Origin of the sequence: Bifidobacterium asteroides, from assembly GCF_003202695.1 — a bacterium.
GTDB classification, from domain to species: domain Bacteria; phylum Actinomycetota; class Actinomycetes; order Actinomycetales; family Bifidobacteriaceae; genus Bombiscardovia; species Bombiscardovia asteroides_G.
Window position 1 is genome coordinate 230,685 of the sequence record NZ_QGLL01000006.1, and the last position, 115,343, is coordinate 346,027.

At 58.6% G+C, this 115,343-nt stretch carries 99 protein-coding genes, 4 tRNA genes and 4 pseudogenes (2 of these 107 cut by a window edge); 79 read left to right on the forward strand and 28 right to left on the reverse strand.

Annotated features, from left to right (window positions below; all coding sequences use genetic code 11):
• Positions 1 to 1,505: the 5' portion of an amino acid ABC transporter substrate-binding protein/permease gene (locus DKK75_RS02920; protein ID WP_181414432.1), read on the reverse strand. 10 nt of this gene lie to the left of the window's left edge; only the first 1,505 of its 1,515 coding nucleotides appear in the window; it begins with the start codon at positions 1,503 to 1,505; the stop codon falls past the left edge of the window.
• A gap of 267 nt (positions 1,506 to 1,772) precedes the next feature.
• On the opposite strand from DKK75_RS02920, the gene DKK75_RS02925 reads away from it, so the two are divergent.
• Positions 1,773 to 3,167, forward strand: a complete 1,395-nt coding sequence (locus DKK75_RS02925; RefSeq protein ID WP_110451964.1) for a replication-associated recombination protein A — start codon at positions 1,773 to 1,775, stop codon at positions 3,165 to 3,167.
• A gap of 238 nt (positions 3,168 to 3,405) precedes the next feature.
• A complete protein-coding gene (locus tag DKK75_RS02930; protein WP_181414433.1) occupies positions 3,406 to 4,746 on the forward strand; it encodes an MFS transporter in 1,341 nt (446 codons plus the stop codon).
• Positions 4,747 to 4,853: 107 nt separating this feature from the next.
• Here the strand turns inward: DKK75_RS02930 and DKK75_RS02935 are convergent, their stop codons facing one another.
• A complete protein-coding gene (locus tag DKK75_RS02935; RefSeq protein WP_181414434.1) occupies positions 4,854 to 5,294 on the reverse strand; it encodes a MarR family winged helix-turn-helix transcriptional regulator in 441 nt (146 codons plus the stop codon).
• 403 nt (positions 5,295 to 5,697) lie between these two features.
• Here DKK75_RS02935 and DKK75_RS02940 point away from each other — a divergent pair, with 403 nt between their 5' ends.
• Complete coding sequence (locus tag DKK75_RS02940) at positions 5,698 to 6,276, forward strand: haloacid dehalogenase-like hydrolase (RefSeq protein WP_110451967.1); 579 nt, start codon at positions 5,698 to 5,700, stop codon at positions 6,274 to 6,276.
• Between the two features lie 143 nt (positions 6,277 to 6,419).
• Positions 6,420 to 6,542: a hypothetical protein gene (locus DKK75_RS08255; RefSeq protein WP_258333131.1), complete on the forward strand. Its 123-nt coding sequence runs from the start codon at positions 6,420 to 6,422 to the stop codon at positions 6,540 to 6,542.
• Positions 6,543 to 6,609: 67 nt separating this feature from the next.
• Here the strand turns inward: DKK75_RS08255 and DKK75_RS02945 are convergent, their stop codons facing one another.
• Genes DKK75_RS02945 through DKK75_RS02965 form a run of 5 tightly spaced genes read right to left on the reverse strand, consistent with a single transcriptional unit; the run spans position 6,610 to position 9,748 of the window.
• A complete protein-coding gene (locus DKK75_RS02945; RefSeq protein ID WP_110451968.1) occupies positions 6,610 to 7,656 on the reverse strand; it encodes a Gfo/Idh/MocA family protein in 1,047 nt (348 codons plus the stop codon).
• On the reverse strand, positions 7,622 to 8,113 hold the full coding sequence (locus tag DKK75_RS02950) for a very short patch repair endonuclease (RefSeq protein ID WP_110451969.1): 492 nt from the start codon (positions 8,111 to 8,113) through the stop codon (positions 7,622 to 7,624). Before DKK75_RS02950 ends, DKK75_RS02945 begins: the two co-directional genes overlap by 35 nt.
• A gap of 12 nt (positions 8,114 to 8,125) precedes the next feature.
• Positions 8,126 to 8,665 carry a peptidylprolyl isomerase gene (locus tag DKK75_RS02955; RefSeq protein ID WP_110451970.1) on the reverse strand — a complete coding sequence of 180 codons (540 nt, stop codon included), beginning with the start codon at positions 8,663 to 8,665 and terminating at the stop codon, positions 8,126 to 8,128.
• A gap of 13 nt (positions 8,666 to 8,678) precedes the next feature.
• Complete coding sequence (locus DKK75_RS02960) at positions 8,679 to 9,050, reverse strand: YccF domain-containing protein (protein WP_110451971.1); 372 nt, start codon at positions 9,048 to 9,050, stop codon at positions 8,679 to 8,681.
• Complete coding sequence (locus DKK75_RS02965) at positions 9,041 to 9,748, reverse strand: TetR/AcrR family transcriptional regulator (protein WP_181414435.1); 708 nt, start codon at positions 9,746 to 9,748, stop codon at positions 9,041 to 9,043. Before DKK75_RS02965 ends, DKK75_RS02960 begins: the two co-directional genes overlap by 10 nt.
• 207 nt (positions 9,749 to 9,955) lie before the next feature.
• On the opposite strand from DKK75_RS02965, the gene DKK75_RS02970 reads away from it, so the two are divergent.
• The 15 genes from DKK75_RS02970 to DKK75_RS03040 all read left to right on the forward strand — a co-directional run bounded on the left by DKK75_RS02970 (position 9,956) and on the right by DKK75_RS03040 (position 28,426).
• Positions 9,956 to 11,638, forward strand: coding sequence for an MFS transporter (locus tag DKK75_RS02970; RefSeq protein WP_110451973.1), 1,683 nt, complete (start codon positions 9,956 to 9,958; stop codon positions 11,636 to 11,638).
• 90 nt (positions 11,639 to 11,728) lie between these two features.
• Positions 11,729 to 13,408, forward strand: a complete 1,680-nt coding sequence (locus DKK75_RS02975; RefSeq protein WP_375314990.1) for an NAD+ synthase — start codon at positions 11,729 to 11,731, stop codon at positions 13,406 to 13,408.
• A gap of 5 nt (positions 13,409 to 13,413) precedes the next feature.
• Positions 13,414 to 13,650: a hypothetical protein gene (locus DKK75_RS02980; protein WP_110451975.1), complete on the forward strand. Its 237-nt coding sequence runs from the start codon at positions 13,414 to 13,416 to the stop codon at positions 13,648 to 13,650.
• A 241-nt stretch (positions 13,651 to 13,891) separates the two neighbouring features.
• Positions 13,892 to 16,267, forward strand: a complete 2,376-nt coding sequence (pflB, locus tag DKK75_RS02985) for a formate C-acetyltransferase (RefSeq protein WP_110451976.1) — start codon at positions 13,892 to 13,894, stop codon at positions 16,265 to 16,267.
• A 97-nt stretch (positions 16,268 to 16,364) separates the two neighbouring features.
• Positions 16,365 to 17,246 (forward strand): pyruvate formate-lyase-activating protein, encoded by an 882-nt coding sequence (gene pflA, locus DKK75_RS02990; RefSeq protein WP_110451977.1) that lies wholly within the window; start codon positions 16,365 to 16,367, stop codon positions 17,244 to 17,246.
• Positions 17,247 to 17,501: 255 nt separating this feature from the next.
• Positions 17,502 to 18,788 (forward strand): HRDC domain-containing protein, encoded by a 1,287-nt coding sequence (locus DKK75_RS02995; protein ID WP_110451978.1) that lies wholly within the window; start codon positions 17,502 to 17,504, stop codon positions 18,786 to 18,788.
• 49 nt (positions 18,789 to 18,837) lie between these two features.
• Complete coding sequence (tig, locus tag DKK75_RS03000) at positions 18,838 to 20,214, forward strand: trigger factor (protein WP_110451979.1); 1,377 nt, start codon at positions 18,838 to 18,840, stop codon at positions 20,212 to 20,214.
• A gap of 177 nt (positions 20,215 to 20,391) precedes the next feature.
• A complete protein-coding gene (locus tag DKK75_RS03005; protein ID WP_181414463.1) occupies positions 20,392 to 20,979 on the forward strand; it encodes an ATP-dependent Clp protease proteolytic subunit in 588 nt (195 codons plus the stop codon).
• 9 nt (positions 20,980 to 20,988) lie between these two features.
• Positions 20,989 to 21,657, forward strand: a complete 669-nt coding sequence (locus DKK75_RS03010; RefSeq protein ID WP_110451981.1) for an ATP-dependent Clp protease proteolytic subunit — start codon at positions 20,989 to 20,991, stop codon at positions 21,655 to 21,657.
• A gap of 141 nt (positions 21,658 to 21,798) precedes the next feature.
• A complete protein-coding gene (gene clpX, locus DKK75_RS03015) occupies positions 21,799 to 23,112 on the forward strand; it encodes an ATP-dependent Clp protease ATP-binding subunit ClpX (protein WP_110451982.1) in 1,314 nt (437 codons plus the stop codon).
• A gap of 69 nt (positions 23,113 to 23,181) precedes the next feature.
• On the forward strand, positions 23,182 to 24,120 hold the full coding sequence (locus tag DKK75_RS03020; RefSeq protein WP_110451983.1) for an NAD kinase: 939 nt from the start codon (positions 23,182 to 23,184) through the stop codon (positions 24,118 to 24,120).
• On the forward strand, positions 24,120 to 25,892 hold the full coding sequence (locus DKK75_RS03025; protein WP_110451984.1) for a DNA repair protein RecN: 1,773 nt from the start codon (positions 24,120 to 24,122) through the stop codon (positions 25,890 to 25,892). Before DKK75_RS03020 ends, DKK75_RS03025 begins: the two co-directional genes overlap by 1 nt.
• A 428-nt stretch (positions 25,893 to 26,320) precedes the next feature.
• Positions 26,321 to 26,728, forward strand: a complete 408-nt coding sequence (locus DKK75_RS03030) for a GntR family transcriptional regulator (protein ID WP_110451985.1) — start codon at positions 26,321 to 26,323, stop codon at positions 26,726 to 26,728.
• Between the two features lie 22 nt (positions 26,729 to 26,750).
• Positions 26,751 to 27,707, forward strand: a complete 957-nt coding sequence (locus DKK75_RS03035) for an ABC transporter ATP-binding protein (RefSeq protein ID WP_258333132.1) — start codon at positions 26,751 to 26,753, stop codon at positions 27,705 to 27,707.
• A complete protein-coding gene (locus tag DKK75_RS03040) occupies positions 27,704 to 28,426 on the forward strand; it encodes a hypothetical protein (protein WP_110451987.1) in 723 nt (240 codons plus the stop codon). The genes DKK75_RS03035 and DKK75_RS03040 overlap by 4 nt, the downstream gene beginning before the upstream one ends.
• Positions 28,427 to 28,487: 61 nt before the next feature.
• Here the strand turns inward: DKK75_RS03040 and thrC are convergent, their stop codons facing one another.
• Complete coding sequence (gene thrC, locus DKK75_RS03045; RefSeq protein ID WP_110452288.1) at positions 28,488 to 29,969, reverse strand: threonine synthase; 1,482 nt, start codon at positions 29,967 to 29,969, stop codon at positions 28,488 to 28,490.
• A gap of 203 nt (positions 29,970 to 30,172) precedes the next feature.
• Here thrC and glyA point away from each other — a divergent pair, with 203 nt between their 5' ends.
• From glyA to DKK75_RS03105, 12 genes are all read left to right on the forward strand, one after another.
• Complete coding sequence (gene glyA / locus DKK75_RS03050) at positions 30,173 to 31,480, forward strand: serine hydroxymethyltransferase (protein ID WP_045935291.1); 1,308 nt, start codon at positions 30,173 to 30,175, stop codon at positions 31,478 to 31,480.
• A gap of 127 nt (positions 31,481 to 31,607) precedes the next feature.
• Positions 31,608 to 32,912: a glutamate-5-semialdehyde dehydrogenase gene (locus tag DKK75_RS03055; protein ID WP_110451988.1), complete on the forward strand. Its 1,305-nt coding sequence runs from the start codon at positions 31,608 to 31,610 to the stop codon at positions 32,910 to 32,912.
• Positions 32,909 to 33,466: a phosphoribosylglycinamide synthetase gene (locus DKK75_RS03060; protein ID WP_110452289.1), complete on the forward strand. Its 558-nt coding sequence runs from the start codon at positions 32,909 to 32,911 to the stop codon at positions 33,464 to 33,466. Before DKK75_RS03055 ends, DKK75_RS03060 begins: the two co-directional genes overlap by 4 nt.
• 5 nt (positions 33,467 to 33,471) lie before the next feature.
• Positions 33,472 to 34,152, forward strand: coding sequence for a nicotinate-nucleotide adenylyltransferase (gene nadD / locus DKK75_RS03065; protein ID WP_110451989.1), 681 nt, complete (start codon positions 33,472 to 33,474; stop codon positions 34,150 to 34,152).
• Positions 34,153 to 34,255: 103 nt separating this feature from the next.
• Positions 34,256 to 35,272, forward strand: a complete 1,017-nt coding sequence (locus DKK75_RS03070) for a ribose-phosphate diphosphokinase (RefSeq protein ID WP_110451990.1) — start codon at positions 34,256 to 34,258, stop codon at positions 35,270 to 35,272.
• An 81-nt stretch (positions 35,273 to 35,353) separates the two neighbouring features.
• A tRNA-Gln gene (locus DKK75_RS03075) sits at positions 35,354 to 35,424 on the forward strand.
• A 67-nt stretch (positions 35,425 to 35,491) separates the two neighbouring features.
• Positions 35,492 to 36,289 (forward strand): HAD-IIA family hydrolase, encoded by a 798-nt coding sequence (locus DKK75_RS03080; protein WP_110451991.1) that lies wholly within the window; start codon positions 35,492 to 35,494, stop codon positions 36,287 to 36,289.
• Positions 36,290 to 36,303: 14 nt separating this feature from the next.
• Positions 36,304 to 37,680 carry a bifunctional UDP-N-acetylglucosamine diphosphorylase/glucosamine-1-phosphate N-acetyltransferase GlmU gene (glmU, locus tag DKK75_RS03085; RefSeq protein ID WP_258333157.1) on the forward strand — a complete coding sequence of 459 codons (1,377 nt, stop codon included), beginning with the start codon at positions 36,304 to 36,306 and terminating at the stop codon, positions 37,678 to 37,680.
• Positions 37,681 to 37,721: 41 nt separating this feature from the next.
• Entirely contained in the window at positions 37,722 to 38,201 is a 480-nt protein-coding gene (gene rsfS, locus DKK75_RS03090; protein WP_110451993.1) for a ribosome silencing factor, read from the forward strand.
• Positions 38,194 to 38,934 (forward strand): histidine phosphatase family protein, encoded by a 741-nt coding sequence (locus DKK75_RS03095; protein ID WP_181414436.1) that lies wholly within the window; start codon positions 38,194 to 38,196, stop codon positions 38,932 to 38,934. Before rsfS ends, DKK75_RS03095 begins: the two co-directional genes overlap by 8 nt.
• 95 nt (positions 38,935 to 39,029) lie before the next feature.
• The gene (locus DKK75_RS03100; protein ID WP_110451994.1) at positions 39,030 to 39,983 is read left to right on the forward strand and encodes a hypothetical protein; all 954 of its coding nucleotides are present in this window, start codon (positions 39,030 to 39,032) and stop codon (positions 39,981 to 39,983) included.
• Positions 39,984 to 40,111: 128 nt separating this feature from the next.
• A complete protein-coding gene (locus tag DKK75_RS03105) occupies positions 40,112 to 41,197 on the forward strand; it encodes a glycerol dehydrogenase (protein ID WP_110451995.1) in 1,086 nt (361 codons plus the stop codon).
• Positions 41,198 to 41,283: 86 nt separating this feature from the next.
• Here the strand turns inward: DKK75_RS03105 and DKK75_RS03110 are convergent, their stop codons facing one another.
• The 3 genes from DKK75_RS03110 to DKK75_RS03120 form a co-directional block, all read right to left on the reverse strand.
• Positions 41,284 to 42,273 (reverse strand): PfkB family carbohydrate kinase, encoded by a 990-nt coding sequence (locus DKK75_RS03110; protein WP_110451996.1) that lies wholly within the window; start codon positions 42,271 to 42,273, stop codon positions 41,284 to 41,286.
• A complete protein-coding gene (locus tag DKK75_RS03115; protein WP_110451997.1) occupies positions 42,266 to 43,732 on the reverse strand; it encodes a purine-cytosine permease family protein in 1,467 nt (488 codons plus the stop codon). Before DKK75_RS03115 ends, DKK75_RS03110 begins: the two co-directional genes overlap by 8 nt.
• 132 nt (positions 43,733 to 43,864) lie before the next feature.
• Entirely contained in the window at positions 43,865 to 44,875 is a 1,011-nt protein-coding gene (locus DKK75_RS03120; protein ID WP_110451998.1) for an ADP-ribosylglycohydrolase family protein, read from the reverse strand.
• Positions 44,876 to 45,460: 585 nt separating this feature from the next.
• Between DKK75_RS03120 and DKK75_RS03125 the strand changes: the two genes are divergently transcribed.
• From DKK75_RS03125 to DKK75_RS03135, 3 genes are read left to right on the forward strand one after another with little or no spacing between them, the layout of a single operon-like run.
• Positions 45,461 to 46,882, forward strand: coding sequence for an MFS transporter (locus DKK75_RS03125; RefSeq protein WP_110451999.1), 1,422 nt, complete (start codon positions 45,461 to 45,463; stop codon positions 46,880 to 46,882).
• Between the two features lie 52 nt (positions 46,883 to 46,934).
• A complete protein-coding gene (locus DKK75_RS03130) occupies positions 46,935 to 48,044 on the forward strand; it encodes a LacI family DNA-binding transcriptional regulator (RefSeq protein ID WP_110452000.1) in 1,110 nt (369 codons plus the stop codon).
• Between the two features lie 8 nt (positions 48,045 to 48,052).
• Positions 48,053 to 49,063, forward strand: coding sequence for a nucleoside hydrolase (locus DKK75_RS03135; RefSeq protein ID WP_110452001.1), 1,011 nt, complete (start codon positions 48,053 to 48,055; stop codon positions 49,061 to 49,063).
• A gap of 493 nt (positions 49,064 to 49,556) precedes the next feature.
• On the opposite strand, the gene DKK75_RS03140 is transcribed toward DKK75_RS03135, so the two are convergent.
• Positions 49,557 to 49,629, reverse strand: a tRNA-Ala gene (locus DKK75_RS03140).
• Positions 49,630 to 49,841: 212 nt separating this feature from the next.
• Here DKK75_RS03140 and DKK75_RS03145 point away from each other — a divergent pair.
• The 17 genes and pseudogenes from DKK75_RS03145 (at position 49,842) to DKK75_RS03225 (ending at position 68,343) form a co-directional block, all read left to right on the forward strand.
• Positions 49,842 to 50,867: a D-2-hydroxyacid dehydrogenase gene (locus DKK75_RS03145; protein ID WP_110452002.1), complete on the forward strand. Its 1,026-nt coding sequence runs from the start codon at positions 49,842 to 49,844 to the stop codon at positions 50,865 to 50,867.
• 5 nt (positions 50,868 to 50,872) lie between these two features.
• Positions 50,873 to 51,706, forward strand: a complete 834-nt coding sequence (locus DKK75_RS03150) for a DUF1287 domain-containing protein (protein WP_110452003.1) — start codon at positions 50,873 to 50,875, stop codon at positions 51,704 to 51,706.
• A gap of 106 nt (positions 51,707 to 51,812) precedes the next feature.
• Positions 51,813 to 52,763 (forward strand): magnesium transporter CorA family protein, encoded by a 951-nt coding sequence (locus DKK75_RS03155; RefSeq protein WP_110452004.1) that lies wholly within the window; start codon positions 51,813 to 51,815, stop codon positions 52,761 to 52,763.
• A 9-nt stretch (positions 52,764 to 52,772) separates the two neighbouring features.
• Complete coding sequence (locus DKK75_RS03160) at positions 52,773 to 53,603, forward strand: glutamate ABC transporter substrate-binding protein (protein WP_110452005.1); 831 nt, start codon at positions 52,773 to 52,775, stop codon at positions 53,601 to 53,603.
• A 75-nt stretch (positions 53,604 to 53,678) separates the two neighbouring features.
• The gene (gene leuS, locus DKK75_RS03165) at positions 53,679 to 56,648 is read left to right on the forward strand and encodes a leucine--tRNA ligase (protein ID WP_110452006.1); all 2,970 of its coding nucleotides are present in this window, start codon (positions 53,679 to 53,681) and stop codon (positions 56,646 to 56,648) included.
• A gap of 95 nt (positions 56,649 to 56,743) precedes the next feature.
• Positions 56,744 to 57,412 carry a ComEA family DNA-binding protein gene (locus DKK75_RS03170; protein ID WP_110452007.1) on the forward strand — a complete coding sequence of 223 codons (669 nt, stop codon included), beginning with the start codon at positions 56,744 to 56,746 and terminating at the stop codon, positions 57,410 to 57,412.
• Between the two features lie 1,133 nt (positions 57,413 to 58,545).
• Positions 58,546 to 59,355: pseudogene (locus tag DKK75_RS08365) on the forward strand (ComEC/Rec2 family competence protein); the annotation flags it as partial.
• Positions 59,356 to 59,578: 223 nt separating this feature from the next.
• Positions 59,579 to 60,556, forward strand: coding sequence for a DNA polymerase III subunit delta (gene holA / locus DKK75_RS03180; RefSeq protein ID WP_110452009.1), 978 nt, complete (start codon positions 59,579 to 59,581; stop codon positions 60,554 to 60,556).
• Positions 60,553 to 61,155: a tRNA (adenosine(37)-N6)-threonylcarbamoyltransferase complex ATPase subunit type 1 TsaE gene (tsaE, locus tag DKK75_RS03185; RefSeq protein WP_110452010.1), complete on the forward strand. Its 603-nt coding sequence runs from the start codon at positions 60,553 to 60,555 to the stop codon at positions 61,153 to 61,155. The genes holA and tsaE overlap by 4 nt, the downstream gene beginning before the upstream one ends.
• A complete protein-coding gene (gene tsaB / locus DKK75_RS03190; protein ID WP_110452011.1) occupies positions 61,152 to 61,934 on the forward strand; it encodes a tRNA (adenosine(37)-N6)-threonylcarbamoyltransferase complex dimerization subunit type 1 TsaB in 783 nt (260 codons plus the stop codon). Before tsaE ends, tsaB begins: the two co-directional genes overlap by 4 nt.
• Positions 61,931 to 62,443 carry a ribosomal protein S18-alanine N-acetyltransferase gene (gene rimI / locus DKK75_RS03195; RefSeq protein WP_110452012.1) on the forward strand — a complete coding sequence of 171 codons (513 nt, stop codon included), beginning with the start codon at positions 61,931 to 61,933 and terminating at the stop codon, positions 62,441 to 62,443. Before tsaB ends, rimI begins: the two co-directional genes overlap by 4 nt.
• Positions 62,436 to 63,479: a tRNA (adenosine(37)-N6)-threonylcarbamoyltransferase complex transferase subunit TsaD gene (gene tsaD, locus DKK75_RS03200; protein ID WP_110452013.1), complete on the forward strand. Its 1,044-nt coding sequence runs from the start codon at positions 62,436 to 62,438 to the stop codon at positions 63,477 to 63,479. The genes rimI and tsaD overlap by 8 nt, the downstream gene beginning before the upstream one ends.
• A gap of 78 nt (positions 63,480 to 63,557) precedes the next feature.
• Positions 63,558 to 63,630, forward strand: a tRNA-Asn gene (locus tag DKK75_RS03205).
• 370 nt (positions 63,631 to 64,000) lie between these two features.
• Positions 64,001 to 65,533 carry an arabinosylfuranosidase ArfA gene (gene arfA, locus DKK75_RS03210; protein ID WP_110452014.1) on the forward strand — a complete coding sequence of 511 codons (1,533 nt, stop codon included), beginning with the start codon at positions 64,001 to 64,003 and terminating at the stop codon, positions 65,531 to 65,533.
• Between the two features lie 7 nt (positions 65,534 to 65,540).
• Positions 65,541 to 65,768, forward strand: coding sequence for a hypothetical protein (locus tag DKK75_RS03215; RefSeq protein ID WP_110452015.1), 228 nt, complete (start codon positions 65,541 to 65,543; stop codon positions 65,766 to 65,768).
• A gap of 263 nt (positions 65,769 to 66,031) precedes the next feature.
• Complete coding sequence (locus DKK75_RS08265) at positions 66,032 to 66,397, forward strand: M23 family metallopeptidase (RefSeq protein ID WP_258333133.1); 366 nt, start codon at positions 66,032 to 66,034, stop codon at positions 66,395 to 66,397.
• A 119-nt stretch (positions 66,398 to 66,516) separates the two neighbouring features.
• Complete coding sequence (locus DKK75_RS03225; protein WP_181414465.1) at positions 66,517 to 68,343, forward strand: AMP-dependent synthetase/ligase; 1,827 nt, start codon at positions 66,517 to 66,519, stop codon at positions 68,341 to 68,343.
• Here DKK75_RS03225 and DKK75_RS03230 read toward each other — a convergent pair.
• Both DKK75_RS03230 and DKK75_RS03235 read right to left on the reverse strand, forming a co-directional pair.
• Positions 68,313 to 69,839, reverse strand: a complete 1,527-nt coding sequence (locus tag DKK75_RS03230; RefSeq protein WP_110452291.1) for a hypothetical protein — start codon at positions 69,837 to 69,839, stop codon at positions 68,313 to 68,315. The genes DKK75_RS03225 and DKK75_RS03230 overlap by 31 nt on opposite strands.
• A gap of 232 nt (positions 69,840 to 70,071) precedes the next feature.
• Positions 70,072 to 71,331 carry an NADP-dependent isocitrate dehydrogenase gene (locus tag DKK75_RS03235; RefSeq protein WP_110452018.1) on the reverse strand — a complete coding sequence of 420 codons (1,260 nt, stop codon included), beginning with the start codon at positions 71,329 to 71,331 and terminating at the stop codon, positions 70,072 to 70,074.
• 163 nt (positions 71,332 to 71,494) lie between these two features.
• Between DKK75_RS03235 and DKK75_RS03240 the strand changes: the two genes are divergently transcribed.
• The 24 genes from DKK75_RS03240 to DKK75_RS03355 all read left to right on the forward strand — a co-directional run bounded on the left by DKK75_RS03240 (position 71,495) and on the right by DKK75_RS03355 (position 92,959).
• Positions 71,495 to 72,619 (forward strand): GuaB3 family IMP dehydrogenase-related protein, encoded by a 1,125-nt coding sequence (locus DKK75_RS03240; protein WP_110452019.1) that lies wholly within the window; start codon positions 71,495 to 71,497, stop codon positions 72,617 to 72,619.
• Positions 72,620 to 72,821: 202 nt separating this feature from the next.
• Positions 72,822 to 73,376 carry a hypothetical protein gene (locus tag DKK75_RS03245; RefSeq protein WP_110452020.1) on the forward strand — a complete coding sequence of 185 codons (555 nt, stop codon included), beginning with the start codon at positions 72,822 to 72,824 and terminating at the stop codon, positions 73,374 to 73,376.
• 38 nt (positions 73,377 to 73,414) lie between these two features.
• A complete protein-coding gene (locus DKK75_RS03250) occupies positions 73,415 to 75,394 on the forward strand; it encodes an AMP-dependent synthetase/ligase (RefSeq protein ID WP_110452021.1) in 1,980 nt (659 codons plus the stop codon).
• Between the two features lie 3 nt (positions 75,395 to 75,397).
• Positions 75,398 to 75,880 (forward strand): peptide deformylase, encoded by a 483-nt coding sequence (locus tag DKK75_RS03255; protein ID WP_110452022.1) that lies wholly within the window; start codon positions 75,398 to 75,400, stop codon positions 75,878 to 75,880.
• Between the two features lie 226 nt (positions 75,881 to 76,106).
• Positions 76,107 to 76,949, forward strand: coding sequence for a 30S ribosomal protein S2 (rpsB, locus tag DKK75_RS03260; protein WP_110452023.1), 843 nt, complete (start codon positions 76,107 to 76,109; stop codon positions 76,947 to 76,949).
• A gap of 75 nt (positions 76,950 to 77,024) precedes the next feature.
• Complete coding sequence (tsf, locus tag DKK75_RS03265) at positions 77,025 to 77,876, forward strand: translation elongation factor Ts (RefSeq protein ID WP_110452024.1); 852 nt, start codon at positions 77,025 to 77,027, stop codon at positions 77,874 to 77,876.
• A gap of 205 nt (positions 77,877 to 78,081) precedes the next feature.
• The gene (gene pyrH, locus DKK75_RS03270; protein WP_110452025.1) at positions 78,082 to 78,837 is read left to right on the forward strand and encodes a UMP kinase; all 756 of its coding nucleotides are present in this window, start codon (positions 78,082 to 78,084) and stop codon (positions 78,835 to 78,837) included.
• 112 nt (positions 78,838 to 78,949) lie between these two features.
• A complete protein-coding gene (gene frr / locus DKK75_RS03275; protein ID WP_110452026.1) occupies positions 78,950 to 79,504 on the forward strand; it encodes a ribosome recycling factor in 555 nt (184 codons plus the stop codon).
• A gap of 26 nt (positions 79,505 to 79,530) precedes the next feature.
• Complete coding sequence (locus DKK75_RS03280; protein ID WP_110452027.1) at positions 79,531 to 80,520, forward strand: phosphatidate cytidylyltransferase; 990 nt, start codon at positions 79,531 to 79,533, stop codon at positions 80,518 to 80,520.
• 63 nt (positions 80,521 to 80,583) lie between these two features.
• Positions 80,584 to 81,771, forward strand: a complete 1,188-nt coding sequence (gene rlmN / locus DKK75_RS03285; protein ID WP_110452028.1) for a 23S rRNA (adenine(2503)-C(2))-methyltransferase RlmN — start codon at positions 80,584 to 80,586, stop codon at positions 81,769 to 81,771.
• Between the two features lie 98 nt (positions 81,772 to 81,869).
• Complete coding sequence (gene hisF / locus DKK75_RS03290) at positions 81,870 to 82,646, forward strand: imidazole glycerol phosphate synthase subunit HisF (RefSeq protein WP_110452029.1); 777 nt, start codon at positions 81,870 to 81,872, stop codon at positions 82,644 to 82,646.
• 150 nt (positions 82,647 to 82,796) lie between these two features.
• Positions 82,797 to 83,231, forward strand: coding sequence for a phosphoribosyl-AMP cyclohydrolase (gene hisI, locus DKK75_RS03295; protein WP_110452030.1), 435 nt, complete (start codon positions 82,797 to 82,799; stop codon positions 83,229 to 83,231).
• 49 nt (positions 83,232 to 83,280) lie between these two features.
• Entirely contained in the window at positions 83,281 to 85,380 is a 2,100-nt protein-coding gene (gene trpB, locus DKK75_RS03300; protein ID WP_110452292.1) for a tryptophan synthase subunit beta, read from the forward strand.
• The gene (gene trpA / locus DKK75_RS03305) at positions 85,377 to 86,255 is read left to right on the forward strand and encodes a tryptophan synthase subunit alpha (protein ID WP_375314991.1); all 879 of its coding nucleotides are present in this window, start codon (positions 85,377 to 85,379) and stop codon (positions 86,253 to 86,255) included. Before trpB ends, trpA begins: the two co-directional genes overlap by 4 nt.
• 38 nt (positions 86,256 to 86,293) lie before the next feature.
• On the forward strand, positions 86,294 to 87,205 hold the full coding sequence (gene lgt / locus DKK75_RS03310; protein WP_110452031.1) for a prolipoprotein diacylglyceryl transferase: 912 nt from the start codon (positions 86,294 to 86,296) through the stop codon (positions 87,203 to 87,205).
• A gap of 89 nt (positions 87,206 to 87,294) precedes the next feature.
• A complete protein-coding gene (rpe, locus tag DKK75_RS03315; RefSeq protein ID WP_110452032.1) occupies positions 87,295 to 87,960 on the forward strand; it encodes a ribulose-phosphate 3-epimerase in 666 nt (221 codons plus the stop codon).
• Between the two features lie 31 nt (positions 87,961 to 87,991).
• On the forward strand, positions 87,992 to 88,255 hold the full coding sequence (locus DKK75_RS03320; protein WP_110452033.1) for a phosphoribosyl-ATP diphosphatase: 264 nt from the start codon (positions 87,992 to 87,994) through the stop codon (positions 88,253 to 88,255).
• Positions 88,256 to 88,305: 50 nt separating this feature from the next.
• Positions 88,306 to 89,157 carry an ATP phosphoribosyltransferase gene (hisG, locus tag DKK75_RS03325; RefSeq protein WP_110452034.1) on the forward strand — a complete coding sequence of 284 codons (852 nt, stop codon included), beginning with the start codon at positions 88,306 to 88,308 and terminating at the stop codon, positions 89,155 to 89,157.
• 4 nt (positions 89,158 to 89,161) lie between these two features.
• Positions 89,162 to 89,776: a CDP-alcohol phosphatidyltransferase family protein gene (locus DKK75_RS03330; RefSeq protein WP_110452035.1), complete on the forward strand. Its 615-nt coding sequence runs from the start codon at positions 89,162 to 89,164 to the stop codon at positions 89,774 to 89,776.
• Positions 89,769 to 90,725: a DUF881 domain-containing protein gene (locus tag DKK75_RS03335; RefSeq protein WP_110452036.1), complete on the forward strand. Its 957-nt coding sequence runs from the start codon at positions 89,769 to 89,771 to the stop codon at positions 90,723 to 90,725. Before DKK75_RS03330 ends, DKK75_RS03335 begins: the two co-directional genes overlap by 8 nt.
• A 1-nt stretch (position 90,726) precedes the next feature.
• Complete coding sequence (locus DKK75_RS03340; RefSeq protein WP_110452037.1) at positions 90,727 to 91,059, forward strand: small basic family protein; 333 nt, start codon at positions 90,727 to 90,729, stop codon at positions 91,057 to 91,059.
• Positions 91,060 to 91,099: 40 nt separating this feature from the next.
• Positions 91,100 to 91,897, forward strand: a complete 798-nt coding sequence (locus DKK75_RS03345; RefSeq protein ID WP_258333136.1) for a DUF881 domain-containing protein — start codon at positions 91,100 to 91,102, stop codon at positions 91,895 to 91,897.
• 6 nt (positions 91,898 to 91,903) lie between these two features.
• Positions 91,904 to 92,347, forward strand: a complete 444-nt coding sequence (locus tag DKK75_RS03350) for an FHA domain-containing protein (protein ID WP_110452039.1) — start codon at positions 91,904 to 91,906, stop codon at positions 92,345 to 92,347.
• 15 nt (positions 92,348 to 92,362) lie between these two features.
• Positions 92,363 to 92,959 (forward strand): MerR family transcriptional regulator, encoded by a 597-nt coding sequence (locus DKK75_RS03355; RefSeq protein ID WP_110452040.1) that lies wholly within the window; start codon positions 92,363 to 92,365, stop codon positions 92,957 to 92,959.
• A 492-nt stretch (positions 92,960 to 93,451) separates the two neighbouring features.
• On the opposite strand, the gene DKK75_RS03360 is transcribed toward DKK75_RS03355, so the two are convergent.
• The 8 genes and pseudogenes from DKK75_RS03360 to DKK75_RS03385 all read right to left on the reverse strand — a co-directional run bounded on the left by DKK75_RS03360 (position 93,452) and on the right by DKK75_RS03385 (position 101,085).
• Positions 93,452 to 94,186 carry an HAD hydrolase-like protein gene (locus DKK75_RS03360; protein WP_110452041.1) on the reverse strand — a complete coding sequence of 245 codons (735 nt, stop codon included), beginning with the start codon at positions 94,184 to 94,186 and terminating at the stop codon, positions 93,452 to 93,454.
• Positions 94,179 to 94,526, reverse strand: coding sequence for an RNA polymerase-binding protein RbpA (locus tag DKK75_RS03365; protein WP_110452042.1), 348 nt, complete (start codon positions 94,524 to 94,526; stop codon positions 94,179 to 94,181). Before DKK75_RS03365 ends, DKK75_RS03360 begins: the two co-directional genes overlap by 8 nt.
• 84 nt (positions 94,527 to 94,610) lie before the next feature.
• Complete coding sequence (locus DKK75_RS03370) at positions 94,611 to 97,175, reverse strand: DEAD/DEAH box helicase (protein ID WP_110452043.1); 2,565 nt, start codon at positions 97,173 to 97,175, stop codon at positions 94,611 to 94,613.
• Between the two features lie 13 nt (positions 97,176 to 97,188).
• Positions 97,189 to 97,512, reverse strand: a complete 324-nt coding sequence (locus DKK75_RS03375; RefSeq protein WP_110452044.1) for a hypothetical protein — start codon at positions 97,510 to 97,512, stop codon at positions 97,189 to 97,191.
• 21 nt (positions 97,513 to 97,533) lie between these two features.
• Positions 97,534 to 97,920: pseudogene (locus tag DKK75_RS08415) on the reverse strand (helix-turn-helix transcriptional regulator); the annotation flags it as partial.
• Positions 97,921 to 98,006: 86 nt separating this feature from the next.
• A pseudogene (locus DKK75_RS08420) lies at positions 98,007 to 98,652 on the reverse strand (WYL domain-containing protein); the annotation flags it as partial.
• 74 nt (positions 98,653 to 98,726) lie between these two features.
• Positions 98,727 to 99,510, reverse strand: a pseudogene (locus DKK75_RS08375) (helix-turn-helix transcriptional regulator); the annotation flags it as partial.
• Between the two features lie 144 nt (positions 99,511 to 99,654).
• Positions 99,655 to 101,085, reverse strand: a complete 1,431-nt coding sequence (locus tag DKK75_RS03385; RefSeq protein ID WP_110452046.1) for a UTP--glucose-1-phosphate uridylyltransferase — start codon at positions 101,083 to 101,085, stop codon at positions 99,655 to 99,657.
• Positions 101,086 to 101,264: 179 nt separating this feature from the next.
• On the opposite strand from DKK75_RS03385, the gene DKK75_RS03390 reads away from it, so the two are divergent.
• Positions 101,265 to 101,341 (forward strand) — tRNA-Pro (locus DKK75_RS03390).
• 242 nt (positions 101,342 to 101,583) lie between these two features.
• Here DKK75_RS03390 and DKK75_RS03395 read toward each other — a convergent pair.
• Positions 101,584 to 103,152, reverse strand: coding sequence for an ATP-binding cassette domain-containing protein (locus DKK75_RS03395; RefSeq protein WP_110452047.1), 1,569 nt, complete (start codon positions 103,150 to 103,152; stop codon positions 101,584 to 101,586).
• A gap of 1,161 nt (positions 103,153 to 104,313) precedes the next feature.
• Here DKK75_RS03395 and DKK75_RS08380 point away from each other — a divergent pair.
• The 3 genes from DKK75_RS08380 to DKK75_RS03415 all read left to right on the forward strand — a co-directional run bounded on the left by DKK75_RS08380 (position 104,314) and on the right by DKK75_RS03415 (position 110,673).
• On the forward strand, positions 104,314 to 104,532 hold the full coding sequence (locus tag DKK75_RS08380; RefSeq protein WP_375314998.1) for a hypothetical protein: 219 nt from the start codon (positions 104,314 to 104,316) through the stop codon (positions 104,530 to 104,532).
• 2,800 nt (positions 104,533 to 107,332) lie between these two features.
• Positions 107,333 to 108,226: a dolichyl-phosphate beta-glucosyltransferase gene (locus tag DKK75_RS03410; protein ID WP_375314999.1), complete on the forward strand. Its 894-nt coding sequence runs from the start codon at positions 107,333 to 107,335 to the stop codon at positions 108,224 to 108,226.
• Positions 108,227 to 108,420: 194 nt separating this feature from the next.
• Positions 108,421 to 110,673, forward strand: coding sequence for an ArnT family glycosyltransferase (locus DKK75_RS03415; protein ID WP_258333137.1), 2,253 nt, complete (start codon positions 108,421 to 108,423; stop codon positions 110,671 to 110,673).
• 415 nt (positions 110,674 to 111,088) lie between these two features.
• Here DKK75_RS03415 and DKK75_RS03420 read toward each other — a convergent pair whose 3' ends face one another.
• From DKK75_RS03420 to DKK75_RS03440, 5 genes are all read right to left on the reverse strand, one after another.
• Positions 111,089 to 111,763, reverse strand: a complete 675-nt coding sequence (locus tag DKK75_RS03420; protein WP_110452051.1) for a response regulator transcription factor — start codon at positions 111,761 to 111,763, stop codon at positions 111,089 to 111,091.
• Positions 111,760 to 112,986 (reverse strand): sensor histidine kinase, encoded by a 1,227-nt coding sequence (locus tag DKK75_RS03425; protein ID WP_181414437.1) that lies wholly within the window; start codon positions 112,984 to 112,986, stop codon positions 111,760 to 111,762. Before DKK75_RS03425 ends, DKK75_RS03420 begins: the two co-directional genes overlap by 4 nt.
• Before the next feature lie 162 nt (positions 112,987 to 113,148).
• The gene (locus tag DKK75_RS03430; RefSeq protein ID WP_110452053.1) at positions 113,149 to 113,949 is read right to left on the reverse strand and encodes an ABC transporter permease; all 801 of its coding nucleotides are present in this window, start codon (positions 113,947 to 113,949) and stop codon (positions 113,149 to 113,151) included.
• Positions 113,946 to 114,797 (reverse strand): ABC transporter permease, encoded by an 852-nt coding sequence (locus DKK75_RS03435; protein ID WP_110452054.1) that lies wholly within the window; start codon positions 114,795 to 114,797, stop codon positions 113,946 to 113,948. The genes DKK75_RS03430 and DKK75_RS03435 overlap by 4 nt, the downstream gene beginning before the upstream one ends.
• A protein-coding gene (locus DKK75_RS03440; protein WP_110452055.1) for an ABC transporter ATP-binding protein crosses the window boundary here: on the reverse strand, positions 114,794 to 115,343 show its 3' portion. It continues 440 nt past the right edge of the window; only the last 550 of its 990 coding nucleotides appear in the window; its start codon lies beyond the right edge, outside the window; the stop codon is at positions 114,794 to 114,796. The genes DKK75_RS03435 and DKK75_RS03440 overlap by 4 nt, the downstream gene beginning before the upstream one ends.

Consider the following 115,343-nt stretch of genomic DNA (forward strand, 5'->3'; position numbering starts at 1 on the left):
AGCCTCCTATCGAGCATATTGGCCATCCAAGTCAGGGCGCTGATGGCGACGAAGTAGATGACGCCCACCATGAACAGGGTTTCGGTCACGCGGAAGTTGGCCGCGTAGATCTGCTGGGCCTGATAGAGCAGTTCGCCGAAGCCGATGGCCAGCAGCAGGGAGGAGTCCTTGAGCATGATGACCAGCTGGTTGATGATGGAGGGCGTGGCAATTCTGACGGCCTGGGGCAGGATAACCCGGCGCAGAGCCATGCGACGTGTCAGGCCCAGGCTGCGGGCCCCCTCCATCTGCCCGACGTCCACCGACTCGATGGCTCCGCGCACGATCTCCACCAGGTAGGCTCCGGAGTTCAGAGCTAGTGTCAGCGCGCCGGCCAGCCAGATGCTGATGCGATGGCCGATCAGCTGGGGAACGCCTAGGTAGAAGAAGAAGGCCCAGACCAGGACGGGTGTGCCTCTGAAGACCGCCACGTAGATCCGGGCAATCCAGGACAGGATCCGGTTGGGGCTTATCCGCCACAATCCCAGGATGATACCGATGGCCAAGGCGATGACGAAGGATATGGCCGTGATAGTCAGGGTGTTGCGCAGGCCCAGCATCAGGGAGGGGAAGGCCTGGCGGACCAGATCGAAGAATCCTGGCCGGGAGGCGGAGGCCTTCTTGCCGGAATGACCGCTGCCCACATAGGAATCAACCAGCTTTTTATAGCTGCCGTCGGCCTTCATCTTGGCCAGACCCTCGTTGAAGGCGGCCACAAACTCCTGATTCTCCCCCTTGCGGACGGCCGCTCCATAGGAGGCGCCAGGCTCCTTCTTGGTCACGGTCTTCAGCCCGTTGCCCTGGGCGATGCCGTAGGCTAGGACCGGGTAGTCGTCGATGACCGCTTGCGCGTTACCGGACTTGACCATCTCGTACATGGTGGAGGACTGATCCACCGCCTTGACGCTAAATCGGTACTGGGCCGCACGTTGCTTGGCGAAAGCCTCGCCCTCACTGCCCGTTTTGACGGCCACCACGCTGCCTCGCAGATCCTTGTAGCTGTGGATCTGGTCGTTGTCCTTGGCGATGGCCATCTGTACGCCGGAGTCGAAATATGGGTCTGTGAAATCGTAGACCTGCTTGCGCTGGTCGGTAATGGTCATGCCGGCTATGACCGCATCGGCCTGCTGGGAGTTCAAGGCCTGGAGGGCGGCATTGAAGCCCAGGGACTGGATCTGCACCGAGAAGCCTTCAATATCGGCGATCTTGCGGATCAGATCCATGTCGATGCCAACCAGGTTGCCGGACGAGTCGCGGAACTCGAAGGGGGCGAAGGTGGTGTCGGTGGCGATGCGGAAGGTGCGTCCATGGACAGCCTGCGCGGCAGGGGAGTCCTGAGCCGCCTGCGCCGGCGTCGCCATGGGAGCGACGACCAGGACTGAGAGCTCCAGGATCAGGGCCAGCAGGCCGACGGCCCACCTGCCTGGACCCGATGTCCATCCCTGGCGAACATGCTTGGCGATCACTGGCTATTCTCCTTATTGGTCCGACCTGTGCCGGTCCCGTTTTTCAGGCGGCAGGCCTTGCTGCCGCCCATGGCCTACCTGAAGATATCCAGGCTAACGACCAGTAAACTGTACACATACCGTGCTTCAGGAACCCAACTACGCGCTGGGCGATATGGCGATATGGCTTCCCAGTCTAGCGCGTTCATCTTTCTGATTGCGGCAGATGCAGGCCTATGCTGGTGGGGGCGGGGAGCTATAGGGACCCCGAGGAATGAGGTATTGCAGATGGTTGAAGATCTCTTCCAAGCGGCGGATCCCCCCGAGGAGCATACCCTGCCTCTGGCGGTCAGGATGCGGCCCGGAAGCCTGGACGAGGTGGTCGGTCAGGATAAGGTCACGGCTCCTGGAACCCCTTTGGAGCGGCTGGCCCGGTCAGATCCGAACAACCGACTCACAGCTCCTAGCTCGGTCATTCTTTTTGGTCCCCCTGGGGTGGGCAAGACCACCCTGGCCTACATCGTGGCTCGACAGTCCGGGCGGCATTTCGAGGAGCTTTCGGCCGTCACCTCTGGGGTCAAGGAGGTGCGACAGGTCCTCGCCCAGGCTCGGGAGCGGCTGGTCAGCCAGGGGCAGGAGACGGTTCTCTTCATCGATGAGGTCCACCGCTTTTCCAAGTCCCAGCAGGACGCCCTGCTGCCCAGCGTAGAGAACAGGGATGTGACTTTTATTGCAGCCACCACGGAGAATCCCAGCTTTTCGGTAATTGCGCCCCTGCTTTCGCGTTCCGTGGTGGTCAAGTTGGAGGCCTTGGACGACCAGGACCTGACCACTCTGGTCAGTAGAGCCGTCAAGGACCAGCGCGGGCTCAAGGACCAGGTGCGGCTGGACCCTCAGGCCCTGGACCAAATTGTGCGTTTTTCCGGGGGAGACGCCCGCCGGGCCCTGACCATTCTGGAGGCTGCGGCCGGTGCCGTCACCGAGGACGGACCTCGTGCCAAGGGGGCGCGTCGCCCGCTGATCAATGCCAAGGTGGTCTCCTCGGTCATGGACGTGGCCGCTGTCCGCTATGACAAGAAGGGCGACGATCACTATGATGTGGCTTCAGCCTTCATCAAATCCATGAGGGGTTCCGATGTGGATGCTGCCCTGCACTACCTGGCTCGGATGATCCGGGCGGGAGAGGACCCGCGCTTCATCGCTCGACGAATCATGATCGCCTCCGCCGAGGAGGTGGGCATGGCCGCTCCGCAGGTGCTGCAGATCACGGTCGCAGCTGCTCAGGCCGTAGCGATGGTCGGCATGCCAGAGGCCCGGCTGATCCTGGCCGAGGCAGTCATCGCCGTGGCCACCGCACCCAAGTCCAACGCCTCCTATCTGGCTATCAACCAGGCCCTGGAAGACGTGGATGCCGGGCATATCGGCCAGGTTCCCCTGCACCTGCGCAATGCTCCCACCAAGCTGATGAAGGCCTGGGGCAACCATGAGGGCTATCAGTATGCGCATGATGCGCCGGATGCAGTGGCGCCCCAGCAGTATATGCCCGACGAACTGGTCGGACGGCGTTACTACCACCCCAATGATCGGGGCTATGAGCGTCAATTGGTTCCCCGACTGGAGGCCATCAGAGCCATCTTGGACAGGGCTGTCAAGTCGAAGGGAAACGCCGGGTCTGGGCAATGATCGCCGAGGCTCCTATACTGGACACCCAATAGACGTTGTATAGCCACACAATGACCGAAACGCCGTAGGGTCCAGACTTTCCGCATTGACGGTCGTCACGCTCCCACAAGGAGTCTGTCGCCGTCGGCAGGTCTGACATGGACGCATGGGGTCCGCCTCATGCACGGGCGCGAAGGTGACGATGTCGACAGCGGTCATTGACAATGCAGACATATCCGAACAATCGAAGGGTCTCGGCATGGTCGAGGCCGATCTGGCGGTTCGCGAGATTACCCAGCGAGTAGATAATGCTCATGAATCGGCTACTTTTTACAAGATCGTAGCCCTAGTGGCCGCAGGAATGCTCATGGACAGCATCGATGTCTATGTGGGCAGCGCAGTAGCCAGTTCGGCTTTGAGCACCGGATGGTCCACGGTCGCACAGAATTCCCTCTTCCTGTCGGCTGGTTTTCTGGGGCTGCTGGTGGGCTCGCTGCTGGCCGGGTTCATCGGGGACCTGCGGGGGCGCAAAACCGCCTATCAGATCAACCTGCTGCTCTTTGGCGGTTTTACCCTGCTGGGCGCTCTGGCACCGAACATGGCCGTCCTCTCGGTCTGCCGTCTAGGGGCCGGTCTGGGACTGGGCGCAGAAATTGTCACCGGTTTCTCCATGGTCAACGAATTCGCTCCAATCAAGCACCGCGGCCGCTGGAGCGCCATCGTCTCGCTGGTGGCCAACACTGGAGTGCCCCTAGCCATGCTCCTGTGCGCCTGGATCATTCCGCGCTGGTCATGGAGGCCGCTCTTTGTCGGCATTGGCCTAGCAGCTGCACTGATCTGGTACCTGCGGCGCGACATTCCTGAGTCCCCTCGCTGGCTGGCCCTGCATGGGCGAGTGGACGAGGCCGTCCAGGTGGTCGAGCTTTTGGAGGCCGATAATGGTCAGGGAGGGTCAGACCCTGGCTTTGGCGGCGTCTCCGCACTTGCTGGGAAGCATGAGAACGTCGAAACACCTGCCAAGGCGTCGGGAAGTGTGGTTCGCGGCCTGATCGTGGCCACTGTGGCGGTTTCAGCCACCAATGTCTGCTCCTACGCCTTCACCTCCTGGGTCCCCACCATCCTGCTCAAGCGAGGTATAGATCTGAGTGGATCCTTGTGGATCAGCACCCTGATGATGCTGGGCGCCCCACTGGGCTGCCTTATTGGTTCACTGCTTCTGGACCGGATAGGACGCAAGCGCATCATCGTCACAGCCTTCCTGCTGACAGCGGTCTTCGGTCTGCTCTACGCGGCGCAGACGAGCCAGGTCATGGCCATCATGGTGGGTATCCTGCTGATGGCCAGCCTCTACGTCCTTATGTCTTCGGTAGTGGCCGTCTACGCGCCAGAGCTTTTCCCGACCACAGTCCGCTTCCGTTGTGTGGGCATTGCCAACGCCGTTGCCAAGCTCTGCAATGTGCTCATGCCTATGCTTATCGGTGCCATGCTCAATGCATGGGGGAGTACTTCAATATTCGTCACCATCAGTCTGGTGGCCCTGGCCTCCATGCTGGTTGTCGGATTGATGGGCTGGGAGACTTCAGGCCGTTCGGTGGGCTGACAGGCCAAATAATAAAGAGTCTAAAGGGCAAACGGGCCTGATGCGAACCCAGGGACCGTCCAAGGGGCGGCGAAGGGATCGGTCAGGCCTTTTGCTTGTCAAGTCGATCAGAGCTGATTGGCCAGGAGCCGGTTGTAGACGCAGCGCAGCTCGGCCTGAAAGGTCTCGGGGTTGATGTCAGGATTCTGATTGAACAGTTCCGTCCACCAGTTGTTGATCGATCTGATCCGTCTGCGGGCTATGTCCGCGCCAGGCCTGGTCAGGGCGATGATGTTGACCCGGTGATCGGCGGGGTTCTGTTCACTGCTGACCAGACCCTGGGCTTTCAAGGCTTTCAGATCGCGGGCAAGCAGACTGGGGTCTACGCACAGGTCACGGGCTATCTGGCGCTGACTGAGGCCTGGATGATCATAAAGGTATACGATCAGATCTCCCTGAGTGCCCCGCAAAATGGATTCGCCCGTGTACTGGCTGGCATCGTTGCGTGCATGCCGGTAGATTCCGGCTATACAGGTGCTCAGATTGTGGTAGTGGCTCTTCTTCAACATTGCTGTTCCCCCTAGCTGGTATGAAAGATCAAAGAGTTCGGCGGGCACGATTGACCGCATAACCGCATAGACCCCTTCGGCATCGTTCCCCTTCCGGGCCTATTCCGACATGTCCCTAGCCACGACCCATTACGAACGACGCATTTTTCATCATATCAATACCGTCGACACCATGGGGATAATCCACGATAGGGACATGAGGCAGGCAGGCCATGATTTCCCGGGCCCCTCCTGCTTGGTCCCGGGCACAGACGGCTATGGAAGCCGTCCTGGCATCTTTAGTCTCTTGGGCTATGAGTGATTGCCTCTTCTCTGGATCGGTCAGAGTCGGGGACTATCACCGTCATTGCTCAACGGTATGCTAAGATATTCCTTTTTGCGGCGAGATCTGGAAAGGACTGGCATGCGGGTACTGGACTTCGACGGCACCATCTACGATGGCGAGAGTCTGCTTGACTTCTACCTGTTCACTGCCCGCAAGGATCCGCGGGTGCTGCCTTACCTGCCGGTCGCCCTCTTCTATGCCGTACGCTATCGCCTGGGCAGGGTCACCCTGGAGCAGCTGGATGCGGCCATGCGTCGGGCGGGTTCGCGCTACTTGCGTCGTCTGACCTCGCGTCCCGGCTTTGATATGGACCGGCTGGTCAGCCAGTTCTGGGATGCCAATATGCACAAGATCATGGACTGGTATACCCCTCAGGCCGACGACGTAGTAGTCACCGCCTCTTTCGATCTGGTGGCGGGGGAGGCATGTCGCCGACTGGGAATCGCTCGCTGCATCGGATCCACCTTGGATTTGGAATCCCTGACTGTGGGCTACCTCAATTTCGGACCCGACAAGCCCCTGCATTTTCAGCGGATCCTGGGCCAGGAGACGGCCATTGACGCCTTCTATACCGATTCGGCCTTCGACCTGCCCATGATTGATCTTGCCCGGCGGGCCTACCTAGTCGAACATGGCCAGGTTCGGCGTATCAAATAGATCAAGCCAGTCCATTTTTACCACGATCTGTCGATCTGTCGGCAGGTTCGTTCCAGACCAGCCCTGCTATCGTTCTGCTTAGAAGCAAGCGAGCATAATGGTATGCCAAGAACACCATGGGCGTCGGTTAGGGACTGGACGCCGTGGCAGCAGTCACCATCGTGGTTGGCCTGATGATTCTGGTCTTCGTCATCCTTCAGCGTTTGGTGACCCTCCGTAAGAAAGGAATGAAGCAGAGTTTTCCGGATGATCTGAATGAGGGCTGATGCCGTGATGATTGCGACATCAGCCCCCATTCGCATGCAGGTAGCCGAAAACGCCCCATTTATTAGTTCATGATTCGAAGGGATAGACCAGCCCCCACTGGCGGCGAAGGGAGTCCATGAGCTCCATGATGCGCAGAGTGTCCTTATGGGGCATCTGGTCGCACTCGGTCTTCCCGTCTAGGATGGCCTGTGCGGCGCTGGCTACCTCGTACTCATAACCGGTCAGCTGGTCGGGTACAGGGTAGCGCTTCCTGAGTTTGTGGTCCCCGTCGTACAGGTCGATGGACTCTACGTTGTTGATATTGATGCACTGCAGGTAACCCTGGTCACCCCATATGCTACCGGTCCGGTCGCTTTCCGAGACCATGGAGCTGGTTGCTGCGCCCATGGATCCATCCTGGTAGAAGATAGTCGTGGAATTTTGGCTGTCCACGCCTTTCGGGGTGCGTACCCAATCTGTGCAGACCCGTGTAATGGGCTTGGGCCCCATGACCATGTCGATGAAATTAAGAGGGTAGACGCCCACGTCAAGCAACGCCCCGCCGGCCAGGGCCGGGTCGGTCATTCTGGCCTTGCTGGTGGTCATATAGCCCAAGTTGGCGGTGACTGTTCTGACGGTGCCGATCTCCCCTGAGGAGACGATGTCGTCGATGATGGAGCGCGAGGGCATGTACCTGGTCCAAATGGCTTCCGTGCAGAGCAGGCCGGTACGCTCGGATGTCTCAATAGCCTGCCTGGCCTGTTCGGCGTTGGCTGTGAAGGACTTCTCGACCAGAACGTTCTTTCCGGCCTTCATGCAGGCGATGGCCTGCTCGGCATGGAGGCTGTGAGGCGTGGCGATGTAGACCAGATCCACTTCGGGATCATCCAGAAGTTCCTGGTAGGACCCATAGGAATGCTTGAATCCATATTTTTGGGCGAAAGCGGCTGCTCGATCCTCATCCCTGGAGGCTACGGCGTAGGGAGCGATCAGATGGCTGTACCGATGGTCTTCAGCCATCATAACTACGGTCTTGGCCAGTGCATTGGCTATCCGTCCGGCGCCGAGAATGGCGAAGTTGACCCGCATGCCCTTCCGCTCAGCCTCCTGTCGTTTGCCGTTCAATCTGCTCATCCTTGACTCCTTCGTTAGGAACGCCATCTGCTGTGATGGCCTTATACAATTTCTGCAAGGTACTCTCGGCATGGCCGGCGTCCAGCTGGCACTCCCAGACTGTGAAGACCCTCCAGCCCATGGCTCTCAGTTTTTTACTCTGCTCCTGATCCCGCAGACGGTTCCTTGTCAGCTTTGTGGTCCAATACTCCACATTGGATTTAGGAATGGAGCATTTGGCACATCCCTGATGCATGTGCCAGAAACAGCCGTTGACAAATACTATGGCCTTCCACTTGGGCAGCACCACATCAGGATGGCCCGGATACCTCTTGTCGTTTTTGCGAAACCGCAGACCTCGCGAAAAGAGATAGGACCGGACCTGGCGCTCTATAGATGTCTCAGTGCCCCTGATTCGGGACATGGTGTAGCTGCGTGTGCCGGGCTGGAATCTGCTGGGTCTCTTTTTTGAAACCATCCCCGGCCTGGCTCAGAGGATTTCGACGCTGTTGATGAAGACCGGCTCAAGGGGACGGTCGCCCGAGTCGGTGGCCACAGCGTCCAGCTTGTCGACCACCTTCTGGCAATCCTGATCGACCACTTGGCCGAATATGGTGTGGTGCCCGTTCAGCCAGGGGGTGGGCACGGTGGTGATGAAGAACTGTGATCCGTTGGTGCCGTGGGTCCTTCCCGTGGCGGGGTCTCGGCGTAGTCCTGCATTGGCCATAGCCAGCTTATAGGGTTCATCAAAGGTCAGGGAGGGGTCGATCTCATCATCGAACTCGTAGCCGGGGCCGCCTGTTCCCGTGCCTAACGGGCAGCCGCCCTGGATCATGAAGTCCTTGATGATTCGGTGGAAGGTCAACCCGTCATAGAAGGGATCCTGACGCTTCTGATGCGTCTCGGGATCAGTCCATGCCTTGCGGCCGGCGGCCAGATCCAGGAAGTTGGCTACGGTTTCAGGGGCCTGATCGTCAAAGAGTTCCAGGCGGATATCGCCCTCTGAAGTATGCATGATCACTGTGCTCATGATACTGATCCTCTCATAAGACGGCGACGCCCACCGAGGATCCGAAGGGCATCAGGGCCAGGCGTGCCATCTTGAAGGCTTGTATGCCGAAGGGTATGCCGACCACTGTCAGCATAGTGATCAGTCCGGCCGCCAGATACGCCAGAGCCAGCCACCAGCCGCCCAGGATGATCCAGAGGAGGTTGGCCAGCCAGGATCCCATCCCGCCTCCATAGGTAACCTGTCTGCCAAAGGGGGTCAGGGTCAGTCTGGCCATTTTGAAAGCCTGGACGCCCAGTGGGATGCCCACCACGGTAAGGCAGAGCAGGATGCCCACCAGGATCCAAGCCAGGGCGATGGCCAGTCCGCCCAGCAGCAGCCAGCAGATGTTGCCGATCAGGCGCATGCCGGTCCTTCCGTCAGAGTGGCGGTGACGGCCTTGGCGCAGGCGGTCACCTTCCCGATGATGATGGTCAGTCGGGTCTGTCGTTGCTCAGTCGCAAGTTCCTGCTCCAGGGCATCGATCAGCCGCATTCCTGATTGGACAATGCCTCGCGTCACCTCCACGCCCATGGCTGGATCTGCTGGGCGCAGGGCTGTCCATGCCTGAATCAGCGGCTGGTTGACCTGTCGGTGGAAGTTCAGCAGGGTTTGGATATGCCGGTCTGTGGACTGATCGCTTTGGAGGGCGGGATTATGGGCATTTGATGGGCTGCCGTAGATCAGGGCCTGGCGCAGCTGTTCGTCGTGCTGCTCGGCGTAGAGGTTCATCAGCCAGCCATGTCCATGCATTCCTGCCTGCTCCAGATTGGTACGGGTCCAGACCTCGATCGTCCGGTGCGGGCCGTCCGCCTGGTCCAGGGCCTGCTCCAAGGCATGACCCCAGTCAGGCAGGTGACGCTCCATGACCATATCGCATAGCTGGTCGGCATCCCGGGCGTAGCGGTAGAGGGAGTTCCGGGCCAGATTGGTGCGTCGAGCCACCTCGGCCATGGTCAATCGGCCGCGTCCGCCAGTGCGCAGGATGGTTTCGGCAGCGGCGATGATCTGGTCCAGGGTTTTGGCGCGATGCTCCTGGAGCGTGGATTCGCGGATCCTGGGCATGGTCCTCCTTGGTCCGGCCGACTGGGTGCAGCGATCGTGAATCAGCTTCGGCCGGTCATAGGGCATATGATATGGCCTATTTGCGATCGAGCCAAGCGGTAGAAGCTTGTTCGGCGTGCGGCTTGTCCGCGCTGAGTGAACTTGCCAGAAGGATTTTTGAGACGTATAGTCGCAAAAAATTCGCAGACCGGGGTGAGGGGAGATCTGATGACCGGATCGACAAATACGGACTTGAAAAAGGACAGTCAGGGGTCTCAGGAGGCGGCGCCGCCCTGGCGCGCACTCTGGGTGTTGGCCCTAGGGCTGGCCATGATCGTGCTGGATTCGTCCATCGTCAATGTCTCCATACCTTCCATCATCGCTGCCATCCATATCAACCTGTCTCAAGCCCAATGGGTGACCGCCCTTTACAGCATCGTCCTGGCAGCCCTGCTTCTGCCTTCCGGTCGGCTGGGGGACATGATTGGACGCAAGCGGATCCTGCAGGTGGGTACGGTCATTTTTGTGCTGGGTTCCGTCTTCGCCGCATCGGCCTCCTCTGGCACACTGCTGCTTTTGGCCCGGCTTATTCAGGGAATCGGCGGATCCCTGGTCATGCCTTCCACCCTGTCCACAGTATCTGCCACCTTCCGGGGCCGTCACCGGGCCATTGCATTCGGGATCTGGGGGGCCGTCATGTCCTCCGCGGCGGCGGTCGGTCCATTCCTGGGCGGGGTCTTCACCAGCACTGTCGGATGGCGGTGGATCTTTCTGGTCAATCTGCCACTGGGGCTGATCGTCCTCCTGGCTAGCGCGGTCCTTGTGCCCGAAACCAAGTCATCGCATCGGTCGGCCGGCGGCCGGTGGGGGATGTTCGCCGACTGGAAGGGCATACTCCTTTCGGCTTTGGGATCGGCCCTGGTGGTCTTCGCTCTGATCGAGGGACAGACCTACGGCTGGTGGCATCCACTCGCCGCACTTGAACTGGGCCCTCTGTACTGGTCGGTATCGGCGCCTCTGTCGCCTGTTCCGGTCAGTCTGATCCTCGGATTGGCTCTGCTGGCCGCTTTCGCGCTGACTGAGCTGGTCAGGGCGCGCAAGGGCAAGATGGTCATTCTGGACGTATCCATGTTCACCATTGGCACCTTCGGTTGGGGCAACCTAACGGCCGCCATTGTCAACGCTGGTCAGTTCTCGGTCATGTTCATCCTGCCCCTTTATCTGATTAATGCCAGAGGTCTGAGTCCTTTGGGGGCCGGATCCATTCTGGGCGTCATGGCTCTGGGGTCAGTTGTCTCCGGGGGCCTGGCACGGGTGGTTGCCACCCGTCTGGGAGCCGGCGGCACGGTGCAGATAGGCCTCTTGATGGAGATCGTCGGCGTGGCCCTGTCCATTCTGCTCATGCGCGGGTCTGTGCCGGTCTGGCCCATGACACTGACTTTGATCATCTACGGGGGCGGTCTGGGCTTTGCTTCAGCACAGTTGACCAGCCTGGTGCTTTCGGGCGTCCCGGTGGCCCAGTCCGGCCAGGCTTCGGCGACCCAGTCCAATATTCGTCAGTGGGGGACAGCCCTAGGCGCCGCAGTCTCCGGTTCCGCCCTCTCCCTGGCTTTGAGCCTGGTGCTGCCAAGGCACCTGACGGCGCTCAAGGGGATCTCAGCGCAGATGACTGATGTCCTGGTCAGATCGGTCCAGTCCTCAGCCGGAAACGCCATCGTCGGCCTGCGTGCCCAAGGTACCCGAGGCCGACTGGGAGCTCTGGGTCCTCAGGTGACCAATGCTTTGACCGAGGGATTTACGCAAGGCGCCCAGTGGGCCATGGGCTTCGCGGTCCTGCTGCTCCTCCTGGGGCTGATCGTCTCGGTGCTGGTACGCCGGGCCGCTCGTAGGGCTGGTGCCGATAAGGTCTAAGGTCTGAGGCCTCTGCAAACCTTCCTTCCTCGCATCAGTCCTCGCATGGGACTGTCTGCCCGTCATGCGACCTAGGCACGGTTTAGAATCATGAATATGGGCATACAAGAGGAACAGTCACAGCAGGACGGCGATCTGCTGGTGGCTCTGGCTCAGATCGACACCTGTGTGGGCGATCTTGACGGCAACGCCGACATTATTCTGGACTACTCCCGTAAGGCAGCTGAGCAAGGGGCGACCTTGGTGGTCTTTCCTGAGATGAGCCTGACTGGCTACCCAATCGAGGATCTGGCATTTCGGGCCAGCTTCCGCCGAGCCGCCTGGTCTCGGGCCGACCGTCTGGCCAAGCAGCTGGGCGACCAGGGTCTGGGGCATTTGTATGTGATCGTAGGGACTGTGGGCACCGACACGGATCAGGACCGGCCCCGCAATCGGCTGGTGGTCCTGCATCAGGGTCGGGTCGAGGCCGGCTACGACAAGCATTTCCTGCCCAATTACGGGGTCTTCGACGAGTACAGGATTTTCACTCCTGGGGATAGGACTGTGGTCCTGGAGGTGCGAGGTCACCGGATTGGGCTGGCTATCTGCGAGGACATTTGGCAGGAGGGCGATCCTATCAGCGACTTGGCTGGCAGGAACATCGACCTCTTGGTGACCATCAACGGCTCCCCCTTTGAGGAGGGCAAGGGTCATGTCCGCTATGAGCTGGCGACCCGTCGAGCCAAGCAGGTCGACGCACCCCTGCTCTATCTGAATCAGGTGGGCGGGCAGGATGATCTGGTCTTTGACGGCGGCAGTTTCGTAGTGGACAAGGATGGCACCCTGCTGGAGCGCTCGCCCAGATTTGTTCAGGACCTGTCCACTTGGACCCTGCCTGCACCAGGGAAGCGCCCACTGCCCAGCAAGTCATGCATGGCCGAAGAGATGCCTGGGGACGAGGAGGTCTATCAGGCCTGCGTGCTGGGGCTGAAAGACTATATGGCGAAGAATCGCTTCACAGGCGTTTGCCTGGGGCTGTCAGGCGGGATCGACTCGGCCCTGGTGGCTACCATGGCTGCCGATGCCTGCGGAGGGGAGCATGTGCGCGGCATCTCCATGCCCAGTCGCTACTCCTCGGAAGGCTCCCGGGATGATGCAGCCGACCTGGCTCAGCGTCTGGGGGTACGCTATGCGGTCCAATCCATAGGTCCGGAGTTCGGCGCTTTCCAAGGTCAGTTGCATCTGCAAGGAGTTGCTGAAGAGAATCTGCAGGCCCGGATACGCGGTGTCATCGTCATGGCCTACGCCAATGCTGAAGGGCTTCTGGCGCTGGCCACAGGCAACAAGTCCGAGCTGGCCTGCGGCTACTCAACGATCTATGGTGATGCGGTCGGCGGCTACGCGCCCATCAAGGATCTGCTCAAGACCCGGGTCTGGCAGCTGGCCCGCTGGCGCAACGCCCAAGCCCGGGCACGGGGTGAACGTGAGCCCATACCGGTCAATTCCATCGTCAAACCGCCATCGGCCGAGCTGCGCCAAGGGCAGAAGGACTCTGATTCTCTGCCTGACTACAACCTGCTTGATCGGGTTCTGGAGGCGTACATTGAGCATGCGCACGGTCGCGCCGACCTTCTGGCCGACGGCTTCGATACCGATACAGTTGACACGGTCATGCGGCTGGTGGATCGGGCCGAGTGGAAGCGGCGGCAATACCCGCTGGGACCCAAGGTCACCTCTCTGGCTTTTGGTCGGGACCGTCGACTGCCTGTCACCAACGCCTTTAGGGAATGATCGCCATGAGTTCCGAACGCGAGCGGAAAGTCTGGTACTTCAACACCGTCACCGGCATACCCGAGCAGGGCAAGCTGTCTCCACAGGATAGACGGATGGGCCCCTACAACAGCAGGCAGGATGCTCTTGATGCATGGAAGATCGCCAAGCGGCGGAACAAAGACTGGGATGAGGAGGACCGTCGTTGGCGGCAGGCTTGGGATGGTGATTCGGAGCAAGGACAGTCATCAGCTGACAGATGAAGCTCGCCGTGGGTCGCCCGTCAGCGTTGGCGACCAGTTGGCCGTGCGATCAGAACGGATCGGAGCTCAAGCCGTGTGCTGGGCTATCTCGCAAGACCTAGGAGAGGCGCCCATTGCGTGTCTGCTCGCAGTGTGATATAGCTCACGTTCCTATTCAGTTTCTCGTGGTAGGGCGCACCCTATACTTGAAGTGACAGTGGTGTGAGGAAGCGCCATTGACCATATCAACAAGGAGTTGACTATGACAGCAGTTGAGACCAGCACCGTCTCTCCCGCAGAGCTGCAAGCCAAGGCTTGGAAGGGCTTCAAGGGCGAGGACTGGAAGAAAGATATCGACGTCCGCGACTTCATCCAAAAGAACTACACGCCGTACACCGGTGACGAATCGTTCCTGGCGCCGGCCACAGAGAAGACCAAGTTCCTGTGGAATTACCTGGACGACAATTTCCTTGCCGTGGAGCGCAAGCAGCGCGTCTACGACGTGGATACCCATACCCCGGCGGGCATTGACGCCTTCCCTGCCGGATACATCGACGGCAAGCCAGCTGGCGAGACTCGTGACGACGTGATCGTCGGTATGCAGACCGACGTGCCCTGCAAGCGTGCGATGATGCCTTACGGCGGCTGGCGCATGGTTGAGCAGGCCCTTAAGGAGGCTGGCAAAGAACCCGACCCCGAGGTCAAGAAGATCTTCACCCGGTATCGCAAGACCCACAACGATGGCGTCTTCGACGTCTACACCAAGAGGATCAAGCTGGCCCGCCACAACAAGATTCTGACCGGTCTGCCCGATGCATACGGCCGTGGCCGCATCATTGGCGACTATCGTCGTGTGGCCCTCTACGGCATCGACGAGCTGATTGCCCGCAAGAAGGCCGACAAGGATTCGATTCCCTACCGCAACGACTTCACCGAGGAGGAGATCGAGCATTGGATCCGCTTCCGTGAAGAGCACGCCGAGCAGATCAAGGCTCTGAAGCAGCTGCTGAACCTGGGCAAGGAGTACGGCCTGGATCTGAGCCGTCCTGCCATGAATGCCAAGGAAGCAGTTCAGTGGACCTACATGGCCTACCTGGCCTCGGTCAAGAGCCAGGACGGCGCTGCCATGTCCATCGGCCGCCTGTCCGCTTTCTTCGACGTCTACTTCGAGCGCGATCTGGCCGCCGGCCTGATCGACGAGACCGACGCCCAGGAGATCATCGACAACATCGTGATGAAGCTGCGCATTGTGCGCTTCCTGCGGACCAAGGACTATGACAACATCTTCTCCGGCGACCCCTACTGGGCTACCTGGTCTGATGCCGGCTTCGGCGACGACGGCCGGCCCATGGTCACCAAGACCTCCTTCCGTCTGCTGGCAACCCTGACCTTGGAACACCTTGGACCCGGTCCTGAGCCCAACATCACCATCTTCTGGGATCCGAAGCTGCCTGAGGGCTACAAGCGCTTCTGCGCCCGTATCTCCATCGACACCTCCGCTATTCAGTACGAGTCAGACAAGGACATTCGCGCCCACTGGGGCGATGACGCTGCCATCGCCTGCTGCGTGTCCCCCATGAGGGTCGGCAAGCAGATGCAGTTCTTCGGCGCCCGCGTCAATTCCGCCAAGGCTCTGCTCTATGCTATGAACGGCGGCCGTGACGAGATGACCGGCATGCAGGTCATCGACAAGGACGTAATCAAGCCTGTCACCCCCAAGGAAGACGGTTCACTAGACTTCCAAGAGGTCAAGGACAATTACGAGAAGGCCCTGGAGTGGCTGAGCGAGACCTACGTCGAGGCTCTGAACATCATCCACTACATGCACGATAAGTACGACTACGAGTCCATTGAGATGGCCCTGCACGACAAGGAGGTCTACCGTACCCTAGGTTGCGGCATGTCCGGCCTGTCCATCGCCGCTGACTCGCTGTCGGCCATCAAGTACGCTAAGGTCTACCCGATCTACAACAAGGATGCCAAGGGCACCCCGGAGTATGTCGAGGGTGCTGACGACGACCTGATCGTCAACTACAAGACCGTTGGCGAGTTCCCGGTCTATGGCAACGACGACGATCGCGCCGACGACCTGGCCAAGTGGACCGTGTCCACCGTCATGGGCCAGATCAAGCGCCTGCCTGTCTACCGCGGCGCTGTGCCGACCCAGTCCATCCTGACCATCACCTCCAATGTGGAGTATGGCAAGAACACAGGGTCCTTCCCCTCCGGCCACAAGAAGGGCACTCCGTACGCTCCCGGTGCAAACCCCGAAAACGGTATGGATTCGCACGGCATGCTGCCCTCCATGTTCTCCGTAGGCAAGATCGACTACGACGACGCCCTGGACGGCATTTCGCTGACCAACACGATTACCCCTGACGGCCTGGGACGTGACGAGGATGAGCGCATCAACAACCTGGTAGGCATCCTGGACGCCGGCAACGGTCACGGGCTCTACCACGCTAACATCAACGTCCTGCGCAAGGAGCAGCTGGAGGATGCTGTCGAGCACCCCGAGAAGTACCCCCACCTGACCGTGCGCGTATCGGGCTACGCGGTCAACTTCGTCAAGCTGACCCGCGAGCAGCAGCTTGATGTCATTTCCCGCACCTTCCATCAGGGCGCGGTGACTGACTGATCGCCTTTGCGAGATAGTCAGCTGTTGACGCGACGGTGATCATGGGGCGGGGCGCACCAGGGCCCCGCCCCCTTTTCGTCTTTTTCAGGAGGATCCGATGACGGAGACCACCACCTTCCATACCACACAGCAGCACATGCTGAAGGAATCCAAGGTCTATAAGAGCCAGACTCTGATGGGCGGCCTTTCCGGGTTTGAATCGCCGATTGGACTGGACCGGCACGACCGCATGAATGCTTTGCGCACGGGCGACATTGGATTTGTTCATTCCTGGGACATCAATACCTCGGTGGACGGGCCAGGTACAAGGATGACCGTCTTTATGAGCGGATGCCCCCTGCGATGCCAGTACTGTCAGAACCCGGACACCTGGAAGATGCGCGACGGCCAGCCTGTATATCTGCAGGCCATGATCGACAAGGTGGCCCGCTACCAGGATCTCTTCAAGAGCACGGGAGGGGGAATCACCTTCAGCGGTGGCGAGTCCATGATGCAGGCCGCTTTCGTCTCACGGGTCTTTCGAGCTGCCAAGGAAATGGGCGTTCACACCTGCTTGGACACATCAGGTTTTCTCAATCGTAACTACACCGATGCCATGATTGACGATATCGACCTGTGCCTGCTGGATGTCAAATCCGGTGACGAAACCACCTATAAGAAGGTGACTGGCGGCACGCTGGCCCCCACGATCGAATTCGGCAAGCGTCTGGCTGCCCGAGGCAGCAAGATCTGGGTTCGCTTCGTGCTGGTGCCGGGACTGACCGATTCTGAAGAGAACGTCGAAAATGTTGCGCGGATATGCGAACAGTTCAAGGATGCCATTGAGCACATTGATGTGCTTCCCTTCCATCAGCTTGGACGGCCCAAGTGGCATGAGCTGCGCATTCCCTACCCGCTGGAGGATGCCAAAGGCCCTTCGGCGGCCCTGAAGGATCGGGTAAAGAAGCAGCTGGAAGCCCACGGATTCGTGGTCTACTGAGCCGCAAATAGAAGCAAACAAGGATAAGTTTCTCGTAACTCCCTACGGCGAATGCCGCGGGGAGTTTTCCATGCTCAGTTGAAGATTCGCCTTCTAATTAAACGATGGTCGGCTCAATGAATGACCGACGGGGATTGCTTAGGGAAGGGGCTGCCATCGGGTTGAGACCATGGACTATGCTGTCAGACGTATGTTTCCGGGCCTGGTCGGCCCGGTGGCGTGATGTCCGACAAGAAATAAAGAGGTTAAGCGCAGGTGACCACGGATCCTCAGACGCAGCTGCTTTCAGAGCCCGCCCAGGGTGTGCCGTCGGTCATTGATGACATGGTCGGATATCGCCGGGCCTGTCGGCTGCTTGCTCAGGGAAGCGGTGCACTGGCTGCGGATGCTGAACGTGCATCGGGATTCCGCTATGGCCACGATGATTATCTGGTCCAATTCAAGCGCCGGGGAGCAGGGATATTCCTCCTGGATCCGCCGGCTCTGGCGCAGGCGGGCTGCGACTGGTCGGAATTCAATAGAGCAGTCCAGGACGTTCAATGGATCATTCATGACTCTCCTCAGGATCTGCCAGGTTTTTATGCACTGGGCATGAGGCCCTCATCGCTCTTCGACTCCGAACTGGCGGCCAGGATGCTTAATCTTGGTCATTACGGCTTGTCTGCAGTGACATCACACTATTTAGGGCTGACCCTGGCCAAGGAGCACTCTGCTGCAGACTGGTCCTACCGCCCTCTGCCCCGTGATTGGCGCAATTACGCCGCCTTGGATGTCGAACTGCTGGATCAGGTACGATCACGCGAGCTGGAGGATCTGCGCCGCCATGGCAAGGATGAATGGGCCAGGCAAGAATTCGCCTGGCTGTTGAGACAAGGCAAAATACCCAAGCCGGAGCCTGAGCAGCCCTGGCGGCATATCTCGCACATCAACGCCCTACACAACGACCGTCGAGGCCTTGCAGTGGCCCGTTCGCTGTGGACCACCAGAGACCGGCTGGCCCGACGCTGCGACATAGCTCCGACGCTTCTTCTGCCGGACAAGGCCATTATCGAGGCTGGAAGGCTTAAGCCACATAACAACGCCCAATTCCGAGCCATCCGGTCCTTGAATGAACGTGTCAGGATCCATACCGGCGGTGAGCAGGACCGCATGTTTGAGCGCTATGCGCCCATTCAGCGCCGGGTCAAGCCCTCGGTCTGGAAACAGGCCATTTTTGATGCGCTGCGTCTGCCCATTGAAGAGCTGCCGGTGCCTCCCAAGCCTCGTGTTGAAGAGACCAACGCCCCCAAGTCAATGCAGGTCTGGCGGCATCGCCACCCTGACCGACTGGTCAGGCTGGAGGCGGCGCGCAAGGCAGTGACTGATGTAGGCCGTAGGACCAACACTCCTGATGAGATTCTGATCAAGCCCCGCTACCTGCGCAACCTCTGTTGGACCGACGAACCGGATAAGCGGGACGTGGCCGACTTTCTGCGCGAGGAGGGCGCCCGACCTTGGCAGGTTTCACTTCTGTCAGAGTCCCTGACTCGCGCTATTATGTAACGGTTGCCTTACTGGCAGATCAAACGGTTTGGATGAATTGGAGCGCAGCGTGAAAATCAGCGTCAGAAACCTCGAGCCCACTAAGGTCAGGCTCACCATCACCGTCGATCCCGATGAGCTGAACCCCTACCTGGATCAGGCCCGTAAGGAGATCGGCAAGCAGGTGACCATCCCCGGCTTCCGAAAGGGCCATGTGCCTGGACCCATCATCGATCAGCGCGTGGGCTTTGCCAGCGTGGCGGGCGAGGCCGTCAACGCCGGCGTGCCAGAGCTTTACTCAAAGGCTCTGGAGGAGAAGCAGCTGCACGCCATGGCACAGCCGCAGATCGACGTCAAGGACATACCTTCCTCGGCCAAGGACGATACCAAGCTCAAGTTCACCGCCGAGGTCGAAATTCGTCCCAAGTTCGAGCTGCCCGAGATTGATGGCATGGAGATTGAGGTCCCTAAGCCAGCCGTCACCGATGAGGACGTGGACAAGCGTCTGGACAATCTGCGTCAGCGCTTCGGCACCTTGGTCAGCGTGGATCGTCCCGCTTCCAAGGGCGACTACGCCAACATCGACCTGGATGCCGTTATCGACGGCAAGTCCGTGGACTCCCAGCAGGGAGTCAGCTACGAGCTGGGCTCCAACACCATGCTGGACGGCCTGGATGAGGCCTTGGATGGGCTGTCCGCCGGAGAAGAGACCACCTTCGAGGGCACCTTGGAGGCCGGTGAGCACCAGGGCGAAAAGGCCCAGATCAAGGTCAAGGTGAACTCGGTCAAGGCTGAGGAGCTGCCCGACTTGGACGACGAGTTCGCCAAGGAAGCTTCGGAGTTCGAGACTCTGAAGGAGCTGCGCGAGGATGTGCGCAAGCAGTGCCAGGTGGATGCCGAGGGCCGACAGGCCACCGATGCCCGTGATGCCTTCATCGCTAAGCTTCAGGACGGCTTGGACATTCCGGTGCCCAAGGGCATCAAGCAGTCCATGGTGACCGATCAGCTCAAGAACACTGGCAAGGACCCGGATAAGGCCAGCAAGGACGAGAAGGCCGAGGCCGAGCGGACCGTGGAGAAGGAACTGCGCGACCAGATGACCCTTGACGCCTTGGCGGAGAAGCTTGGCATTACGGTCAGCCAGGCTGACGTAACCAACTTCCTGGCTTCCATTGCTCAGCAGTACGGCATGGACCCCAGCGCCTTCATCAACGGCATCGTCCGTAATGGTCAGTTGGGCTCGGCTGTGCAGGAAGTCGGTCGCTCCAAGGGCATGCTGGCCGGAATGCGTGCCGTCACCTTCAAGGATCCCGACGGTCAGGAGGTCGACCTGAGCCGCTTCTTGGGCGAGGACCAGCCCGAGGCTCAGGAGGAGCAGGATGAGAGCGTTCAGGCTGCCTCGGCTGCAGCTGAAGTAGCTGACCAGCTCTCTCAGGATCAGGAGTAGCTTCCCAGGCAGCGAACAGGCCGCACCCCGTGGCAAACAGCCTGGGTGCGGCCTTGTCGTAGCGGTTGCGCAAAGAGCGGAAAGGCTGGGACCGCGTCGATTGCGAGGGCTAGGCTCAATACAGATACGTTTATCGAAGGAGACAGGGTGAACAACTCATTGGCAACCAGTCCCGTGATGGAAGATGGGGAGGCCCCCACGCCGACCGATCCCATCTTCAACCGACTGCTCAAGGACAGGATCATCTGGCTGGGGGACGAGGTCAAGGACGCCAACGCCAACGTCATCTGCGCACAGATGCTGATGCTGGCGGCCGAGGATCCCAAGAAGGATATCTGGCTCTACATCAATTCGCCAGGCGGCTCAATTACAGCGGGCATGGCCATCTACGACACCATGCAGCTGATCGAGCCCGACGTGGCCACAGTCGCGGTCGGCATGGCGGCTTCCATGGGCCAGTTCCTGCTCTCCAGCGGAGCCAAGGGCAAGCGTTTCGTAACCTCCCATGCACGTGTGCTCATGCATCAGCCCTCGGGTGGTGTCGGAGGCACGGCCACTGATGTCAGGATCAACGCCGAACTGATCATGGACATGAAGCGCACGCTCTCCCAGCTGACGGCCGAGCAGACTGGCCACACCCTGGAGGAGATCTACCGGGATAACGAATACGATCACTGGTTCACGGCCCAGCAGGCCTTGGAGTACGGCTTCGTCGACCGGATCGTGACCACCCACGGCACTATGACCGCAGATCAAGGGAAGTGAGCACTCCACATGGCATCTGAAGAAGCGCAATTCGTTGCACGGGCCCGTCGACTGGCTGGCCCTCGAGGCCTGGGCGCCATGCCCACTGACCGCTATGTGCTGCCGCAGTTCGAGGAGCGAACCCCCTACGGCTACAAGCGCCAGGACCCCTACACTAGGCTCTTCGACGACAGGATCATCTTCATGGGCGTCCAGGTGGACGACACCTCCTCGGACGACATCATGGCCCAGCTCCTGGTTCTGGAAAGCCAGGATCCCAACCGCGACGTGATCATCTACATCAACTCGCCGGGGGGATCCATGACGGCTATGACCGCCATCTATGACACTATGCAGTACATCAAGCCCGATGTACAGACTGTTTGCCTGGGTCAGGCTGCCTCGGCTGCTGCAGTTCTTCTGGCTGCAGGCACCAAGGGCAAGCGCCTGATTCTGCCCAACGCCCGTGTGCTGATTCACCAGCCGGCCATGGAGCAGGACTTCGGCAAGGCCACCGAGATCGAGATCCAGGCCAAGGAGATGCTGCGCATGCGCACCTGGCTGGAGGAGACCCTGGCCAAGCATACCGGCCAGAATGTCGACAAGATTCGTAAGGACATTGAGGTGGACACCATTCTGACCGCCCAACAGGCCAAGGATTACGGGATGGTGGACGAGGTTCTGGAGCACCGCGATTAGTTTCAGTGACTGCGTGCATGATTGTTCGTCCGGATGGCGGCGGGTCCTTGGGTCCACGGCCTCCGGGCGTTTGGCATAATGGACGATGCCAGTCAAATATGAATTTGGCGATCCTTGCGGATTCTCCGGGAAGGGAGAGCCATGGGCCGTGTGGTCAGCTACAATGACGGACTGAATCGCTGCGAGTTCTGCGGCAAGGACGAGCACCAGGTGCGACGCTTGGTCAAGGGGCCTTCCTGCGCCATTTGTGACGAATGCATACGTCTGTGCGCCCAGATCATCCAGGAGGACATGGCTAAGGATGCCGCCGACCAGCGGCTTACTCTGCCGGCGCCCTCAAAGATATTTGCCTACTTGAACCGGTATGTCATCGGCCAGGAGGCCGCCAAGCGCACCCTGTCGGTGGCTGTTTACAATCACTACAAGCGCGTCAATATGGACATTGGCGACCGTGGCCGTGCTGCGGGCACAGCATTGAAACGCAAGGATGCGGCCCCTCGCGTCCAGGTGGACAAGTCCAACATTCTGCTCATGGGTCCTACCGGCGTAGGCAAGACATACTTGGCACGGACCCTGGCTACCATCATGAACGTCCCCTTTGTCATTGTGGATGCCACAAGCCTGACCGAGGCTGGATATGTGGGCGAGGACGTGGAGTCCGTCCTGCAGGGGCTCCTCCAGGCTGCCGATGGCAACATGGACCTTGCTCAGCGCGGGATCATCTACATTGACGAGATCGACAAGATCGCCAGAAAATCGGGGGAGAACACCTCCATCACCAGGGATGTGTCCGGCGAAGGGGTCCAGCAGGCTCTGCTCAAGATCATCGAGGGCACTCAGGCCCGCGTGCCGGTACAAGGTTCCCGGCGGCGCGGAGACGTTCGCACGGTCGTCATGGATACGGCCAACATTCTCTTCATTTGTGGCGGCGCCTTCGTTGGTCTTGAGGATATCGTTCGCCAGCGGCTGGGCCTGCGGGAGAGCGGGTTCTCGGCTACTCAGGGGAGCGAGAGGGTGTCTGGTGGCCGGGTCATGAGCCAGGTCAGGGCCGAGGATTTGGAACAGTTCGGCCTATTGCCCGAGTTTGTGGGACGGCTGCCTGTCATTTCCACTTTGGAGCCTCTGGGCGCCGATGAGTTGCGACGCGTGCTGACCGAACCGGACAATGCCCTGGTTGATCAGTACCGGCGCATGTTCATGGATGATGGGGCTGATCTGGTTTTCACCGACGCTGCCTTGGACCGTGTTGCCGCCATCGCCCTGGAGCGCAAGGTGGGCGCCCGTGGATTGCGAGGGATCATTGAACGCACTCTTGAGGCGACTATGTTTGAGCTGCCTGATAGGCCGGATGTCTCCCGTGTTGTGGTGGATGCCGATGCAGTGGACGGGACAGGCTCCCCCCGGTACGAGACCAGGAAGGGTGTGGCCGCAGCTACAGGTCGTCGTTTGGCCTGATTCAGGCAATAGAGCGCCGCTGTTGGCCGGGCCCGATAGGATGGTCATTGATGCCGGAAGGGAGGCCCCATGGGTGCTCGTAGCGCTGTCGTAGTTACGCACAGTCGGGTCCGGGCAAGCGGTCACCTGGTGGATGAGGTCGAGGAGCAGCTGCGCCGGGACGGATTTAGCGTCTCGATTGTCGACAACATCGCCGCCCCTGAATTCGGCAGCCCTAGCCAGAAGGTGGCCGACGACACCGAGATTGTCATCGTTCTGGGCGGCGATGGGACCATTCTGCGGGCTGCAGAGCTGGTCAAGGGCACTGAGGTGCCCATCCTGGGGGTCAACTTGGGTCATGTGGGATTCCTGGCAGAATTCGAGAGCTTCCAGATAGGGGAAGCCATTCGTAGGGTGGCTGATCATGACTACTCCATCGATGAGCGCATGGTGGCCCATGTGGACCTGTGGATACCCGGAGCCGATCGTCCACTGAGCGATTGGGCCCTTAACGACATGACCCTGGAACGATATGATCGGGGCAAGATGATTGAGGTGTCGGTCCGAGTAGACGATGTGGAGATGAGTTCCTTCGGCTGCGACGGCATGATTGTGGCCACCCCGACCGGTTCAACGGCCTACGCCTTTTCGGTGGGCGGGCCCATTGTCTGGCCGGATGCGCAGTCGCTGCAGATGGTGCCCATAGCTGCTCACGCCCTTTTCGCCCGATCCCTGATCATCGGTCCGAAGTCACAGTTCACTTTAGACATTCTGGGTGATTCCCAGTCGGCTGGCTGGATCTGCAATGATGGGCGCCGTCAGCGGCCAGTGCCCAAGCGCTCCCGCATTGTGGTGCGGCAGTCCCACGACATCCTGCGGCTGGCCAGGCTGTCCGGGGTGCCGTTCACTAGACGGCTGGTCTCCAAGTTCGACCTGCCGGTGGTCGGCTGGAGGGAGCAGCATCGCTCCTCGGCAGCTGCAGACGGACAGGACCAGGGGGAGCCGCCAGAGTCGAATAAGGAGCACTGATGCTGGAAGAGCTGGAAGTACGCGACCTGGGTCCAATCCATCATGCCCTGCTACGGCCCGCTGCTGGCATGACGGCCATCACGGGGGAGACCGGAGCTGGCAAGTCCATGCTCCTCAATGCCATCAGGCTGATCTCCGGATCCACCGCTCGTCCGCAACTGGTAGCACCTGGTGCTCGGGAGTCCTGGGTGCAGGGGATTTTCGATGCTGGAACGACAGGAACCGAGAATTCAGTGACTGCGGTTATAACTGAGGCTGGTCTACCCGTGGAGGAGGAGGGGCAGATCTTCCTTGCACGGACCATGCCCGTCAAGGGGCGTTCCCGTGCCGCGCTAAACGGCAGGACGGCCCCTCGCGGTCTGCTGGAGGAGGTGGCTGGAATGCTGGTCACTGTCCATGGTCAGGCGGATCAGATGCGCATGGCCAGCCCGGCCCGGCAGCGCGAGTTTCTGGATGCCTATGCTGGTGACGGTCCGCAGCTGGAGACCTTTTCCAAGGCCTTCAGGCAGTATCGACAGGCCCAGGAACATCTGGAGGAGCTGCGCAACCAGCAGTCCGGCGCTATGGCCCAGGCTGATTATCTTCGTGAATCCATCGCCCGGATTGATCGGCTCGACCCCCATTCCGGCGAGGATCGTGAACTCAAGGCCCAGCGGGACAGGATCGAGCATGCTGCCCAGATCAGTCAGGGGGTCATGTCAGCGTTGTCCGCCTTGGACTCCAGTCAGATCGACCCTGATGCCGACGCATCATCGGCCACTGCCCTGGTCGAACGAGCCATTGCCGCCCTGGAGGGCATCGGTGTGGAGGGTGTCTTTCAGGAGTCGGTCCAGCGGTTGCGGTCGCTGAACGCCGACCTGTCTGACCTGGTCTTCACCCTGAGCAGTCAGCTGGATGACGAAGGCCAGGAGGGTGATCTGGACAAGATCAATGCCCGCATCCATGATCTGGATGAGCTGACCCGTCGCTGGGGACCAAAAATCGACGACGTTCTGGCCTGGCGCAAGAAGGCTGCTTTTGAGCTTGAGGACATGGATGCCTCACCCGAGAAGCTAGAGGAGCTTCAAGGACAGGTTGAGCAGCTTCGTGGAAGCGCCTTGAAGGCCGCACGGAGTCTGTCTGTGTCAAGGGCCAAGGCTGCACGAAGGCTGAGCGATCTTGTCGACAGCGAATTGCACTCCCTGGCCATGGCGGGAGCTGGGCTTGAGATTCACGTCATGCAGCGCCAGGACCAAGACATGGATGGGCATGGTCTGGACCGAATCGACTTTCTCTTCAGGCCATATCCGGGTTCAGATCTTCTCCCCATGGGCAAGAGCGCCTCGGGCGGCGAACTCAGCCGGCTCATGCTGGCCTTGGAGCTGGTAGCCGCTGAAGGCCGGACCTCATTGGGATCTGATGGGCGTAGTGAAGGGCATACCGGCCTTGACTCCCAGGCTGGCGACCCGACGATGACTTTCATTTTCGATGAGGTGGATGCTGGTGTAGGCGGTCGGGCAGCTGTGGAGCTGGGTCGTCGTCTCGCCCGATTGGCCGTCACCGCTCAGGTGATTGTGGTCACCCACCTGCCGCAGGTGGCTTCCTGGGCCGATCGACAGTTCGTCGTGGCCAAGGGACGGGAGGGCGGCGACACTGTAGAGACTCTGGTCCGCCAGGTAGAGGGCAAAGACAGGGAGCGAGAGATCGCCCGGATGCTGGCCGGCAGCGAGTCCACCACTTCTCTGAAGCACGCACGAGAGCTTCTGGCCTCCAGCAGACTTCAGCGCAGATAAGCCTAGTTGCCGCCTGTACTTTGTAGCGCCAAAGTCCATCGATTTGACGACTTAGACAAGTATCGAAAGCTTTGCTGTTTTTTGCGGCTTGCAATTGCATGCTCGACATCCGCCACTTTGATGCTTCGACAGTAGGCGAGTGGTTGTGAACGGTTGTGCGGTACCGACTGTATTTGATTTTCGTTGATGACACCTTATCCCTCCTTGGTATCAACAATGGGGCGACGACCCGGTTCGGATGGCATCTTGTCTGAATTCGTGATCAGGTAGAATTTCAGCAATACAGCGCTGTTTCTGCGGAATTCGTGAACCATGGCCGTAGAAGAGCAGTGGCGAGGTTGTCTCCATGATTAAACTGTTATAGTGTATACATGAACACCGGTACAGCTCAGCCAGAGTCGTGCCGACCATCCATGAAAGGGGCTTGGATGAAGCTGATCATCTCATCCCTGTCCGGACAACCGATTTATCGGCAGATTGAGGACCAGATACGTTCGGCCATCCTGCTCGGAGACTTGAAAGCCGGGGAGGGACTGCCTTCCCTGCGACATCTCTCGCAGGAGCTCAGGGTGTCCGTGCTGACCGTGACCCGTGCCTATACCGAACTCGCTCAGGAGGGCTTGGTGGAGAACATCCAAGGCAAGGGGACCTTCGTGGCTGACAGCGGCGACCAGGTCATGCGGCAGCATCTGGAGGACCGCGTGCAGTCCCTGTTGGGGGAGGCGGTTGATACGGCTCGTCGGGCCGGCATGGAGCCGGACCGAATTCGCAGCCTGCTCGACGGCCTGCTAGGCGACAAGGGTTCTGCACCCGCGTCCAAAGAAGGAAAGGAATAGCAGCATGTGCGCATCACCGTCGATGACAATTTCTGGTGAAGATGTCGACTATGCCTTGCGCGTCAGTGACCTTGGGAAAAGCTACGTCAAGGCTGACGGCACGGGATTCCGCCTGCATCGAGTCACTATGGATCTGCCCATGGGCTACATCATGGGATTGATTGGCCCCAACGGCGCGGGCAAATCCACCTTGATCCGGCTCTTGCTGAATATGATCCGCCGAGACAGTGGAGAAATCAGCATTCTGAACCGTGATCCGTTGAGCCAGGAGGAGGAGGTCAAGGCAGACCTGGGTGTGGTCTTCGATTCCATTTATTTCCTGGAAGCATGGAAGGTCAAGGCCGCCGAATCAGTGATGGCACCCATGTATCCCTCTTGGAACAGTGATCGCTATCAGGGCTATTTGCGTCGGTTTGGTCTGCAAGAAAACCGCAGAATTGGCAAGCTTTCCCGTGGCATGCAGATGAAACTGATGCTGGCCGTCGCTCTCAGTCACGATGCGAGGCTCTTGATTCTGGATGAGCCTACCAGTGGTCTGGATGTCCTAGCCAGGGACGAGCTCATGGATATTCTGCTGGACTACATCGGAGACGGTCGTCACTCAGTACTTTTCTCCACTCATATCACCACGGATCTTGAACGGGTGGCTGACTTCGTTACCTACATCAATCGGGGGTCAGTCTTCTACACCGGCCCCAAGGACGAGTTGATGGAGGCTTTCCAGGTTGTGAGAGGGGGGCCGGACGATCTGGCTAGAGCGCAGATACCTCATCTGATGGGCCTGCAGCGTTCCGCCACAGGTTTCGAGGCTTTGGTGTCTACTGAACACTTGGAGGATTTTCTGGCATCGGCTTCCCCTGCCGACGTCGAGCCTTCAGAGGAACGCTATCTGGTGGAGCGGGCCGATTTTGACAACATCATCAGACTGACCACGGGCTCACGTGCTGCGGCCAACAAGAGTAAGGAGATGGAGGCATGAAGGCGATAGCCAAGCAGATCAGGCTGGACATGCAACGTTGCAGTGGAGGAGCCGGAGGCTGCTGGTCGTGTATGCTGCTCTTCATCGCTGCACCGCTGGCAGGAATCATCTTGAAGGGCGTCCTGGTCGTGACTGGCCACAACCAGGATGGAAATTTAGACTTGGTAAATGGAATGGTCACGGGTTCCTGCGTTGCAACTGCTGCCGTCGCGCAGATCCAATTATTCATTGATTTTTACTCTCCAGCAGCTCGCCTGAATGGCATTGTGTCTATTTCGCGTGGTCATCAGGTGCTGGGACGCTATTCGGCTATTGTGCTAATGGTCTTGGCTCAATGCTGCTGTTTTGCGATCTATTTCCGGATAGCTGGAGGTCTGCCTTGGAAGGGTTCGGATCCTTGGCAGGCTGTGACTCTTTTTACCTTGGCTATCTTCATGTTCGAAATGCTGCTTTTTGCCTTGGCTGCTCCACTTTTCTACTGGCTTGATCCAGTAAAAGCTTTACGTGCCCTGTTGGTGCTCTTCGCTTTTATTGCCTTGATCGGTATTGTCTTGGCCTGGCTGCCTTTGGACTGGGGAGCTCTCATGACTAAACTTGGACGTTTCCTTATAGGAGACCTGTGGAAACCTGTAGCTCTTAGTCTGGCCATAGTCTTGTTGGCGAACCTGGTCTCTGGAGCCGTTTCCAGCAGGGTCTATGCGCGCAGGGAGATTGATTGACGCCAGACTTTCAATCTGACCGCGATTACGGTGATCTATGTCCTCGCAGTCCTGGGCCAGCTCAGGACTGCATGACCGCGTGGCGGACGTAGTCAGACATGTCGCCGGGATCGATGCAGTCCTGGAAACGCACAGGTGCGTTTTCCAGGGCGCGCAGAGCCTTGGGGGGCATGGTGTTGGTGGCCTCGGCCAGGATGTCCATGCACTCGAAGTCGCTGTCAGGGGTCTCCAGACCCAAGGATTGGCAGACCACCCGGGGGAACTTGTAGGGGCTTGCTGTAGACAGCAGCACCCGGGGCACGGCAGGATCCCTGCCGGTCTGGACGGCCATGACGTGGTAGCCGCAGGCCGTGTGCGGATCGATCAGATATCCTCGGTCCTCCCAGCAGTCGCTAATGGCTGAGGCCACTTGGTCCTCGTCGGCCCAACCGCAGGAGAAGAGCCCACGGATTCTGGTCAGCAGGGCTTCAGGCACCTGATAACGCCCCGTGGACTCCAGATCGGCCATAAGCGAGACAATCAGTTTGGTGTCGCCGTCGGCCATGTAGTAGAGCATCCGCTCCAGGTTGGAGGAGATCAGGATGTCCATGCTGGGAGAGGTAGTGATGTAGAAGGGGCGGTTGCGGTCATAGACGCCTGTGGTCAGGAAGTCGTTGAGGACTCGGTTGCGGTCCGAGGCTACGGTCAGGCGAGCAACTGGAAGTCCCATCATCTTGGCATAGTACCCGGCCAGCACATCGCCGAAGTTGCCGGTGGGCACGCAGAATTCGACCGAATCCCCAGGTCTGATCACTCCCCGTTCCATCAGAGACCCATAGGCTCGGAAGTAGTAGACGACCTGCGGTGCCAGGCGGCCCACATTGATGGAATTGGCCGAAGAGAGAACGGTTGAAGCCTTCTTACCCAGCTCACGAGCCAGATCAGCGTCGGCGAAGATGGACTTGACTGTGGACTGGGCATCGTCGAAATTGCCTCGAACTGCACAGACCCGCAGGTTGCCGCCCTCCTGGGTGACCATCTGCAGACGCTGGATCTGGCTGACCTTGCCCTGCGGGTAGAAGACGGTGATGCCCGTGCCCGGCGCGTCTGCGAATCCTGCCAGCGCCGCCTTGCCTGTGTCTCCGGAGGTGGCTGTGAGCACCATGATCCGCTCGCCATCCTCCCCGGCCAGGGCCATAAGTCTTGGCAGAAGCTGCAGGGCCACGTCCTTGAAAGCCGAAGTGGGCCCACGGAAGAGCTCCAGTACGAAGTCGTTGCCGCCCAGGTCCACCAGAGGGGTGATTGCCGGATCGGACCACTGTTCTCCGTAGGCTGCTTCCAGGCAGGAGTCCAGCTGACCGGAAGAGTAATCACTCAGCAGTCTCGAAAGAACCAGCTTGGCCGTACCCTTGTAGTCCAGGCCGGCAACCGAGGCAGGGTCGATGGTCAGAGCGTCCAGTTCATCGCTGACGTAGAGTCCGCCGTCAGGAGCCAAGCCTCGTCTGATGGCTTGCTTGGACTGCAGCTGTTCTTCGCCGCCCCGAGTGCTGTGGTATGTGCTCATGGTTGCCTGCCCCTCCGCCATGTCGCCGAACAGATCATTACCAAGGCATTCTACCCCGTGCAAGAGTCCGAACCATTGACCTGCTCGGCTCGCGAAGGAAACCGTCTATGGACGCGAGGGCCTGCCAGGGGTCGGTATGGCGTACAGTATTGCCCACCAGCCCCTGTATCCGAGGCTGTAAGTCAAAGACAAAGGAGCGACCCATGGTCGAAGAGAACCCGGTACAGCAATCCTACGATGTCCTGAACTCTTCGATCTCGCAGGTGGATCCGGAGATAGCTGCACTGCTGGATGGGGAGTTGGAGCGTCAGCGAGGCGGTCTGGAGATGATCGCCTCTGAGAACTTCGTGCCCAAGGCTGTCTTACAGGCCCAAGGATCCGTGCTGACCAACAAGTATGCCGAGGGCTATCCTGGCAGACGCTACTATGGCGGATGCGAGTGGGTGGACCAGGTCGAGAACCTGGCCCGAGACCGGGCCAAGGCCCTCTTCGGCGCCGAGTACGCCAATGTCCAGCCTCATTCGGGTGCCCAGGCCAACGCCGCTGTCTATCAGGCCCTGATCAAGCCTGGCGACACTGTGCTGGGACTGGCCCTGGACCATGGCGGCCACCTGACCCACGGCATGAAGATCAACTTCTCCGGACGCTTTTACCATGCTGAATCCTACGGGGTGGATCCGGACACTTTCCGCATCGAGCCTGAGATCATCCGTCAGCGGGCCCTGGAGACCCATCCGGCCCTGATCATCGGCGGGTGGAGCGCCTATCCACGCATTGAGGACTTTGCAGCCATGAAGGAGATCGCCGACGAGGTGGGGGCCAAGTTCTGGGTGGATATGGCCCACTTCGCCGGCATGGTGGCAGCCGGTCTGCATCCCAGCCCGGTGCCCTATGCCGATGTGGTCTCCTCCACGGCTCACAAGACCCTGGGCGGACCCCGCTCCGGATTCATCCTGGCCCGTCAGGAGTATGCCAAGAAGCTCAACTCCTCGGTCTTCCCCGGCAACCAGGGCGGCCCGCTCATGCATGTGATCGCCGCCAAGGCTGTGGCCTTCAAGCTGGCCGGCACGCCTGAATTCAAGGAACGCATGGAGCGCACCTTGGAGGGCGCAAAGATTCTGGCTGAGCGCCTGATGGCCAAGGATGTGGCCGACAACGGCATCACCGTGCTCACTGGAGGCACGGACGTCCACCTGGTCATGGTGGATCTGCGCAACAGCGAGATGGACGGCCGTCAGGGGGAGGACCTGCTGGCTAGGATCGGCATCACCGTCAACCGCAATACGGTGCCCTTCGATCCGCGCCCGGCCTCTGTGGCCTCCGGTCTGCGCATCGGGACCTCCGCCTTGGCTACTCGCGGATTCGGCCCGGCCCAGTACGAGGAGGTTGCCGATGTGATCGGCACTGCGCTGGCCCAGGGTCCCCAGGCGGATCTGGATGCCCTCAAGGCCCGGGTGGATCGGCTGGTCGAGGCCTTCCCGCTCTATCCTGAGCTGGATCAGACCCACTGATTGGCCCTTGAAGGAGGGAGGTGCAGCAATGCCCTCCCTCCTCCTGTCGTCATTGCCCTCGCTGAGGGTTACAATCGGTACAGAAATGGGTCTGGCGGACCCGTGAGGGCGAAAGGATCTGACGAACATGAGTGAACACGAGAACTCCGATCGTCAGGATGTGTTCGATCGGGTCTGCGCCATGGCCGATGCGGCGGCTGCCGCACAAGCTAGCCTCGCGGGCGTGACCGGCCAGACCAGAAACGCCCTCTTGCTGGCCCTGGCCGATGCCTTGATCGATCGGGCCGATCAGATTGCCGCAGTCAATGAGCAGGACTGCACTCAAGCTTTTGAAGAAGGAATGAGCGCCGGTCTGATCGACCGTCTGCGCTTGGACGAGGTTCGTATCGCGGACGCCGCCCGTGGCGTGCGCATGGTGGCGGGGCTGACCGACCCCCTGGGCGAGGTGGTTCGTGGTCATGACATGCCCAACGGCCTGCGGCTCAATCAGGTGCGGGTCCCTCTGGGCGTGGTCGCCATGATCTACGAGGCCCGTCCCAACGTCACCATTGATGTGGTGGCCCTCTGCCTCAAGTCCGGCAATGCGGCCCTCCTGCGAGGAGGCCACGCAGCTGAACGTACCAATCGCGCCCTGGTGGAGCTGATAGGCGGGGTGCTTCGTGAGCAGGGGCTGGATTCGGCTCTGGTGGCTTCCGTGGACCGATACGGTCGCGAAGGGGCTCAGGCTCTGATGAAGGCACGCGGTCATATCGATCTGCTGGTGCCCAGGGGTGGCCGAGGGTTGATCCGCAGTGTAATTGAGCAGGCTACCGTGCCCACCATCGAGACTGGTGCCGGTAATGTCCATATTTATGTGGATCGCTCAGTGGATATGGATCAGGCCATCCCCATCATCGTCAACGCCAAGACCCAGCGGGTCGGCGTCTGCAACGCTGCTGAAAAGCTGATCGTCCACCGGGGCGTGGCCGCCGACCTCCTGCCCCGTGCGGCCCAAGCGCTGACACGGGCCCAGGTTGAGTTGCACCTGGACGCGGTCTCCATGGATATCCTCGCCGGGCATGGTCTGCCTGAAGAACTGCTGGTCCGCGCAGAGGAGGCTGACTGGGACCGCGAATATCTGGATTTGAAGATGGGGGTGCGTGTGGTGGACTCCCTGGACCAGGCCATCGAGCACATCAACCGTCACTCCACCGGCCATACCGAGGCCATCCTGGCCCGGGACTACGAAGCTGTTGAAGAGTTCTCACGTCGGGTAGATTCGGCTGTGATTATGGTCAACGCCTCAACCCGATTCACTGATGGCGGCATGTTCGGCATGGGCGCCGAGCTAGGCATCTCTACCCAGAAACTGCATGCTCGAGGACCCATGGGTCTGCAGGAGCTGACCACAACCAAATGGATCGGCTACGGCAGGGGGCAGGTGCGGCCGTGAACGAGAAGATCGAAGAGCTCTTCCAACGCGAACACGACAACCCGCGCATCTGGCTGAGGGTGGCTTCCGAACGACTGAGCCTGCTGCGGTACGTTTTTCTAGTGCAAATCGAGGACGGCATCCCGGATGCAGACCAGCGCTCCTGTTTGGAGTATGCCGATGCAGTCCTGATCGGATGGCCTGACGAACATGCCGATGATGTGCACGACCTGGATCAAGACCAGCTCAACCAAGTCAGACATGACATCACCGTCATGGAAGAGCGGGTGCCTGTCTTCCGCAAGCAGGAGCAGGAGGGACGCATCGCCGACCTGTCCGACTCTCTGGTGGCCATTACGGGATGCGTAGCCCAGGTTCGTCGGGCCTACCAGCCAGGCTTCCCCCTGCCCACCTACTCCGAGATTCGCCGTGTGGTCCAGGAGGAGTGGAATGCCGACATGGAACGGATCGATCCTGACCGGGTCAATCCCAGTGCCGAGCAGATGCGCCAGGAGGCCGAGTCAGAGAATGAGGAGAACGCCTCGGAAGCCAGACGGGAGGACGAGCAGGCGTGAACCGGATGATGTCTGAACTGTCCAAGGAGGGGGAATCCGGGCAGGATCCATCAGATATTGATGGTGTCTCTAGGCCTGCCCACCATAACCGGCGACCTCGGGTGGGAATCATGGGCGGCACCTTCGACCCAATTCATAACGGACACTTGGTCGCTGCCTCGGAGGTGGCCTGGGTCTATGACCTGGATGAGGTCGTCTTTGTGCCCACCGGCCGCCCGGCATTCAAGCTGAACAAAACAGTGACCAATGCTGAGGACCGCTATCTGATGACCGTGATCGCCACGGCCTCCAACCCCAAGTTCACGGTCTCCCGGGTGGATATCGAGCGCCCTGGCATCACCTACACAGTGGATACTCTGCGTGACATCAAGCGGATGCGTCCCGACAGCGACCTCTTCTTCATCACCGGGGCGGATGCTGTGGCCGAGATCATGCGCTGGAAGGATGCCAACACGATGTGGGATCTGGCCAAGTTCGTAGCCGTTTCCCGTCCCGGCTATTCATCAAGTCTACGTGATCTTCAGGTGCCCGCCCAACGAGTTGATACCCTGGAGATTCCGGCCCTGTCCATCTCGTCCACTGATGTGCGCCGTCGTTCGGCTCGAGGCATGCCCGTCTGGTATCTGGTCCCGGACGGGGTGGTGCAGTACATCAACAAACACGGACTCTACCGCTCGGCCTCCTGAGCTTCGCATACCATCGGACTCGCCAACACGGACTGCCCTGCTGTGTCAGCGCGCGCCATTATTATGGAGTTTGTCCGCTTCAGCGAAAACAACGTTTGGAGATATGGTGAGCGCGATACTCAAAGGCAGACCAGGAAAAAATCTCATACTTGTCACAGGCCGGACCCATCCCAGACTCGCGGCGGACGTGGCCGATCAACTCGGCATTGACGTCCTGGAGACGACAGCATACGACTTTGCCAACGGCGAGATGTATGTGCGTTATACGGAGTCGGTGCGTGGAGCCGATGTCTTCGTTTTGCAGACCCATTCCGACCCGGTCAACAAGTCCATCATGGAACAGTTGATCATGATCGATGCCCTCAAGAGGGCCTCTGCGCGCTCCATTACCGCAGTCTGTCCACTCCTGGGCTACTCCCGTCAGGACAAGAAGCACCTGGGCCGCGAGCCCATCTCCTGCCGACTCATGTTCGACTTGCTCAAGGCGGCCGGTGCGGATCGAATCATGTCGGTCGACCTGCACGCTGCCCAGTCCCAGGGCTTCTTCGATGGTCCTGTGGACCATTTGATCGCCATGCCTGTTCTGGTGGACTATGTGCGTGACAGGATGGATCTGTCCAAGGTGGCTGTAGTCTCTCCTGATGCAGGCCGCATCCGGGTGGCTGAGCAGTGGGCCCAGCGCCTAGGGGGCGTGCCCCTGGCCTTCATCCACAAGACTCGTGACATCACTCAGCCCAACAAGGCTGTGGCTCATCGCGTAGTGGGCGACGTACGCGGCCTGGATTGCGTGCTGGTGGACGACCTGATCGACACTGGCGGCACCATTGCCGAAGCCTGCAATGTGCTGGATGAGGCTGGCGCCAACTCCATCACCATCGTGGCCACCCATGGCGTCATGTCTGGACCCGCCGTGGAGCGGCTCAGGTCCTGCAAGGCCAAGGAGGTCATTCTGACTGACACGGTCCCGATTCCCCAGGATAAGCGCTGGGACGGCCTGACTGTGCTGTCCATCGCACCGTTGCTGGCCTCGGCCATCAAAGCAGTCTTCGAGGATGGTTCAGTGGCTCGGCTCTTCGATACCTACCCAGCCCATCACGGCCAGGGCTTCCTCTTCGCCTAAAGCCTTGCCTGCCCGGCATGGCGTGGCGTAATCGTCCGGCTGTGGCATAATAAACCTGGCGGGGCCTTAGAGCTCCGTCTTTCCCCCATGGTGTAAAGGCAGCACACGGGTCTTTGGAACCCTTAGTCTTGGTTCGAATCCAGGTGGGGGAGCTTACGCTCGCCGATTCCGGTCGGAGACGGCCTCCTTGGGGTCGGTGACCAACCGAAAGGAACTGTCTTGGCAGTCAAGAAGATCGAAACCTGGCTCACCGACATGGACGGCGTGCTGGTGCACGAGAACACGGCCCTGCCCGGTGCTGCCGAATTCATCGACACGCTCAAGCGCAATAACCGTCAGTATCTGGTGCTGACCAACAATCCCATTTATACCCCGCGTGATCTTTCGGCTCGCCTTGGGCGTTCAGGCATTGACGTGCCCGAGGACCGGATCTGGACATCCGCCCTTGCTACTGCTGACTTCGTGTCACGGACCATTCCGCGAGGGTCGGCCTATGTGATCGGCGAGGCGGGGCTGACCACAGCCCTGCATGAGGCTGGATTTATTCTCTCTGACATCAATCCCGACTATGTGATTCTGGGCGAGACCAGGACCTATTCTTTCGAGGCCATCACTACGGCCATCCGCCTGATTCTGGGCGGGGCCCGCTTCATCTGCACCAACCCGGATGCCACCGGTCCCAGCGAGAATGGCGTTCTGCCTGCGGCAGGCGCTGTGGCGGCTCTGGTAACCAAGGCCACTAATCGCGAACCCTACTTTGTGGGCAAGCCCAATCCGATCATGTTCCGTACGGCTCTGAACAGGGTGGGCGGCCACTCCGAGACCACGGCCATGATCGGTGACCGTATGGATACCGATGTGGTGGCTGGAGTCGAGGCTGGTCTGAACACCTTCCTGGTGCTGACCGGCATCACCACCCGTCCTGAGGTGGAGACCTTCCCCTTCCGGCCTGACCAGGTGGTGGATTCCATTCAGGATCTTATCGGCATTGCAGATAGCGGGGTGGTGGAGTTTTGAACGGCGGGCAGACGCTGACCGCTGGCATCATTCTGGCAGCAGGCGAGGGCACTCGTATGCGCTCTGCCCATCCTAAGGTTCTGCATACGCTGGCCGGCAAGACTTTCCTGCAGAGGGTCATGACTTCGGTGACTGCCTTGAATCCTGAGCTGACGGCCGTAGTAGTGCATCATCAGGCTGACCTGGTGGCACAGGCTGCAAGGTCCTATGATCCCCAGGTGCACATCGTGCGCCAGGACAGCAGACCAGGTACGGGACGTGCTGTCCAGTGCGCTGTAGACCAGCTGGATGGGGAGCTCAGGCACGACGGCCAGGTGCTGATCGTGGCCTCGGACATGCCCCTGCTGGACACGGATACGCTGCATAGTCTGCTTGACTACCATGTGAGCTCAGGTGACGGGGCCACGGTGCTGACGGTCAATTTGGAAGACCCCACCGGGTACGGCCGCATCATTCGTGACCAGGATGGACGGGTTCTGCGCATTGTCGAACAGCGTGACGCCACCGGCACTGAACTGGCCGTCAAGGAAGTCAACACCTCCGTTTATGTCTTCGAAGCGGACCTGCTACGACAAGCGGTTCGCGGTCTGGACGACAGCAATGCCCAGCGGGAGTTCTATCTGACCGACGCCCTGGAGATGGCCCGCCGTCTAGGCAGGGTCGGGGCCTATGCAGCTCCTGACCCGCTCAAGGTCGAAGGCGTCAACGATAGGATTCAGTTGGCTGAGTTGGCTAAGGCCCATAATCTTCGGGTCTGCCATGAGTTTATGCGCCAGGGGGTGACCATTCTGGACCCGTCCACCACCTGGATCGAGGACGATGTGGTTATCCAGCAGGATGCCGTCATTCTGCCTGGATGCTTCCTGCAGGGGCATACCGAGATAGCCTCGGACGCAGTCATCGGACCCTATGCCACCTTGATCGATGCCATCGTCGAGCCGCAGGCCAAGGTTGAGCGTTCCCGTGTGCAGGAGACCAGGATCGGAGCCCGTGCCAACATCGGCCCCTGGACCTATCTGAGGGCTGGCAACGTGCTTGCCGAGGACACCAAGGCCGGGGCCTTCGTGGAAATGAAGAAAGCCACCATCGACCACGGGACCAAGGTGCCCCATCTTTCCTACGTGGGGGATGCCCACATAGGCCATGACAGCAACGTGGGGGGCGGGTCCATCACGGCCAACTACGACGGTGTGCACAAGAACCGCACCGAGATAGGGTCTGAGGTGCACGTAGGTGCTGGGAACCTCTTCGTAGCCCCCGTTCAAGTGGGCGACGGGGTCACCACTGGGGCCGGATCAGTCATCCGTCATCCGGTCGAGGATGGGGCCATGGTCTACTCCACCAATGACCAGCATCAGGTTCCGGAGTGGAAGCCCGCCTGGGAGCGGTAACCATGACAGCATCTGCTTGACAACAAGGAAAGGCGTGACAAGTGCCAGCATTGCAGGAATCCATCGACGCGATTCGAGTGGCCGCCCGGGCCGCTAACGATGTCAAAGCCATGGACATCGTGGCTTTCGACGTCTCACAGCCTATCGCCATCACCGACATCTTCATGGTGGCAACCGGCAGCAACGAGCGTCAGGTCCTGGCCATTGCAGAGGAGGTGGAGAAACAGCTCCATCTGCAGAAGAATTTGGATCCTCGCTCGCGCGAGGGCGTACAGGAGGCCCAGTGGGTTCTATTGGACTACGGTGACTTCGTCATTCATATCATGCACAAGCAAGCCCGCGCCTACTATGATCTGGAGCGGCTCTGGAAGGACTGCCCCCAAGTGGACCTGCAGCTGGAGCACCCCTTCACTCTTGCTGATGATGACTCGGATGGCCAGTTGGCCTCCAAGGCAGATGATCTGAATGGGAACGATCTGCGCAGCCGTTTCACTGACCTTCAGGAAAAAAGCCATGACTGACTCGGCTATCGCCGCCGAGGGTGGACGGCATGTGCGCTCCATGACCGTGGTCCGGCATGGGCAGACCTCATACAATGCAGGGCACCGAATGCAGGGACAGATCGACATTCCGCTCAACAGCGTTGGTCGCTGGCAGGTGGAGAGGACCGGCGAGGAGCTGCGAGCGGAGTATGTGGATGGTGTTCCTGGCGACCGTCACCTGCTGGTGGTCTCCTCTGATCTGGGTCGTGCTGCAGCCACCGCTCATGCTTTTGCTGATCCCCTAGGGCAGCCGGTTCATCTTGATCCCGGGCTGCGCGAACGCAGCTTCGGCGAGTGGGAGGGAGCCAGCGCCGAAGAGGTTCGTCAACGCTGGCCCGAGGACTACGAGTCCTGGTCCCGAGGCGGCGGGGGAGAGCTCCTTCACGGTGCCGAGACCAAGGCTCAGGTGGGCAGACGCGGTTTGGAGACCCTGAGCCGTTGGATCCATCGTGCCGGTCCGGACACGGATCTTATGGTCTTCTCCCATGGGTCCTTCATAGCGCAGGCCCTCCAGGCTCTGCTGGGCATGGCCAGTGAATATCCCGAATACTTGGGCCTGGTCACCATGCGGAATGCCCACTGGGCCCGATTGATGCCGCGAGATCTGCCAGACGGCGGTCTGCGCTGGTCCATGATCGACTACAATCGTGGTCCGGCCATCGCCATGCGGGGAGACTGGGACGATCCGCGGGGGCTGGTCCAGACCGACTGAAGTTATTGTGGGGTCGGCCGACCATCACAGGATCGCCATGACGACCAGCTACCATAAGAACGCAGCCACCAGCCGTTGGATTAAAAGGGGTCGGAGTGAAGCAGTTCTTTCATGACATTTCCTGGGCGCAGATCGTTGCCGGCGCTCTTGCAGCCATGACCTCCTTCTGGCTGGCCGCCAAGATCGGCGTGGCGGGATCCATCATTGGCGTGGCCATTGGTTCCATTGTCTCTGCCGTGGCTTCGCAGATCTACAAGAATGTTTTGGAAGCCTCTGGCCAGAAGTTGCAGGAGTCCGTAACAGGCAGTGCCGACCAGGACGATGACGGCTCCGAAACTGACTCGGATGCCGATTCAGCCGACGATGGACAGACCACTGCCATGCCGGCTCAGGGGAGGCGTCATTCGGACAATTCCAGCGATGTTGCCGACGGATCGACCCGTGTCATAGCTCCAGTAGATGGATCTACACAGGTCATGCCTCCTGTCGATGGCCCGACCAAGGTCATGCATGGCACTGACAAGGAATCCGCTGCCAAGACGGGCAGGACCATCTCATCCAGCAATGGTCCCCGAACCCATGCAGCTCCCATTGCAGCAACCAGCAGGAAGAAGCTGGATCGGCGCCGCCGCAACGTCATCATCGTCTCGGTGGTCAGCGCTCTGGTGGCCGTGCTGCTGTCTGCACTGGTCATCAATGCTCTGACCAAAGGTGAAGGCACCGACAAGGTCGTTCGGAACGTGGTCAGTCCATCGACCAGCCAGGTAACTCCCAGCCAGGAGGAAGAGACCCCTTCCAAGCCCGGGTGGCGCACCGAGGAGCCAGAAGACCAGGCGACCCCGAGTGCCCCTCAGAATCAGCCTTCAGGAACGAATCAGAATCAGGGGAACGATCAAGGATCCGGGCAGGGGCAGCAGCAGGGACGAAATCCCACGAGCACGCCTTCGCCGTCTGCCGACGCGACAGGCTCCACGCCCAGCCCCTCAAGCACGGCTTCCACGCCACAGTCGTCGCCGACGAGCACGACCAACCCCTCGCCTCATAACTGATTGGCTGCTCGGCGCGGCGCACCCATCCCACCATGTAATGTGACTAGGGTCACTTTCAGGCGGGCCAAGAGGCTCGTTCCCAGGCACCTGGTCCCGAAGGCGGGATCAGCAATGAGAAAGGTGTGTATATGCGCAAGGTTCTGTGCTCTCCCGGCTCCTATGTTCAGCAGGAGGGCGCCATGGGAAAGCTGGCCGGTGAATACGCGGCTCTGGGCACCAAGGGCGCCCATCTGATCGTCGACCCGGTCATCGACGGGCTCTACCACGACGACATCGTCGTCTCCTTTGAGCGCGATGGGATCCCCTATGAACTGATGAAATTCGGCGGCGAGTGCTCTATGGAGGAGATCGACCGTCATCGAGCCCATTTGGCGGACAGCGACGCTGTGATCGGCATCGGCGGCGGCAAGACCTTGGATGCCGCCAAGGCCGTGGCCTACTTCGCCCACTTGCCTGTCATGATTGTGCCCACGGCAGCCTCGTCGGATGCCCCCTGCTCAAGGCTTTCAGTGCTCTACACTCCCGAGGGTGTCTTTGACCGTTATCTGCCTTTACCTGCCAATCCCAACGTGGTTCTTATGGATACCGATGTCATCGCTAAGGCTCCGGTGCGCTTCCTGGTATCAGGACTGGGCGATGCCTTCGCGACCTACTATGAGGCAGCCGCTTGCGTGCAGTCGAACGCTGTGACCATGACCGGGGGCCACGCCACCATGGCCGCCTTCGCCCTGGCCCGTCTCTGCCGCGATACCCTGCTGGAGGATGGGGTCAAGGCCGTGGCCGCGGCACAGGCCGGTGTGCGCACAGCCGCCCTGGAGAAGATCATCGAGGCGAACACCCTGCTGAGCGGTCTGGGCTTCGAGAGCTCCGGACTGGCTGCGGCCCATGCAATCCATGACGGTATGACCGCCCTGAAGGGCACGCATTCCATGCTGCATGGCGAAAAGGTGGCCTTCGGCACTCTGGTCCAGCTGGTTCTTGAGGACCGCTCTCTGGAGGAGACCCGTATGGTCTACGATTTCTTCCGCAGCGTGGGTCTGCCTACCTCCCTGGAGCAGATCGGCATTGGACAGGCCAGCGATGCGGATCTGCTCAAGGTCGGGGAGCATGCGTGCGGTCCTGACGAGACCATGGGCAACATGCCCTTCGAAGTGACCCCCACTGATGTGGCACACGCCCTGCGCGCAGCCGATCAGCTGGGTAAGCAGCTCTGATCTTTTTCTCTGATATATCCTCTTTGGCGGGCAAGCGGTCGTCGGCATGAAGTCGGCGGCCGCTTGTATTTTTCTGGTTGCACTGGTTACCCTTGCAGTGAGGCAGCAGCCTTTCGTATGGCTTCCTCACTTGGGCATGTGGCTGGGCCTTGCTGCGTAGTGGAAAGCGCTCCTGCGCAGTTGGCCAGTATCAGCGCCTCCTGCATGGGCAGGCCTTGGAAGATGCCCGCGCACAGGGCGCCCGAGTGGGCATCGCCTGCACCGTTGGTGTCTATGGCATGGATCTGTGGGGTGGGAATATGCATGCTCTGCATTGCATCCTTGGGTTGGCAGTACCATGCACCACGGGCTCCGGCCCGGAGAACCACCGGACTGTCCAGTTTCAGCGAAAGGGAGCGGCAGGTGGATTCCAGCTCGGCCTCATCACGAACGTGGGACCGGCACCTCAGACGTTCCGCCAGCATTGGTCCCTCACGTTCATTCAGCGACCAGATCGGATGCATGCTGTTGACAGCTTTAAGCACATCCAGTTCAATATCAGCTACCATAGGTCCCGCATCGAAGAGCACGGGGAATCCTTCATTTTGGTGTCTTTCGGCGAAACCGAGCAGACTACGGGTATTGTCCCTGTGACAGAACGAATACCCACTCAGATAGATGACATCACCGGAAACCAGATTCATGCTTTCGTAGGTTCCCTCCGGTATGCGGGTCTCTGCTCCCCTTGCTGAAACAAAAGTGCGTTCACCCGAAGGCTCGATCATGGCGACCGAATATCCGGTATCACAATCATCCAGAACAGGTCCCTCAGCGGGAACCTGCAAGGCGGCAAGGGTTCGGCGGGCCATGTCTGCCATTGGACCTGTGCCAATCGCCCCCATATAGGCTATAGGCGCTCCCATCTGCCTGGCTGCGTAGATTACGTTGTATCCACCGCCGACCTTTATGGCGCTTCGCCTGGCGAAAATATCGCCTCCGCGTTCCGGGAGGTGGTCGATGTCCATGCTCAGGTCAACAACCACCTGACCCAGATGGAGGATCCTTGCTTCTCTGGTGGTCAGATTGTATTCAGTCATTGCCGTTGCTTCTCACAGCCGCAGAATCCTTGGAGAGAAGGTGCAAAATGGCGTAGAGGATTCCTCCTAGGAGCAGGGAGATCAGCCAAGCCAGGCCGTTCCTGCCCAGGAAGCTGCCGGCCAGCGGTCCTGAGAACCAGACCTCGTTCTTGGAGACCTGGGCCGTCACGAACAAAAAGCCGACGACTATCCCCACCAGCCAGCTGATGATGGCTGGGAGGTTGACTCCGTGCCAGTACCAGTAGGGGGAATCGGCTTGAAGGTTCAGAAGGCCGTCCGAATCGTAGCGCTTGCGGAAGATCATATCTGACAGGAAGATGCCTGCCCAGGTGCTCAACGGCACTGCCAAAAGGGAGATAAAAGTGACAAAGGGGCCGTAGAATCCGTCGGAACCCAGCGTAAAGTACAGGGCTCCGCAGGTGGTCACCACCACATCGACGACAACCGCATAGACGCGAGGAATTCTGATTCCCAGGGTGATGGTGGTCAGACCAGCCGAATACACGGAGAGGTTGTTTGACATAAGCAATCCTGCAAATGCGGCAATCAGGTAGGGGATCGAAACCCAAGCAGGCAGAGCGCTTCGAACCGCAGCGACCGGATCGGCGGCGGAGGCAATGGTGGAGTTGCCTGCTGTCAGGACCGAGCCCAGACCGATAACGACCACCAGGGGGATGCCTGCACCGGCCGCTGCAGTCAGGATCAGAGAGCTGGATTTCACTGAGGTCTTCTGGTAACGGGCCATGTCTGCACCGGAGTTGACCCAGCCGATGCCTGTCCCCGCGGCTATGGTGCCTACACCGATAAGGAAGGCGCTGGCTGATCCGGGGGCATTGCCGATGAAGGAAGACCAGTCGACGGTCGAGGCCAGATAGATGGCGACCAAGAGGGTAAGAGCTCCGAATATCCAGGTGGCCCACTTCTGCACAGTGAGAATGAAGGCGTGACCGGCGGCGGAGACTACCACGGTCAAAGCTACGAAGACGGCAATGCAGACGAAGGTCAGGACAGGGGAGCGCTTGGCATCAGCTGAAGTGCCGAAGATGATGGCGATGAGGGAAAGCAGCGCAAAAGCGCCGGTCATCGTATTCACCGTCTCCCATCCCAGTCTGGACAGCAGGGCTACCAGGGTGGGGCCTGCATTGCCTCTGACGCCGAAAATGGCCCGAGACAGGGTCAGCGTCGGAGCCCCTCCTCTTCTGCCGGCTATGGAGATTATCCCGACAAGTGCGAAGGATCCAAAGGCTCCGATGGTTGTGGCGAGCACGGCTTGCCAGAGGTTGAGGCCTTGGGCAATCAGGGTTGCTCCCAGAGGGATCCCCAGGATCGAAATATTGGCAGCGAACCAGACCCAGAAAAGCTGACCGGGCGATCCGTTCCGCTGGTCCTCAGGCACGGGTTCAATGCCCCTTTGCTCAACCCTGGAGAGGATGGTGCCCTCTTTTCGTGCAGTTGACATGGATTGTCTCCTTTGACTCAAGATGTACTGGTGAACTGTCCGGTCGACCCGGTGGAGTGTTCTAGGTATGCCCCATGGTCTTCTGGGTTGACTGAATTTTACACTGTTGTATTTCTGACGGATTCAGCCGTATCAGTTTGCGTTTTGCTCCCTTAGGGCAATCAGACTACGGGCGGTTTTCTGCAGGTCGAGGTGAGATATCGAAGCCACTTGGGAGCAAAGTGCACGGTCAAAGGCTTCTGGACCGGTGCACGCGCCGGTCATTGCTCCGGTCATTGCAGCGATGGTGTCCGTATCGCCGCCAAGGTTGACTGCGGTCAACAGAGCCGATTGAGGATCGTCGGCGAACCTCCAGGCCAGGGCAAAGGCGGCCGCCACAGACTCATTGGACTCGACAGAGGTGCCGCAGTCTTCAATGAGGTGGTGCTCGAAGTCGTCCTCATCGCTGAATTCCTCGGACAACCGCATTGCCTGGCGGGCACGAGCGGGAACCGATGCCTTGGGAGTCCAAGCCCCAGGCGCTGCCATAGCGGGCACTAGGCGCAGGGACTCGCTCAGAGCCTGGCGAACGGTCATTCCCTCAAGTCCAAGACTGACTGTCGTAGCGATGAGCGCGGCGCTTTGGAATCCTGCAGTCGTATCATGCGTGACTCGGCAGGACTCGTAGATACGACTGGCCAGTCGTCTGATGTCTTCGGGACTGTTGGCTATCCCTACCGGGGTGACTCGCATGGCGGCACCATTGGTGGTGCCGGTTCTTCCTGTAGTCGTGATATCTGCGCCACGGCGAACTTGTTCCAAAGCCAGCTTGGTGGAGGGCCCCAGCAAATCGAGCGATCCGCGCGACTTCATGTCGTCCTCCCAGGCGAGAAGGCGCTTGGCGAACTGTTCTGAATCGATGCGTCCTCTGCCCTTGATGATCAGATCCGCTACGATCAGCGTCTGCTCGGTGTCATCAGTCACAGAGCCCGCAGGCATGCCAGGTGCGATGGGCTGATCCGCAATAGCATCACGAAGGGTATCGACCCTGCCATAGGTCTCATGTATGGCTGCTGGACTCATGCTCTGCGTGGGCATGCCCAGCGCATCCCCCAAGGAAAGCCCAGTCAGTGCGCCAAGGGCGCCTTCCTCAATCGTGCTCATTGCTGTGCAAGCCTTCCTATAAAGATCTTGGCAGTGTTTTAGTTCAGGATTATCTTACTCTGAATGAAAATTATCGATGCAATAAGTCCAGTCAGCATGATAAGCACAATTCGCCATGAAGTATAAGGTCCATATCGGTCTTTTGCCATGTAGTGCATCTGTAGTGATCACAGAAGCATTGAGCAGGTACCCTCATTGGGTAAAACGAACCAGGATGGTTGCTTGGGCATGCGTTGCCTCCGAATACTGGAAGCTTGCTTTCGTTGGAACTCATCGATCACTCTGACTGCTGCTTTTGCTGCGTTCGGCCAGGGCTATGGATATGGGCTTGCTATGACTGATTAAGCAGTCATTAGGCAGGGTGTGATCAGTGATCGGAAGTCCGCCTTATGCGCCTATGAACCGCATTCTGTTTGTTTGCATGTATATAAGACAGCAAAGATCTGAATTTGACAAGAAAAACTACGCGCGTAGAATTCTGTCATATAAGTAATTGGAATGCGAAATATGTCGCTTTCCTATCTACGCGGGTAGAACTACGGTATACGCAGTTATTTCGTAGCAATCCTTTGCAAGGAGGCATAAATGGGAGCGAACCGGACCAAGAGAGAAGAACCCGAACCTGTGAATCAGCGATCCAGGTCAGATTCCGAAGCGGCTGATCAACAGGAGCAGGCAGCTGATGTCAACTTCCGCACCAAGGAGGGCAGGAAGAGCTTCTGGACCAATATCGTGGCTGTATGGTTGGGCACAACCATGGAATATGTTGACTTTGCCTTGTACGGTCTGGCTTCAGGGCTGGTCTTTGGAGATATCTTCTTTCCTGGGCAAACGCCGGTCATCGCTCTGCTTTCCTCATTCGCGACTTATGCGGTCGGCTTTCTAGCCAGGCCTGTCGGAGCCTTTGTTCTGGGCAAGATAGGCGATAAGCGCGGACGTAAGTTCATCATGGTCTTCACGGTCATGCTGATGGGTCTGTCGACTACAGCCCTGGGACTTTTGCCTACGTACCAAATGGTGGGCATTCTTTCGCCCATTCTCTTGATACTTTGTCGCGTATGCCAGGGATTCGGCGCTGGGGCCGAACTGTCAGGCGGAGCAGTGATGCTCGCCGAGTATTCCCCTGTCAACCATCGCGGCCTGGTTTCCTCATTGATTGGGATCGGATCCAATTCGGGCACTCTGCTGGCTTCTGCCGTCTGGCTCCTGGTTCTGCTTTTGCCACACGACAGCCTGATCACCTGGGGGTGGAGGATTCCCTTCCTGGTCTCGATCCTGATTGCGCTTTTCGCTGTCTACCTGCGTCGCTCCATGCAGGAGACGCCGGCATTTCGTTCCTACCAGGCCAATAGGAAGAAGGAAGAGGCTATCCTGGCTGCCGCAGGCAAGCAGGAGAAGAAGTCCGAGGGTGGCTGGAAGGCCTTCTTCGTCATGCTTGGTCTGCGTATAGGAGAGAACGGCCCCTCGTATCTTTCACAGAGCTTCTTTATCGGATATGTGGTCACACTAGGCGTGAACAAGTCAGTGCCGACCACAGCCGTGCTGATTGCCTCTTTGCTGGGCTTCCTGATCATCCCCTTCTCCGGATGGCTTTCAGACCGGTTCGGCCGCAGGATTGTCTATCGCGTCTTCTGCCTGCTTCTGGTCCTTTACGCCTTCCCGGCCTTTGCCCTCCTGCAGTCGAAGAACACCATTGTTGTCAGCCTGGTGATCATCGTCGGCATGGGTGTGGCTTCGCTGGGCATCTTTGGGGTCCAAGCAGCCTATGGAGTTGAGCTCTTCGGCATTCAGCACAGGTATTCCCGGATGGCAGTCGCCAAGGAACTTGGTTCCATCCTCTCCGGCGGCACAGCTCCGATGGTCGCCTCAGCGCTGCTCGCGGCCTTCAGCTCCTGGGTGCCCTTGGCTGTCTACTACTGCCTGATGGCGGCGATCGGTCTGATAACGACATTCTTCGCTCCCGAGACCCGTGGAAGAGACCTGACCTTGGTTGACGATGCAATCTGATGAATCTCCATTGAATCGGTAATCTGATAGGAGACCAGTTGCAAGGAGGGGCATGGTGACAAGGCGTCCGACAAGGGATGATGTGGCCAAGGAAGCGGGTACCTCATCCGCTGTGGTGAGCTATGTGATCAATCATGGTCCACGTCCAGTCTCCGAGCAGACCAGGCGCAAGGTCTTAGAGGCCATCAGGCGAACCGGCTATGTGCCTAATAATATCGCCAAGTCGCTGGCCAACGGGACCAGCGATACCTACGCCCTGCTGGTGACAGACCTCGCCAATCCCTTCCTGGCTCAGATGACCAAGGCTTTGGAACACAAGCTTTTCTCCCTGGGCAAGACCCTCCTGGTCGGCGATTCCAGCGATAACCCCAGTCGCCAGATGGAGCTCTTGGAATCCTTCCAACGTCAGCAGGTCTCTGGTCTGGTTTGGTATGGCGTGGACCAGCCTCTTCCCATGGATGCCCTCGAAACCTACCCGGGGACCGTGGTTATGCTCAACCAGCCGGAAGGACAGGATCTGAGCCTCTCTGCAGGGCGCCGAGTTCGGTTGGGCCTTGACGAAAGCGAAGAGGCCTGGATGGCCACAGCCCATCTGATAGAGCATGGCTATCGGCGGCTGGCCATCATTGCCGGCCCTCGGGAGCGTCTCAACTCGCGGGAAAGAATCCGTGGGTGGAAGAGGGCCATACGTGAATCCGGCCTTGAGCCGGGGCAGGAGATTTTCGTTCCCTACACCTGCCAGGGAGGATACGAGGCGGCGGAGCTGGTCGACGATCAGGTTGAGGCTGTCTTTGCTTCGAATGAGCTTCAGGCCATGGGTTTCCTGGCAGGCATGGCCCAGCGCGGTAAAAAGGTGCCCGATGATGTGGCTTTGGCGGCGATGAATGGGACGGACCAATCCGCATATTTGATCCCGTCACTGACAGCCGTCCAGCTGTCTGAGGGTGAGATAGCAGACAAGATTGCCAAAGTGCTGCTGAAACCGGACGGCTCCTATCAGGACAATGGCGATGAAGAAGACGACAAACCAGAGGGCTGCGAGACTTCCGTCGCTGCAACGAATTGTTCGGATGCTCCTGTCCGCACTGGCTTAGACACAATTCCGGCAGCTCCACAGCTGGTCATAGGCCGTAGCTGTGGATGCAGCCAAAATGAGGTGTGAAAACAGAAATGGAAGATACAGTCAACATTATCGTCGACTGTGACCCGGGCAATGGTGTGCCTGGAGCCAACGTCGATGATGCCCTGGCCATTGCCTATGCCTTGCGTTCCGAAAAGCTCAAGACCAGAGCAATATGGACCGTGTTCGGCAACACCACATCCGATCTTGGTTATTCCAGTGCAGAGGCCTTGCTGAGATCCATGGGACGCATGGATGTTCCTGTCCGTCGAGGGGCGGACGGCCCGCTGCAGGGATCACGCCAGCCTTGGCTGACCAAGAGGCTGAATGCGGCCAGCAGCCCTGAGGCGCCAGAAGTATGGAGAAATGCCGTGGGAGCGCGGGCAGGGTTCCATGCATCAAGCCCAGATATGGCATCCGCTGTCCCGGAGGTTTCCGGGTCTGATCAGCTTGCGCAGGATGTGCTTGCTTGCAGCGGTCCGGTGTCCGTTGCCGCCATAGGACCACTTACCAACATAGCCAGGTTGATCAGGGATGAGCCGCAGGTTGTTGGCCATATCGAGAGGGTCAGCATCATGGGCGGTGCCCTCGGTTTTGGCGATGAAGTGGACACCAACTTCGCCGTCGATCCGGTGGCAGCCCGGCGGGTGCTGGAATCCGGCATTCCCATCACCTTGGTCCCGCTCGATGTGACCAGGACCACGCATCTAAGCCAGCGATGCTGGGATCGTATGATCGACGAGGCCGATGCGAGCAAGGCGCCATGGAAGAACTCGATGAACGACTGGTTGAGACCGTGGCTGACATACAGCAGTCGAACTCGACCGGTTGATGGCATGTGGCTTCATGACCTGGTATCCGTATTGGCGCTGGCTGAAAGGGAGCTGGTTTCTCTGCGTCCTGCACGGGTGAATCTTGCCGACAGCGGCAAGCTGTCATTGGCTGACAGGAATAGTGACCAGCCTGGCAGTGATGTCGAATCGTGTGAGGTGGAGCTCTGCACTGGCGTGGATAATTCGCGCATGATTCAGGTCTGGCAGCAGGCTGTTCTGCCTCGCTGAAGCCGCGGGGATCTGACCTCAATCCGACCCGAGCCCTTTTTGCTATCTTACGAGTTAGTCATGAGGACTGCAGCCTTGTATGCGTCCGGTCATTTCGTAGGTAGGCGGACTTTGCAGAGGCGTCCATGTGCTGCTGGCAGTCTCCTGGACCTTCCGAAATCCCAGGATCACTATCAATCTGCATACAGTTGCGGCCTAAAATGCTGCTCCGTATCACTGTCGCCAGTCATAATGACCAACTGCTCGTGGATTGCGAGCCTAGGCTGCCTTGGTGCGGCTATGCCAAAAACGATTGGAAAGCCGCATGCCATGGTGCTTTCACAGATCGATCCTCGTCAATGATGGCAGTTTGACTGTGCGAAAACACAGGTATGGCAATGATCCTGGCCTGTACTGGCTGTGGCTAAGCATGAGGAAGCAAGAGAGGGCCGTGGCATTGGCAAATGTGCCGGATGTCAAAAAGGATTCCGAGGTGACCTCGGAATCCTGTCTGTGGAGCTAGGGGGGTTCGAACCCCCGACCTTCTCCATGCCATGGAGACGCGCTACCAGCTGCGCCATAGCCCCGTACTTATCTTGCTTGGTGAAGCCTTGCTTATAGTACACCGCGATCGGCAAATGGGGCAACTTAGAGTGTTGCCCTGGAATTGCAGGGATTTGAGCCAATTTGATGGATTTTATCCTCGAATAGGCCTCAGCCATACCTGAGCCTGCAAGTGCGCTAGCATGAGGACAAGGGGCGACCAAGATGGTCGGCGTCAGCGGAAAGGCAGTGGGCTATGGCAAGCAAAAACAATGCCGGAGGGCAGATTGAAAAGCATGACGGAGGCCATCCCGGTGACCAGCTCATTGTTAACTGTCTGCCCTTGGATCAGGGAGAGCGGCAGGAATTCCTTCAGGCAGCCCCGGGCATTCGTCAGGTGTTCATGGTCGGCACGGACATGCGGCAGAGCATGCAGTGGCCTATGGGCGTACCCCAGTCCTGCCAATCAGAGGCCACGATTATTCTGGGCAATCCGCCGACCGACCAGGTCGCTGCCTGCCGTAACTTGGTCTGGCTGCAGACCAGCAGCGCGGGCGTGGATGCCTACCTGAAGCCAGGGGTCCTGTCCCCGGATGCCATGCTGACCAGTGCTTCCGGCGCCTACGGGCAGTCGGTCTCCGAGCACATGTTCGCCATGATGTGGACCATAATGAAGGATCTGCCAGGATACAGGGACAATCAGCGCATGGGCCGTTGGCAGCCTCGTGGGGCAGTTCTTTCGCCGCGTGGCTGCCGGGTTCTGGTTTTGGGCACGGGAGATATCGGAGCCTCTTTCGCCCGTCTGTCCAAGGCCGTCGGCGCTCGGACCATCGGCATCAGACGCCATCCTGACCAGCCTGTGGAGGGATTCGACCGTCTGGCCGGTTTTGACGATCTGGATGCCCTGTTGCCCGACGTGGATGTGGTGGCCTTGGCTCTGCCCTCAACGCCGCAGACCAGGCACATCATCGACGGCCCTCGCTTGGAAATGATGAAATCCACCGCCGTCCTGATCAACGCGGGCAGGGGCGATGCCGTGGACTGCATGGCTCTGGCCCAAGCTTTGGATAAGGAAGATATTTTCGGCGCCGGCCTGGATGTGACCGAACCGGAACCCCTGCCGGAAAATCATCCGCTCTGGAGCCAGCCACGCTGCTTGCTCACTCCGCATGTAGCTGGGGGAGCCCACCTGGCCTCCAACGTGGACAAGATTCTGGAAATCTGCCTGGACAATCTTCGGCGGTTCATGGACGGCAGGCCTCTTCGCAACCGGATGAGGTAACCGCCATGCTGACAGAGCGAGACCGCAGCGGCCGCGGCCATCGGCCAACGGTGGTTCTACGGTGGGCAGCCGTCCTGCTGGCGCTTGCCTTGATTGCGGAGGGCTCCTTGGCCTTGGCTGACAGGCTGATGGGTGGCGGGCCTGCTCGCCATTCAGACAATAATTCCGGCAGTCAAGCCGAAAGCTCCTCCGCAAACGGACGCAAGACAGCTTCCCACAGCCCTCCAGGGTATTCTCCCGAGCAGACTGCGGCCCATCCGCCTCTGTCCTCGCCTGTGGACTACGACCATGACGGTGTGGACGACTACACGGCCATGGTGCGTGGAGCCCATCAGGAGGCCCGCCGCCGTCCTCGTTATGACAGCAGCTACTATCAGGGCGGCTACCCGCCCAATGACCGAGGCGCCTGCACCGATGAGATCTGGAGAGCCTTCCGTCAGGCCGGCTACGATCTGAAGGCTATGGTCGACGCCGACATCGCCTCGTCTCCTGGGGCCTATGCCGGAGTCATCAGTAGTCCTGATCCGAATATCGACTTCAGGCGCACCAACGTCCTCGGCGTATTCCTGTCCCGGCATGCCCAGCGTCTGACCAACGATACTTCGGCGACTGACCAGTGGCAGCAGGGTGACATCGTCATTTTCGGCACCTCTTGGCATATCGGTATGGCTTCCGATAGAAGGGACGGCCGGGGCGTTCCCCTGCTTCTGCACAACATGGGTCAGCGCGCCAGGGAGAACGACTACCTGGGATCGCCGGGTCACCGTCCCGTCACTGGGCATTTTCGCTTCGACGCATCCAAGATCCGACCCGCCGTCCTGCGGCCATGGCGGGGATGACCAGGGACTACCCTGCGAAATTGAGCACGGCGGCAACTGGTTATCTGCTACTATCGGTTCGGCCAGACACGTCGGCCAGGTTCGAGCACGAGAGGCGGTGATGGCGATGATGAGAGTATTCAGCACCATGAACGGGCAGATCGAGCAGATAGGCAGGGCTTCCAAGGGCTCATGGATATGCTTATCAGCGCCCACCGATGTCGAGCTGGCCAACGTCTCCCAGACCACGGGTATAGACCTGGCTGATCTGCGTGCCCCCTTGGACGATGAAGAGCGCTCACGTGTGGACGTTGAAGACGAGTACACCATGGTCATCGTTGATATTCCCCGCGCCGAGGAACGAGACGGTCGGGACTACTACGAGACCATTCCTCTTTCTATTATTGTCACCGAGGATCTGATCGTTACCGTCTGCATGCAGGACACGGTTCTGCTCCATCCTTTTATGGAGGGCACCATCCGGGGATTCAACACTTTCATGAAGTCCCGCTTTATCCTGCAGATTCTCTACCGCAACGCCACCCTCTATCTGCGCTACCTGCGCATCATCGACCGCGAGTCGGACCGGCTGGAGCTCAAGCTGCGTCACTCCATGCAGAATCGAGAGATCCTCATGCTGTTGGAGCTCAATAAGACCTTGGTCTACTTCGCCACCAGTCTCAAGTCAAACGAGATCGTCCTGGAGAAGCTGACCGGGCTGGAGCGGATCAAACGGTACCCGGACGACGAGGACCTTCTGGGCGACGTGATCACCGAGAACAAGCAGGCCATCGAGATGGCCAACATCTACTCGAGCGTGCTTTCAAACATGACCGATGCCTTCGCCTCCATCGTCTCCAACAACGTCAACAATGTCATGAGGATCTTCACCATCATCTCCATCAGCCTGTCGGTGCCCACGCTGATCTTTTCCATGTATGGCATGAACTTCAACCAAGGCATGTTCGGCATGCCTTTCACCGACAAGCCCTGGGGCTTCGCGGTCGTGGTGATTCTTTCGGGCCTGCTGACCGCCCTGGTAACCTGGTTCCTGACTCGTTCGAGAATGTTCAAGTAGGGATCGATCATGTTTGCACGCAGGATTGCGGCGGCTCTGGCGGCATTGATTTTGGCAGTGCCGATGAGTGGGTGCGGCCGCCAGGAGGATCGCTACCGGGCGGGCTCCATCGGGCCCAAGATCAGCGTGGGCATCTCCTTCGATCAGCCCGGGCTCGGATTCGCCCAATCCGGCCAGTACCAGGGACTTGATGTGGATGTAGCCCAGTACGTGGTCCACGAGCTTGGATACGCCGAGTCACAGATCGTCTTCCGTCAGGTGAGACCTGCGGACCGCGAGCGCATGCTTGAGCAAGGCCAGGTGGACATGGTTGTGGCCGGCTACTCCATTACCGAAGAACGGCAGAAGCTGGTGGATTTCGCGGGGCCCTACCTGGCTACGGGGCAGGATCTGCTGGTTCGCCGCACCCAGAATGACATCGCAGGGGTGGGGGATCTGGCTCAAAAACGGGTTTGTGTGGCTGCGGGGTCCACCTCCGGGGCTCTTGTGCGCTCGCTGGCCCCTCAAGCCTTGGTCCAGGAGCGGGAGGAGTTCCCCGAGTGCGTCACGGCCCTGCTCAGCGGGGACACGGATGCAGCCAGCGCCGACGACTTTGCTCTGGCCGGACTGGCTCATGTTCGCGGCGGCGGTCAGCTGCGCCTGGTCGGCAGGCCTTTCTCCCATGAACGATATGGCATCGGCGTGCCCCACGGGGATCCGGAACTGGTGGACGTCATCGATCAGGCTTTAAAGAGCATGATGCAGGACGGATCTTTCAAGGCCGCCCTGGATCGTGCCTCCAGGTCCATCGGCTTCTCTATCGATGCCGCCAGCCGTACCCTGCGGCCTGGGGATCGCTGATCACGGCTCCAGCCAGGATAACGGATGTTGGACATCGGACCGGCCGTGTCCATGTGAATGGCGATAATTCACCATATGAACGCGAATGAAGACAGGGATCATCAGCAGACCCAGGAATCCGATCAGCCGCAATTCCGCTACGATGCCGCCATGGCTCAGACCATCGAGGAGCGTTGGCAGCAGCGCTGGGACAAGGAGGGCACCTTCTGGGCCGCCAACACCAAGGGCGATTTGACCGATGCCCAGGGGAAGCATGCTGGAAGCCGCAGTCCCTACTTCGTCATCGACATGTTTCCCTATCCTTCGGGCAAGGGCCTGCATGTGGGTCACCCCCTGGGTTACATCGCCACCGACGTGGTCAGCCGCTATCACCGGATGAAGGGCGAGAATGTCCTGCATGCCATGGGCTACGACGCCTTTGGCCTGCCTGCCGAGCAGTATGCTGTCCAGACCGGTCAGCACCCTCGGGTCACCACCGAGCAGAACATCGCCAACATGCGCTGGCAGCTGCACCGGCTGGGGCTCAGTTTTGACGACCGCCGCTCCTTCGCGACTATCGATACCGACTATGTGCGCTGGACCCAGTGGATCTTCTCACGCATCTACGAGTCCTGGTACGACCCCGACTACCGCCGTGCCGACGGCGGGACAGGATCAGCCAGGCCCATCAGCGAACTAGTCGAGGCTTTCAAATCGGGGAGCAGACCAATTCCCGGTCATTCCGATGCCTCTTGGGAGGATCTGGACGAAGCCGAGCGCTCCGAGGTGCTCAACGACTTCCGCCTGGCCTATATCTCGCGCTCGCCGGTCAACTGGTGCCCCGGGCTGGGCACGGTCCTGGCCAACGAGGAAGTGACCGCTGAAGGACGTTCCGAACGTGGCAACTACCCGGTCTACCAGCGTGAGCTCAAGCAGTGGTCCATGCGCATCACTGCCTACGGGCACCGGCTTCTGGAGGATCTGGACATTCTGGACTGGCCGGAAAAGGTCAAGCGCATGCAGCGCAATTGGATCGGGGAGTCGCATGGGGCTTCGGTGGATTTCACTGTGCCCAGTCCCGACGGGGATCAGACCATGGAGGTCTATACCACCCGTCCCGATACGCTTTTCGGTGCTACTTTCGCAGTGGTTTCGCCAGAGCACGATCTGCTGCAGCATCTGCCTCCGGAGTGGCCTGAGGATGTGCCTGAGCAGTGGAAGGGCGGCTATGCCAAGCCAGCAGAGGGCGTGCAGGCCTATCGTAGGGCCGCCGAGGCCAAGACCGCCAAGGATCGCGTGGACGAAGGCGGAGCCAAGACCGGCCTGTTTACGGGGCTGTACGCGGTCAACCCCATTACCGGGGCCAAGCTGCCTATCTTCACCGCCGACTACGTGCTGATGGACTACGGCACGGGTGCCATTATGGCTGTGCCAGGCGGCGATCAGCGCGATTACGATTTCGCTGTCAAGTACGGGCTGCCCGTCGTCTACACTGTCAGACCGCTGGCTGATTCCGGCCAGACACTGGAAGACTATCGGGGCAAGGCGCCTTTCATCTCTCATGACGGCATTGTGGCCAACTCTTCGGTCCAGGCCACCCAGGCTGCTGGCGATCCGCTCAGCCTGGACGGTCTGCGGGTTGACCAAGCCATCGAAAAGGTGACTGAATGGCTGGAGTCAGCCGGCGTGGGCCATGGAACCGTTTCCTATCGGCTGCGCGACTGGCTCTTCTCCAGGCAGCGCTACTGGGGCGAGCCCTTCCCGGTGGTCTACGACGATCAGGGCCTGCCTCACCTGCTGCCCGATGACCAGCTGCCGGTGGCCCTGCCGGACGTTCCCGACTACTCGCCCAAGACCTTCGACCCTGAAGATGCCCAGTCCAGCCCTGAGGCTCCTCTGAGCCGAAACCAGGACTGGGTGAATGTGACTCTGGACCTGGGCGACGGCCCCAAGGTCTACCACCGGGATACCAACACCATGCCCAATTGGGCAGGCTCCTGCTGGTACTACATGCGCTACATCGATCCCAGGGACGACCGGCACATGGTCGATCCGTCAGAATATGACTATTGGCTAGGGCCAAGGCACAACGCCACGGCCGGGGAGTCAGGCGGCGTTGACCTCTATGTGGGCGGCGTGGAGCACGCAGTCCTGCACCTGCTCTATGCCCGCTTCTGGCACAAGGTCCTCTACGATCTGGGTTATGTCTCGTCCAAGGAGCCCTTCCATAAGCTCTTCAACCAGGGGATGATCCAGGCCTACGCCTATACGGACCAGCGAGGCCAATACGTGCCCGCCGCCGAAGTGGAGGACCATGAGGAGGGAGGCCAGGTCAGCTACACCTGGCAGGGGCAGCCGGTCAACCGCGAGTTCGGCAAGATGGGCAAGAGTCTAAAGAACATCATCACTCCGGACGACATGTACCGGACCTATGGGGCCGACACCTTCCGCCTCTACGAAATGAGCATGGGACCCCTGGACGAGTCCCGGCCCTGGAACACGCGCAACGTGGTGGGTGGCATGCGTTTCCTGCAACGGCTCTGGCGCAACGTGGTGGACGAGCAGACCGGCATGGTGGTTCTGGATGAGGGCGAACCCGACCAGAAGACTCTGAAGCTGCTCAATACCACCATTCATGACGTGACAGTGGAGATGGAGGCCATGCGCCCCAACACGGCCATCGCCAGGATGATCGTGCTCAACAACCATCTGACCGGGCTGAATCCGACGCCTAGGGCAGCCATCGAGCCCTTGGTGCTCATGCTCTCGCCTATCGCCCCCCATATCTGCGAGGAGCTGTGGAGCCGTCTGGGTCACAAGGATTCTCTGGCGCATGCCCAGTGGCCGTCCTGGGATGATCGCTATCTTGGCGAGGATACGGTTACTGCCGTTGTCCAGGTCAAGGGCAAGGTTCGCGGCAAGCTTCAGGTAAGCCCCGACATCGCGCCCGACCAGCTCAAGGCCATGGCCTTGGCCCTGCCTGCCGTTCAGGAACGGCTTGGCGGCAAGGAGCCGCGAAAGGTCATCGTCAAGGCACCCAAGATCGTTTCGGTGGTGCCAGCCTGACTCTGTCCTCAGCCAGGCTGTGGACGAGTGACGACATTTGACCACATAACCCCCCGACCTCATATCGGGGGGCTTTTTCATGTCAGGCTGGACCTATGAGCATCAACATCACCCAGCCTCCGGCGCCGCCCCTGCAAGCCCTGGCCTTGAATCAATCTGTTCAATCAGAGAGGTCAGCCGAAGGCATGGCCGAGTCCCCGGTCCGACGGGATCGGGCCGTCTGGTCGTTTACACCGCTTCAGGCTTTGGCGGCTATTCTTATTCTGGTGGCGGCTCTTGCCGTCAGTCTGACCCTGCTGGTTCAGCAGGGACGAGCGCTGGCTGGAGAAGTGGCAGTTGATGAACCAGGGGCAGGGTCATCGGCTTCTGCGAACCGTGATATGAACAGTGCTGCACGCCGCGGCAAGGGTGTCTCTGAAGACGATCACAGCCGTAACACTCCCCGTGAAGTGGGCAGTGAGCAGGCAGACCCTCCAATCCCAGGCTCAACCCAGTATGCAGAGAAGGCCGATAATGTCCCTACTGCTCCGGCTTCTAGTGACCCCTCAGGACCAGCCGATCAGGCGGGCCGCGTGAATCTCAACAGCGCCAGTCAGCAGGATCTTGAGAACGTCAAGGGGATCGGTCCAGTCACGGCTGCGAAAATACTGGAGCATCGACGCGCCATTGGTGGCCGCTACACGTCGGTGGACCAACTCCTGGATGTCCCTGGCATTGGTGCCAAGACGCTGGCTCGATTACGCCCATATCTGGTGGCGCAATGACGGCTGGTCATGCAGCATTTCACAATGCAGCCAGTCGGGAGAACGGCAGCCGCAATCTTCGTATGCTTCCGGCTGCCTGTCTGGCTTGGTTAGTAGCTCTCCTAGTCCCGTGGCTCCTTGACCGGGGTATGGGCGGATCCATGGCGGGATCAGTCAAGAGTGGCGTTTGGGCCAAGACGGCGGGGGAGTCTCGAGGAGGCGTGGCTGGTCTGGGTATGGGGGTTTGGATGATGCCGCTTGTCCTGGCAATTCCATTACTCGGTGCAATGGTCCTGCTTGCCACCAAACTCGTCTACCTGGTCGTCGCAGAGCACCGCGATTGCAGGGGCCGGGTATTTTGTCGGCATCATCGCTCGCGCCGAAAGAACCAGCTATCCCGTGTTTGCATGCGTCCCGGGAACAAGAATCATTGGAGCAAAAGCCGTTGGTACGAAAACCGTCGAAATGCGCCTTGGCGGAATGCCAGTCATTTGAAGGCGAACCAGCGGCATATTCGGTTTTATCGGATGCGCCGGTTCTTATGCAAGTACTTATTCGCAGCGCTTCGGCACCATTCTGCTCGGAGGATCTTCTCACTGCGCTCTGCTTCCATGCCTATTTCCGCCTTGCCGACCTTGGTGTCCACTAGGCTTGGTCTTCGCAAGCTGCCAACGCTGGCTGTCCTGGCTGTGGTGACTTTGGCCACAGCACTGACTGCCGCAGTCGGTCATGAATCAGCACGCGGAGGGCCGGCAGCCCGTCAGATCCGTCAGGGGAAGGCATTGGCCGAGGTTCGTGGTAAGGCTCTGGGTCCCATGAGTGCCTCCTCTCGTCGAGGCTGGGACTGTCAGGCGGAGCTCAGGCTTCAGTGGGTTACTCTGGCCGGAACACGCATGCCTTCCCACGAACGGATCATGCTGTTTGCCCATAGCCGGTCATGCATGCTGCAACAGGGCGGACAGTATCGTGTGCGAGGACTGTTGGAACCCTCAGCATACGGTCGTCCTATGCCCTGGCTGACTGTGGAAGATGGCATGCAACAGGTCAGACCGCCAGAATCCAGTAGACGATTAATTGATCGCATGCAAAAGGCTTTCCTTGAACAGACCAGTAAACTGGATGATCAGGGACGGATCCTGGTGCCGGGACTAACCATGGGCATCCTGGGCAACCAGGCTTTGCCCGGGTCGGGTGGTTCCCTGGGCAGGCCGGCGGTGGAGCCCGCTTATGCCGCCCGTCTGACACAGGACTTCCGAGCATCGGGCATCCTGCATCTGATGGCTGTCTCCGGTGGGCACTTCATGATCCTGGCCTCATTGATAGTCGCGTTCATGCGTACTCTGCGCTCGCCGCCTTTGCTGACGGCCCTGGTTTTGTCTGTCTCCTATCTGGGTTTGGGGATGCTGATGGTTCCAGGAGACTCAGTGTTGCGAGCGCAGGCTATGGGGCTTCTTTCGGCATTGGCTTTGGCAGCGTGCCGACCCAGCCAGTCTTTGAACACGCTGTCCTGGTGCGTCCTGCTGGTCCTTATCCTGCAACCTTCTATGGCGGCAAGCTTCGGCTTTGCGCTCTCCTGTGGGGCCGTGTTGGGCATCGGTTTGGGTAACCGGCGTTTGACCGCTTTCCTTGAAAACCACCTTCCGGGATTTTTGGCGCGTCCATTGGCTACGACCCTGTGCGCCCAGGCCGGGACTCTGCCTGTGCAGATGCTGATGAGTCCTGGCTTGCCTCTGCTGGCGCCACTGGCCAACCTGCTGGTCACTCCTGTAGTCGACGCTGCCACGGTGACCGGCCTGCTGGCCTTGCTCACCTCATGGCTCTGGCCTTCAGTGGGTCTATTGCTGGTCCGATTGACTTCCCTGGGTACTGGGGTCATGGCCTTTGCTGCCACGTGGTTGGGCCAGGCTGCTGCTCCGGCGGCCTGGCCGCCGGGACCAGTCGGTAGCATCTGCCTGACGGGTCTGGGCCTTATGGCTGTGATCGATCACCGGCTGGTTCGATTCATTCGTGCCTGGAGGCCGGACCGTCCATGGTCGGCTGTGATTGACGAGGATTCGGGGGTCCAATTCAGACCATCGGTCTGGGCGACGATCAAGGGTTGGCTCTTGCAGACTTATGGTCTTCTGGCCCAGCTGATCTTCAAAACAGACGAACGTCAATGTCCAGTGATGAAGGGAGATTTGAATCATGACCAAAGCTCAGCAGGAGAACCCTTCCGTGCATCTGGTAGTCGGAGGCGATCCCTTCCTCAACGGGCAACGCGTCAAGGAGCTGTGCGCACAGGCGTGTGCCGCCCATCCGGACAGCGAATACCTAGAGATGGACGCGGCCGACTGCGACGCTTACGCCTTTCAGGAGGCGGTTGGACCTTCCCTGCTCAGTCAGATGGCCGTGGTTCGACTGGAGAATCTGCAAGCTGCCGATGAAGCCCTGGGCCAGGCCTTGATCGATTTCTGCCGCGAGACGGCAGGAGTCGAATCCAGCATCGTCATTGCACGTCATGACGGGGGCAACCGGGGTCGCAGGCTTCTAGACCAGATGGCACGGGCCGGAGCGGTCACGGAGCGGATGCCGGATCTGAAGAAATTCGATGACAAGGTCGACTTCGTCTATAAACGTTTCAAGGCCCATCAGCGTCGAATCCAGCCACGGGCGGCTCAGCGCTTGGTGGATGTCCTGGGTGAGCATACTTCGGAACTGGCCGCCATGTGCTCCCAGCTTTGTTTTGATTTTGATCAGGACCCCATGACCTTGGAGATAGTCAATCGTTATCTGACCGACAGCCCGGCTGTATCTGGATTCGCCGTGGCGGACAGGGCACTTGCTGGCAGGTCGGCCGAAGCCGTTGTCGCCCTGCGCTCAGCTCTGGAACAGGGCAACGAACCGGTCTCCCTGATTGGAGTACTGGCGCTGAAGCTGCGCACCTTGGGCAAGGAAGCGGCCATCGAGTCGGGAACAATCTCTACGGCCGAGGCCAAGGCCGCCTACTGGCAGTTGCGGGAGGCCAAAAGGCAGCTGCATGGATGGACCTCCTCAGGTCTGGCAGCCTGCATCGAAGCCTTGGCCCAGGCCGATGAGGTCAGCAAGACCAGCAGCGGCGATGCCCGTTATGCTCTGGAACGGACAGTGGAGCTGATCGCCGCCAAGGGAAGGACGTCGGCATGAGCCTGCAGGACAACGCCAAAGGTCAAGATGGCTTTGAGCTGGTCGTGCCTACAGGCGATGACATGCAACGTCTGGGCAGAAATCTGGCTTCATGTCTGCAGGGCGGGGACGTGATACTGCTGTCCGGGCCCTTGGGGGCAGGCAAGACCACGCTGGCCCAGGGGCTGGGCAGTGGACTTAGCGTGGACGGCCCTGTGGTCTCGCCCACGTTCACCATTGCAAGAGAGCTGCATGGCCGTCTGTTCGACGGCTCGCCGGTCACCCTGATCCATGTGGATGCCTACCGGCTGGGAGGGCAGGGCTATCCGCCTGGCGAGGATGCCGTAGATCGGCTCTTGGATGAGCTGGAGTCCCTTGGTCTGGACGAGGAACTGGAGGACCCGGGCCAAAGGACCATCATCCTGATGGAATGGGGCGAGCAGATGGCCTCGGCCCTGGCCGATCAGCGTCTGGAAGTGACCATCGATCGACCCGTGGATGCTCGCGAGAATCCGGATGCTCCACCCAGCTCACAGGGTAAGCGTATGGTACGTCTGCGTGGAGTGGGCCCTTCATGGGCCAGCAGACTGGAACAGCTGAGAAAGGCGATGACGGCATGAACGGGACCGATACGCCCCTTTTGGTGATCGACACCTCCTATGGTTCTACTGTGGGGCTGCTAGGGCGCGAGCCATGTATCGAGACCGATTCGCGCTCGCACGTGGAGCGACTCCAAGTCAATATCGCCAAGGTGATGGACCAGGCTGGGCTGTCTGCAGACGATCTGCGGACCATCGTGGTGGGACTGGGGCCTGCGCCCTTCACTGGTCTGCGGGCGGGCATCGTTACCGCCAAGGCCCTGGCTTTTGCAACTGGCGCACGTTTGCTGGGCCAGGACATTCTGGAGCCACAGGCCCGTTATGCCTATAGCCGGTTCAAGCAGCAAGACCATACCCGACTTCTGGTCCTGGCTGTCAACGATGCTCGACGTCGACAGCTTTACTACCGGCTCTTTGGTGATTTCGGTGGTTTGGAGACTCCAGCCCGGCCGCTGACCGAGATGAGCATCGACTATCCAGCTGCTATCTGTGAGAAGATTGCAGCCATTGCACAAGAGCAGGAGTCTCAGGACCACGGTCCTGTCGCTTTGGTCGTCAGCGGCCACGGAACCGGTCGCTATGCCGACCAGTGGGAACATCTGGCTGAGCAACTGAATACACAGGTGATGATGGACGAAGGATCGTTCCTGGAGGATCGAACGCGAGGGGCGGATCTGATGGCTGCTTGCGTCTGCAAACGCGCCCAGCAGGGGTTGATTGACCCAGTGGAACCGCTTTACCTTCGTCGGCCTGACGTCTCCGTGCCCAATCCGCTTAAGCATGTGGCTGTCCAATCATGATTCGTGCAGCGGCCTTGGAGGACCTGGACCGTCTGATCGATCTAGAGACGCGTGTCTTCGGCGACCAGGCCTGGAGTCAGCAGGAGTTGCGGTTTGAGCTGTCTGCGTCTTCGCGCACCTACCTGGTCTGGGAAGACCAGGTAGGCATCCTGGGCTATGGCGGCTATTGGTCAGGTGAGAGGGATGCAGAACTGATGACCATCGGTGTGCTTCCGGAAGCCCGGCATCGCGGCATAGCAGGATCTCTGCTGGCCAGGCTGATCGCCGGAGCTGATCGTGAGGGTCTGCAGCGCATGAGCCTGAAGGTGCGCGTAGACAACACCGCAGCCATTGACCTCTATCGGGACTTAGGCTTCTCACAGGCGGGTCTATGCAGGGGCTATTATCAGCCTGAAGACGTGGATGCCTGGACCATGACTAGGTCTTTGAGCTCGGTCGGACCAGGCCCGGTGGGTTCTGTCAGCAGCAATCTTTCGGACCGTCAGGAAAGGATCATTGACCATGAGTGAGCCTCTGGTGCTTGGCATCGAATCCACTTGCGACGAGACCGCCGCCGCTCTGGTTCAGGGAGATCGGTTGCTGTCCAACGTGGTGGCATCCTCTATGAACGAGCACGCCCGCTATGGCGGCGTCATCCCCGAGATCGCCTCGCGTGCACACGCTGAGTCCTTTGTGCCGGTCGTCTCCAAGGCCCTGGAGGATGGGGATGTGGATCTGTCCCAGGTCGATGCGATAGCAGTCTCGGCTGGTCCCGGACTGGCGGGATGCCTGGCCGTAGGTGTGTCCGGTGCCAAGGCGCTTGCCTGGGCGGCAGGCAAGCCTCTGTATGGCATCAACCACGTCATCGGTCATATAGCGGTCACCCAGCTCCAATTCGGCCCCTTCCCTCAGAACGCCCTGGCTCTGATAGTCTCCGGCGGCCACACCTCACTTCTGCATGTGGATGACCTGGCGCGATCGGTCCAAGTGGTGGGCACTACCTTGGACGATGCGGCGGGGGAGTGCTTCGACAAGATCGCACGCCTGCTTGGCTTCCCCTATCCGGGCGGCCCCCACATCGACCGCCATGCCCGGTTGGGTGATCCTCATGCCATTGCTGTGCCTCAGGGGCTGACCAGGGGCCGGGCCGGAGCTGAGCATCCTTATGACTTCAGCTTCTCTGGAGTCAAGACCGCTGTGGCTCGATGGGTCGAACGCCGACAGCAGGCTGGGCTCGACATTCCCGTAGATGATGTCTGCGCCTCTTTGGCGGATTCCGTGGCCAGTGTCCTCTCGTGCAAGGCCATGGCCGCCTGTCACGGTTTTGGCACGGATACGCTGATTGTCGGAGGCGGGTTCTCGGCCAACTCGCAGTTGCGTGGCAAGCTTCAGGAATTCGGTGACCAGGAGGGTATCAAGGTCCGCATTCCGAAGATTAACCTATGCACGGACAACGGCGCCATGGTGGCCATGCTGGGCGTCAACCTAGTCCAGGCCGGCCTGACCCCCTCTGCTCCTGACTTCTCCATTGATTCGGCCATGCCCATGGACAGGATCCTCATGTGATCGACACGCCAAGTTGTCGCATAAGAAAGTCCAGACTATAGTATGGTAACTGTGTTCAGCGAGAGTTGAACGGGACATTCCCGCATAGCTCAGTTGGCAGAGCGTTCGACTGTTAATCGAAATGTCGCTGGTTCAAGCCCAGCTGCGGGAGCTCTCAGCCGCCGGTCATCCGGCGGTTTTCTTATATTATGCCTTCTGTCGAGCAAGCATAAATGTGTTGACTCAAATAGTCCCGCTTTTGCTAATACGGATAGCGGGATGCTCAATCGATTCAATTGCTGATAAAGTCTCCTGATCCGAGGACTGCTGCTGTCGGCCTATTCGGAAATTCGCATTTCTCTGGTAAAGCGAATGATTGGCTAGCTCTTCGTTCGGTACAAGGACAAGCGTTTTCGTTATTGGCTTGGGCGGCAGTCGTATGGTTTGTCGAATTTCACAACGTTGTACTATTCAGATGACCCGTAGTTCCAGTGTGGAGGGAACCACGGACGACAGAGTCAGAACAAGGGAGTCAGGCAGTGATGCAAGGTCAGGACGCGTATAGGGGCAGGGCACAGTTCAAGGTTGATGAGGAACAGGAGTCTACGCCTATCGACGATCGCATCTTTGGATCCTTCGTGGAGCATCTGGGCAGGGGGGTCTACTCGGGCATCTACGAGCCGGGTCATCCGACAGCAGATGAGCAGGGTTTTCGCCGCGACGTCATGGACTTGGTCAAAGAATTGGGCGTGACAACCATCCGATACCCAGGCGGTAACTTCGTCTCAGACTATCGTTGGGAGGATGGCGTGGGACCACGCGAAAGACGTCCTCATCGTCTTGATCTGGCCTGGCATTCCAGCGAAAGCAACGAGTTCGGCCTGCACGAGATGAGCGACTGGCTGGACAAGCTGGGCGGCAATGAGCTCATGGAGGCCGTCAATCTGGGCACCAGGGGCGTACAGGAAGCCCTGGATCTGCTCGAATACTGCAATGTGCCATCAGGAACCGAGCTGTCGGAACGGCGTCGGGCCAACGGCCATGATCGTCCCTTTGACATCAGGATGTGGTGCCTGGGCAATGAGATGGACGGCGACTGGCAGATTGGCCACAAGAGTGCACAGGAATACGCCGATCTGGCGAATCGGACTGCTATGGCCATGCGGATGATCGACCCTAGTCTGGATTTGGTTGTATGCGGATCCTCTTCGCATAGCATGCCCACATTCGGTCTCTGGGAGCGTACCGTGCTGGAGCGTTGCTTCGAAAATGTGAACTTCCTCTCCTGCCATGCCTATTACGCGCCTAAGGATGGAGACATGGCCAGCTTTTTGGCCTCTGGCGTGGATATGGACAGCTTCATTATCGATGTGGCGGCCGTTATCGCCGCCTCGCGTGCTCGACTGGGCAGCGATCATCAGATCTTCATCTCCTTCGACGAGTGGAATGTCTGGTACCAGGATGCTCAGGCCAGCAGATTGCCCGAAGGCATCGGCAATTGGCCTCAGGGCGCGCGGCTCTTGGAGGATGTCTATTCAGTGACCGATGCCGTGGTGGTAGGCGATTTGCTGATCACCCTGCTCAGACATGCCGACATCGTTCATGCTGCCAGCCTGGCCCAGCTGGTCAACGTCATTGCCCCCATCATGACTGAGCCTGGCGGTCCGGCCTGGAGACAGACCATTTTTTACCCCTTCGCCCTGACTGCACGTTATGCGCGTGGCGCCAGCGTGCTCAAAAGTCTGCAAAGCGGCGACACCTATGAGACCTCGCGCTATGGCCAGGTGCCCATGACTGATTCGGTTGCCGTCAGAGGTGCCGACGGTTCCCTAAGCGTTTTTGCAGTCAACCGCAGTCTCGACCGTTCCGTTGATTTCAGGATCGCCCTGCCTGAGCAGGATCGACATCGGCAGGTCACGGTCAGCACTCTGCATGAGGACGATTCTTCGGCCCGCAATACTCTTGCAGATCAGGAGCGGGTCGTCATGCATGCCCGGAAAGACTTCAGGATGGATGAGAGTGCCATAAGTCTTCAACTGCCGCCCATCTCTTGGACGGTCATCCATCTGGCCTAAAGGGCAGATGAAGGCATCTTGGCTGAACAGCTTTTCGGAGGTTCTCAACAAGTTCGGTGTCTTTACGGTTCATCTGGATGTGGACGACTCCATATTCGGCCACATGCCTTTTTCCGGTTCACTTGGCTTAGGCAACCAGTCCATCATGATGGTGGATGCCCAATCGGGCATCCCTGATGACGGAATGAAGGTGCGACTATGGCCTGTGCTCGTGACCATAAGAACAAGGGCCTAAGGCGGATTGTCGGCCGGATGCCTATTATGCCTTCCGGCTGTCGGCCTCCCTGGTTTCCCGGGATCCTGCTCGTGTTGATGCTTATACTGGTCCTGTTGGCTGCAGGGCCCACGGCAACCGGCGCAGCTAAGACTGTGCCGAACCTGCCTGCAGCTGCGGTTTCAGAGCAGGACGCTCGGGTGCTCTCATCGACTTCAGCCTGCCGAAAAGGTTGGCTGTGGCCGCTTGAACCTCTACCTGGAGAAAAGGCTGTCCCGCAGGTCATGCGTCCCTTTGATCCTCCTGATCGTCCATGGCTGAGTGGTCATCGCGGGATTGATCTGGCGGTGCAGCAAGGCAGGCGCATCCGAGCTCCGGCTGACGGCGTCATCGCCTTTGCAGGTTCCGTAGCAGGCAAGGACGTGGTCTCAATTCGTCATGGCAACCTGGTCTCCACCTATGAGCCCGCGCAGAGCTCTTTGCCGATGGGGACCCGACTGCAGGTCGGCGCAGTCTGGGGAAAGGTAGAGGGGGTCTCTGACCACTGTGCTCAAGATTGCCTGCACTGGGGTCTCAAAGATGATCATGATCACTATCTGGATCCGAGCGCCAAGGTCGGATGGCGTCGCATTCGTCTCAAGCCCCTATAGGAGGACGGATCTCGCTTGCAGGACTCGCGCATCTGCAGACGAGGTATATCGCCAGCCCTGGGAACCGGTTAGAATCATTAAGCATAACGCCGTTTCAGCAGGGAGTGGTCATGCAGAACATGCAGCAAGAATTCACGCGTCCGCTTGTGGAGCCTATAGATGCCAATGCCAGCGTCTTCTCGCTGCTTGAGGACAGGGTGGAGCGCCTGGGTGACGATCCGCTCATCGAATACCGCAGCGGACGTGAGTGGAGCGCCATTACGGCTCGTGAGTTCCGCGACCGTGTAGTCGCGTTGGCCAAGGGGCTTATGGCCCGGGGGATTGGTCGGGGGGATTCAGTAGCCATCGTTTCGCACACCCGATGGGAATGGACCGCCTTGGACATGGCCATATTGGCTATCGGAGCGGTGACGGTGCCTGTTTACGAGACGGACTCTCCCGATCAGATCCGGCGCATCTTCAACGACTCCCATGTGGGCATGGCTTTTCTGGAGGATGACGACATGAGGGCCCGGGTGGACGCGGTTCGTTCCCAGTGCGCCTATCTGAACGACCTATATGTGATTGCCAGGGGGGCGCTGACCACAATGACCGCCTACGGACGGGCAGTGAGCCAGGCAGACTTCCAAGCCTGTGCCGACTCGGTGCAAGGTTCCGACCTGGCTACCATCGTCTATACTTCAGGCTCCACTGGCAAGCCCAAGGGCATAGAGCTCAGCCACAGCAACATTGTCTTCACCGTTCGTTCGGGTGCTCAGGCGGTCCCTGACATCTGCCTGGGTGAGGGAAGACGGCTTCTGCTCTGCCTGCCCCTGGCCCATGCCTTTGCCCGCTGCCTGCAGTTCTTCGCCATCGCCACGGATCTTACCCTGGGACTTACCGGGTCCATTCGCAATTTGCTGCAGGACATGCAGACCTTCAAGCCCACCTTCATTCTGGCTGTGCCGCGCATCTTTGAGAAGATCTACAACGCTGCCTCTCAGCGCGCCGGGACGGGTGCCAGGGGCAGAATTTTCCTGGATGCCGCAGGAGTGGCCAGGCAGTGGTCACGTCACCAGCAGACCGGAAGCCGGGTTCCTATGTCCCTGAAGACCAAGCATCTCATGTACACTGGCACCGTTTACGATCCCATACTGGAGGCCTTGGGCGGCCGAGTCCGGTATGCCATTTCCGGCGGAGCCCCCTTGGATAGAGACATTGCAGACTTCTTCAACGGCATAGGTCTGCCCCTGCTAGAGGGCTACGGCATGACCGAAACCATGGGTCCGGTGACGGTCAACCCCACTGAGGGCTACCGGCTGGGCACCATCGGCATGCCTATGCCTGGCATTACCGTGGGCATTGACCAGGAAGGCCAGCTATGCGTCAAAGGTCCCGATGTCTGCATGGGGTACCATAACCATCCCGAAATCACCACCAGGCTGATTCGTGACGGTTGGTTGCTGACCGGCGATCTGGGCAGTCTGGACGAGGACGGGTTCGTTCGACTGACGGGGCGACGCAAGGAGATCATCATTACTGCAGGGGGCAAGAACATCTCGCCGTTACTGTTGGAAACGGCCGTCGAGCGATCACCCATCATCAGCCATTGCATGGTCATTGGAGATCGCAGGCCCTTCATCTCGGCGCTGATCACTCTCAATCCTGAGGAAGTCAATAGCTGGCTGCTGGACCAGGGCGCTGAGCCCCTGAAAGATGGCGCTTCCGCTGGTGAGAACCCGATCATCCGCACCGAGGTCGACCGCGCAGTGGACGCGGCCAATGGTCAGGTCTCCCGGGCTGAGGGTATCCGCCGATATCTGATTTTGGATCAGGATTTCACTCGTGAAAACGGCTTGCTTACCGCATCATACAAGCCCCGCCGCCAGGAGGTTCTCAAGCGTTATGAGGACCGAATCGAGCAGGAGATCTATGCTCAAAGACCGGCATCAGCAGGTTTGATGTAGTCAGTATCGATCAGCGTCGCCTTGAGGTTGGAAGCTGAAACAGCAACCAATGGTCTTGACAGTCGGCGCAGCTGTTTGCCGTCCTGGTCGGTTGTTTGGATCGTATCCATGGACGGCACCTTGCCATGGCTGTTGAGACCAACGCAGACCTTGGCGATATCAGCGGCAAGTCCCAGTCTGTCCTCCAGCCCGGTCATCCACTGCCGTCCATCTACGATTTGGGGGATGTTGTCCACATAGGCGCCGTATCCACTGATGATGGGCCAGGCGGCGTGGTCGTCCGAGGATGCAGACTCTTGAGCTTTGTCCGTTGCTTGTGAAGGGTTGGCTTCCGAACCGTTCGAATCTTGGGTTGTCGGGCTCTGTGCCGGTTTGGGCACGCGTTGCCGGTGCAGATCCTGGCGGCCGGCCATGGATCCTACGATGCCGGATATGGAGATTTCCGGGTTGACATCCGCTGACGAACCCCGATATCCCAGATCCCCGAGCTCAGAAACCACCCCGGCAACAATGAAGTCGTTCATGGCCAGAATGCCATCCACCTCTGTGTGGGCCTTTTCTCCATCGGTCATCGACAGGCGGGCTGCCAGCTCTTTGCCTGTAGCCGAGGAATCCTTGCCTGGATCGAAGGCGACCGCCTGCCAGTCCTGTTCGGTGCTGTCGGCCTGCAGGCGTCCTGAGGGGCTGACAGCCCGTCCATCCTTGAAGTAGGGCCCCAGCACTTGCCAGATTCCGGAGAAGGCCTGAGCGGGGAAGGAATTCTGCTCCTTTTGCTCGCCTTGCTCCGTTTGGTCCTCTTCGTTGTCATCGCCATCAGAAGATGCATCAACCGTGCCGTTTGGCAGCAGAATCTCGATGCGACAGGGGTTGTCCTTGCTTGCCTTGTCCAGTTCCAATTTGCTGGCCAGCTTGTTTGCTTGCATCTGACCAATGGCCCGTGCATCAGACAACTGCACGAACAGATCCGGTTGAATGCCCGGCACCTGATTGGCAAGCAGCACTACATGCATGCCTGCGCCCGCGGCCAGACGCAGAGACGAGACCAGACGTGCGCGTGCCTTGTCTTTGCCGTCGGCATCCAATGACTTGCTGATATAGTCGCCATACTGGCGGGTAATGGAGTCTGGCGAAGTCATGGGTGCAACTACCAGTGTGGTCGGCGCTGCGTTCTTTCCGGTCTTGCGTTCTGAAAGACGGTTGACCACGTAATCCTGCAGCTCCTTGCTTTGATCCTCCAGATTTCCGCTGGTGTAGGCATCGATATGCTTGTCGGAAAGCTGCTCCTTGGACAGCGCCGCCTTAATCTCAGGAACCAGGGCAGCCCACTTGTTGATTGGCGTGTGCTGGGAGAGGGTGAGGCCGTCAGAAGGAGTGAAAATAGCCACCCGACCAGGCACCTCGGCAGCGGCGGTAGGAGTCGCCGAGCTCGGCGATGCGCTTGGCGGCTGTTCCTCCCTGCCCAAGGCAGGACCGCAAGCACCAGCTGATGCCATCATGACCAGGCTTGCCAGCAGGGCCAGCAAGCCGGACGAATGCCGTGCGAAGCCGGTCTTTTTCACGTTCGCTCCTTCACTCAGACAGAGCCCGACTCTGGCCGGGTCCCGAGCAACCATTCTATGAGTTCTTAGGCAGAGCGTATGAATCGTCGATGCTTTTGCGCATAAGGTCCTCGTCAAGGAGCAGATTAACCACCTGCAATGGCAATGGAAGGCGCCTTTATCTAATCTGCTATTCTGCCGTAGATGCCTTGGGCTCAGTAGTCTCTGAAGCGGCTGAAGCCATACGTTCGGCGAGAGCATGGTCCAGTGCATCCATGAACCCTTCAGTGTCCAGCCAGGGTTGATCAGGGCCTGCCAGGGTGGCTAAATCCTTCGTCATGCGGCCGGAGCGCACAGTCTCAATGACTACGGACTCCAGGGACTGCGCGAACCAAGCCACTTTGGGCGTGTCATCCAGTCGCGCCCGCTGTTTGAGTCCGCCAGTCCAAGCGAAAATGGAGGCGATGGGGTTGGTGGAGGTGGTTTCGCCCTTGAGCCAGCGCCGGTAATGCCTGGTCACTGTCCCATGGGCGGCCTCGGCTTCTACGGTCTGTCCGTCTGCCGTCATCAGCATGGACGTCATGAGACCAAGGGACCCGAACCCTTGAGCTATTGCATCGGACTGAACATCACCGTCGTAATTCTTGCAGGCCCAGATATAGCCGCCCTCCCACTTGAGCGAAGAGGCCACCATATCGTCAATCAGCCGATGCTGGTAGGTCAGCCCCTGTTCCTCGAACCGACTCCGGTACTCCTGCTCGTAAACCTGGGCGAAAATATCCTTGAACCGGCCGTCGTAGGCCTTAAGGATGGTGTTTTTGGTGCTCAGATAAACCGGATAGTGCCTCTGCAGGGCATAGTTGAAGCAGGAGCGCGCGAAGTCGCGGATGGAGTCGTCCAAGTTGAACTGCACCTGGGCCACGCCTGGGCCAGGATAGGTGGTCACCTGTCGGGTCACAGGAACGCCTCCGTCATCAGGAGTGAACACGACGCTGAGCTTTCCAGGCTCTGGAACAGTGAAATCAGTGGCCTGGTATTGGTCGCCGAAGGCATGACGAGCCACCACGATGGGTTTGGTCCATCCGGGCACCAGCCGGGGGATGTTGTCGATGACGATGGGCTCGCGGAATATGGTCCCTCCAAGAATGTTGCGGATGGTGCCGTTGGGCGACTTCCACATGCGCTTGAGACCGAATTCCTTTACACGGGCCTCGTCCGGGGTTATGGTGGCACACTTGATGCCTACATGCTCGCGCTGAATGGCCTGAGCCGCCTGCACGGTGACCTTGTCGTCGGTGGCATCCCTGTTGCGGATGCCCAGGTCGTAATAGTCCAGGTCAAGGTCCAAATAGGGCAGAATCAGTCGTTCCTTGATCATTTTCCAGATGATCCTGGTCATCTCATCACCGTCGAGTTCGACGATGCGTCCCTTTACGGCGATCTTCTCCATGACGGCCTCCTATCGGTCGGCGGATCGGGGACGAATCCTGTTCCCGATGCCGCAGTTACGCTCGCCAACCGTTTTATCCCAAGTTTGTTACTCTCTGTTCCCCCTGCCCGTAACCCGTTCGTAGCACGTCGGAGCGTCATCATGAGGGGCTAGGCTGACAGACATGACACAGGAAATCGAAATCGGTCTCGGCAAGAAGGCCACGGTGGCCTATACGCTCGACGATGTCTCCATCCTCCCATCCAGGAGGACCAGAGATCCCCAGGATGTCTCCACGGCCTGGCAGGTGGATGCCTACGAGTTCAATCTGCCATTGCTGGCGGCGCCCATGGATTCGGTCACCAGTCCGCAGACGGCCATCGCTTTGGGACGGTTGGGCGGATTGGGCGTGCTTGACCTGGAGGGACTGTGGACCCGATATGAGGATCCGTGTCCACAGCTGGACCGGATAGCCAATGCCTCGCCGGAGCAGGCGACCGAGGTCATTCAGGAGGCCTACCGGGAGCCGGTAAAGGCAGAGCTGATTACCCGCCGTCTGCAGGAGATTCGCAAGGCCGGAGTCACGGTTGCTGGAGCTCTATCGCCTCAGCGCACCCAAGAGTTCTATGCCACGGTGGTCGATGCCGGCGTAGATCTCTTCGTAATCCGTGGAACGGCGGTCTCGGCTGAGCATGTCTCAACCAGCCATGAGCCTTTGGATTTGAAGAAGTTCATTTACGACCTGGACGTTCCGGTCATCGTCGGCGGGGCCGCCACCTACCAGGCCGCCTTGCATCTGATGCGCACGGGTGCCGCTGGAGTCCTGGTCGGGTTCGGTGGGGGAGCCTCCTCGACTGACTCCGCCACCATCGGAATTCAGGCCCCTATGGCCACGGCCATCTCGGATGTGGCTGAAGCGCGTCGCGACTACTTGGATGAGTCAGGCGGACGTTACGTTCAGGTCATCGCCGACGGGGAGACCGGCACCTCGGGGTCCTTTGTCAAGGCTTTGGCCATGGGGGCCGATGCGGTCATGCTGGGCACGCCCCTAGCCAAGGCCACTGAGGCTCCCGGCCAAGGCATGCATTGGGGGGCCGAGGCCCACCATCCTGAGCTGCCGCGTGGTCGCAGGGTGCAGGTCGGCAAGGTGGGGAGCCTGGAGCGCATACTTTTCGGACCTAGCGATCGCACGGACGGGAGCCTGAATCTGATTGGGGCCTTGCGACGGGCCATGGCATCCACCGGCTATGTGGATGTCAAGAACTTCCAGAAGTGCCGTGTGGCAGTGACACCTGCCATCCGCTGCTGAGCAGAAAACAGGATATTTATCGTCTATTTATCCACAATCCGTACAGAGGCCGGTTCAGGTTGACCACATTCCTGAACCGGCCTTTACAATCCTTCTGCTCATTCCTACTCTGGACGTAATTGCTGTCGTTGCATCGGTTGCGCAATGCACCTCGTCGGCATGGAGTGGGGGAGACAAGCACATCGACGTGCGAGGGAGAAGCATGACGGAGTACATGGATCTGGCACCGGCCTGGGATCGTGATCAAGCAATCGAGGATATGACAGAACAGGAGTATGGCGGTTGGTGGCCGTCCACTTGCACACAGGTGCCTCTGGGACTTGGCGACATCAAACTGACAGTGCGAACCGTCAACTTCGTCCGGCCGGGAGACGCTGTTGGGAATGAGGATCTGCCGGAGGACCTTAAGCGTATTCTCGTAAACCTGTGTGCACTGGCGTCCAGGGTCTTTGATGTGCTGCGGGGCCGTTTGCCTATGAAGAGCCTGGATCGTGTGCTCAACCGCGTCTGCATGGAGCGATTGTCCCTTCTGGCCCGGCTTCTGCAGGATCAGCACCTGGGCATGGTCCGGACTGCGGATCATGCTGGCATGACCTACCTGCCACTGATTCCTACATTGGTCGAGATCTATCGCGTGGACACTGACCGGTACGAAACCACCATCGGATTCCTGGTCGGCGAGCGTACAGTGCTGACCAACCTGATCGTTGCCAGAAGCGGTTCGCGCTGGGTCTGCGTACGCTTCGACATGGGCTAAGAGGCGGCTTTGGCGGGGTAACCCATATGATGGTGGGTATGTTGCGTGAATATACCGTCGAGCTTCAGCACCCGACGACGGACAAGGACACTATCTATTCGCTCCTGGAAAAGCGCGTCGCCCGTGACCCCGAGGAGCTGGTTGCCCAGTGGCAGGATCCCATGACCAGGAACTGGCACGATGTCAAGGCCGGGCAGATGTCCGCACGGGTCCGTGCTGTGGCTAAGGGCATGATGGCACTAGGCGTGGAAAAGGGCAGCACCGTGGTCATCTACGCTTCCACCAGTTACGACTGGGGGGTCACGGACTTCGCATGCGCTGCCATTGGAGCGGTCTCGGTGCCCATCTACGAGACCGACTCTCCCAATCAGGCCCAGAAAATTGTTCAGGACGTGGACTGCGTTCTGGCCTTTGCGGGCGACTCGGAGCATGCGCAGATCCTGGAGCAGGTTCGCGGTTCCTCACCCAAACTCAAGTACGTCTTCAATTTCGAGGCTGGTGGACTGAACGCAGTCAGCGAATTCGGCCAAGGGATCGACGACGAGCGCCTGGATCAAGCCATCGCACAGGTCAAGGCCGACGATCTGGCCACCATCGTCTACACTTCGGGCTCCACCGGGGAGCCTAAGGGCGCCATGCTCTCCAACCGGAACTTTGTCCACATCGTCTTCGTGGGCTGGGATGTGCTCTATCACATGCTGGCAGCGCCCTCGCGCCTGATGCTCTTCCTGCCTCTTGCTCACTGCTTCGCCCGTTATATCCAGTACGTGGCCATCGGCGCCCAGGGTGTGGTGGGATATGTCTCCAACGCCAAGCACCTGCTGACTGACCTGCGCACCTTCCGGCCCACCTATCTGCTGGGCGTGCCCCGAGTCTTCGAAAAGGTCTATAACGCCGCCTCGCAAAAGGCCGGCACAGGTATGGCCGGCAAGGTCTTCGCCAAGGCCACCAGGCACTTTATCAAGTGGTCCAAGGACGAGCAGGCGGGGTGCGGCCATTCGCCTCTGAATCGCCTGGCCCATGCTTTCTACACCAAGACCGTCGGCAACACAATCGAGTCCGCCTTGGGCTCCAACTTGAGCTACCTGGCTTGTGGCGGCGCGCCTATGAACGCCGATCTGGCCCACTTCTTCAACGGGATCGACGGGATCACTTTCATTCAGGGATATGGGATGACCGAGACTGCAGCCCCCTGTATCGTCAACTTCGAGGATGCCAATGAGGTTGGGTCGGTCGGCCGCCCTGGTTCGGGCATCACGGTCAGGCTAAGTGACGACGATGAGCTCATGGTCAAGGGTCCCAGCGTCTTCATGGGCTATTACCACCGGCCTGAGCTGGATTCCACCGTTCTCGATAAGGACGGCTGGCTACATACTGGCGACCTGGCCCAGATCGACGACCAAGGCTTCGTCTTTATCACCGGTCGCAAGAAGGACGTCATCATTACCGCAGGCGGCAAGAACGTGAGCCCGGCGCCTTTGGAGGACGTCATCAGCACCTGTCCGATAGTCTCCCAGGCCGTGGTCGTGGGTGACGGCAGGCCCTTCGTGGGCGCCTTGGTCACCCTGGATGCCGGTATGCTGAAGTCCTGGCTGACCACCCAGGGTCTGGACCCTGACATGAGCATGGAGCAGGCCAGCCATAACGAGGCCATCCACGCCTTTATCCAGCAGTATGTGGACAAGGCCAACTGCAACGTCTCGCGAGCCGAGTCGGTGCGCAAGTTCCTGGTACTGGACAAGGACTTCAGTCAGGAGGACGGCACTCTGACTCCCAGCCTCAAGGTAGTGCGCCCCGAGGTGCTCCGTCAGTATGCAGAACTTGTGGACAAGGTCCTCTATGCGCCCAGGACGCCAGCCAAGCCGGCTGCCAAGGAGAGTGACCTTGTGAGCAGGGCACGGACCACTATGAGCGATTCCCTAGCCAGCATGACCGGGCGCAAGCGTGATGGCCGCCAAGAGGAAGTTGCGTCAGAGAACGAGAAGGACGGCCGCGACGGCCGGAATGACGAGGAGTAGGTAGTGGCGATTCGTACGATCAGAGTGGTTCCCGATCCGGTTTTGCGCACCCCCTGCGATCCAGTGACCAGCATCACACCGGCTGTGCGCAGACTGGTGCATGACCTGGTGGACACTGTTGACGACCCGGGCAGGGCCGGCTTGTCGGCCAATCAAATCGGCGTGGGCCTGCGTGTCTTTTCATACAACATCGGCGGCAAGGTAGGCTACATCATCAATCCGGTCATCGACAAGACCTCCGGCGAGCAGTATGGCGAGGAGGGATGTCTGTCCCTGCCCAACCTTTGGTATCCGACCAGGCGGGCCGATTACGCCAGAGCCCACGGCATTGACCTGGACGGCAAGACGGTGACTCTTGAAGGTCACGGCATCATGGGGCGGATGATCCAGCACGAGTGCGATCACCTGGACGGCCATGTCTATGTGGATCGGCTGGAGAGCGATGTCCGCCGCATGGCTATGCAGCAGCTGAGATCAGCCAGGTAGGCAGAGAGCGAATTACAATGCCCGAGGTCATTGGTCTCGGGTATTGTAACTACTTGGCGTGTCATTGCGCAGGTCTGCTGTCACGGGTGGGCAGGCGCACTAAGAGTATTCACAAACGCACGCCGCAAATTCGCGCCATGTCCGCGACGTCCTGTGTCGGTCGGCTCCCCGGAGTTGCACGCAGGTGCACATGGCCAGGCAATAACCGACAATGAAAGGTACGGACATGGCACAGATCACCATGAGCGAAATGCTGAAGGCCGGCGTCCACTTCGGACATCAGACCCGTCGTTGGAATCCCAAGATGAAGCAGTACATCCTGATGGAGCGCAATGGCATTCACATCATCAACCTCTTCAAGTCGCTCGGTCTGATCGACCAGGCCTATGACTTCATCAAGCAGACCGTGGCTCACAACGGCACTGTGCTCTTCGTGGGGACAAAGAAGCAGGCCCAGGAGGCCATCAAGGCTCAGGCCACTCGCGTGAACATGCCCTACGTCTCCGAGCGCTGGCTGGGCGGCATGCTGACCAACTTCCAGACTGTGACCAAGCGGGTAGGCCGCTTGAAGGAGCTGGAGGAGATGGACTTCGACGATGTACACGGCTCGGGGCTGACCAAGAAGGAGCTGCTGCTCCTGAGGCGGGAGAAGGACAAGCTGGAGCGTCAGCTGGGCGGCATCCGCAACATGAACCGCACCCCCTCGGCTCTGTTCGTAGTCGATATCAACAAGGAGGCCTTGGCTGTCTCCGAGGCCAACAAGCTGGGTATCCCGGTCGTGGCTCTGGTGGACACCAACACGGATCCTGAGCTCGTCACCTACCCCATTCCTGCCAACGACGATGCCATTCGCGGTGTAGAGCTGCTGACTCGGCTGATGGCCGATGCCGTGGCTGATGGTCTGTTGGAGCGCTCTGGCAAGGCCGCCAAGACCGAGGAGGCCTCCGACCAGCCCATGGCCGAGTGGGAGAAGAACCTGCTGGAGAATAAGGACGGACAGCCGCAGGAACAGACCCAGGAGACCGAAGAACAGCAGCAGGAGACTCCCGCTGCGGACCAGGCCGCCTGAAATCTGGCGCCTAGATAGATGCATCCAGGAATCTTTTCGGGCCAACAGTCCGGAGAGACCAGATAGGAGAGTTTCATGGCAAAAATCACCGCTGCACTGATCAAGGAGCTGCGCGACCAGACCGGCGCCGGCATGATGGACGTCAAGAAGGCACTGACTGAGGCCGAGGGCGACATGGCTCGCGCCAAGGAGATCATCCGCGCCACCGGCATCCAGGCCGCAGGCGCCCGTGAGGGCCGTAAGGCTCAGGAGGGCCTGATCGCTTCCACCGTCGTAGAGGGCGGTCAGGGTCAGATCGGCTACGCCGTCGAGCTCAATTCCGAGACAGACTTCGTGGCCAAGACGCCCCAATTCGTCGATTTCGGACAGGAGGTCATCGGTGACGTGGCTAAGGCTGATGCCTCCAACGCCGAGCAGGTCGACGCCGCTCCGTCCAAGTCAGGCACCGTTAAGGAGACCGTGGAGGAAGCCGGCGCGCTCTTCCACGAGCACGTCAAGGTCGGTCAGGTGGCCCGGGTTGAGGGTCCACGCGTGGAGATCTACGCCCACCGCAAGTCCGTGGAAATGCCTCCCTCCATCGTGGCCATGATCGCCACTGATGAGGCTGGCGCCCAGGTCGCTCATGAGGTGGCTTTGCAGATCTCCGCCATGAGCCCTAAGTGGCTCAGCCGCGAGGATGTGCCCGCTGACGTGGTGGAGTCCGAGCGTCGCGTGGCCACCGAGAAATCTCAGGCCGAGGGCAAACCTGAGAAGATCATTCCCAAGATCGTCGAGGGGCGTCTGAACGCTTTCTTCAAGGAGTCAGTACTGTTGGAGCAGCAGTATGTCAAGGACACTTCCAAGACCGTCGGCGACCTCTTCAAGCAGGTAGGCGGCAAGGCTTTGGCCTTTGCTCGTCTCGAGGTCGGCAAGGGCGATGAGGAGTAATAGCCATCTCTGCAGTGCCTTTGGCAGCCTCGCCTGATCCTGACTGATTGGATCAGCGGGCGACCGGCATCCGGGGGAGGGGAGCGGTTGTTATGGCCGCTCCCCTTCTTATGTTCTAGGACCGATGTCAGGCGAAGTTGTCGGCCAATCCGGCTACGCTATGAACGGCGTATTCCGCCTGTCATTGTCTGGAGAAAGGGCTTTTATGACCGGATCCGATTCAGCGCAAAACTCAGCATCGCCTCGTCGTGTGCTGCTCAAGCTCTCCGGAGAAGCCTTCGGTGGAGGCGAGGTCGGCATTGACGTGCAGGTGGTCAAGCGCGTGGCCAGGGAGATCGTTCAGGCGGTGCACACCGGTGTCCAGGTGGCCATTGTGGTGGGCGGCGGTAACTTCTTCCGTGGAGCCGAACTCAGCCAGGCCGGAATCGAACGCTCGCGCGGCGACTACATGGGCATGCTGGGCACGGTCATGAACTGCCTGGCCCTGCAGGACTTCCTGGAGCAGGCCGGACAGGCTACCAGAGTGCAGACAGCCATCACCATGGGCCAGGTGGCCGAGCCCTACATCCCGCTTAAGGCCATTCGTCACTTGGAGAAAGGGCGCGTGGTTATTTTCGGTGCCGGATCCGGCATGCCCTACTTCTCTACAGACACAGTATCCATCCAACGGGCCTTGGAGATCCACTGCGTCGAAGTCGTCATGGGCAAGAACGGGGTGGATGGCGTGTATACGGCTGATCCACACAAGCAGGCTTCTGCGCGCATGTTCACCAATCTAAGCTACCAGCGGGCCCTGGTAGACAATTTGGCGGTTATGGACGCGGCAGCTCTGTCCATGGCCCGGGACAACGACATGCCCATTCGCGTCTTCGGACTGGAGGGTGAAGGCAACGTGACTGGAGCGCTTGAGGGCCAGCGGCTTGGCACACTGGTCCACGGGGGTCCTGATCGTACCCTCTGACTGGCTGCGGGCACGTCCCGCGCCGCTTGGCCCCGTGTCCCCATGACCGTAGAGTATAAGATGACGGACCCTGCGCGCACAGGCGGATGGTTCTTACAGCAAGGAGCAGATCATGACCACAGTGGTGGATCAGGCCGGAAGGCAGATGGACAAGAGCATCGAGGCGACCAAGGAGAACTTCTCGGGAATCAGAACCGGGCGCGCCAACCCCTCCTTCCTCAACGACATCATGGTGGAGTATTACGGCACTCCTACCCCTATCAAGTCGCTGGCCTCCATTGGTGTCCCGGAACCTCGTACGCTGGCCGTTACCCCCTTCGACCCCTCACAGGCAGGTGCAGTCGAGAAGGCCATCCGTGACTCCGACTTGGGCGTCAACCCCAGCCGTGACGGCAATGTCATCAGGGTCACCATGCCCGAGCTGACCGAGGAGCGCCGTCGGGACTACGTCAAGCTGGCCAAGAATAAGGCCGAGGAGGGCAAGGTGGCTGTCCGCAACATCCGGCGCAAGGCCAAGGAGGAGCTGGAGGCCAAGGTCAAGGATGGCGACTTGGGCGAGGACGAGGGCAACCGGCTGCAGAAGGAGCTGGAGACCGTCACCAAGCAAAAGAACGACATGATCGACCAGCTCCTGGATGCCAAGGAGAAGGAGATCCTCGAGGTCTGATCTGCTTGGGGGAGGATCCACTGTTCATGAGTACTAAGGAAAGCTCCGCCGAGAAGGCAGGCCAGGATGCCGTCGCAAACCTGAACAAGCGAACCGGGCGAAATATGCCGCAGGCGGTGGCCACTGGCGCGCTTCTGGTGGTCATCATCCTGGCCTGCATACTGGTACGCATCGACGCATTCATCTATCTGATCGTGATTTTCATGACCTTGGGTCTCTGGGAGCTCAGGGTGGACTTCGCCACTGCGGGTCTGCATATACCGGTAGTTGAACTATGGATCTGCTCGGCGGCCACCATGCTGGCCTCTTTCTATGCGTCGGATCATGTAGCGGTCATGACTGCCGGTGTTCTGGCCACTGCCGTGGTTGGAGCTCTTGCGGCCACCCGCAGCCATCGCCTGGGTGGTCGTCTGGTCAAGGCGGTCAATGCCAAGCTGTCGGTCAAGGATGCACAGACCATGGCCGATGCCTCCTATGGTGTCGCCAAGGGGGAGAGCCGGTCAAGCAGCCTGGCCAATGTGGGCGTCACCCTTCTGACCGTTGTCTATATCACGTTTCTTGCCTGTCTGATAACCCTGCCCACCACTTTCGGCGGGCATCCTGCCGCACATGCTTTCATGGTGATTTTCCTGCCCGCCTTAAGCGACATCGGCGGTCTTCTCTTCGGCTCGCTCTTCGGCAAGCACAAGATTTCGCCCCGCATCTCGCCCGGCAAGTCCATGGAGGGACTGGCAGGCTCCATGCTCTGCTGCCTGGTTGGCGCCCTGGTCATTTTCGCAGCCGCCTATCCCATGGCGGATTGGGGACGAATCTGGTGGGTCGCCCTGCTCATGGGCATCATGGTCGGAGCCACAGGCACTCTGGGTGATCTGAGCGCCTCCTTGATCAAGCGCGACCTTGGGATCAAGGACATGGGCCACCTGCTCAAGGGCCATGGCGGGGTGCTGGATAGGGTGGATTCCATCCTCATGTCTGCACCCTTCATCACACTGGTTCTTTTGGTCACTGGTCTGTGACCGGAATTGATGGTCTATGCTCAGAGGGGCCGTCGGATGACTGATACAGGATGAGGTAAAGGTATGACAGATGTCGACATGGCTGATGCCGAGCCTGAAACCGGCATCACTCCCGGAGGCAAGGATGGTGCCTTCAGGGACGTGCTTGCGGCCGACCACGCGCGTCGAGGCAAGCCGCCGCGTCACTTTACGGATATGGACCAGCGGGAGCGTCAGGAGGTCTGCGCTCAACTGAACCTGCCGAAATTCCGGGTCTCGCAGCTGGCCAACCACTATTTCAGCCATCTGTCCATCAATCCGCACGACTTCACGGATCTTCCTGCGTCCAGCCGTCAAGAGGCCGCGCGTTGCTTCTTTCCAGAGCTGATTACCCCGGTCACTGTCCAGAAGGCGGATCAAGGAACGACGATCAAGACCCTCTGGGAGCTCTTCGATGGGTCCAGGATTGAGTCCGTGCTCATGCGCTATCCCTCCAGGGCCACCCTCTGCATCTCCAGCCAGGTCGGCTGCGGCATGGGCTGCCCCTTCTGCGCCACAGGTCAGCTTGGATTGACTCGGAACATGTCAACCGGTGAGATTCTGGAACAGGTCAGGGCCGCATCCAGCATGATGCGGTCCGGACAGGTTGCCGGAGGTCCGGGGCGCCTGAGCAACATCGTCTTCATGGGAATGGGTGAGCCCATGGGCAACTATCGGGCTGTGCTTTCCGCAGTCAGGCAGATCAGCGCACTGCCACCTAAGGGATTCGGCATCTCGGCCAGGAACATCACCGTTTCCACGGTCGGCGTCGTGCCCGGCATCCGCAAGCTGACTCGAGAGGGGATACCGGTCCGTCTGGCCGTCTCCCTTCATGCTCCCAGTGACAGGCTGCGCGACGAATTAGTCCCCATGAACCGGCGTTTCAATACCACTCAGGTCCTGGATGCTGCTCACGAATACTATCGTGTCAGCGGCAGACGGGTCAGCATCGAGTACGCCCTGATGCGCGGCATCAACGACCAGGCCGAGCATGCCCGCCTTCTAGCCAAGCGCCTTAACCACTACGGGGACGACTGGGCGCACGTCAACCCCATACCCCTGAATCCGATTGAGGGCTCACGGTGGACGGCCTCCAAGCCCGAAGATGAGCAGCGCTTCCTGGACATCCTCCACAAGGCGGGCATTGCTGCAACCATGAGGGACACCCGCGGATCCGACATCGACGGCGCCTGCGGACAGCTGGCAGCCAAGGCCGTCAAGCTCCAGGCCTGATTCAGCGTTCTGCAATGTGGACATGCCTTACCCTTAGGGGCATAGAGAAGCTAAGGTCGTGACTCAAACAAATTGGTTTAGGCGGGAGGGCAGGTCGCATGGCGGTAGCGGTTCGTGTCATTCCCTGCCTTGATGTCGACCAGGGTCGTGTGGTCAAAGGCGTCCACTTCAAGAATCTGCGCGATGCTGGTGACCCTGTTGAACTGGCTTCCGCATACTACCAACAGGGCGCCGACGAACTGACCTTTTTGGATGTGACTGCTTCGGGCAGCGGACGAGCCACAATGGTGGACCTTGTCCAGAACACTGCCGATCAGATCTTCATCCCGCTGACCGTCGGTGGAGGCGTACGCACCCCGCAGGATGTGGATACGCTTCTGAGGTCGGGAGCGGACAAGGTCGGCATCAACACAGCTGCCATTGCCAACCCACAGGTCATTGGCGACATTGCCCAGCGTTTCGGTCGTCAGGTCCTGGTGCTTTCGGTCGATGCCCGCCGTTCCGATGCACAGGGAATCATCTCGGGATATGAAGTGACCACTATGGGTGGCCACCGTTCCACCGGCATCGATGCCATCGACTGGGTCAGGCAGGCCCAGGAGCTCGGAGCCGGTGAGATCCTGCTCAATTCCATGGATGCGGACGGCACACGTCAGGGATTCGACCTGGAGATGATCGCCGACGTGCGCAAGGCTGTATCTCTCCCCCTCATCGCCAGCGGAGGAGCAGGCAAGGCTGCTGATTTTCCTCCCGCCATCAAGGCCGGAGCCGATGCGGTTCTGGCGGCTTCCGTCTTCCACTTTGGCCAATTGTCCATCAATGACGTCAAGCAGGCGCTCCATGCGGCCGGATATCCGGTTCGATGGCAGGCCTGAACCTGTCTGGCAAATAATTTCTGCACCACCTGGTGCAACGGCATCTGCAGGCTATGCGAGCAGCTATCTGAAAACCATGCTTATACCATAAAAGTGCAACCGACTAGGACATGTCGGACAAATTAACTGAAACGAGGAGGGCGGGGACCAATGTCACAGTCTTCGAATAATCAGAAAGAACGTCTGGATCCGAGTATAGCGGCACGACTCAAGAAGAACGATCAAGGGCTTGTGGCCGCTGTTGTACAGCAGTACGACAGCCGTCAAGTGCTCATGGTCGGGTACATGGACGAAGAAGCCCTCAGACGGACCTTGACCACGGGAAGGGTGACTTTCTGGTCCCGCTCCAGGCAGGAATACTGGCGCAAAGGCGACACCTCCGGGCATGTCCAATACGTCAAGGGGGTCAGTATTGACTGCGACGGAGACGCGCTCCTAGTCGAAGTCGACCAGGTGGGTGCGGCCTGCCACACAGGACACAGATCGTGTTTTGAAGCCGGAGGCCCCCTGTCTGCGGTGCAGGGCAATCGCGCACAGATGCAAATGCAGAACAAGGAAGGGCAATCCAGTGCAGAAAGACGTTAAGACCGAGACAGGGAACACACAGGAAGCCGGCCGGAAAGGCTCTAGGACCATCTTGGATGAACTTGTGGCGGGCGCTGCGGAGGATGCGCGGAACCGTGCGCAGGAGGTATCCCTGGAAGAACTCAAGAAACAGGTCGGGAACATGAGGCGCAAACCTCTGGATGCCGCCAGGCTGCTCAGGGAAAGCGCCGGCATTCCGGTCATTGCGGAGATCAAGCGCGCTTCGCCCTCCAAGGGGTACCTTGCCGATATCAGAAATCCCGCCGTCCTGGCCCGACGGTATGCCAACGGGGGTGCTTCGGCCATATCGGTTCTTACCGAGGGCAGGCGTTTCCTGGGATTTTTGGATGATCTGCAACAGGTCAGACAGGCCGTGGGAATTCCCGTGCTCAACAAGAACTTCATCGTTTCCGACTACCAGGTCTGGGAATCCAGGGCCAGCGGTGCTGATATGATCCTGCTGATCGTGGCAGCTCTGGATGACGCCCTACTCAGACATTTGCTTGAGCTTGCCGGGAGCCTGGGTATGACTGCTCTTGTTGAGACGCATGATCAGCAGGAGATCGAGCGCGCCATAGCGGCTGGCGCCCAGGTCGTCGGCATCAACGCTCGCAATCTGAAGGATCTGAGTGTTGACGTTGGCCAGTATGCCCGGCTCGCCTCCAAACTGCCCAAGGACGTGGTCAAGGTCGCCGAGTCGGGGGTGTTCGGCACAGTCGAGCTGGAGCAATATGCCCAGGCGGGTGCTGATGCTGTTCTAGTAGGAGAAGGCCTGGTCACCTCCCAGGATCAGGAAGGGACAGTTCGCTTGCTGGTTCAGGCCGGTCACCGATTTAAGGCCGCCGAGGCCAGGCCCCTCTCGACCCATGACGGTCCCTATTTTGGACCCTACGGCGGACGCTTCGTGCCTGAGGCCCTGGTCGGCGCCCTTGACGAGCTGGAGCGCGTCTATAAGGAAGCCAAGGCTGATCCGGCCTTCCGTGAGGAGCTGAATAGGCTCAACCGCGTGTATGTTGGGCGCCCCTCGGCCTTGACGCCGGCTCCTCGGTTCGCCAAACTGATCAGCGATCGGGTTGGCGGTCAGGTCAGGGTATTTCTGAAGAGGGAGGACCTGAACCATACGGGCGCCCACAAGATCAACAACGCCCTGGGCCAAGGGCTTTTGGTCAAACGCATGGGCAAGAGCCGCGTCATAGCAGAGACCGGGGCCGGGCAGCATGGCGTGGCCACGGCCACGGTCTGCGCCCTCCTGGGCTTCAAGTGCCGTATCTACATGGGAGAGGTCGATGCCCGTAGGCAGGCCCTAAACGTGGCCAGAATGAAAATGCTGGGAGCTGAAGTCGTCGAGGTAACTACCGGAACCAGGATTCTCAAAGATGCTATCAACGAGGCCCTGCGCGACTGGGTGACCAACGTGAAGTCCACCCACTATCTCTTGGGCACGGTTGCCGGCCCTCATCCCTTCCCGACCATCGTCAGGGACTTTCAGAAGGTCATCGGCGAAGAGGCCTCCGCTCAGCTTTCCACATACGGCATCGACCACCCTGACGGGGTTGTGGCCTGCGTCGGCGGAGGCTCCAACGCCATCGGCATCATGAACACTTTTCTGGATGATCCGCGGGTTTTCCTTTACGCTTACGAAGCCGGCGGAAACGGGCCCAGGTCGGGCAAGCATGCCATCCGTCTGTCGCCCGGCACAGGCCAGGTCGGCGTCTTCCAGGGAACCAGGTCCTATCTTTTGGAGGACGGTCAGGGCCAGACCATGGACACCTATTCAATCTCCGCCGGCCTTGATTACGCATCGGTTGGTCCAGAGCATGCCTGGCTGCACGACATGGGCCGGGTCAAGTACGACTATGCAACTGATAAGGAGGCTATGCAGGCTTTCAGCGATCTCTGCCGAACCGAAGGCATCATTCCTGCTCTGGAGTCCTCGCATGCCTTAGCCGGTGCCAGCAAGGCGGCCGCTGACCTTTTGTCCAGAGGAATCGACAATCCCGTCATTCTGATCAATGTCTCGGGCAGAGGCGATAAGGATGTAGCCACAGCAGGCAGGTGGTTCGGCTACCTGTCCGAGCAGGAGGCCAGCGCTCTAGAGGCTCAGGGCGGACATGGCCAGAACGGTCAAGCGGATGAGGAGGCCCGATGATGGTCGGCCATGTACGTCAAGAAGTCCCAAACCAGCCTAAGGGATTCAGCCGAGCATCCAGCCCGGTGGCGACCACGCTGCAAACTCTTCGTCGGCAGGGCAGGCCAGCCTTCATCGGATATTTCCCCTATGGATTCCCTGATGTGCCCACATCTCTGGAGGCTATGCGGGTCATGGTGCACAGCGGTGTCGATATCGTCGAGATAGGACTGCCCTACAGCGATCCGGTCATGGATGGTCCAGTCATCCAGGCGGCCAGCAAGTGCGCCATCGACAATGGCGTCAAAGTCGAAGGCGTCTTCGACGCAGTCCAGCAAGTTCAGGCGGACGGCGCAAGGGCCCTGGTCATGAGCTACTGGAACCTGATCATGCATCACGGTGTAGCGGATTTTGCCGAGCGCATGGCCCAGGCAGGGGGGTCTGGACTTGTCACTCCTGATCTGATAGTGGACGAATCCGGGGAATGGATAGAACAGTCGGACCGGTATGGCCTTGACCGAGTCTATCTGGTCTCGCCGGATTCCACGGATGCACGTCTGCAGCTCACATCCCGAGCTGCCAGAGGATTCGTCTACGCGGCCTCAAGGATGGGCGTGACCGGCGAACAGGTCAGCATGTCCGACTCGGCCAAGGATCTGGTTGCAAGGGTCAGGCAGGCTGGCGCTCCTTATGTTTGCGTGGGCATCGGAGTTTCGACTGCCCAGCAGGCCTCTCAGGTCGGCGCCTACGCAGACGGGGTGATCGTCGGCTCGGCCTTGGTTCACTGCTTTCTGGACGACCATGGCAAGTCGCAAAAGGACCGCAAAAGGGCACTGGCGGACCTGGCTGAGGTTTGCTCAGATCTGCGTTGGGGTATATCCCATCCCGGAAAGTGAGAGGGGCTGTAAAGTCCAAGGGCTAGAATGTAGGCCTTATGACGCTTGCCTACATTCCATCGCCGGGAATATCCAGCTTTCACCTAGGGCTTGTCACCATCAGGTTCTATGCCCTGACTATGCTCCTGGCCATTATCGTGGCTGCCTGGATCACGGCCAGACGCTGGAAGAAGAAGGGTGGCCGGACTGACCAGATTCTTGACATCGCCATCTGCGCGGTGCCGGCTGGCATCATTGGCGCACGGCTCTACCATGTCATCACCACCCCGGAACGCTACTTTGGGGCTGGTGGCAATCCGGCCGACATTCTTCGCATCTGGCGTGGCGGTCTGGGCATCTGGGGTGCAGTCCTCCTGGGAGCCCTGGCGGCCTGGGCTTGGTGCCGTCACAAGAATTATCCGACCGCCCTTCTGGCTGACAGCGTGGCTCCAGCCCTTCTGGTTGCCCAGGCCATCGGTCGGCTGGGCAACTGGTTCAACCAGGAACTCTACGGTGCTCCCACCACACTGCCCTGGGGACTGAAGATCGATGCAGCTGGTTCCGCTATTGGCAGCAGCGAGCAGTGCTATGACGGGGCCACCTGTCCGACTGGAACCCTCTTCCAGCCCACATTTCTGTATGAGATGATTTGGAATCTTATTGGTGCGGCGCTCCTGGTCTGGATCGGCCGCAAGATGGCGAACGTCCTCAAGGCCGGATCTCTCTTCGCCTTGTATGTGATGTGGTACACCCTGGGGCGCACATGGATCGAGGCCCTGCGCATCGACTTCGCCCATGAATTCCTGGGAGTCAGGGTTAACGTTTGGGTTTCCATGATCGTTTTCATCCTGGCTGCTGCGGCCTTTGTGCTCATAGCGCGCAAGGGCAAGCCCACTTCTTTGTTGTCCGAAAAGCTTCGGACCATCACCGAGCTCGAGGATCGTCAGGAGTCCTTGACCAAGAGCAAATAGGACAGAGGCTGCTGCCCAAGAGTCGGGACTTGTGCAATTGGGCCACAAACCGCCCCCGGCGGTCTTCCGTACAACATAGAATAATCTGCATGAGCATTCAGATAGCACCCAGCATTCTTTCCGCCGATTTCGCTAACTTGGAGCGGGATCTCAAGGCTATTGCCAATGCCGATATGGTCCATGTCGATGTGATGGATCACCACTTTGTTCCCAACCTGACGATTGGTGAGCCCGTGGTGGAGCGTATCTGCCAGGTGACCGATTTGCCGGTGGACGTGCATCTGATGATCGAGGACCCTGACCGCTGGGCCCCTGAGTTCGCCAAGCTGGGTGTTGCATCCGTTACCTTCCACACCGGGGCTGTGCATGCTCCGGTGCGTCTGGCCCGTCAGTTGCATGATATGGGGGTCAAGGCCTGCCTGGCCGTTCGCCCGGCTGAGCCCGTGGAGCCCATCTTCGATATTCTTGATGAGTTTGACATGATTCTGGTCATGACTGTGGAGCCAGGTTTCGGGGGTCAGAAGTTCCTAGACAGTCAGATGGCCAAGACCCGTCGCCTGCGTGACCAGATCACTTCTCGCGGCCTTGGGACCCGCATACAGGTGGACGGCGGGGTAAGCCCCGCTACAGCTCCCATTGTGGCTGGGGCCGGAGCTGATGTCCTGGTGGCAGGCTCTGCCGTCTATGGCGCTGATGATCCGGCCAAGGCCATTGACCAGATCAGGCAGGCTGCCCAAGTAAGCTACAAGGACTGACCGCTTTTATGGGAAGAATGGAGATAGCCAGATGAAGACCTTCGATGGGTTGTTTGAGGAGCTTACAACAAAGGCCAAGGAGCGTCCAGAAGGTTCCTTGACTGTTGATGAGCTGGACAAAGGCACGCATTTCATCGGCAAGAAGATCAATGAAGAGGCCGGGGAGACCTGGATTGCCGCTGAGTATGAGGGCAAGGAGCGTACGGCTGAGGAAATGAGCCAGCTGCTGTATCATGTGCAGGTCATGATGATCGATCGGGGCATCACCTTGGAGGATGTATACAGGTACCTGTGATCCCCAACCCTATCCCGCTGTAGATTCGCTTCCGCAATTAGGAGGTTGCCGTGTTGAAGGTCGCGGTGCCCAATAAAGGCATGTTGTCCCAGCCAGCATGGAGGCTGCTGTCAGAGTCTGGCTATCGTCTGCGTTCCAACGATCGACAGCTGGTGGTCGATGATGTCGACAACGACATCCAGCTCTTTTATCTGAGGCCCAACGATATAGCGGTCTATGTCGGTCTAGGAACCATTGATCTGGGTATCACCGGACGTGATCTCTTGCTGAACTCTGGGACCGGGGCAGTCGAGGTCACACAGTTGGGATTCGGCGCCTCCACTTTCAGGTTTGCCGCTCCGGAGTCCAGTTCTATCAACAGTCTGCAGGATGTGGACGGCAAGCGGATCGCCACAACCTTCGACCGACTTCTTGGCGACTACCTGGCCGACAAGGGACTTAAGGCCGAACTGATCCACCTGGATGGGGCGGTGGAGTCCTCCGTCCAGCTTGGGGTGGCCGATCTGATCGCCGATGTGGTCTCCACTGGCACCACTCTGCGTAACGCCGGACTTCGCATCTTCGGCGATCCTATTCTGCGGTCGGAAGGGATTCTCATCAGGTCGCCACACCTGGATCCTGATGATGAGCGCCTGGCGGTCATGTCCCGAAGGCTGGAGGGTGTGCTGACAGCCCGCCGCTATGTTTTGATGGATTATGATATTCCTGTTGAGCGCGTTGCCATGGCTGTGGGTATCACGCCTGGCTATGAGTCTCCGACAGTCTCCTCCCTGCATGACAAGCAGTGGGCGGCCGTCAGGGCCATGGTTCCCAGGGATCAGGTAAACAACCTCATGGACCGCCTCTATGGGATCGGTGCGCGCGCCATCCTTGTAACAGCCCTTCAAGCTTCTAGAATGTAGTCGAATGGCACTGATCGATCGAATTTCACGCAGCAGGTATAGCCCTGAGCCGCGGTCGGTAATTCTCACTGTGCCGAATTTCATCAGCCTGCTTCGTATCCTGTCCATACCTCTTATTGCCTATCTGGTGGCTAATCGTCATCTGATCATCTCCCTGGTAGTCATGTTGATTTCGGCTCTGTCAGATGGCGTGGACGGGATCATCGCCAGGAGGTTCAATCAGGTCAGCAAGCTGGGCCAGATCCTGGATCCGGTTGCTGATCGTCTCCTCATCCTCTGCTCCATCCTTGCTCTGAGCATCGCCTCCATACTTCCCTGGTGGCTTCTGGCTCTGGTCGGTGCGCGGGATGTGCTCATGGGTCTGCTGGTTCTTGCGCTGGCCCAGCACGATTATGGTCCTCTGCCGGTGCACTTCGCGGGCAAGACTGGGACGGCCGTGCTTATGCTGGCCATACCTGCCCTGATTTTCGCGGATGTCGGCACTGCTACTTTTTTCCGCGTTTTCCACCTAGTGGCTCTTGCAGCTGTCATCTGGGGGGTGGGCCTCTATTGGCTAGCAGGGCTGATCTACGCCCGGCAGGGCATCGGGCTGCTTCGTCAGGACCGACATCATGACTGAGCCTCAGATGACTCCAGAATCCTTCCCCGTGCCGCCCGACCGTGCCCTGATTCACCGCCGGGCGGCTTTTTCGCATTCCAGCGCGGGTTTAACACGTCACTATGTGGATCAGGAGAGCTCGGAGCCAGCTCAGGAATCCATGCGCCGGCGCATGGCCGATGAGTCCCTGAGACTGATTGATGATTTGACTAACCGCCCCATGGACCCCATGTTCGAGGATGCCAGGCTGCTGCCCGCTGAGCGCAGATCGCCGCTGAGCGTCTGGATCAACCGAATTCTTGTTTTTGTCATATGCGTGCTTGTCGGCTTGGCCGGTACGGGAGTGGTTCAGGTGCTGCACCGGGACCCGCGTCAAAAGGTGCGGGAAAAGCTGATATCTCAGGTGGAGACGGTCAGCAAGCGCGCCGATGATCTCAACGGTCAGATCTCGGACCTTAACAGCAATATCGACACGCTATCAGCTCAGGAGGGCGGTAAAGGGCAGAACCGCACGCAAACCGCTGATGACCTGACCAACGCTACCAGCAAGGTGCAGGGCCAGGGCATCGTCATCACGCTGGCCAACCCCATTGCCTCCAAGGATGCTCGGGATAATGCTGATCAGATCAAACTGATCACCGACCAGGATCTGCAGTGGTTTCTAGCCAAACTCTGGTCAGCAGGGGCTGAAGCAATTGCGATCAACGGCAATAGAATAGGGACACAGACATCAGTGCGTACGGCTGGTCAGACCATTTTGGTGGGGACCGCCTCCATTGAGGCCCCCTACAAAATCGAGGCCATCGGCGATCAGGGCGCCTTGGCTGATTTGATGGCTCGCAGCGATGTGCAGGGCCGTCTGCGCGACCTGAAGACGGCAAATATCACTGTCAACGTGGTCAAACAGCGGCATCTGAACCTGAATGCCGTTAGTCTGCCCAATCTGTCATATGCCGGAAGGAGTCATTGACATGTCGGCAATTCTCGGCCTGATTCTAGGCGTGGTGGCGGGCATCTTCCTCAAGCCCGACATTCCCATCGTCCTGCAGCCTTATCTGCCCATCATGGTGGTGGCGGCCTTGGATGCATTGATGGGCGCGCTCCGTTCTTATTTTGAGCGCAGCTTCTCGGATCGGGTCTTTGTGGTCTCTTTCATCTCCAATGTGATTACGGCCACTCTTCTGGTCTTTCTGGGCAATCAGCTGGGCGTGGGGTCACAGCTGTCGACGGCTGTCATCGTGGTCCTGGGCATACGCATCTTCTCCAACGTCTCTGCAATTCGACGCTTTATCTTCAAGGGGTGAACATATGAGACACACCCTCAGGAAAAAACGCAATGAGCGGATGCCAAAGAGCATTCCTCCCAGAAGGCCTGGACGGGTCAAGGCACCGGCCGATGATACGCAGACCGGTGCTTTCCCAGTGGTTCGTCGACGGCCTCTGCGATCGCTCAACGCCAACGCTACCCGGGTCAGGCTGGTCACCAGCGTCCTGGTGGCTCTTATGTGCGCTCTGTTGGGCTTTGGATATGCAGTTCAGGTGCACAATAACCAGTCCTCCTACCAGAGTCTTTCTGAAGAGGAGCTGGTTCGTCTGCTGGATGAAACCAGCAACCAGGTCGATAAGCTGGAGGAGCGCAAGAGCCAACTTAACCAGCAGCTGACCTCCATCAAGTCCGCGGCTGACAAGCAGAAGGAAGCTGCCCGCATCGCCCAGCAGAACGAGCAGAGCAGCGGCATCCTGTCTGGGAGGCTGCCAGCTGAAGGCAGGGGAGTGGTGATAACAGTCACTGAAGATGGTGATCGTGTGGATGCCTCGACCATGTTCAATTTGATTGAGGAGTTGCGCAATGCCGGTGCTGAGGTCATATCCTTCAACGATGTTCGGGTGGTCACCAGCACTTATCTGCTGGATACGCACAAGGGCCTGCAGTGCGACCACGTCAAGTTGCATAGCCCGTATGTCGTCAAGGCCATCGGAGATCCGGACAGCCTGCAGAACGCCATTCAGATCGCCGGGGGAGTGGGTTCGCGGATCAAGGTGCAATTCCACGCGTCCGTGTCGGTGGAACAGTCCGATGGTGTCAGAATCGACCAGGTTCGACGCGTACAGGACTATCAGTATGCAAAGCCTGTAGAATAGGCAACTATGACAGATCCTATTCCAACTGCGGGCGAGACGACCATCATCGGCATGCCGGCCCTGAACATTCCAGTCACTTCCAACGGTGACCGTCCATTGACCAAGGACGACCTGGAGACCATGGCCCGGTTGCCTGAGGGCACAGCCTTGTTGATTTCCACCAGGGGAGCGGTGTCGGGGTCGCGTTATCTGCTGGACGAAGACCAGGTCAGCGTTGGCCGCGATCCGAAGGCGGACATTCTGTTGGATGATTCCACTGTCTCCAGGGCGCATGCGGTATTCGTGAGGACCGATAAAGGTTTCAGGGTCGAGGATACCGGCAGTCTCAACGGCACCTATGTAAACCGTGAACGTGTGGACCAGGCTGACCTGCACAACGGCGACGAAATCATGATCGGCAAATTCAGGCTGGTCTACTTCGATAATCGGGCTGTCATCGCCAAGAGCTGATAGGGGATATGACTCATGGCCGAAGAAGTGCCGACGCTGGTGCAGGGGGAACTCTTCTCAGCTGAGCAGGCTGAGGGCTTAACCCGCGGGTATCGGGGCACTGTCGCGGCAAAGGTAGCTGGAATCACCTATCGGCAACTGGACTATTGGGCCCGCAAGCGGATTGTCGAACCATCAATCAAGGCTTCGCACGGATCAGGCTCCCGCAGACTTTATTCTTTTAAGGATGTGGTCATCCTCGCCGTCCTTAAGCGCCTCCTGGATGCCGGTGTCAACTTGGTCAATGCTACGAGCACTGTGGCCTATCTTGAGCGTAGGACCGTGAGTCAGCTGGAGCATGTTACCGTGGTCTGCGACGGTGATCAGGTCGTCGAATGTTCAAGCCCCGATCAGGTCTTCACATTGATGCAGTCCGGCCGCGCCGTTTTTGCCATCTCTATCGGTGCTATCTGGCATCGGATGGATTTGGAGCTACAGACCTGCGATCATGTAGATTTGACTACTGGACAGCTGACCCCGGGTCTGCCTGAGCGGCCCATTGACGAGCTGACGGCCATGCGCCTGCGCCAGCGTCTGGAGCATCAGCATGAGCGGCGTCAGCGGGCCGCTTGACCTGATGAGAGAGGAGAGAAAATAATAAGTAATTTGACATAACGTACATTATCGGCTTATTGGTGATCTATCACGAATTGCCTTGTTGACTGTGACATCACTGTTGCTGCTGTCCCTGCTCCGAAATTTGCGATTGTCTGCACGCTAGGCAGTAGACAATCGCAAAACTCGAATCTGATCCTGATCATCAGTGATTGATGTAGGACAAAAGCCAAAACTGCACCAACATGGTCTGCAATTGACGCATCGGCGACAACCGATAAAACTTGACATCTCAAGGTCAGTTTCTTAGCACGTTCTCTTAGTGATGATGTCACGGCTGTTTCTGCTGAAGCATCTGTTCCTTCGATTATGGCTTGCAAGTTCTACATATGGGTATAGTGGAACACTCCGTTTCGGGATATTTGCTGATACCGACTTGCATACGTCTTTTGTCTACAAGGTGTGTGTGCACGTTAGCGCAAGAGAGATTTTGAGCAAGATGTCATTTCTTCAATTGCTTCCTGGAAGGTTGTCCTGGAAGTAATCCTCTACAGCCTGGCACAATTGATCGACCCTTTCGATGACCCGGTAGCAGCCGTGAGACTCGAGTTCTCCTGACTCTGCATAGCCCCAACCGCATCCTAGGCAGTCCATGCCGGTTTCCAACGCACCATCAACATCAGTCCAGCGGTCCCCGACCATAAGGGACCGGTCCCCGTGCTTGATATCGAAACCAAGGGTCTGCTGAGCGTGGGTGATCACCTGGGCTTTAGAAATCCTTGTGGAGTCCTTGCTGGCGCCATAGATGCCATCTACCAGAGGCATCAGACCAAAGTATTCACACACCGGCAGAGCCTGGTACTCGGGTTTGCAAGTAGCTACAGCCAAGGTCAGACCATGTGCGCGCAGACGATGCAACTGTTCGGGAATGCCGTCGAAGACCTTGGCAAGCAGGCGTCCAGGAATATGCTGGCCAGGATGCTTTGGATCCTCGAATGCTGCTATCTCGCTGTAATAGCGTCGATAGACCTGTACGCCCCTAACGATGTCCTTCTCCCTGATACCGTTGATGCGCAGCGATTCTTCTATGGCCGGTCCGATGAATCGACGTAGCGCATCATCGTCAGGTACAGGATAACCAAGCTCTTGAAAAGTTCGCACTACTGAGGCGATAATGCCCGGATGAGAAGCAGTCAGGGTGCCGTCCAGATCCAGCAGAACCAGGCGGCGCGGTGATTTACTCATAGTCAGGGAACCATCCTTCGCGGTGCATTTTCAGACGCTTGTCAAGCACAGCCTTGAGCTCGTCTTCGGACCGACGTTCCAACAGCATGTCCCAGTGGGTCCTGGTCGGCTTTCCGGTTTTGCCGGATTCCTGCTCGTCATGCCCCTCAAGGTGAGCGATCTGGCCGCAGCGGCACTCCCATTCCTGCGGCACCTCAGCGCCCTCAGCCAGCGGCAGAATAGTCCGATGGCCCTTGGGACAGATGTATGCGATCTCGCTGCGTGCCGCGAAATCCACATTCTGATCTGATTCCAGGGATTTCGCCCCTATGCTCATGCCGCGAAGACTGCGCTCTGCCATGAATCCTCCATACTCGTGTCCGACACTGCCTCCAAGCTACAGAACAGTGTTGACCTGAAACTTATTCCCTGATCGTGTCCGTGTTCACTCCACGCCCGTATAAGCCACAATGCCACGGTTGACCTGGTCTGCGGCAATGCTGGCAGTTTTGGCCAGGTGGTGCCCTCCCCTGCCCAGGTAGGGTTCCACCTGGACGATCTGAGTGAGTACGTCGGACAGGCGCTTGGCGTTGCGGACGAAGTCCCCTGCTGTCAGATCGCTGTCACGCAGAATGGTGGTCAGTGTGTCGCCGCAGGCCCAGTCATAAATGGTCGGCCCCAAGCCAAAATCGAGTTCCGGGGGCAGTTCCAAACCAGCCTGATCGCAGCGATCCTGTACCTGGGACCACTGTCGTTTCATATCATCCATGGCCTCGACTAGTCTCGGAGCGCGGTATCCCGCCCTCTCCCCCGGCTGCTCCCCTACCCCGCGGCGGGATTCGTAGACCAGTCCAGAGACGGCGGCTGCCAGTTCGGCAGGTTCCAGATCGCTGAGGATGCCTTGATTCAGGATTTCTGCAAGACTCAGATCCTGCTCGCTGTAAATTCGCCGGAGCAACTGCCCTTTGCGGGTCAGTCGGCAGTCGTCTGGATCCACAGGCCGAGTGTAGCGCAGGTCGGTCAAAATCTGACAGATCCTGTCGAACTGGCGTGAGACTGACCCTGTTTTGGATTCGTACTGATCCCGAGTGCGCTGCAGCTCCTTGTCCATGCGGATCCACCGGTTCCCCCAGCGCAGATGCTTAGGCAGGTCCGGGCACTGGCGGCAGGGATGGCTTTGCTCTTGCTTGCGCAGCTGGTCGATATGCCTGTCGAGGTCGCGAAATGCCTGGTCGCGGGCCTTTTCGCTGTTGAACTTTTGACGCTTCAGTCGACGGCGATCGTTCTTCTGGGCTGAAGAGAGGGCCGCACGGATGCGCATGAACCCGATCAGATCGCCACGGCTGCATTGGGCTGCCTTCCGGTAATCCTCCAGGCCGCTGGTCAGAGTCTCGATGCGTTCCTCAAGCTGAGATGCTGATCGATTGGCCTCCCACTGGGCAAAGGAGTGGTCCAGCGTGTCTCGGGCAAGGCCGTAGCTGGAGGAGTTGAGCAGATTGACAGCCATGTTGAAGGTGGGCCGGAAGCTGGAGTGGAGCGGGTAGACTCTCCTGCTGGACAGAGCGGCCATAGTCTTGGGGCTGAAGTCCCGGTGGTCGACCACGATCACATGGCCGATATCGTCGATGCCGCGCCGTCCGGCCCGACCGGTCAGCTGGGTGAACTCGCCGGGCGTCAGGGCTACATGGCCGGTGCCGTCGAACTTCTCCAGCTTCTCAACCACAACGCAGCGGGCGGGCATATTGATGCCCAGAGCCAGGGTCTCAGTGGCGAATACGACTTTAAGCAGCCCAAGTTCGAACAAATGTTCGACTATCTGCCGGAAGAGAGTGACTACACCGGCGTGATGGGCGGCGAACCCCTGCTCTAGAGCGAAGCGGAACTGGGCGAATCCCAGCGCTTTGAGATCCTCCTTGCTGAGCTGTCCGGCTGCCATGGAGTCCACGATGTGCCGTATGCGGCGAGCCTCCTCCTCGGTAGTCAGCTGCAGTCCTGCTCGGATACATTGCTGAACAGCCTGGTCGCAGCCAGTGCGGGAGAAGATGAAGTAAATGCCAGGCAGCATGTCCATGAAGTCCAGCTCATCAACCACGTCGGCCCGGCTTGGACGGTAGCGCTCCCCCATCCGTCGCTCCGGCCTGCCGCCCCGGCCATGGCGATTGTGGTGCCCCTTGTCCCGGGCCTGGGTGCGCTCCTGTCCGGCCTTGTCCAGTTGAGCCAGTCGGGAGACCAAGCGCGGGTTGATTCGCGGAGTCTGCTGACCTGAGCCGTCGTGCCGATACAGATCCAGAATCTCAGGCTCGGTGTGCTTGTCGGCCTGGACCAGGACATGCTGCTCCAACGGCACGGGCCTGCGCTCGGAGACCACCAGCCGGGTACGTCCTCGCACTGAGGATATCCAATCGGAGAATTCTTCAACGTTGGATACGGTGGCCGACAGCCCCACAATGCGGGTCGAGGCCGGGAGATGGATGATGACTTCCTCCCAGACGGGCCCCCGAAAGCGGTCGGCCAGATAGTGGACTTCGTCCAGGACCACGTACTTCAGGGCTGTCAGGGTGGAGGAGTGCTCATAGAGCATGTTGCGCAGGACCTCGGTGGTCATGACTACGATGTCTGCCTCGGAGTTGATGGAGGTATCGCCGGTCAGCAGCCCCACCTGATCCTCGCCATAACGGTCGACCAAGTCATGATATTTCTGGTTGCTCAGCGCCTTGATAGGGGTGGTATAGAAGGTTTTGACGTTCTGCTCCTGGGCCAGGAAAACGGCGAAATCGGCCACAATAGTCTTGCCGGCGCCGGTCGGAGCAGCCACCAGAACGTTATTGCCCTCCTCTAGAGCAGTGATAGCCTCCAGCTGAAAGTCATCCAGCGGGAAGGGCAGCTTGGACTGAAAGCGTGCGGGCGCACCGGTCATTCGTTTGCGGTGACGACTGAAACGTGCATAGCGCTCTGCCGGCCCCGGTTCGGATGCTGATGAATCCTGTCCGTGGTGACGATGACCTGACATGTTCCTCCAAGAACTACCTATTGAACTGCTTCCAACGCCGCCAGATTACGCCGTGGTTCCTCCTGCGCCGGTCCTTGCGTTGCAGCACCAAAGCATGAGCTTGGCTGTATCGCTCGGTTGACTGTGACAGGGGCAAGGCGAAGGCCGGACCCTCAGTCCTATCCGTCGCTTGGGGCTGCACTGTAGCCGGAGGCTGGGGCAGGTGGCGGTTCAAATCGTCTGAGACCCGCCCTATGGAGCGACCGGCTGCCATGGCATGGCGAATGGCGAAGACGGCTCCGCCGACCAGCATGGACAGCATGAAGATCACTAGAAGCACCCAGATCCATCCAGGCATGGAACTCCTCTCCGACCGGAGCTAGCGCCGGTCCTGCTCTTTGTCGTGAGCATCGCTGATGGTGATCTCGCGCTGAGCGCGGGCTAGAATCATGGTGCGCAGGGTCTTGGGCGCCACCGCAGTGATGTGCTTGGCATGGGCGATGCAGAAGGCCACGAACCAGGAGTCCGAGGAGACGGTCAGATGGACCTTCTGCCCGGATCCGCAGGGCTCAACCGAGGCGCCCGGCAGGGACTTGATGTAGGGCAGGTCCGGCCGGTCGGTGATGAAGACCGCAGCCGTGCCGTTGTCAAAGGACCACTTGCGCAGCTCACTGACCGGCACATCAGGGAACTCCACCTTGTGAGTGGGCTTGACGATGGTCGCATGCTCGATTCTTGCAATTCGCAGAACCTGCCATTGCCTGTTGCGCCCGGTGCCCTGCTTGAGGTGGCGACGTGCCCCGTTCTTGCCTTGGCTGGAATCCGAGGGAGCGTCCGCAGCCTCAGTGCCTTCTGCTGCGTCGCCGATGTCGGTCCAGGCGGCGACATAGTAGACGCCCTCATCCACGAAGATCTTGGCAGGGGCCACCACCTTGCGGCGGGTCCTGCCAGCGGCATCCGTGTACTCCATATCCAGCAGGGACTCGGTCTTGATGGCCCGGCGGACCACCGAGAAGCTTTTGGGTTCGGTCTCATACCCGGTCAGGGAGAGCCATGGTGTTTCGCCCGGCCCAACATGGGTTCGCAGGCGCTGGTAGAGCGACTCGGCCTGGGTTCGAGACTGTTCGGGCAACAGGGGCGAATGGGCCAGGTAGTTGAGCGAGGCGGTCAGCATGCTCAAGTATTGGGGCGAAATGCCGGCCAGCCGTTCCAGCCCCAGCGAGTTGGTAGCCGAGACGATGCCGCTGTCGTCCAACAGAGACCAGTCGATGTCAAAGAACTGGCTGCCGGCCATCTCCCCGTCGTCCGAGACTGTGGTCAGGGTGTTGATGTCCTTGTGGATGGTATTGACGTACTTGCGCAGCTCTTCCTTACTGTTGGGGTGGCCGATGAAGCGCTCAGCCAACTCGGCCAGGGAAAATTCCTCGCCCAGGTGTGCGGACAGGAAGAGCATGAGTCGCAGGCGCCGATCCACCTCGGACCCGGTCTGGAAGGAGGATGCACTGGCCCGGCGGGCGTGCCGGAGATCCGTGTCGTCGTCGCTTAGGTCAGTGGCGAAATGCTCGACGCTTGTCCGGGCGATCTCCGGGGAAATGACCGTTGCCGCGCCAGGGCTCAGCGATTCATCGGCAAGCTTGAAGCGGGCGGCTGCATCCAGACGGCGCCGGAAGGCATCTGCGGCCTCCTGTGGACTGACGATGGAGGCATCAGGGTGCTCCAGAACGAACATGGCCAGATCGTCGGAGTCGGCATAGGCCACGTTCAGATTCTCTCCGTCCACGTCTACAGTGGCGGCGAAGCGGCGGGAATCGATGACCTTGACTAAATTGTCAGGAATACGTTGAGTACCCAGTCCCGGAGCTATGGAGTCCAGGCCCAGTCCGGGGATGGGCACCTGCGGCACTCGGGGCGTGGTACGCGATACCGGTCGGGTCGGCTCTTCGCAGGCCTCCTGGGACATGGCAATGGATCGCGCAAGGTAGTTGGCCGCGGCCAGCACCGGCATGTCCTCCTGATTGAAGTGCATGCGGATGCGAGGCTCGTCCCCCAGCTGCAGGCGGTAGGAGGCGAAATCCTGCCCCTCTGACTTGGAGGAATACTCGGGCTGACGGGATTCGATGGCTATGCCCATGGCGGCCAGCTTGGCCCGGTCGCGCTGGAACTGTTTGGCGAAGGCGGCCTTGGCGGCCTGGTCGGCCAGCTCGCCATAAGAGTCGGCATAGGCCTTGACCCGTTGCGCTATCTGCCGTGATGTAAGCCATTGCGGGAAAGCGGACGATAAGACGGCTAGGACATCAAGTTCATGCTTGCCCCATTTATCCGAGAAACGCCGTCTTCCGTTCGTACCTTCTGCCATCAGTCCTCGCGTATCGTTAAAATTTTGTATATTAGTGCGCCTAACGCACTTCTACCTATCATAGATTGATTTTCAGGACCGTGGGGGCCAAACACCCAAATACGGTCTCTTTTCTTGACAGGCTGAACCCTGTTGCGCCTGGCCTTAGACCCACTCGTCCGGTTCGATCCCCTGGGGTCCCACATACTGACCGTTAGGCACGTATGAGGAGCGCCCTTGATCGCTCAGATGGGCGTCCGCATACAGGGTCACATCCCTGCCGAAGGTCCAGTCACCTTCGATGGTGACCGAGTTGGCAGCCGCCAGGCTGGGAACCCCATAGGGGAAGCGCTCATCGAAGTCGGCAATGTACTTGTAGTAACGCTCGTCCAGCTGGACATTGGGGAAATCGTAATTGCCGTCTTCCATTTCGTAGGAGTCGGTCAGATGGAAGCGATCGGAGCGCATGATGAATAGGTCATCGGTAGTTTTGACCGGCAGGAAGCGCATACGGTCCACCTGTACGCAGATGGCTCCCTCGAAGAGCGAGGCAGCTGAGCCCATGGCTGTCTCCAGTTGCACCACGGGGCGGGTGGAGGAATCGGTGGGATCGACGGTCTTGCGGTTCTCGATGATGGGCAGCGGAAGCACCCCATCGTATTCGGCCAGCTTATCGCGCAGAGCATCGACTCTGACCCAGATGCTGTTGGTATTGAAGTATGGATGCTTACGGATGGACATGGCCGAGCTGCGGTCATGTGGATCCACCTGGGACATCTCCCGTAGGATAAGGCGTCCAGAAGCCTTGTCGATGACGATATGGCCGCCCTTGCGGTCAGCCTCGGTCCGCTTGGCCACTTCGATCATGAAGGGGGCTCCGGACTGCGCGAAATAGCCGGCCAGAGTCCTTGAAGGTCTGGCGCCTAGGTTGTCGGAATTGGAGATGAACAGGTAATCGATGCCCTGTTCCTTAAGTATGTCCAGCAGGCCGGTCTCCCAGATGGTCGAGAAGATGTCGCCATGGCCGGGAGGGCACCATTCCAGGTCGGGATTGGCTGGGAAGTCGACCGGACGACCGGTTTCGGCGTCGACCTTGGGCTCGATGTGCTGAATGATCTCCACGGGGACATCGTTCTGGACGAAGCGGCGGTTCTGCTTGACCACGCGCATGGTGTCGCGCGAGGTGCGGAAGGAGTTCATGAAGATCAGCGGCAGCGGCACGCCTAGGCGCTTGCGGGCTGTCAGCACCTGGCCCATGATGATGTCCAGAAAACGCATACGACGGGCCTTGTGGCGACGGATGGGCAGCAGCGACTTGGCCTTTTCCAGGCCCATGGAGGTGCCCAGCCCTCCGTTGAGCTTGATGAAGGCGGTGCGGGAGAATGCGTCCAAGGCCATGTCCATGTCCATGGCGTCGTGGATGTCTTTGGTGCGGGGCACGTCCCTGAGCGCAGTGACGTCTTTTTCGCGCACACAGGCCTTGGCATCTCCTCGTTTCCAGGTCTCATAAAGGTGCCTGAACTGGTTGATGGAGACTTCGCTCATGCCCTTATCGTGCATCTTCGCGGCCGAAAGGTCGAAAACATCTGTGCTCATGGAACCCCTTCCGGGCTGGGACGACTTGCGGTCGACGCGGGTTGCGTCGACCGTCCAGGAATATAATAGCAAGTCGAGGATTGAACCCGGTCCGTCTGGATTTGTCTGTTGGGACTCGCCGGACCGTTGTCGGCACCGCCACGCTGTGCTACTATCGCTACTCGGTGCTGATGCACCGTCGGGCCGTAGCGCAGTTTGGTAGCGCACTTGACTGGGGGTCAAGGGGTCGCGGTTTCAAATCCCGCCGGCCCGACCACAAAGCAGCGATTCCAAGGTTTTAAGCCTTGGAATTATTTATATCCTCCAATGTCCGGCACATATTGAACATGTCGCCGGTGCTTCCTGTGTTATTCGCTCTTTTTCTGCACTGCACTGTATTGGATTAGGGCGGCATCTTATTAGGGCGGCATCTTATGTGGAGGGTTCATAGCAATCGGTTTATCACTAACTTGCATCCTCTGCCCTGCACACTCATATCAGGCTGCCGGATGGCCGGAATCAATCGACAGCCCAACGAATTGAGCTTACATTGTCCAGGAGGCTTTCGTCGTGGGAGACGACCACTAGAGCTCCCTGGTAGGGAGCCAGCACCTCGGTCAGAGCCGCCTGAGAGCGCAGATCCAGGTGATTGGTCGGTTCATCCAGGATCAGTAGCTGCGGATGCTTCAAGAATCCCAGGCACAGCAATAGTTTGCGGCCTTCGCCCGCTGAGAGTTCGTGACCGGCCAGGAGATCTTCTGGGTCAGCGTTGAGCTGGGTGTAAGCCGTCATCAGATTCTTTCTCTTCGTCTCCGGCAGTGCGGCTGCGTCTTCCATGGCTTTTTGCATGAGTGCCGGGTCGATGATCTGAGGCAGGATCAGGCAGGGTAGATCTGGGGGCAGGCCGGCGATCAGCAGCTCAAGCAAGGTGGATTTGCCTCGTCCATTAGGTCCGCTGATGCCGATGTGGTCTTTCGGTCCTATACTGATGGTCTCTATTGTTGGTTCGTAACGGTTTTCTGCTTGGCTGTCTGCAGCGAGATGCAGGCGGAAGTCCTTGACGCCATGCCCTTCCATCCAATCACCTAGGTCGCGAGCGTCAACCCGGACTAGTTCACGTTTGTGGCTGGCTTTGACCTGCAGGCTTATGCTCCCGTCATAGCGTTTGGCTGCAGTCTGCAAGTTGGCGGTACGTCTGCTGGTCGCGGCGATGCGTGCGTCAGCCTGATGATAGCTACGGGCGGCCGCTGTTCCCGAGGTTCCAGGTCTGGCAAGCTTGTGGGTGTTCCGGGCGTCGTGGTCGTGGGGGTCGATTCGGCCTCCCTGCCGTCTTAGGGCATCAAGATGCTGGAGTTTCTGGAAACGGGCAGCCTTGAACCGATTGAGCCTGTCCAATTCCCGTCGGTTGCCGTCCAATTCCTCCTGGGCTCGACGGTCCTCAGCCCTCTCTTGCTCCTCTATCTGCGACAACGTTCCCTTGAATAGGGTCAGCGTCAGCACGTTGCCGGTCGGTGTATGCCGTGTACGGAAGACCAACGACTTGGGGCAGCTGGCATCGATCAGGGCCCGGTCGTGGGAGATCAGCAGACCGATGCCTGCGAAGCGGTCCATAGCCTCGCCGATACGGGTCCTGGTCACTGCATCCACATGGTTGGTCGGCTCGTCCAGGACTAGCAGGTCGGGCTCCCGGCTGAGGGAGCAGGCTACTTGCAGGCGCTTCGCCTCGCCGCCAGAGAGTGTCGGATACCGGAAGGTCCAATCGTCCGCGATGCCTAGCGTCCTCCTAATGGCCACGGCCCGCTGCGACCAGTCGTTGGCGAAATCTTCCAGATTAGGCGGTTGTTCGGCGATGTTCTGGGGGCAGTATTCACATACCAAGCTGCCGGGTTTCGGACTGATTCTTCCCCGGGTCGGCGATAGGCGTCCGCACAGGAGTCGAGCCAGGGTGGTTTTGCCGCAGCCGTTGTCGCCGAGCATGGCAGTCCAGCCCCGGTCCAGGGTCGCAGACAGATGCTCGAAGATGGTCGATGGGCTGCCCGGATAGGCGAAGCCGAGGTCGGTGATGGTGATGACGCTAGGATTCGGCATGGGTTTCCTTCTGATGGTAATGCGGTCTGGTTCATCATCAGGGGAGTCGTCGGCTGTGACTGGTCGAGCGCCTGGTCAGCCCGTCACCTTGTAGTTGCGGCCCACTATTATCATGCGGGCATTATTGCAGTGCATGGCGCGAATGCGAGTGGCAAGAATTTTGGCCTGAGGACTCCCCTGTTGGGGACAGTCGCCACAGGTAACCGGGGAGCTCGTACTTTGATCACTTCGCGTGGGTGGCGCGTTGGAACAGGGCTCACCAATTCCGACGGTCTCTGCTGACCGCCTGGGCAACTGTTTCATCACAGACGCAAGTCGAGATCCTCTTTCTCTCGGAACACCTTGGCATATGGGGCTGTTCCTCAAAATAGCTTTCTTCCCCTCAACTTTAACCCAGAGCCTCCTCTTTTGCATTGCGTTTCAGACAGATGTTGGTTGCCGAGCTGCCCTGTGGCGGATTGGTTGAAAAATCAGCAGAATTTCGTCCCTCATCGTTAGTTGTTGTGAACTTGGGAGGTGGTCGAGCTGATGTACTCCGACAGGGCTGCGGTTGCCGGTCCCTCCCGTTCTGTTTACAACCGCCAGGAGTGGGCTGAGGACCGCTGCGGGAGTCTGCAAAAGGATCATAACCAGGACAACTGTCTTGCGCCTGGCCCAAGACGCCACCCCATTTAGCGTCGTCTGCGCTCAGCCTTGGCCTGAGCCACAATTAAGGTATAAGGGCTTGCGTCCGGCGGCGACATGGAGTGGGGCCACTTATGTTAGAAGCCGCTTACTGCCTCTACTGCCTTTCTGGATGGAACGCACACTTGGCGGTATTTTTTACACGGAGAGCGCATGGCATCCATAACTGCAACCAAGCTGCTCCCTTACCCTAGCCATCCTTACCGCGATTCTGCAGACCTGGCTCAACTGCTTCTGGACAATGGGTTGACAGGTATCAGCGTGCGGGATCTCGCGGACCGTATGGGGGGTGGCTGGCTATTATCCCTCAAGGGTTATTGGTATGCCTTTCCTGCTCCTGTGGCAGGTAGCAGTAGAACGTAAGCTGCCTTTTCTTCTGAACACTGCTTAGGATCCCATGTGGGAACACGTGTTCGACCAGGAACTATGTAATATCATCTTTGATGGCATTGTCAGCATCGAAGTCTTGCTGAAAAACTGCATGGCTGCCGAAAGAGAATCGCCCTCGCGAGGCTCCTGCTCAAACAACCGAGTGTCATTCTTGCAGACGAGCCGACCTCTGCGCTGGATCAAGACAACGCTAACGTCGTAATACGTATACTGTGCGAACTTGCCCAACAAGGTTCTGCCGTCATCATTTCAACACACAGTGAAGAAATAAAGAAAATCTGTTCGTCGATTATCGAAATAGACTGATATACGCATAGTTGAGCTAATAGCAAGGCTGAAAAACCCATCAAACTCACAGTACTCAGTACTGGGGGTGACACGATAACTTCAACGCCGGCAAGGTGAGTTATATCGGCATTTACTATAGTTGGCCAACATTCTTCATGCGATTGTCCAAAACTGTACAATGGCAATACATACGAACCAGAATCGTTGCTCGCAGATTTCAAGGACCGCCTATTTTATGGCACGTCCTATCATCTAAAATCTTTGCCAAAATTCCGTCGTTATCTATACAAGTTAAGACCGGGAGTGATCCTGGTCTTTTTTGCCATTGATTGTGTATAACGACTTACCGAAAATCAGATTGGGCAATGTGATGAACTAACCTATCGGTTTCAGCTCGTATCAGTTGGTAGTGGGAACTTGCTAGCGTCGGCTGAATTCCAGTCGTTACTAGCAACAATTAAAGGCGGCTAGCATGTACACGTACTGCAGCCTTTCTCAGCAATGAGTCTCGGGTTCAAATCCCACCGGCCTGGCAAGACATCCGAGTCGCAAGTAAAGTTGTTCGACAGATGCGAACGAAAGTGTTATACGAACTCGCCTGACAAATAACTTTGAGATTTGCGGATGATGAGTTCTTGCAACTTTTCTATTGTTCTATACCTAGCTTTACTGTCAGAGATTCTGATGATGCCAACCTATTAAATGCTATAGTCTCTGCTATCAATGGCATGAAATATGGCGTGCTTGAAACGTTTATTTGGCGCAGGAAACGGGAAAGCTTCGGGTGCTTATTGTTTCGGTGACTTTCTTTTTGCCTGTTCTCCAAAGCAAATCACCATTGAAAGTGATAGCACGAAAAGAATGAAAAATAGCAAGGCACAAATCCACGCAAGATTTGATTGCGACGAATCAAATTGCGTGAAAAGACTAGAGTGCTCGTCGCTGTAATAGCCAGCCCGAATTTGTATGGCAGCTGTGACAATCAAGCCTAATATGCTCACTGCATTCATTATTATTGCAATCACTTTCATCATTACCCCTTTTCACAGGTATTGGCCTGCAATTACTAATGGTGATTAATTTTTAGGGTACTTGACTTGCCGGTAAATGCAGTCTGCACGCTGCCATCACTAGCACTGTCGAGCACATATCAAAGGCGCATCTAAATTACTGCCTAATCTGTGTAGCTCGCCTTATTAATAAGGCTTAACAGTGATCGTGCCACATGGCGTGTATTCTCCCTAATGATTATCAGCATTGCTTTACCTTCCAGTATCTACACTTTCAACACGTAAGCCACTTCTATTGCTTTGCGTTCGAACCTGGCATCGCTTCGGCAAAAAAGAAGGACTTTCCTTATTGCATTAGCATGCACGAATCCCCTGCACGGGACTACCTGCATCCGGAAGCGGCGAAGCACATAAAACAAGCTATTTCAAATAATTGAACGGTGGCTCAACTACGTCTCATCCTCCTGTGATGTAGTGCATCTCAGATGCAGCACTGCAATAATCTCCCAGATCGCTGGGGCCTGTTTTTTCACCGCTATAACTTCTCGCCGATATCCCTACAAGCCAGAGTCGGCATTCTCATTCCTTCCGACTTTCAAGCCTTCCGCAGGCACTGACCAATGCGAAGAACTTTCCAGGATTATTTCTCGGGCAGAGCTTGGATGCCAATATGGGTAATATCGCCTGAGATCGGAATGTTATGACCTGGAGCGTGGCAGGCTGTTGGAAGAAAGCCATTCACAGATATCAGCAAAAGATCTTTCTGCCAAAACGAATCTTACAAACCTTTGCCTCTGTTACTGTGGAAACAGTGATGGGCTCACGCATCAACCGAAGAAGATTGATATGTTTGCTTTGATCAAGACTCGGCGCACGAAAGATCTTGTGACCTCAATGGGATGAGAAAATTTCCGTCTATGCCGCTTACACAAGGTTTTGCCTATTGCTGATAGCAGCTATTTCCTGGGCTATAGAAAGACCTTGGAGAGACTTTGTAACAAGGCCTTACACGTTAATTAGTTTAATTTGCGGAACCGTAACCTATTGTGCCTGTACCCTTGCTGCGCAGAAAGCTTGAATGTAATTATTGGACCGAGTATTGCCAAACTCACGATTTTGTCATGGTAATGACGCAGGTGCTTATTAAGATGACAACCTGCTCGTCGTGTTGTTCGGGATGCATCTATTGCTCGTAATTCGCCTTGTATGTTTTCTCTGAACTTGAGTGCCCATTGAGGACATCTGTCGTCCTTTGTATCGGCAGAGGAAGCCTGATTGCGTTTGAACCCAGTTACCATTGAGGCATGCTTGGGACAATCGACAACCCATATTGCTGTTTGCGGTTTCTGCAGGACTTGATCTGGGCATACTCAGCAGGCAAATCCAAGAATGCTTAACTATGGGATGCATTGCTCATATAATCATTGATTCATTATTCTTTATGTTATAGATACAGCTTGAATGTGTATGACCACGGCCTCTGCCTAAATGCAATTCCGAGATTGGTCTTAATCCAATCAATGCAACAAGCCGAGAGAGACTGTACTGATCGGTCTCAACAAACGATATTGACTACTGCTATTTAGTGCAGCTGTTTCAGCAAACATTGAGAAATCCTCATGATTCTTTTTAAGAAGTGCCATCAATTTATAAAGATATGTTCGAGGAATATCCCAAGAAGCTGCTGTTTACTATGAGTCATGAACACAACGAATATTCTCGAAAGAAACATTAGCGGGCAGCCCTATGTGCCTGATAGGCACCCTTCTAGCAAGAGGCAAATCCCACTGGGTGAGGTTGATTCGCCTATCTTTTACGGCAGTCCAAAACCGGTCGACGCCGATATTGTCATTCCCATATACAACGAGGAGGTTCAGCTGGCTGACTCCGTATCCACCTTATGCAGCTTTTTGGATAGTCACGTCAGGGATCTGACCCCCTTTAGATGGAATATCGTGATTGCAGACAATGCCAGCACAGACGCCAGTTGGCAGATTGCCAAGTCCCTGTGTGACTGGTGTCCCAACCAGGTACGCGCCTTGCACCTCGCCAGGAAGGGCCGCGGGTACGCCCTGAAGCAGGCTTGGCTCAACTCCAGTGCGGCAGTCGTGGCATATATGGATGTGGATCTATCTACCGACATCGGTTCTACGGGCAGCCTTATTCTCCCCCTACTCCAAGGCGGGGCTGACATCGCCTTTGGCTCACGTCTTATGCCGCAATCTCAGGTCATCCGCTCCCCCAAACGTGAATTCATTTCGCGCACCTACAACCTCATGCTCCGCTCATATCTGGCGGTCTCCTTTCATGATGCCCAGTGCGGCTTCAAGGCCATCACTGCCCAAGCTGCGCATGTCCTGCTGCCTCAGGTAAAGGATAACGAGTGGTTCTTCGATACGGAGCTGCTTGTGCGTGCCCAGCAGGCAGGGATGACCATGCTGGAGCTTCCTGTCCGTTGGGTGGAGGATACAGGCTCGACGGTCGACATTCCAGACACGGTAAAGAAGGATCTGGAAGGCATGCACCGGGTCAGGGAGGGTATGGAGGCCCGAGCGGTCGAAGAGCTTCGTGTTGACCTGGACTCCCCTGCCGTCTGGGATCAGATCCGCCAGCATGAGCTGCGCGGATCCCTCTTGCCTGACGAAGAGGAGGATTCGCATTCACGGATGCAGAATCCAGGCAAAAAAGCTGCCGCTTGTTGAGCGGCTGACAGCAGTGGGAACGGACTGACAGCAAACGCAATCTCATACAGAAAGAGCAAACTTCACCTATCATGAACGCTTCATTGGCTTCTAACAGCAGCTACGGCTTCTCCCCGCATTCACGGACTTTCAACCCGCCACAATCAACAAGCGCAGATGTAGTCGCTGATGAGCACGCTTCCCGCGCGTATATTATGCCGCGACGGACCCGTGGAGACTGGATAGCGCTGGGTGTCATGCTGCTTGCGGCCTGTGCAATATTCTTCATCAACCTTACGGCCTCCGGGTATGCCAATGAGTTTTATTCGGCTGCAGCCCAGGCTGGCTCGGTCAGCTGGAAGGCCTTTCTCTGGGGGTCCCTGGACTCCGGAAATGCCATCACCGTGGACAAGCCGCCAGCAGCCCTCTGGCTGATGGCGCTTTCCGTGCGCATCTTTGGTTTGAATTCCTTTGCCGTCCTCCTGCCGGAAGCCCTGATGGGGGTGGCGACCACCTACCTGCTCTATGCCACCGTGCGCCGGTGCTGGGGCAACTGGGCGGGCATTGTCACCGGCTTTATTTTCATGCTTACTCCGGTAGCCGCGCTCATGTTCCGCTTCAACAACCCTGATGCCTTGCTGGTGCTATTGATGACTGGAGCCACTCACGCTCTCCTCAGATCCCTGGAGTATGCCAACCATCCTTCTGGCAATCGAAAGCGCACCTGGTGGATGGTCCTGGCCGGTGCACTGATCGGATTCGGCTTCCTCACCAAGCAACTGCAAGTGCTGCTCGTACTGCCCGGCTTTGCCCTGGCTTTTCTTCTGGCCTCGCCAACAGGCATGGTTCGTCGCATCCTGGATTCACTGGCTGCCATTGCTTCCATGATCGTCGCCGCTGGCTGGTGGGTGCTGCTGACGGTCATCGTGCCAGCCAGCGACAGACCTTATATAGGCGGCTCCCAGCGCAACTCATTCCTTGAGCTCACTTTTGGCTACAACGGTTTTGGACGCTTGACCGGCAGCGAAGAAGGATCCGTCATACCCGGCCATGGCCATAAAGGAGGCGGAATGCCGGCTGGTGTCGGTCGTGGTGGCGGCATGTGGGGCCAGACTGGCCTCAATCGTCTGTTCAGCGGCGAGTTCGGCACGCAGATTTCCTGGCTGGCTCCTTTGGCTTTCGCAGGCATTGTCATCAGCTTGCTGGTTATCGGCAGGGCCGTTCGCACTGACGTGCGCAGGGCCAGCGTCATTGCTTTCGGAGGTTGGCTGACCGTCACTTGGCTCATTTTCAGCTTTATGGCCGGCATTTTCCACCAGTACTACAACGTGGCTCTGGCTCCTGCCCTGGCTGCTCTGGTGGCTATCGGGGCATTCAGTCTGTGGATCGCCCGGGACAAGCTCTGGGCCAGGATCGTCACGCCGATTCTTATCGCCTTCACGACCTTCTGGGATTTCAGCCTGGCAGGTCGCTCCCAGTGGCTCCCCTGGCTCAAGTGGGCCATTCTCATAATCGGTCTCATGGGCGCCCTCGGTTTTGCCCTGGCTGGACTCTTGCGAATACGACGACTCGCTCTTGTAGCCCTCATTGTCTCAGTCATAGGGCTTATGGCTGGCCCTGCCGCATGGACGCTGTACACCGTATCCCAAGGACATATGGGATCAATCGTTTTAGCCGGACCCAGCCTTAGCTCAGGGAGGATGGGCGGTGGCCCCGGTGGCATGCCAGGTGGTGCTCCCGGTGGCGGTCAGTTTGGTAATGGTCAGCCTGGCGGTGGCCAGGCAGGCGGCATGGCACCTGGCAATATGCAACAGCAAGGTATGCCTGGTAGTGACGGAGGTCCCACGGGTTCATATCCAATGGGCCAAGACCCGATGAATCAGCAAGGTCAGTCGAGCAAGCAGGGTCAGATGTCTGGCGGTAGTTCTAATGGTCAACAGGCTCCCAGCATGGGTTCTCAAGGGCCAGGTCCCATGGGCCAGGATTCCACGGAGTCACATGGGGAATCCAGCTCTTCGGGTGCGCCCTCCATGCACTCACAGCGCAGGGGCAAATCTGGATTCCATGGTGGATCAGAAGGAGGAAGGATGAAAGGAGGAAGTCTGCTTGGTGGAGGCCGGTCTAGTTCCAAGGTCGTCGCCAAGCTGGGAAAGTCATCCGACTCCTATCGCTGGGCTGCTGCCACAACAGGATCCCAGCAGGCGGCGGGCTATCAGGTGGCCTCTGAAAAGCCGGTCATGGCCATTGGCGGGTTCAATGGTTCCGATCCCTACCCCAGCTTGGAGCAGTTCAAGCAGTACGTGAAGGATAAGCAAATTCATTACTACATAGCTGGTGAGATGGGTGGCCATCAGATGGGAGGTTCCGACGCTGCCACGCAAATCGCGCAGTGGGTGGCCAAACACTACACCGCAGCCACGGTTGATGGCGTCACTGTGTATGATCTGACGCAGCAGCAGGCCAGCTGAGCGGTGAAAGCAGCTTTTGCCTAAGAGTTACTCCCAGGTTTGCGGTAACAAGATAAAGACGAGACGAGCTACTGACTTCTAATCTGTAGGCTGTGAGTAGTGGCCTTCTTTGTGTGTAGTAAAGGCGCAAAGTAGCGAGCGGACTGACAATACTTCAGCCCGCTCATTTTCATATTGACAAGTTTGCGCTGGAATTCAGATCTGATTATTGCAAGACCCTGCATTGCAGGCCAGATCACATCAAATCAAACTAAATAGAGCTATTGCTTTCGTTTGCATTCGTTTGCTTTGCACCGTAATAAGCAATTCCTACAAATGGCGGGACTCTATCGCCAATTATGGATTTAGGCGCACAAAATACAGCCGGATGTAGTTCTCTTCCGTCGATGAATGAGCGAGCCAGCATTCAATACGATTACTGGTTCGTCATGTCGGCCTGATACCAGAGAACGGCGATGTTGATTCGGTCCCTGACCTTGAGTTTTGTCAGTATGCGGCTGACGGTCTTTTTGACCGAATCAGGCTGCAGCTGGAGGCGCTCGGCAATCTCCGCATTCGTCAGGCCTTGGCTGACCAGCGACGCGACCTCAAGTTCGCGTTTGCCCAGTTGCGCGAATTTACGGCGAGCCTCAGATTCATCATTGGCTTTTGGACTTGGAACTCCTCTCCTGATCACTTCGGCTGTGATGCGCGGCGTGAGAATAGCATCGCCTGCATGTACGGCATGGATGGCTCTGTTCAGATCGGCTGTCTTGACATCCTTGAGTAGGAACCCGGAGGCGCCCGCCCCTAGAGCTGTGAAGGCATAGTCGTCCTCGTCGTAGGTGGTCAGAATGAGAATGCTTATTTCAGGATGGAGCTTTTTGATACGGCTGGTAGCATCCAGCCCGTCCATGACAGGCATGCGCACATCCATCAGAATCACATCAGGCAAAGGCTGTTGATTTTCGGCGGATGTGGCCAGTTTATCCAAAGCTTCTTGGCCGTTGGCCGCCTGCGCAATGACATGTAAGGTTGGATCCTTAGCGACCATGAGTGCCAGTCCCATGCGGGTCGGTCGCTGGTCGTCGACGATCATGACGCGGATCATGCGTTCTCCTTCATACCTGTATTGTTAGCTGCCATTGTGGCTAGCGAGGGTATGTGGGCCTGCAAGGTCCAACCATCAGAACCAGGATCCGAATGGAAGCTGCCACCATGAGCTTGCACCTCGGCTCTTAACCTGGCAAGACCTGTACCGCTGCTACTGGTATTGTCGGCTTCGTTATTCAAGATTCGTCCATCATCGCGAACGGTGATATCTATGTCGCCCCGGCTGTTGTGATCCCAGGAGACCACAATACGGTTGACCTCCTGTCCGTGGCGGAGGGCGTTGGTAATCGCCTCCCTGGTGATGGTGAAAGCCAGGTCGGCCTGTTCGGAATCCTGTGGCCGACGACCCGTTTCCGTCAGGGCAGTGCTGATGCCGGCTTGACGGACGTGACCGAGAATGGGTTTGATGTCATCCCAGCCATGCCTCTCCCCTGTGGCCGGCTGTGGGTCGTTTTTCGGATCTGTCTCTGATTGCAAGGCTTTGACAGCTGTTCGGGTGTCCTCCAGTCCTTGCCGTGCCAGGTCATTAATCACCGATATAGCCTCATCAATTTCCGGCTTTCCACTGGCATGATCCAGTCCCTCGGATAAGGCGATGATGGCGGTCAAGTCGTGACCCACGCTGTCATGCAGTTGGGCGGCAACCCTGGACTGATGCATGGCCTGGTCCCGCTCATGGGCCAGAGTTAGAGCATGTGAGCGCTCCTCCTCCAATGCCTGCTCTGACATGCGTGACTGCCTTACAGAGCGTGAGAGGAAGGCGACTGTCAGGCAGAGGGCGAAAGTCAATCCAGTCGGATACAGAAGGTCAGTGAAGTGGACATCATGATGCCAATTGGCAGAGAGTACGATGCTGAACAGGCCTAGAATGGCGGAACTACCCAGCCCAGCTGTCAATGATGTCACGCTCTTGGCTTCTACCGCGCAGGCGTAGATGCTGACAATCCAGGGAATGACCAGGTAGGTGCATCCCGAGCCATAGATTGCGGCAGTCAGGGCAAGCAGGCCACTGACCACCTGCAGGGTCGCCATAGGATATAGACGGCGCAGGCATAGGGTGACAAGTGCGATGAAAATAATGACCACAAACAGAGGCAAGCCCCAGCTGGCAGACTTCATGACCTGGTAGAGTGTCTGGTTGGCGCTGCTTGGGGCAAGGATCAGCCTGGTCAGCATCCCTGTCTCGTAGAGGGCGCAGAAAAAGACTGCCACGAAGGTCATATATGGCCGGTTCCACAACTGAATCCAACCTTGAGTCTTCTTGCCTGCTCTCATCGGTGAGCCTCTTCCTGATAACTGCTGGTATTCCATTATGCTGTCAGACACTGAGATGTGCGGCCTGGCAAGTGCGTTACCCTCTCTTTATTGACTCTGCGCTTAAGATCAGATGGCTCTGCGAGCCTGGTGCCGGAATATAAGGAGGCTGATCAGCACCCAGAGGATTGCCACCATGCACGAGCTTGCCATAGAGGTCGTGGATGCGATATTGCCCATGTCACGGGCTGCGGATGCAGTGGTGATCAAGGCCAGCGGATACGGCAGCGCCAAGGCAGGTGCGGCAACCGACAGCACACAGCCTCCCAGGGTGAGCAGAAACATGATGCTCATAGTCGAGGCGAAGGATTCGGCTCTGGCGGCTATGGCCTGGGTCAGAGTCATAATGGCCCACACTGCCAACGTCATTGGTATGCCACGCATAAGATAGGGACCGAGTTCCGCTGGGTCAAAGCCTCCTACCAGAACGCCCACGAGTATGAATTCGGATTCGAAAATGGCGACGGTAAGGAGGGATGCCAGCAGTCCGTGCAGCATCTTCCCGATTATGGCAGTCCCGATCATGCCGGAGGCATTAAGGCGCTGCCAGTTGCGTCCCTTGTGCTCGTTGGCTCCAACCTGGGCTGCAAAGGCTGCGACCAGGACTGGTATGAAGACCATACTTGGCAGAAGGATCGCCTGCCCCCAGACCGCAGCCCAGGTCACTCCTTGAGTCTGGAAGTCCGGTCTGTAGCTCTGATACTGGTCCCAACCGTTGAAGATTCCTATGGCGTCGAAGAGCATGGTGGCCAGCCAGTACCAGAGATTGCCGGCCTTGTGAATCTCCCATTTGAAGGCGGCGGCGATCGATGGCTTGTGGCGATGCATCGGGGTGATGGTTATAGCGTTTGAAGGGTATTGCCTGTTCATCGGCCTGACTCCTTGACCTTGATGATGAATGCTGATATTCCCGACCAGATAATGCAGACCAGAAGGCTAGTCAGGACTTTTGGCCAGGGATTGGCGACCAAGGTCATTCTGGCAAAACCATCAGAGCTGGCTGAAAATAGGAACGGGTTGGCCGCGGAACTGATCCCGGCTGGGAAGAACCAGCCCAGAGCCGGCATATTCATCGGGCCCAGTCCAGTCCCGATCAGACCGGCTATCACACCCAGACCCAGGCCTATGGCCTGTCTTTCGATAGTCAGGGAGAGGGCGAGTTGTATGGCCGTGACAGCCATGGATGAGAAGCAAGCAATCAGTGCCGGAAGGAGTATGTATTCGGCCAGACTGCCATCGAGATGGAATCCTTGTGCTGAAGCTGCCAGCGGTACCCACGTCAGAGGAATTACGAAACATAGCGTAATCACACTCCCAGCAACTATGAGCTTGGTAAGAAACCTCTCAGTCGCATCCTGTCCTAGGGAGCGCCATTTGAGATCCATGCGCTCGCTGCTCTCCATGACGGCAAGTCGGCTGGTCAGCAGAGCTGCAAGGATGGGTGCAAGCAGGCCAACAGTTTGGAATATCTCACCTTGTGCAAGGGCTACGGTACGAGTGGCGGGGTTCGAAGATTCAGCTCGTTTCATGAATGCCAAGCCCGACCATGACGAAACCAGAACAATCATGCCCAAGGCCATCCACCAAAATGAGGAGCCTTTCAACTTGCGAAGCTCCATCGAAAGCAGAACAAGCAGCCTTCCTGGATGGGATGAGCGTGGCGGCTTTCCCAATCGAAATTCTTCGGGCCGCATGGAGAATGATTCGACAGAGCTCATCGTGCGCTCCTCTGTTTATGACCGAACGGCTTCACAGGACCCTGCGCTACATGGTTCTGCGGGTTTTCCACGAGTTCGAGGAAGGCCTCTTCCAAGCTCTTGCGTTCGGAAGCGACACGGTATACCTGCAGACCATGCGATACCAGCCGAGTCACCAGCGCCCCGATTTGCGGATCTGGCATCCCGGGAATGCGCAGGGTTGCACTCTTCCGGATATATTCGTGTTGAATGCCTTGAGTTTCGAGCATCTCTGCCACGAGCCCAGGGTCGGACACCCGTAGATCGATATGGCCCTCTTCGCGCAGATTTTCCAATGTTCCCTGGTAGAGCAGGTGACCATCGGCAATGATGCCAACCATCGGAGCCATCTTTTCAACCTCGGACAGGATATGGCTGCTGATGATGACGGTGACTCCCTCGGAAGCGGCCAAGTCCATGATCATTTGTCGCACCTCGACCACAGCTTCTGCATCTAAGCCATTGGTGGGCTCATCCAGGAGCAGGAGTTCCGGCTGCGAGATCAGCGCCACGGCGATGCCCAGCCGC

What these genes read in the sequence shown, in the direction of transcription:
- DKK75_RS02925 (WP_110451964.1), top strand. Translation starts at nt 1,773, where the DNA reads ATGGTTGAAGATCTCTTCCAAGCGGCGGATCCCCCCGAGGAGCATACC.
- DKK75_RS02930 (WP_181414433.1), top strand. Translation starts at nt 3,406, where the DNA reads ATGGTCGAGGCCGATCTGGCGGTTCGCGAGATTACCCAGCGAGTAGAT.
- DKK75_RS02935 (WP_181414434.1), bottom strand. Translation starts at nt 5,294, where the DNA reads ATGTTGAAGAAGAGCCACTACCACAATCTGAGCACCTGTATAGCCGGA.
- DKK75_RS02940 (WP_110451967.1), top strand. Translation starts at nt 5,698, where the DNA reads ATGCGGGTACTGGACTTCGACGGCACCATCTACGATGGCGAGAGTCTG.
- DKK75_RS02945 (WP_110451968.1), bottom strand. Translation starts at nt 7,656, where the DNA reads ATGAGCAGATTGAACGGCAAACGACAGGAGGCTGAGCGGAAGGGCATG.
- DKK75_RS02950 (WP_110451969.1), bottom strand. Translation starts at nt 8,113, where the DNA reads ATGGTTTCAAAAAAGAGACCCAGCAGATTCCAGCCCGGCACACGCAGC.
- DKK75_RS02955 (WP_110451970.1), bottom strand. Translation starts at nt 8,665, where the DNA reads ATGAGCACAGTGATCATGCATACTTCAGAGGGCGATATCCGCCTGGAA.
- DKK75_RS02960 (WP_110451971.1), bottom strand. Translation starts at nt 9,050, where the DNA reads ATGCGCCTGATCGGCAACATCTGCTGGCTGCTGCTGGGCGGACTGGCC.
- DKK75_RS02965 (WP_181414435.1), bottom strand. Translation starts at nt 9,748, where the DNA reads ATGCCCAGGATCCGCGAATCCACGCTCCAGGAGCATCGCGCCAAAACC.
- DKK75_RS02970 (WP_110451973.1), top strand. Translation starts at nt 9,956, where the DNA reads ATGACCGGATCGACAAATACGGACTTGAAAAAGGACAGTCAGGGGTCT.
- DKK75_RS02975 (WP_375314990.1), top strand. Translation starts at nt 11,729, where the DNA reads ATGAATATGGGCATACAAGAGGAACAGTCACAGCAGGACGGCGATCTG.
- DKK75_RS02980 (WP_110451975.1), top strand. Translation starts at nt 13,414, where the DNA reads ATGAGTTCCGAACGCGAGCGGAAAGTCTGGTACTTCAACACCGTCACC.
- pflB (WP_110451976.1), top strand. Translation starts at nt 13,892, where the DNA reads ATGACAGCAGTTGAGACCAGCACCGTCTCTCCCGCAGAGCTGCAAGCC.
- pflA (WP_110451977.1), top strand. Translation starts at nt 16,365, where the DNA reads ATGACGGAGACCACCACCTTCCATACCACACAGCAGCACATGCTGAAG.
- DKK75_RS03005 (WP_181414463.1), top strand. Translation starts at nt 20,392, where the DNA reads ATGGAAGATGGGGAGGCCCCCACGCCGACCGATCCCATCTTCAACCGA.
- DKK75_RS03010 (WP_110451981.1), top strand. Translation starts at nt 20,989, where the DNA reads ATGGCATCTGAAGAAGCGCAATTCGTTGCACGGGCCCGTCGACTGGCT.
- clpX (WP_110451982.1), top strand. Translation starts at nt 21,799, where the DNA reads ATGGGCCGTGTGGTCAGCTACAATGACGGACTGAATCGCTGCGAGTTC.
- DKK75_RS03020 (WP_110451983.1), top strand. Translation starts at nt 23,182, where the DNA reads ATGGGTGCTCGTAGCGCTGTCGTAGTTACGCACAGTCGGGTCCGGGCA.
- DKK75_RS03025 (WP_110451984.1), top strand. Translation starts at nt 24,120, where the DNA reads ATGCTGGAAGAGCTGGAAGTACGCGACCTGGGTCCAATCCATCATGCC.
- DKK75_RS03030 (WP_110451985.1), top strand. Translation starts at nt 26,321, where the DNA reads ATGAAGCTGATCATCTCATCCCTGTCCGGACAACCGATTTATCGGCAG.
- DKK75_RS03035 (WP_258333132.1), top strand. Translation starts at nt 26,751, where the DNA reads ATGACAATTTCTGGTGAAGATGTCGACTATGCCTTGCGCGTCAGTGAC.
- DKK75_RS03040 (WP_110451987.1), top strand. Translation starts at nt 27,704, where the DNA reads ATGAAGGCGATAGCCAAGCAGATCAGGCTGGACATGCAACGTTGCAGT.
- thrC (WP_110452288.1), bottom strand. Translation starts at nt 29,969, where the DNA reads ATGAGCACATACCACAGCACTCGGGGCGGCGAAGAACAGCTGCAGTCC.
- glyA (WP_045935291.1), top strand. Translation starts at nt 30,173, where the DNA reads ATGGTCGAAGAGAACCCGGTACAGCAATCCTACGATGTCCTGAACTCT.
- DKK75_RS03055 (WP_110451988.1), top strand. Translation starts at nt 31,608, where the DNA reads ATGAGTGAACACGAGAACTCCGATCGTCAGGATGTGTTCGATCGGGTC.
- nadD (WP_110451989.1), top strand. Translation starts at nt 33,472, where the DNA reads ATGATGTCTGAACTGTCCAAGGAGGGGGAATCCGGGCAGGATCCATCA.
- DKK75_RS03070 (WP_110451990.1), top strand. Translation starts at nt 34,256, where the DNA reads ATGGTGAGCGCGATACTCAAAGGCAGACCAGGAAAAAATCTCATACTT.
- DKK75_RS03095 (WP_181414436.1), top strand. Translation starts at nt 38,194, where the DNA reads ATGACTGACTCGGCTATCGCCGCCGAGGGTGGACGGCATGTGCGCTCC.
- DKK75_RS03105 (WP_110451995.1), top strand. Translation starts at nt 40,112, where the DNA reads ATGCGCAAGGTTCTGTGCTCTCCCGGCTCCTATGTTCAGCAGGAGGGC.
- DKK75_RS03110 (WP_110451996.1), bottom strand. Translation starts at nt 42,273, where the DNA reads ATGACTGAATACAATCTGACCACCAGAGAAGCAAGGATCCTCCATCTG.
- DKK75_RS03115 (WP_110451997.1), bottom strand. Translation starts at nt 43,732, where the DNA reads ATGTCAACTGCACGAAAAGAGGGCACCATCCTCTCCAGGGTTGAGCAA.
- DKK75_RS03120 (WP_110451998.1), bottom strand. Translation starts at nt 44,875, where the DNA reads ATGAGCACGATTGAGGAAGGCGCCCTTGGCGCACTGACTGGGCTTTCC.
- DKK75_RS03125 (WP_110451999.1), top strand. Translation starts at nt 45,461, where the DNA reads ATGGGAGCGAACCGGACCAAGAGAGAAGAACCCGAACCTGTGAATCAG.
- DKK75_RS03130 (WP_110452000.1), top strand. Translation starts at nt 46,935, where the DNA reads ATGGTGACAAGGCGTCCGACAAGGGATGATGTGGCCAAGGAAGCGGGT.
- DKK75_RS03135 (WP_110452001.1), top strand. Translation starts at nt 48,053, where the DNA reads ATGGAAGATACAGTCAACATTATCGTCGACTGTGACCCGGGCAATGGT.
- DKK75_RS03145 (WP_110452002.1), top strand. Translation starts at nt 49,842, where the DNA reads ATGGCAAGCAAAAACAATGCCGGAGGGCAGATTGAAAAGCATGACGGA.
- DKK75_RS03150 (WP_110452003.1), top strand. Translation starts at nt 50,873, where the DNA reads ATGCTGACAGAGCGAGACCGCAGCGGCCGCGGCCATCGGCCAACGGTG.
- DKK75_RS03155 (WP_110452004.1), top strand. Translation starts at nt 51,813, where the DNA reads ATGATGAGAGTATTCAGCACCATGAACGGGCAGATCGAGCAGATAGGC.
- DKK75_RS03160 (WP_110452005.1), top strand. Translation starts at nt 52,773, where the DNA reads ATGTTTGCACGCAGGATTGCGGCGGCTCTGGCGGCATTGATTTTGGCA.
- leuS (WP_110452006.1), top strand. Translation starts at nt 53,679, where the DNA reads ATGAACGCGAATGAAGACAGGGATCATCAGCAGACCCAGGAATCCGAT.
- DKK75_RS03170 (WP_110452007.1), top strand. Translation starts at nt 56,744, where the DNA reads ATGAGCATCAACATCACCCAGCCTCCGGCGCCGCCCCTGCAAGCCCTG.
- holA (WP_110452009.1), top strand. Translation starts at nt 59,579, where the DNA reads ATGACCAAAGCTCAGCAGGAGAACCCTTCCGTGCATCTGGTAGTCGGA.
- tsaE (WP_110452010.1), top strand. Translation starts at nt 60,553, where the DNA reads ATGAGCCTGCAGGACAACGCCAAAGGTCAAGATGGCTTTGAGCTGGTC.
- tsaB (WP_110452011.1), top strand. Translation starts at nt 61,152, where the DNA reads ATGAACGGGACCGATACGCCCCTTTTGGTGATCGACACCTCCTATGGT.
- rimI (WP_110452012.1), top strand. Translation starts at nt 61,931, where the DNA reads ATGATTCGTGCAGCGGCCTTGGAGGACCTGGACCGTCTGATCGATCTA.
- tsaD (WP_110452013.1), top strand. Translation starts at nt 62,436, where the DNA reads ATGAGTGAGCCTCTGGTGCTTGGCATCGAATCCACTTGCGACGAGACC.
- arfA (WP_110452014.1), top strand. Translation starts at nt 64,001, where the DNA reads ATGCAAGGTCAGGACGCGTATAGGGGCAGGGCACAGTTCAAGGTTGAT.
- DKK75_RS03215 (WP_110452015.1), top strand. Translation starts at nt 65,541, where the DNA reads ATGAAGGCATCTTGGCTGAACAGCTTTTCGGAGGTTCTCAACAAGTTC.
- DKK75_RS08265 (WP_258333133.1), top strand. Translation starts at nt 66,032, where the DNA reads ATGCGTCCCTTTGATCCTCCTGATCGTCCATGGCTGAGTGGTCATCGC.
- DKK75_RS03225 (WP_181414465.1), top strand. Translation starts at nt 66,517, where the DNA reads ATGCAGCAAGAATTCACGCGTCCGCTTGTGGAGCCTATAGATGCCAAT.
- DKK75_RS03230 (WP_110452291.1), bottom strand. Translation starts at nt 69,839, where the DNA reads ATGATGGCATCAGCTGGTGCTTGCGGTCCTGCCTTGGGCAGGGAGGAA.
- DKK75_RS03235 (WP_110452018.1), bottom strand. Translation starts at nt 71,331, where the DNA reads ATGGAGAAGATCGCCGTAAAGGGACGCATCGTCGAACTCGACGGTGAT.
- DKK75_RS03240 (WP_110452019.1), top strand. Translation starts at nt 71,495, where the DNA reads ATGACACAGGAAATCGAAATCGGTCTCGGCAAGAAGGCCACGGTGGCC.
- DKK75_RS03245 (WP_110452020.1), top strand. Translation starts at nt 72,822, where the DNA reads ATGACGGAGTACATGGATCTGGCACCGGCCTGGGATCGTGATCAAGCA.
- DKK75_RS03250 (WP_110452021.1), top strand. Translation starts at nt 73,415, where the DNA reads ATGTTGCGTGAATATACCGTCGAGCTTCAGCACCCGACGACGGACAAG.
- rpsB (WP_110452023.1), top strand. Translation starts at nt 76,107, where the DNA reads ATGGCACAGATCACCATGAGCGAAATGCTGAAGGCCGGCGTCCACTTC.
- tsf (WP_110452024.1), top strand. Translation starts at nt 77,025, where the DNA reads ATGGCAAAAATCACCGCTGCACTGATCAAGGAGCTGCGCGACCAGACC.
- pyrH (WP_110452025.1), top strand. Translation starts at nt 78,082, where the DNA reads ATGACCGGATCCGATTCAGCGCAAAACTCAGCATCGCCTCGTCGTGTG.
- frr (WP_110452026.1), top strand. Translation starts at nt 78,950, where the DNA reads ATGACCACAGTGGTGGATCAGGCCGGAAGGCAGATGGACAAGAGCATC.
- DKK75_RS03280 (WP_110452027.1), top strand. Translation starts at nt 79,531, where the DNA reads ATGAGTACTAAGGAAAGCTCCGCCGAGAAGGCAGGCCAGGATGCCGTC.
- rlmN (WP_110452028.1), top strand. Translation starts at nt 80,584, where the DNA reads ATGACAGATGTCGACATGGCTGATGCCGAGCCTGAAACCGGCATCACT.
- hisF (WP_110452029.1), top strand. Translation starts at nt 81,870, where the DNA reads ATGGCGGTAGCGGTTCGTGTCATTCCCTGCCTTGATGTCGACCAGGGT.
- hisI (WP_110452030.1), top strand. Translation starts at nt 82,797, where the DNA reads ATGTCACAGTCTTCGAATAATCAGAAAGAACGTCTGGATCCGAGTATA.
- trpA (WP_375314991.1), top strand. Translation starts at nt 85,377, where the DNA reads ATGATGGTCGGCCATGTACGTCAAGAAGTCCCAAACCAGCCTAAGGGA.
- lgt (WP_110452031.1), top strand. Translation starts at nt 86,294, where the DNA reads ATGACGCTTGCCTACATTCCATCGCCGGGAATATCCAGCTTTCACCTA.
- rpe (WP_110452032.1), top strand. Translation starts at nt 87,295, where the DNA reads ATGAGCATTCAGATAGCACCCAGCATTCTTTCCGCCGATTTCGCTAAC.
- DKK75_RS03320 (WP_110452033.1), top strand. Translation starts at nt 87,992, where the DNA reads ATGAAGACCTTCGATGGGTTGTTTGAGGAGCTTACAACAAAGGCCAAG.
- DKK75_RS03330 (WP_110452035.1), top strand. Translation starts at nt 89,162, where the DNA reads ATGGCACTGATCGATCGAATTTCACGCAGCAGGTATAGCCCTGAGCCG.
- DKK75_RS03335 (WP_110452036.1), top strand. Translation starts at nt 89,769, where the DNA reads ATGACTGAGCCTCAGATGACTCCAGAATCCTTCCCCGTGCCGCCCGAC.
- DKK75_RS03340 (WP_110452037.1), top strand. Translation starts at nt 90,727, where the DNA reads ATGTCGGCAATTCTCGGCCTGATTCTAGGCGTGGTGGCGGGCATCTTC.
- DKK75_RS03345 (WP_258333136.1), top strand. Translation starts at nt 91,100, where the DNA reads ATGCCAAAGAGCATTCCTCCCAGAAGGCCTGGACGGGTCAAGGCACCG.
- DKK75_RS03350 (WP_110452039.1), top strand. Translation starts at nt 91,904, where the DNA reads ATGACAGATCCTATTCCAACTGCGGGCGAGACGACCATCATCGGCATG.
- DKK75_RS03355 (WP_110452040.1), top strand. Translation starts at nt 92,363, where the DNA reads ATGGCCGAAGAAGTGCCGACGCTGGTGCAGGGGGAACTCTTCTCAGCT.
- DKK75_RS03360 (WP_110452041.1), bottom strand. Translation starts at nt 94,186, where the DNA reads ATGAGTAAATCACCGCGCCGCCTGGTTCTGCTGGATCTGGACGGCACC.
- DKK75_RS03365 (WP_110452042.1), bottom strand. Translation starts at nt 94,526, where the DNA reads ATGGCAGAGCGCAGTCTTCGCGGCATGAGCATAGGGGCGAAATCCCTG.
- DKK75_RS03370 (WP_110452043.1), bottom strand. Translation starts at nt 97,175, where the DNA reads ATGTCAGGTCATCGTCACCACGGACAGGATTCATCAGCATCCGAACCG.
- DKK75_RS03375 (WP_110452044.1), bottom strand. Translation starts at nt 97,512, where the DNA reads ATGCCTGGATGGATCTGGGTGCTTCTAGTGATCTTCATGCTGTCCATG.
- DKK75_RS03385 (WP_110452046.1), bottom strand. Translation starts at nt 101,085, where the DNA reads ATGAGCACAGATGTTTTCGACCTTTCGGCCGCGAAGATGCACGATAAG.
- DKK75_RS03395 (WP_110452047.1), bottom strand. Translation starts at nt 103,152, where the DNA reads ATGCCGAATCCTAGCGTCATCACCATCACCGACCTCGGCTTCGCCTAT.
- DKK75_RS03415 (WP_258333137.1), top strand. Translation starts at nt 108,421, where the DNA reads ATGCCGCGACGGACCCGTGGAGACTGGATAGCGCTGGGTGTCATGCTG.
- DKK75_RS03420 (WP_110452051.1), bottom strand. Translation starts at nt 111,763, where the DNA reads ATGATCCGCGTCATGATCGTCGACGACCAGCGACCGACCCGCATGGGA.
- DKK75_RS03425 (WP_181414437.1), bottom strand. Translation starts at nt 112,986, where the DNA reads ATGACCTTCGTGGCAGTCTTTTTCTGCGCCCTCTACGAGACAGGGATG.
- DKK75_RS03430 (WP_110452053.1), bottom strand. Translation starts at nt 113,949, where the DNA reads ATGAACAGGCAATACCCTTCAAACGCTATAACCATCACCCCGATGCAT.
- DKK75_RS03435 (WP_110452054.1), bottom strand. Translation starts at nt 114,797, where the DNA reads ATGAGCTCTGTCGAATCATTCTCCATGCGGCCCGAAGAATTTCGATTG.